96 protein-coding genes, 4 tRNA genes and 1 pseudogene (1 of these 101 running past the window's edge) are annotated in these 115,343 nt (G+C 52.4%); 36 read left to right on the top strand and 65 right to left on the bottom strand.

Annotation, left to right across the window (positions count from 1 at the left end):
* Positions 1 to 233 precede the first annotated feature (233 nt).
* A complete protein-coding gene (locus HNQ92_RS15000) occupies positions 234 to 1,859 on the top strand; it encodes a pseudouridine synthase (RefSeq protein WP_184174864.1) in 1,626 nt (541 codons plus the stop codon).
* A 90-nt stretch (positions 1,860 to 1,949) separates the two neighbouring features.
* Here HNQ92_RS15000 and HNQ92_RS14995 read toward each other — a convergent pair whose 3' ends face one another.
* The 4 genes from HNQ92_RS14995 to HNQ92_RS14980 all read right to left on the bottom strand — a co-directional run bounded on the left by HNQ92_RS14995 (position 1,950) and on the right by HNQ92_RS14980 (position 4,590).
* Complete coding sequence (locus tag HNQ92_RS14995) at positions 1,950 to 2,840, bottom strand: FKBP-type peptidyl-prolyl cis-trans isomerase (RefSeq protein ID WP_184174863.1); 891 nt, start codon at positions 2,838 to 2,840, stop codon at positions 1,950 to 1,952.
* A 178-nt stretch (positions 2,841 to 3,018) separates the two neighbouring features.
* The gene (gene nth / locus HNQ92_RS14990; protein WP_184174862.1) at positions 3,019 to 3,672 is read right to left on the bottom strand and encodes an endonuclease III; all 654 of its coding nucleotides are present in this window, start codon (positions 3,670 to 3,672) and stop codon (positions 3,019 to 3,021) included.
* 95 nt (positions 3,673 to 3,767) lie between these two features.
* The gene (locus tag HNQ92_RS14985; protein ID WP_343063003.1) at positions 3,768 to 3,941 is read right to left on the bottom strand and encodes a hypothetical protein; all 174 of its coding nucleotides are present in this window, start codon (positions 3,939 to 3,941) and stop codon (positions 3,768 to 3,770) included.
* A gap of 49 nt (positions 3,942 to 3,990) precedes the next feature.
* On the bottom strand, positions 3,991 to 4,590 hold the full coding sequence (locus HNQ92_RS14980) for an RNA polymerase sigma factor (protein ID WP_184174860.1): 600 nt from the start codon (positions 4,588 to 4,590) through the stop codon (positions 3,991 to 3,993).
* A 547-nt stretch (positions 4,591 to 5,137) separates the two neighbouring features.
* Here HNQ92_RS14980 and HNQ92_RS14975 point away from each other — a divergent pair.
* A complete protein-coding gene (locus tag HNQ92_RS14975) occupies positions 5,138 to 5,443 on the top strand; it encodes a (2Fe-2S) ferredoxin domain-containing protein (RefSeq protein ID WP_184174859.1) in 306 nt (101 codons plus the stop codon).
* A 44-nt stretch (positions 5,444 to 5,487) separates the two neighbouring features.
* On the top strand, positions 5,488 to 6,183 hold the full coding sequence (locus tag HNQ92_RS14970; RefSeq protein ID WP_184174858.1) for a YjjG family noncanonical pyrimidine nucleotidase: 696 nt from the start codon (positions 5,488 to 5,490) through the stop codon (positions 6,181 to 6,183).
* 20 nt (positions 6,184 to 6,203) lie between these two features.
* Here the strand turns inward: HNQ92_RS14970 and HNQ92_RS14965 are convergent, their stop codons facing one another.
* On the bottom strand, positions 6,204 to 6,614 hold the full coding sequence (locus HNQ92_RS14965) for a group III truncated hemoglobin (protein ID WP_184174857.1): 411 nt from the start codon (positions 6,612 to 6,614) through the stop codon (positions 6,204 to 6,206).
* A 146-nt stretch (positions 6,615 to 6,760) separates the two neighbouring features.
* On the opposite strand from HNQ92_RS14965, the gene argB reads away from it, so the two are divergent.
* The 6 genes from argB (at position 6,761) to HNQ92_RS14935 (ending at position 19,309) form a co-directional block, all read left to right on the top strand.
* The gene (gene argB, locus HNQ92_RS14960; RefSeq protein WP_184174856.1) at positions 6,761 to 7,543 is read left to right on the top strand and encodes an acetylglutamate kinase; all 783 of its coding nucleotides are present in this window, start codon (positions 6,761 to 6,763) and stop codon (positions 7,541 to 7,543) included.
* A gap of 137 nt (positions 7,544 to 7,680) precedes the next feature.
* Positions 7,681 to 9,012 carry a c-type cytochrome gene (locus HNQ92_RS14955; RefSeq protein WP_184174855.1) on the top strand — a complete coding sequence of 444 codons (1,332 nt, stop codon included), beginning with the start codon at positions 7,681 to 7,683 and terminating at the stop codon, positions 9,010 to 9,012.
* 59 nt (positions 9,013 to 9,071) lie between these two features.
* Positions 9,072 to 12,563, top strand: coding sequence for a VCBS repeat-containing protein (locus HNQ92_RS14950; RefSeq protein ID WP_184174854.1), 3,492 nt, complete (start codon positions 9,072 to 9,074; stop codon positions 12,561 to 12,563).
* Positions 12,556 to 13,905 carry a vanadium-dependent haloperoxidase gene (locus tag HNQ92_RS14945; RefSeq protein WP_246440229.1) on the top strand — a complete coding sequence of 450 codons (1,350 nt, stop codon included), beginning with the start codon at positions 12,556 to 12,558 and terminating at the stop codon, positions 13,903 to 13,905. The genes HNQ92_RS14950 and HNQ92_RS14945 overlap by 8 nt, the downstream gene beginning before the upstream one ends.
* A 295-nt stretch (positions 13,906 to 14,200) precedes the next feature.
* On the top strand, positions 14,201 to 17,554 hold the full coding sequence (locus HNQ92_RS14940; protein WP_184174852.1) for a SusC/RagA family TonB-linked outer membrane protein: 3,354 nt from the start codon (positions 14,201 to 14,203) through the stop codon (positions 17,552 to 17,554).
* A gap of 45 nt (positions 17,555 to 17,599) precedes the next feature.
* Complete coding sequence (locus HNQ92_RS14935; RefSeq protein ID WP_184174851.1) at positions 17,600 to 19,309, top strand: SusD/RagB family nutrient-binding outer membrane lipoprotein; 1,710 nt, start codon at positions 17,600 to 17,602, stop codon at positions 19,307 to 19,309.
* A gap of 70 nt (positions 19,310 to 19,379) precedes the next feature.
* On the opposite strand, the gene HNQ92_RS29065 is transcribed toward HNQ92_RS14935, so the two are convergent.
* The 3 genes from HNQ92_RS29065 to HNQ92_RS14920 form a co-directional block, all read right to left on the bottom strand.
* A complete protein-coding gene (locus tag HNQ92_RS29065) occupies positions 19,380 to 20,927 on the bottom strand; it encodes an FG-GAP-like repeat-containing protein (RefSeq protein WP_184174850.1) in 1,548 nt (515 codons plus the stop codon).
* On the bottom strand, positions 20,924 to 22,261 hold the full coding sequence (gene argH / locus HNQ92_RS14925; protein WP_184174849.1) for an argininosuccinate lyase: 1,338 nt from the start codon (positions 22,259 to 22,261) through the stop codon (positions 20,924 to 20,926). Before argH ends, HNQ92_RS29065 begins: the two co-directional genes overlap by 4 nt.
* 402 nt (positions 22,262 to 22,663) lie before the next feature.
* Entirely contained in the window at positions 22,664 to 23,023 is a 360-nt protein-coding gene (locus HNQ92_RS14920) for a winged helix-turn-helix transcriptional regulator (RefSeq protein ID WP_184174848.1), read from the bottom strand.
* Positions 23,024 to 23,151: 128 nt separating this feature from the next.
* On the opposite strand from HNQ92_RS14920, the gene HNQ92_RS14915 reads away from it, so the two are divergent.
* From HNQ92_RS14915 to HNQ92_RS14900, 4 genes are all read left to right on the top strand, one after another.
* Complete coding sequence (locus HNQ92_RS14915; RefSeq protein WP_184174847.1) at positions 23,152 to 23,940, top strand: SDR family oxidoreductase; 789 nt, start codon at positions 23,152 to 23,154, stop codon at positions 23,938 to 23,940.
* 65 nt (positions 23,941 to 24,005) lie between these two features.
* The gene (locus HNQ92_RS14910) at positions 24,006 to 24,329 is read left to right on the top strand and encodes a nuclear transport factor 2 family protein (RefSeq protein ID WP_184174846.1); all 324 of its coding nucleotides are present in this window, start codon (positions 24,006 to 24,008) and stop codon (positions 24,327 to 24,329) included.
* Positions 24,330 to 24,428: 99 nt separating this feature from the next.
* Positions 24,429 to 25,358 carry a hypothetical protein gene (locus HNQ92_RS14905; protein ID WP_184174845.1) on the top strand — a complete coding sequence of 310 codons (930 nt, stop codon included), beginning with the start codon at positions 24,429 to 24,431 and terminating at the stop codon, positions 25,356 to 25,358.
* Positions 25,359 to 25,831: 473 nt separating this feature from the next.
* Positions 25,832 to 26,752: a DUF1338 domain-containing protein gene (locus HNQ92_RS14900; RefSeq protein WP_184174844.1), complete on the top strand. Its 921-nt coding sequence runs from the start codon at positions 25,832 to 25,834 to the stop codon at positions 26,750 to 26,752.
* 9 nt (positions 26,753 to 26,761) lie between these two features.
* Here the strand turns inward: HNQ92_RS14900 and HNQ92_RS14895 are convergent, their stop codons facing one another.
* From HNQ92_RS14895 to HNQ92_RS14885, 3 genes are all read right to left on the bottom strand, one after another.
* Complete coding sequence (locus tag HNQ92_RS14895) at positions 26,762 to 28,708, bottom strand: SGNH/GDSL hydrolase family protein (protein ID WP_184174843.1); 1,947 nt, start codon at positions 28,706 to 28,708, stop codon at positions 26,762 to 26,764.
* Between the two features lie 35 nt (positions 28,709 to 28,743).
* Positions 28,744 to 29,544, bottom strand: a complete 801-nt coding sequence (locus HNQ92_RS14890; RefSeq protein WP_184174842.1) for a hypothetical protein — start codon at positions 29,542 to 29,544, stop codon at positions 28,744 to 28,746.
* A 317-nt stretch (positions 29,545 to 29,861) separates the two neighbouring features.
* The gene (locus tag HNQ92_RS14885; RefSeq protein ID WP_221307461.1) at positions 29,862 to 30,932 is read right to left on the bottom strand and encodes a dihydrodipicolinate synthase family protein; all 1,071 of its coding nucleotides are present in this window, start codon (positions 30,930 to 30,932) and stop codon (positions 29,862 to 29,864) included.
* A gap of 433 nt (positions 30,933 to 31,365) precedes the next feature.
* On the opposite strand from HNQ92_RS14885, the gene HNQ92_RS14880 reads away from it, so the two are divergent.
* The 7 genes from HNQ92_RS14880 to HNQ92_RS14850 all read left to right on the top strand — a co-directional run bounded on the left by HNQ92_RS14880 (position 31,366) and on the right by HNQ92_RS14850 (position 45,055).
* The gene (locus HNQ92_RS14880) at positions 31,366 to 34,545 is read left to right on the top strand and encodes a SusC/RagA family TonB-linked outer membrane protein (protein WP_184174841.1); all 3,180 of its coding nucleotides are present in this window, start codon (positions 31,366 to 31,368) and stop codon (positions 34,543 to 34,545) included.
* Between the two features lie 26 nt (positions 34,546 to 34,571).
* Positions 34,572 to 36,143, top strand: a complete 1,572-nt coding sequence (locus tag HNQ92_RS14875; protein ID WP_184174840.1) for a SusD/RagB family nutrient-binding outer membrane lipoprotein — start codon at positions 34,572 to 34,574, stop codon at positions 36,141 to 36,143.
* Between the two features lie 184 nt (positions 36,144 to 36,327).
* Complete coding sequence (locus HNQ92_RS14870) at positions 36,328 to 37,683, top strand: M24 family metallopeptidase (protein ID WP_184174839.1); 1,356 nt, start codon at positions 36,328 to 36,330, stop codon at positions 37,681 to 37,683.
* Positions 37,684 to 37,952: 269 nt separating this feature from the next.
* The gene (locus HNQ92_RS14865) at positions 37,953 to 40,205 is read left to right on the top strand and encodes an alpha-L-rhamnosidase-related protein (RefSeq protein ID WP_184174838.1); all 2,253 of its coding nucleotides are present in this window, start codon (positions 37,953 to 37,955) and stop codon (positions 40,203 to 40,205) included.
* 99 nt (positions 40,206 to 40,304) lie between these two features.
* Positions 40,305 to 41,612 carry a Kelch repeat-containing protein gene (locus HNQ92_RS14860; protein WP_184174837.1) on the top strand — a complete coding sequence of 436 codons (1,308 nt, stop codon included), beginning with the start codon at positions 40,305 to 40,307 and terminating at the stop codon, positions 41,610 to 41,612.
* An 8-nt stretch (positions 41,613 to 41,620) separates the two neighbouring features.
* Positions 41,621 to 42,667: a DUF4249 domain-containing protein gene (locus HNQ92_RS14855; protein WP_184174836.1), complete on the top strand. Its 1,047-nt coding sequence runs from the start codon at positions 41,621 to 41,623 to the stop codon at positions 42,665 to 42,667.
* 6 nt (positions 42,668 to 42,673) lie between these two features.
* Positions 42,674 to 45,055, top strand: coding sequence for a TonB-dependent receptor (locus tag HNQ92_RS14850; RefSeq protein ID WP_184174835.1), 2,382 nt, complete (start codon positions 42,674 to 42,676; stop codon positions 45,053 to 45,055).
* A gap of 444 nt (positions 45,056 to 45,499) precedes the next feature.
* Here HNQ92_RS14850 and HNQ92_RS14845 read toward each other — a convergent pair whose 3' ends face one another.
* From HNQ92_RS14845 to HNQ92_RS28675, 3 genes are all read right to left on the bottom strand, one after another.
* Complete coding sequence (locus tag HNQ92_RS14845; protein ID WP_184174834.1) at positions 45,500 to 46,048, bottom strand: outer membrane beta-barrel protein; 549 nt, start codon at positions 46,046 to 46,048, stop codon at positions 45,500 to 45,502.
* An 80-nt stretch (positions 46,049 to 46,128) separates the two neighbouring features.
* The gene (locus HNQ92_RS14840) at positions 46,129 to 47,067 is read right to left on the bottom strand and encodes a DUF4249 domain-containing protein (RefSeq protein WP_184174833.1); all 939 of its coding nucleotides are present in this window, start codon (positions 47,065 to 47,067) and stop codon (positions 46,129 to 46,131) included.
* A complete protein-coding gene (locus tag HNQ92_RS28675; protein ID WP_246440226.1) occupies positions 47,048 to 48,349 on the bottom strand; it encodes a TonB-dependent receptor plug domain-containing protein in 1,302 nt (433 codons plus the stop codon). Before HNQ92_RS28675 ends, HNQ92_RS14840 begins: the two co-directional genes overlap by 20 nt.
* 172 nt (positions 48,350 to 48,521) lie before the next feature.
* Between HNQ92_RS28675 and HNQ92_RS28670 the strand changes: the two genes are divergently transcribed.
* Positions 48,522 to 48,746 carry a hypothetical protein gene (locus tag HNQ92_RS28670; protein WP_246440223.1) on the top strand — a complete coding sequence of 75 codons (225 nt, stop codon included), beginning with the start codon at positions 48,522 to 48,524 and terminating at the stop codon, positions 48,744 to 48,746.
* Between the two features lie 36 nt (positions 48,747 to 48,782).
* On the opposite strand, the pseudogene HNQ92_RS29180 reads toward HNQ92_RS28670, so the two are convergent.
* Positions 48,783 to 48,965: pseudogene (locus HNQ92_RS29180) on the bottom strand (TonB-dependent receptor plug domain-containing protein); the annotation flags it as partial.
* Between the two features lie 153 nt (positions 48,966 to 49,118).
* Here HNQ92_RS29180 and HNQ92_RS28665 point away from each other — a divergent pair.
* The gene (locus tag HNQ92_RS28665; protein WP_246440221.1) at positions 49,119 to 49,271 is read left to right on the top strand and encodes a hypothetical protein; all 153 of its coding nucleotides are present in this window, start codon (positions 49,119 to 49,121) and stop codon (positions 49,269 to 49,271) included.
* A 75-nt stretch (positions 49,272 to 49,346) separates the two neighbouring features.
* Complete coding sequence (locus HNQ92_RS28660; RefSeq protein ID WP_246440211.1) at positions 49,347 to 49,529, top strand: hypothetical protein; 183 nt, start codon at positions 49,347 to 49,349, stop codon at positions 49,527 to 49,529.
* Positions 49,530 to 49,616: 87 nt separating this feature from the next.
* Here HNQ92_RS28660 and HNQ92_RS14830 read toward each other — a convergent pair whose 3' ends face one another.
* The 11 genes from HNQ92_RS14830 to HNQ92_RS14780 all read right to left on the bottom strand — a co-directional run bounded on the left by HNQ92_RS14830 (position 49,617) and on the right by HNQ92_RS14780 (position 61,564).
* The gene (locus HNQ92_RS14830) at positions 49,617 to 50,135 is read right to left on the bottom strand and encodes a hypothetical protein (protein ID WP_184174831.1); all 519 of its coding nucleotides are present in this window, start codon (positions 50,133 to 50,135) and stop codon (positions 49,617 to 49,619) included.
* A gap of 162 nt (positions 50,136 to 50,297) precedes the next feature.
* Positions 50,298 to 50,489, bottom strand: a complete 192-nt coding sequence (locus HNQ92_RS14825; RefSeq protein WP_184174830.1) for a cyclic nucleotide-binding domain-containing protein — start codon at positions 50,487 to 50,489, stop codon at positions 50,298 to 50,300.
* A gap of 202 nt (positions 50,490 to 50,691) precedes the next feature.
* Entirely contained in the window at positions 50,692 to 51,318 is a 627-nt protein-coding gene (locus tag HNQ92_RS14820; protein ID WP_184174829.1) for a porin family protein, read from the bottom strand.
* Positions 51,319 to 51,682: 364 nt separating this feature from the next.
* Positions 51,683 to 52,582 (bottom strand): DUF4249 domain-containing protein, encoded by a 900-nt coding sequence (locus tag HNQ92_RS14815; protein WP_184174828.1) that lies wholly within the window; start codon positions 52,580 to 52,582, stop codon positions 51,683 to 51,685.
* A gap of 21 nt (positions 52,583 to 52,603) precedes the next feature.
* Positions 52,604 to 54,997 carry a TonB-dependent receptor gene (locus HNQ92_RS14810; RefSeq protein WP_184174827.1) on the bottom strand — a complete coding sequence of 798 codons (2,394 nt, stop codon included), beginning with the start codon at positions 54,995 to 54,997 and terminating at the stop codon, positions 52,604 to 52,606.
* Between the two features lie 557 nt (positions 54,998 to 55,554).
* The gene (locus tag HNQ92_RS14805) at positions 55,555 to 56,127 is read right to left on the bottom strand and encodes a Crp/Fnr family transcriptional regulator (RefSeq protein ID WP_184175137.1); all 573 of its coding nucleotides are present in this window, start codon (positions 56,125 to 56,127) and stop codon (positions 55,555 to 55,557) included.
* A 203-nt stretch (positions 56,128 to 56,330) separates the two neighbouring features.
* The gene (locus HNQ92_RS14800; protein WP_184174826.1) at positions 56,331 to 57,209 is read right to left on the bottom strand and encodes an NAD(P)-dependent oxidoreductase; all 879 of its coding nucleotides are present in this window, start codon (positions 57,207 to 57,209) and stop codon (positions 56,331 to 56,333) included.
* A gap of 68 nt (positions 57,210 to 57,277) precedes the next feature.
* Positions 57,278 to 58,897 carry an acyl-CoA carboxylase subunit beta gene (locus tag HNQ92_RS14795; protein WP_184174825.1) on the bottom strand — a complete coding sequence of 540 codons (1,620 nt, stop codon included), beginning with the start codon at positions 58,895 to 58,897 and terminating at the stop codon, positions 57,278 to 57,280.
* A gap of 119 nt (positions 58,898 to 59,016) precedes the next feature.
* Positions 59,017 to 59,649, bottom strand: a complete 633-nt coding sequence (locus HNQ92_RS14790; RefSeq protein WP_184174824.1) for a Uma2 family endonuclease — start codon at positions 59,647 to 59,649, stop codon at positions 59,017 to 59,019.
* 85 nt (positions 59,650 to 59,734) lie between these two features.
* The gene (locus HNQ92_RS14785) at positions 59,735 to 60,715 is read right to left on the bottom strand and encodes an MlaD family protein (RefSeq protein WP_184174823.1); all 981 of its coding nucleotides are present in this window, start codon (positions 60,713 to 60,715) and stop codon (positions 59,735 to 59,737) included.
* A 54-nt stretch (positions 60,716 to 60,769) separates the two neighbouring features.
* On the bottom strand, positions 60,770 to 61,564 hold the full coding sequence (locus HNQ92_RS14780) for an N-acetylmuramoyl-L-alanine amidase family protein (RefSeq protein WP_184174822.1): 795 nt from the start codon (positions 61,562 to 61,564) through the stop codon (positions 60,770 to 60,772).
* A gap of 79 nt (positions 61,565 to 61,643) precedes the next feature.
* Here HNQ92_RS14780 and HNQ92_RS14775 point away from each other — a divergent pair, with 79 nt between their 5' ends.
* On the top strand, positions 61,644 to 64,517 hold the full coding sequence (locus HNQ92_RS14775; protein ID WP_221307460.1) for a putative LPS assembly protein LptD: 2,874 nt from the start codon (positions 61,644 to 61,646) through the stop codon (positions 64,515 to 64,517).
* A 177-nt stretch (positions 64,518 to 64,694) separates the two neighbouring features.
* Here HNQ92_RS14775 and HNQ92_RS14770 read toward each other — a convergent pair whose 3' ends face one another.
* Positions 64,695 to 65,096, bottom strand: coding sequence for a DUF1573 domain-containing protein (locus HNQ92_RS14770; RefSeq protein WP_184174821.1), 402 nt, complete (start codon positions 65,094 to 65,096; stop codon positions 64,695 to 64,697).
* A gap of 223 nt (positions 65,097 to 65,319) precedes the next feature.
* Here HNQ92_RS14770 and HNQ92_RS14765 point away from each other — a divergent pair, with 223 nt between their 5' ends.
* The 3 genes from HNQ92_RS14765 to HNQ92_RS14755 all read left to right on the top strand — a co-directional run bounded on the left by HNQ92_RS14765 (position 65,320) and on the right by HNQ92_RS14755 (position 71,307).
* Positions 65,320 to 67,731: an alpha-ketoacid dehydrogenase subunit alpha/beta gene (locus HNQ92_RS14765; protein ID WP_184174820.1), complete on the top strand. Its 2,412-nt coding sequence runs from the start codon at positions 65,320 to 65,322 to the stop codon at positions 67,729 to 67,731.
* Positions 67,732 to 67,926: 195 nt separating this feature from the next.
* The gene (locus HNQ92_RS14760; protein WP_184174819.1) at positions 67,927 to 69,144 is read left to right on the top strand and encodes an MFS transporter; all 1,218 of its coding nucleotides are present in this window, start codon (positions 67,927 to 67,929) and stop codon (positions 69,142 to 69,144) included.
* 99 nt (positions 69,145 to 69,243) lie between these two features.
* Complete coding sequence (locus tag HNQ92_RS14755) at positions 69,244 to 71,307, top strand: tetratricopeptide repeat-containing sensor histidine kinase (protein WP_184174818.1); 2,064 nt, start codon at positions 69,244 to 69,246, stop codon at positions 71,305 to 71,307.
* Positions 71,308 to 71,330: 23 nt separating this feature from the next.
* On the opposite strand, the gene HNQ92_RS14750 is transcribed toward HNQ92_RS14755, so the two are convergent.
* The 4 genes from HNQ92_RS14750 to HNQ92_RS29175 all read right to left on the bottom strand — a co-directional run bounded on the left by HNQ92_RS14750 (position 71,331) and on the right by HNQ92_RS29175 (position 74,225).
* Positions 71,331 to 71,906 carry a hypothetical protein gene (locus tag HNQ92_RS14750; RefSeq protein ID WP_184174817.1) on the bottom strand — a complete coding sequence of 192 codons (576 nt, stop codon included), beginning with the start codon at positions 71,904 to 71,906 and terminating at the stop codon, positions 71,331 to 71,333.
* A 108-nt stretch (positions 71,907 to 72,014) separates the two neighbouring features.
* Complete coding sequence (locus tag HNQ92_RS14745; protein WP_184174816.1) at positions 72,015 to 72,479, bottom strand: hypothetical protein; 465 nt, start codon at positions 72,477 to 72,479, stop codon at positions 72,015 to 72,017.
* A 16-nt stretch (positions 72,480 to 72,495) separates the two neighbouring features.
* Positions 72,496 to 73,716 carry a hypothetical protein gene (locus HNQ92_RS14740; protein ID WP_184174815.1) on the bottom strand — a complete coding sequence of 407 codons (1,221 nt, stop codon included), beginning with the start codon at positions 73,714 to 73,716 and terminating at the stop codon, positions 72,496 to 72,498.
* A gap of 230 nt (positions 73,717 to 73,946) precedes the next feature.
* Complete coding sequence (locus HNQ92_RS29175; protein WP_425504292.1) at positions 73,947 to 74,225, bottom strand: response regulator transcription factor; 279 nt, start codon at positions 74,223 to 74,225, stop codon at positions 73,947 to 73,949.
* 209 nt (positions 74,226 to 74,434) lie between these two features.
* Here HNQ92_RS29175 and HNQ92_RS14730 point away from each other — a divergent pair, with 209 nt between their 5' ends.
* The 3 genes from HNQ92_RS14730 to HNQ92_RS14720 all read left to right on the top strand — a co-directional run bounded on the left by HNQ92_RS14730 (position 74,435) and on the right by HNQ92_RS14720 (position 76,921).
* Positions 74,435 to 75,043, top strand: coding sequence for a sugar transferase (locus HNQ92_RS14730; RefSeq protein WP_184174813.1), 609 nt, complete (start codon positions 74,435 to 74,437; stop codon positions 75,041 to 75,043).
* A gap of 75 nt (positions 75,044 to 75,118) precedes the next feature.
* Positions 75,119 to 75,721: an acetyltransferase gene (locus HNQ92_RS14725; RefSeq protein WP_184174812.1), complete on the top strand. Its 603-nt coding sequence runs from the start codon at positions 75,119 to 75,121 to the stop codon at positions 75,719 to 75,721.
* Between the two features lie 69 nt (positions 75,722 to 75,790).
* Complete coding sequence (locus tag HNQ92_RS14720) at positions 75,791 to 76,921, top strand: DegT/DnrJ/EryC1/StrS family aminotransferase (RefSeq protein WP_184174811.1); 1,131 nt, start codon at positions 75,791 to 75,793, stop codon at positions 76,919 to 76,921.
* A gap of 59 nt (positions 76,922 to 76,980) precedes the next feature.
* On the opposite strand, the gene HNQ92_RS14715 is transcribed toward HNQ92_RS14720, so the two are convergent.
* Positions 76,981 to 77,469 carry a thioredoxin family protein gene (locus tag HNQ92_RS14715; protein ID WP_246440208.1) on the bottom strand — a complete coding sequence of 163 codons (489 nt, stop codon included), beginning with the start codon at positions 77,467 to 77,469 and terminating at the stop codon, positions 76,981 to 76,983.
* A 246-nt stretch (positions 77,470 to 77,715) separates the two neighbouring features.
* Between HNQ92_RS14715 and yihA the strand changes: the two genes are divergently transcribed.
* The 5 genes from yihA to HNQ92_RS14690 all read left to right on the top strand — a co-directional run bounded on the left by yihA (position 77,716) and on the right by HNQ92_RS14690 (position 81,939).
* The gene (yihA, locus tag HNQ92_RS14710; protein WP_184174810.1) at positions 77,716 to 78,330 is read left to right on the top strand and encodes a ribosome biogenesis GTP-binding protein YihA/YsxC; all 615 of its coding nucleotides are present in this window, start codon (positions 77,716 to 77,718) and stop codon (positions 78,328 to 78,330) included.
* A 115-nt stretch (positions 78,331 to 78,445) separates the two neighbouring features.
* A complete protein-coding gene (locus HNQ92_RS14705) occupies positions 78,446 to 78,967 on the top strand; it encodes a DUF5606 family protein (RefSeq protein ID WP_246440199.1) in 522 nt (173 codons plus the stop codon).
* Positions 78,968 to 79,055: 88 nt separating this feature from the next.
* Positions 79,056 to 79,718, top strand: coding sequence for a deoxyribose-phosphate aldolase (gene deoC / locus HNQ92_RS14700; RefSeq protein WP_184174808.1), 663 nt, complete (start codon positions 79,056 to 79,058; stop codon positions 79,716 to 79,718).
* On the top strand, positions 79,715 to 80,848 hold the full coding sequence (locus HNQ92_RS14695) for a glycosyltransferase (protein WP_184174807.1): 1,134 nt from the start codon (positions 79,715 to 79,717) through the stop codon (positions 80,846 to 80,848). The genes deoC and HNQ92_RS14695 overlap by 4 nt, the downstream gene beginning before the upstream one ends.
* A gap of 146 nt (positions 80,849 to 80,994) precedes the next feature.
* Positions 80,995 to 81,939, top strand: a complete 945-nt coding sequence (locus HNQ92_RS14690) for a 3-oxoacyl-ACP synthase III family protein (protein WP_184174806.1) — start codon at positions 80,995 to 80,997, stop codon at positions 81,937 to 81,939.
* Positions 81,940 to 81,951: 12 nt separating this feature from the next.
* Here the strand turns inward: HNQ92_RS14690 and HNQ92_RS14685 are convergent, their stop codons facing one another.
* The 19 genes from HNQ92_RS14685 to HNQ92_RS14595 form a co-directional block, all read right to left on the bottom strand.
* Positions 81,952 to 83,205 (bottom strand): aspartyl protease family protein, encoded by a 1,254-nt coding sequence (locus tag HNQ92_RS14685; protein WP_246440196.1) that lies wholly within the window; start codon positions 83,203 to 83,205, stop codon positions 81,952 to 81,954.
* A gap of 134 nt (positions 83,206 to 83,339) precedes the next feature.
* Complete coding sequence (locus tag HNQ92_RS14680; RefSeq protein ID WP_184174805.1) at positions 83,340 to 85,334, bottom strand: M1 family metallopeptidase; 1,995 nt, start codon at positions 85,332 to 85,334, stop codon at positions 83,340 to 83,342.
* A gap of 320 nt (positions 85,335 to 85,654) precedes the next feature.
* On the bottom strand, positions 85,655 to 85,984 hold the full coding sequence (locus tag HNQ92_RS14675; RefSeq protein WP_184174804.1) for a DUF3467 domain-containing protein: 330 nt from the start codon (positions 85,982 to 85,984) through the stop codon (positions 85,655 to 85,657).
* A 166-nt stretch (positions 85,985 to 86,150) separates the two neighbouring features.
* On the bottom strand, positions 86,151 to 90,473 hold the full coding sequence (gene rpoC, locus HNQ92_RS14670; RefSeq protein ID WP_184174803.1) for a DNA-directed RNA polymerase subunit beta': 4,323 nt from the start codon (positions 90,471 to 90,473) through the stop codon (positions 86,151 to 86,153).
* 90 nt (positions 90,474 to 90,563) lie between these two features.
* Positions 90,564 to 94,424 (bottom strand): DNA-directed RNA polymerase subunit beta, encoded by a 3,861-nt coding sequence (rpoB, locus tag HNQ92_RS14665; protein WP_184174802.1) that lies wholly within the window; start codon positions 94,422 to 94,424, stop codon positions 90,564 to 90,566.
* A gap of 395 nt (positions 94,425 to 94,819) precedes the next feature.
* Positions 94,820 to 95,200 (bottom strand): 50S ribosomal protein L7/L12, encoded by a 381-nt coding sequence (rplL, locus tag HNQ92_RS14660; RefSeq protein ID WP_184174801.1) that lies wholly within the window; start codon positions 95,198 to 95,200, stop codon positions 94,820 to 94,822.
* Between the two features lie 102 nt (positions 95,201 to 95,302).
* Positions 95,303 to 95,836 carry a 50S ribosomal protein L10 gene (rplJ, locus tag HNQ92_RS14655; protein WP_184174800.1) on the bottom strand — a complete coding sequence of 178 codons (534 nt, stop codon included), beginning with the start codon at positions 95,834 to 95,836 and terminating at the stop codon, positions 95,303 to 95,305.
* Position 95,837: 1 nt separating this feature from the next.
* Positions 95,838 to 96,536 (bottom strand): 50S ribosomal protein L1, encoded by a 699-nt coding sequence (gene rplA, locus HNQ92_RS14650; protein WP_184174799.1) that lies wholly within the window; start codon positions 96,534 to 96,536, stop codon positions 95,838 to 95,840.
* A gap of 34 nt (positions 96,537 to 96,570) precedes the next feature.
* A complete protein-coding gene (gene rplK, locus HNQ92_RS14645; RefSeq protein ID WP_184174798.1) occupies positions 96,571 to 97,020 on the bottom strand; it encodes a 50S ribosomal protein L11 in 450 nt (149 codons plus the stop codon).
* 77 nt (positions 97,021 to 97,097) lie between these two features.
* Positions 97,098 to 97,652 (bottom strand): transcription termination/antitermination protein NusG, encoded by a 555-nt coding sequence (nusG, locus tag HNQ92_RS14640; RefSeq protein WP_184174797.1) that lies wholly within the window; start codon positions 97,650 to 97,652, stop codon positions 97,098 to 97,100.
* Positions 97,653 to 97,688: 36 nt separating this feature from the next.
* On the bottom strand, positions 97,689 to 97,880 hold the full coding sequence (gene secE / locus HNQ92_RS14635) for a preprotein translocase subunit SecE (protein WP_184174796.1): 192 nt from the start codon (positions 97,878 to 97,880) through the stop codon (positions 97,689 to 97,691).
* A 19-nt stretch (positions 97,881 to 97,899) separates the two neighbouring features.
* Positions 97,900 to 97,970: transfer RNA gene (locus tag HNQ92_RS14630), tRNA-Trp, on the bottom strand.
* A 104-nt stretch (positions 97,971 to 98,074) separates the two neighbouring features.
* Entirely contained in the window at positions 98,075 to 99,262 is a 1,188-nt protein-coding gene (tuf, locus tag HNQ92_RS14625; protein ID WP_184174795.1) for an elongation factor Tu, read from the bottom strand.
* A gap of 163 nt (positions 99,263 to 99,425) precedes the next feature.
* Positions 99,426 to 99,497 (bottom strand) — tRNA-Thr (locus tag HNQ92_RS14620).
* Between the two features lie 95 nt (positions 99,498 to 99,592).
* Positions 99,593 to 99,665, bottom strand: a tRNA-Gly gene (locus tag HNQ92_RS14615).
* 5 nt (positions 99,666 to 99,670) lie between these two features.
* Positions 99,671 to 99,756 (bottom strand) — tRNA-Tyr (locus tag HNQ92_RS14610).
* A 168-nt stretch (positions 99,757 to 99,924) separates the two neighbouring features.
* A complete protein-coding gene (locus tag HNQ92_RS14605) occupies positions 99,925 to 101,049 on the bottom strand; it encodes a hypothetical protein (protein WP_184174794.1) in 1,125 nt (374 codons plus the stop codon).
* A gap of 13 nt (positions 101,050 to 101,062) precedes the next feature.
* The gene (locus HNQ92_RS14600; RefSeq protein ID WP_184174793.1) at positions 101,063 to 101,866 is read right to left on the bottom strand and encodes a hypothetical protein; all 804 of its coding nucleotides are present in this window, start codon (positions 101,864 to 101,866) and stop codon (positions 101,063 to 101,065) included.
* The gene (locus HNQ92_RS14595; RefSeq protein ID WP_184174792.1) at positions 101,847 to 102,437 is read right to left on the bottom strand and encodes an RNA polymerase sigma factor; all 591 of its coding nucleotides are present in this window, start codon (positions 102,435 to 102,437) and stop codon (positions 101,847 to 101,849) included. The genes HNQ92_RS14600 and HNQ92_RS14595 overlap by 20 nt, the downstream gene beginning before the upstream one ends.
* Before the next feature lie 97 nt (positions 102,438 to 102,534).
* Here HNQ92_RS14595 and murI point away from each other — a divergent pair, with 97 nt between their 5' ends.
* Positions 102,535 to 103,344 (top strand): glutamate racemase, encoded by an 810-nt coding sequence (gene murI / locus HNQ92_RS14590; RefSeq protein ID WP_184174791.1) that lies wholly within the window; start codon positions 102,535 to 102,537, stop codon positions 103,342 to 103,344.
* A gap of 66 nt (positions 103,345 to 103,410) precedes the next feature.
* Here murI and HNQ92_RS14585 read toward each other — a convergent pair whose 3' ends face one another.
* The 14 genes in view from HNQ92_RS14585 to nrfD are tightly spaced (at most 53 nt apart) and all read right to left on the bottom strand, a layout consistent with a single transcriptional unit that may run on beyond the window.
* Positions 103,411 to 103,695 carry a hypothetical protein gene (locus tag HNQ92_RS14585; protein ID WP_184174790.1) on the bottom strand — a complete coding sequence of 95 codons (285 nt, stop codon included), beginning with the start codon at positions 103,693 to 103,695 and terminating at the stop codon, positions 103,411 to 103,413.
* Entirely contained in the window at positions 103,692 to 104,231 is a 540-nt protein-coding gene (locus HNQ92_RS14580; protein ID WP_184174789.1) for a DUF420 domain-containing protein, read from the bottom strand. The genes HNQ92_RS14585 and HNQ92_RS14580 overlap by 4 nt, the downstream gene beginning before the upstream one ends.
* A 3-nt stretch (positions 104,232 to 104,234) precedes the next feature.
* The gene (locus tag HNQ92_RS14575) at positions 104,235 to 104,876 is read right to left on the bottom strand and encodes a thioredoxin domain-containing protein (RefSeq protein ID WP_184174788.1); all 642 of its coding nucleotides are present in this window, start codon (positions 104,874 to 104,876) and stop codon (positions 104,235 to 104,237) included.
* 6 nt (positions 104,877 to 104,882) lie between these two features.
* Complete coding sequence (locus HNQ92_RS14570) at positions 104,883 to 105,197, bottom strand: cytochrome C oxidase subunit IV family protein (RefSeq protein WP_184174787.1); 315 nt, start codon at positions 105,195 to 105,197, stop codon at positions 104,883 to 104,885.
* Positions 105,198 to 105,230: 33 nt separating this feature from the next.
* A complete protein-coding gene (locus tag HNQ92_RS14565; RefSeq protein WP_184174786.1) occupies positions 105,231 to 106,001 on the bottom strand; it encodes a cytochrome c oxidase subunit 3 in 771 nt (256 codons plus the stop codon).
* 19 nt (positions 106,002 to 106,020) lie between these two features.
* Entirely contained in the window at positions 106,021 to 106,605 is a 585-nt protein-coding gene (locus tag HNQ92_RS14560; RefSeq protein ID WP_246440186.1) for a cytochrome c oxidase subunit 3, read from the bottom strand.
* Between the two features lie 13 nt (positions 106,606 to 106,618).
* On the bottom strand, positions 106,619 to 107,512 hold the full coding sequence (gene cyoE, locus HNQ92_RS14555; RefSeq protein WP_184174785.1) for a heme o synthase: 894 nt from the start codon (positions 107,510 to 107,512) through the stop codon (positions 106,619 to 106,621).
* Between the two features lie 40 nt (positions 107,513 to 107,552).
* Positions 107,553 to 108,581: a COX15/CtaA family protein gene (locus tag HNQ92_RS14550; RefSeq protein WP_184174784.1), complete on the bottom strand. Its 1,029-nt coding sequence runs from the start codon at positions 108,579 to 108,581 to the stop codon at positions 107,553 to 107,555.
* Positions 108,556 to 110,436, bottom strand: a complete 1,881-nt coding sequence (locus HNQ92_RS14545) for a cytochrome c oxidase subunit I (RefSeq protein ID WP_184174783.1) — start codon at positions 110,434 to 110,436, stop codon at positions 108,556 to 108,558. The genes HNQ92_RS14550 and HNQ92_RS14545 overlap by 26 nt, the downstream gene beginning before the upstream one ends.
* A gap of 31 nt (positions 110,437 to 110,467) precedes the next feature.
* Complete coding sequence (locus tag HNQ92_RS14540) at positions 110,468 to 111,595, bottom strand: cytochrome c oxidase subunit II (protein ID WP_184174782.1); 1,128 nt, start codon at positions 111,593 to 111,595, stop codon at positions 110,468 to 110,470.
* 21 nt (positions 111,596 to 111,616) lie between these two features.
* Positions 111,617 to 112,924 (bottom strand): quinol:cytochrome C oxidoreductase, encoded by a 1,308-nt coding sequence (locus tag HNQ92_RS14535; RefSeq protein ID WP_184174781.1) that lies wholly within the window; start codon positions 112,922 to 112,924, stop codon positions 111,617 to 111,619.
* A 31-nt stretch (positions 112,925 to 112,955) separates the two neighbouring features.
* Complete coding sequence (locus HNQ92_RS14530; RefSeq protein ID WP_184174780.1) at positions 112,956 to 113,567, bottom strand: c-type cytochrome; 612 nt, start codon at positions 113,565 to 113,567, stop codon at positions 112,956 to 112,958.
* Between the two features lie 12 nt (positions 113,568 to 113,579).
* Entirely contained in the window at positions 113,580 to 114,107 is a 528-nt protein-coding gene (locus HNQ92_RS14525) for a DUF3341 domain-containing protein (protein ID WP_184174779.1), read from the bottom strand.
* A 53-nt stretch (positions 114,108 to 114,160) separates the two neighbouring features.
* Positions 114,161 to 115,343: the 3' portion of an NrfD/PsrC family molybdoenzyme membrane anchor subunit gene (nrfD, locus tag HNQ92_RS14520; RefSeq protein WP_184174778.1), read on the bottom strand. The gene runs 245 nt beyond the window's last position; only the last 1,183 of its 1,428 coding nucleotides appear in the window; its start codon lies beyond the right edge, outside the window; its stop codon occupies positions 114,161 to 114,163.

Here is a 115,343-nt window from a genome sequence, read left to right as displayed (position 1 = left end):
ACGCCCTTATCGAATCTTTAGGATAAAAAGGAGAGAAAATTATTGATTCAAAAAAATAGTTTAACTTTGCAATCCAATTTGACACCTCTATAATTTTCTGATTGTCAGACACGTTATCTACCTCATTGGCACAAATTATTTACATTTTAATTCATTTCAACATCTTCTACCTGATATTGCTTACTGAAAATTTGGTGAGAGGAAAAAACATCCAGTAGTGATACTGCATTCCTATGAAAAAACGAAATAGTAGTTCCCCCGGTGGCCGTAGCCACAGCGGACGTCCTTCGCGCCCCGCTACGTCCGGTCGCAGCGCCTCTTCTGATCGCCCGGGTGGTGGTTACAGTGGCCCTTTCAAAAGAGCTAAGCCCGAAGTAGAAAGCCGTTTCAGCAAGCCCAGCGTGAAGCGCTCGAGCCTCACGCTGCCGCGCACGGATAAGCCTCAACCTACCGCCAGGCCTAAAGAGGATGAAACCCGCCGCCCCTTCTACGAGAACGTCAGACCCGGCCACAAAAAGGATCGCCGCCAGGAGGAGCCCCGTGGAGACAGCTACCGTGGAGACGGACCGCGTGGAGACGGATCTCGGCCTTACAATGAGCGCTACGCTAAACCTACCCGCCATGAGGACGCCCGCCCTTCGTTCAAACGCGACGAAAAAAAACCATTTGGCGAAAAACGTCCGTTCGGTGGCCCTAAAGCTTCGTTTCGGCCCGCTACGGAGCCCGGCGACAAAGCAGACCGCCCTCGCTTCGGCCGTCCTGACCACGACCGGTCGCCGCGTCCTTTTAAGCGGAGCGAAGACCATCGCGATTTTAAAAAGCCCCGGGGCGAATCCAAACCCTATGAAGATCGGGGCCATCGTATCAGCGAAGACGATAAGCCGCGCTACCAACCACCAGGACGCCCTTCAGACCGGGACGAAAAGCCACGGCCTTACGCCAGTGCTCGCCCCGAGCGGGGTGTGCATCCCTTTGAGGACAAGCGGAAACCGGATTTTGGAAAAAAAAAAGACGATGAGGACCGGCGGCGCGTTGAGCCAGCAGAAGAAGGTGCCAAAAGGCGCGTAGGTCGTTTTGAAAGCGCTCCCCGCTACGATTTTAGTCGCTACGAGGATAAAAAGCCGCCCGTCAAACGCTCCATTCTGGAGGACGACCAAATTCGGCTCAACCGCTACATTTCCAATTCGGGGATTTGCTCGCGCCGGGAAGCCGACGAACTGATTGCGAGTGGTCAGATTTCGGTCAACGGAAAAACCATTACAGAAATGGGCTACAAAGTGAAGCCTTCGGACGTGGTCAAGTACGGCAAAAAGGCACTTAATCCCGAGCGGATGGTTTATATTTTGATTAATAAACCGAAGGATTATATCACCACCACCGACGATCCGGAAGAACGCAAAACCGTACTGGACCTGGTGGCGGGAGCCTGCCAGGAACGGGTGTACCCGGTGGGGCGACTCGACCGGAATACCACCGGACTGCTGCTGCTGACCAACGACGGCGAACTAGCCGAAAAGCTAACGCACCCTTCGGGTGGCATCAAGAAAGTATACCAGGCTGAGCTTGACAAACCCATGACGACGGAAGACTTCGAAGCGCTGCAGAAGGGCTTGGAGCTGGAAGACGGTTTTATCAAACCCGATGAAGTCGGGATCGTGACGCCCGACGCCATGGTCGTTGGTTTAGAAATTCACAGCGGACGCAACCGCATTGTCCGCCGCATGTTTGAGCACCTTGGCTACGAAGTCAAAAAGCTGGACCGTACCGTCTTTGCGGGCTTGAACAAGAAAGAGCTGCCGCGGGGTAAATGGCGCTTCCTCACCGAAAAAGAAGTCGTGCGGTTGAAGTACATGCTATAAAGTACTCTAACCCGATACAGGAAAGTACCTATGAAAAAACCGGCCCTAATTGAGTCGGCTTTTTCATAGGTACTTTTACTTTTTCAAACCCTAGGGATTAGTAACGCTGATAATCTCCACCTCGAAGGCAAGCGGCGCGTAGGGGTTGATCACAAACTGGCCGGTTTGCTGGTTGCGGGCTCCGTCGCGCCCGTAGCCCAATGCCGACGGAAATACCAGCACGGCCGTTTCGCCGTTGCGCAGCCGCCGTACGCCCCGGTCAAAACCTGGAATGGGTGCTCCCTGTCCCACCAAGCCGGTGGTAAAGGTGTAGTTGCCTTTGTCAAATTCTTTACCGTCCAGGGTGCGGCCGGTGTAGTTAAGCTTCACTACTTTGCCCTTCCCGATGGTGTCGCCCGTCGTCGTGACCCGCCGCACAATGTTCAGGTTATCCGTTAGGCGCTCGGATATTTCATATTCCTTTTCGTCCAGGTAATTCTGAATTTGTTCACCTTCGGTACGTACGTTCACCAGCTCTACTTCCACCCGAAGCGGGGAATAGGCCGGAACGCTCCCGTAGGTATCATTTCCGTAAGCCAGGTAGTAGGGCAACAGCAAAGTAAATTTTTCGCCCGTACGCATGAGATTAACTCCCAGGATTACCCCTCTTAGATGAAAGAGCGTTAAGGCCGGATATATAAAAGGTTTGCCCTTAGATGTTTCAGTGCTGTCAATCAAGCGTCCATCCAAGGTATAGGTTCTGTAATAAATACTCACTTCATCCCCGATGTTTGCTTTACGGCCCGACGCATTGGATACTTTCCGGACGTAGTACAGCCCCGACGAATCGAGCGTAGCCGAAAGATTATTGGCGGTGAGGTACTCACTGATTTTTCGCTCGTTCTCCTCTATCTGCTTGTTTTCCTTGTCCAGAAAATTGTTACATGATGCCAGGGCTATTACCGAAAGCATCACGACCGCCACTGTCCACTTTTGAATCATTTTTACCACTTTTTAACAGAATTTTAGATTAGAAATTGGGGGTATGCTCACCCAGGGTCCTCCATTACCTACGCAAAAAGGGGTACTTTTGTTGTAGTAGGTACTTTGAGGTTAGCCCGGGGGCTTGATTTTAAGAGTCGGCGTGGGGTCAAAAGGTTGGAATCAGAAAGCAAAAAGGTTAGCTTTTCTGCTTCTGTAACTGCTCGTAGTACTTACAAAAATGCGTCAGGGGGCACTCGTGGCACTTGGGGCTGCGGGCCAGACACACATACCGTCCGTGTAAAATGAGCCAATGGTGGGCCTTAGGTACCAGCGCCACCGGAATGTGCGCCATGAGGTTTTTCTCGACGGCCAGCGGCGTAGTGGCCGTACGGGGTACCAGACCCAGCCTATGCGACACCCGAAACACGTGGGTATCAACGGCCATGGTGGGTTGGTTAAATACAATCGACGTAATGACGTGGGCCGTCTTTCGCCCTACACCCGGCATCCGCTGCAGCTCCTCTACGCGGGCGGGTATCTCCGAGCCAAACTCCTCCACCAACATCCGGGCCATACCAACCAGGTGCTTACTCTTGTTGTTGGGGTAGGATACCGACCGAATGTACCCAAATACTTCCTCTACGGTAGCCGCCGCCAGCGCCTCAGCATCGGGAAAGCGCTCGAATAAAGCGGGAGTAACCTGGTTGATGCGCTTATCGGTACATTGGGCGGAGAGAATCACCGCTACCAGGAGTTCGTAAGGGTTACGAAAATGGAGCTCCGTCTCGGGCTCGGGAAAATGGGTAGTGAAGTACGTGATAAAATGTCGAAATCGTTCTTTTTTGAGCATGTCCTCGGAGGAAAAGTAGGGCAACGGCAGAGCTACCCTTAAGCGCGATGTCGCGCTTAAGGGTAGCTGTAAAACAAAACAACCGCCCAAAAGTCCTAAACGGATAAATTGGCCGGTTGATTAAAGGGATAATGATAGGAAAAGCCGAGAATGCGCTGGATGGCCTGATCGGAAGGTACCCGTACGATTCGGTCCATTTGCTGTCGCAGTTCGAGCGAATCCAGGTAAAAGTTCATCAGATCATCGTCGAGGGCCAAGGCCTCAATCATCAGATCGTTTTCTTCTGTGGTTGTTTCGGCATACAGATACCTTACAACATCATCGTAAGTAAAAGTTTTTGTCATATTGCGGAGTACGTTGGCTGAATTGCTTACGCAAATTAATCAGCGCATAACGCATTCTCCCCAATGCCGTATTGATACTCACACCTGTGGCATCGGCAATTTCCTGAAAACTCATGTCCTCGTAGTGGCGCATGATCAGTACTTGCCTTTGCACATCTGGCAGCCGCTGGATCATCTCCCGAAGCTGCTCATGAGTCTCCTGCCGAATCTGAATGGACTCGACCGAATCTTCCGAGAAATCAAGCGTATTAAATACGCTGCTCCCGTCTTCAAACACTACATTGGGGTAGCGTTTATCGCGCCTGAAATAGTCAATAGCGAGGTTGTGGGCGATTCGAATAATCCACGGCAAAAACTTACCCTCTTCGTTATATTTACCTGACTTGATGGTATCCACCGCTTTGATGAAGGTATCCTGCATCAAATCCTCGGCAACGTACTGATCCTTAACAATGAGGTAAATAGTGGTGTAAATTCTTGACTTATGGCGTTGAACCAGCTTTTCGAAGGCTTTTTCATCACCATGGATGTACAGCGATATCAACTCACTGTCGCTAACTTGGAATTTCTCCATTTAAGTAATTCGATTTAGTTAACGTAGAGCCGTGTGTCGATATTGTACCTCCTTTCGGTTTTAGGTGTATATAATAGAAGTATATGAGCTTTATGCCAGCATCATTTATTGTATCAAAGAAATATATTTGCTGGTTTATTTGCAAATGTTTCTCTCTCTTTTTTTCAAACCTGCCAAACATTAACAAATGTTAACAAGTATATTCCTACCCGTTGTCCGTTTGGCTGATCCAACCATTACTTTATACCCTTTCGGCGAAATAATAGTATTTAAAGGATATTCTGGGTGAAATAATAAACTCTCTCGTCCGAAAATTAGTTCAACCATTTTACCATTTTCTACCCAAAAGCCGATTTGGACATAAGAAATAAAATTTTGTTGTGGGTTCAGCTCTTATACGGCTAGAAGTTACATAAAGTAATTGAGTTATATCACTAACACTCACACATCTATTATATACGCTAGGGGACAAAAAAAAGTTTTGCTGAAATATTTATTCTTTTGCCTTTCTTCGTACCGTCAACCATCTTATCATACTCACAATACCATGAAGTACCGCAAACACGTATTCGTCTGTACCAACCAAAAAGAAGCCCCAAAGAAATGCTGCGGCCAGGAGCACGGCCTTGAGCTGGTAGAGGCCTTCAAAAATGCCCTGAAGGAGCGTAAACTCCAGACGGAAATCCGGGCACAACGCGCTGGCTGCCTGGATGTGTGCGCGTTTGGGCCGGGCATGGTCGTGTACCCGGAGGGGGTATTCTACGGCAACGTACAGCTTTCGGACGTGGAGGAAATTGTAGAAAGCCACTTAGTGAATGACGTACCCGTGGAGCGATTGAAGCTGGATTTCTAATCAAGCCGGGATGTGGGGAAGCAGGCCGGGAGGAATACCTATTTATGAAGTACAAGCATCTGTTTTTTGATCTGGACCATACCCTGTGGGACTTTGAGCGGAATTCGGCCGAGTCGTTGACGGAGCTCTTTGAGCGGTTCACGCTCGGGCAATGCGGGATACCTTCCTGCGAGGAATTCATAAGTACCTTTTCCCGCATCAACATTGAGCTGTGGGCTACCTTCAACCGCGGCGACTACACCCACGCCTACATCCGCGAGCGCCGCTTCCCCCTGGTATTTGAAGCCTTACAAGTACCTACACCCACGAACTGCTCCGACCTGGCCCAGGCCTACCTGCAGATCTTACCCACCAAGCAGTACCTGCTTGAAGGCGCGCTGGATGTACTTCATTACACTCGCGAGCGCGGCTACCGGCTGCACGTGCTTACCAATGGCTTTGAGGCCATCCAGAACCGAAAAATGAAGAGCGCCGACATCGTGCATTTCTTTGAGCACGTCGTCACCAACGAGCACGCTCAGGCCCAAAAACCCGATCCGCGCATTTTTGCCTACGCGCTGGGGTTGGTGAAGGCGCGGCCCGAAGACTGCATCATGATCGGTGATAATTGGGAAGCGGATATTCTGGGTGCCATGCGCTTCGGGCTCGACACGGTGTACTACAATCCGCTCTGCCAGCGTTTTGACGACACCCCCACCCACGACATCCGTCACCTGCACGAGTTGAAAGCGATCTTTTGATTTCAGGTACCTGCCAGGTACTAAAATCGATTCAGCAAATTGCTGGTATTGGCCTCATTGATCTGCTGAACCCGATATTCCATAATCGACGCGATATGCTGCGCGCGGCTTTTTACTTCCGTGGCTTTTTCTCCCTCAAAAAGGGCATCGATTGTTTCAAAAAACAAGGCCAGCCAGCGCTCGAAATGGTGAGCGCGCAGCGGGTGCTTTTGCGTAAGCCGGAAGTGCGGCGGCATGGGGCGGCCCCGATAGCTGCCCGTTCCGAAGAGGATACTTTCCCAAAAATCGTACATGGTGGGAAGGTGAGCCGACAAGTTCACCTGAGCCACGTCGTTAAAGATGGGACCAAGTACCTCGTCGGCAAGTACCTTGTTGTAGAAGGTATTGACCAGAAGCTCTACGTCGGTCCGGGTAGTTATATCTGTAAGCATGGTATTTTAAGGCTAACTATACCGCAAAGGTTCCTTTTTCGTTGAACCTACACCATGACAAGTATCATGGTGGCGATTCTTTTGGTTTTAGAAGTACTTTTGCGGCTTAGTAGGTATACTGATTCCTTTTTAACCCTAACACAAAAATGGCGCTTTTCGTAGTCAAAATCGGCGGAAATATTATCGATAACCCGGACGCCTGCGCGCGTTTTCTGCAAAAATTTGCGCAGCTACCTAGCCCCAAGGTACTGGTGCACGGCGGCGGAAAAGTGGCGACCCAGACCGCCGCGCAGCTCGGCATCGAAACCCAGATGGTAGACGGCCGCCGCATCACCGACCGCGCCATGCTCGACGTGGTCACGATGGTGTACGGAGGATTGGTGAATAAAAACCTGGTGGCGCAGCTGCAGGCCCGCAACTGCAACGCCATCGGCCTCACCGGCGCCGACGGCGGGATTATCCGCTCCGTGAAGCGGCCCGTTAAGGACATCGACTACGGTTTTGTGGGCGATATTGAGGCGGTGAATCAAGCCCAGCTCGAAGCGCTGCTGCATAGCAACCTGGTACCCGTGGTGGCTCCGCTTACCTACAGCCGCGAAGGACTCCTGCTCAATACCAACGCCGACACCATTGCGTCGGTTCTGGCCGTGGCCCTGGCTGTGCGGCATAGCGTCAACCTGCTGTATTGCTTTGAAAAAAAGGGGGTACTTTCCGACCCCGACGACGACGAGGCCGTCATTCCCGCCCTGACGCTCCACTCCTACGCGGAATACAAGGCTTCGGGCGCGATTGTGAAAGGCATGATTCCAAAATTAGATAATGCCTTCAAGGCCTTGACAGACGGCGTACGTCGCGTCACAATCTGCCACGCCGACGACCTGGAAGCCGCCGCCGCCGGGCAGGCCGGAACTACCCTTTCCCTGGCTTAGTGCCCCGCTTCGCGTCCAGGTACTTTACCAATTTCACTCCTGAAGGTACCTTAGGTACTTGCAGGACTTTTTAAAAATTTTTAATTTTGTCTTTCCCAATGTTTTAGTCAGTAGCCGAGGTACCTTACTTGCGTTCTATGCCCAACTCTTTACGCTTCTTATTTTTTTGTTCCCTGTTGGGGTACTTGCCCGGCCGGGCGCAGTCGGTTACGTTTTACCAACATGTGCAGCCCATCGTACACGCCAATTGTACCCCCTGCCACCGCCCTGGCGAAGCCGCTCCTTTTTCGCTCATCACTTACGACGACGTGGCCAAGCGGGCCAAGTTCATTAAAAAAGTAGTGAGCAGCCGCTACATGCCTCCCTGGAAAGCCGACGACCATTACAATTCTTTTGCCAATAAGCGCTCCCTGAGCGAGCAAGACATCCATACCCTCGTGACCTGGATCGACGCCGGGGTACCTAAGGGAAAAGTAAAGCTGGAGGCCGAAAAAGCACTTACCGAACGCCTCAACGCCGGTACGGCCTACAAGCGCAAGCCCGACCTGACGCTGCGCATGAAGGAAGCATTTGTGCAGAAAGGCGACACCAAAGAGCGCTTCGTGATGTTCAAGATCCCCTTTGAGCTAGCGCAGCGCGCCAACGTGGAGGCCATTGAGTTTACTTCCAATAACAAAAAAGTAATCCACCACGCCAACTACGCCATTCATCCCGTCGAGGACGCGGCCATTGACCTGTATAATACCGTAGACATGGTGGATCTGTCGGGTACTTCCCAGGCCGACTACTACCAGTGGGTGAAGTACAAGAAAGAAATGACCTACTACGGCGGCTGGATACCCGGCGCTTCGCTCGAAACCTACCCTACCGACATGGGTTGGGAAATGCCCAAGCGCGGTATTGTGCTGCTGACGGTGCACTTCGGGCCCTCGAGCCAGGACGCCGAAAGCATCAACGGAGTCAATATTTTTTTCAAAAGTACCCCCATCAAGCGCAAAGTGAAGGTGATCAGCCTGGGGTCGGGCGGGATTGGTGAAAAAGACATCACGCCGCCTTTTATGCTTTTTGCCAACGAAGTCAAAACCTTTACGCTGCGCATCGGCAACAACCAGCCGGACGTATCGCTGCTGTACGCCTGGCCGCACATGCACCAGTTGGGCAAAGAATTTAAAGCCTACGCCACCACCGCCGCGGGGGATACCATCCGGCTGGTCCACGTATCCGAATGGGACTTTCGTTGGCAGGAGATCTACCGTTACCGCAAGCCCGTGCTGCTGCCGCGCGGGGCGGTGGTCCACGTGGAAGGTACCTACGACAACACCGCCAACAACCCCATGAACCCCAACGACCCGCCCCAGATGGTACTTTCGGAGGGGAATATGCGCAGCGACCAGGAGATGCTCACCCTCATGCTCATGTACGTGGTGCGGGAAGAAAACGACGACACGCTGACCTATGACTGGCAGTAGCTTGGCTGCCCGCCGAGGCTATTCTATACACCAACTACCCTCTAAAGTACCCTTCGCCTATGGCGCACTTTACTCCCTTTCCTACGGCGCTAAAGTACCTTGGTTGGTTGCTCTGGCTCAACCTGCTGCCGGGTATCCCAGCCACGGCCCAGCCGGACGCGGCCCGACCGAATGCGGCCCAACCGGACGCGGCCCGACCCATTTTCCGGCGCTTGGGCCCGGAAGAATCCGGCGTTACGTTTGTTAATAAAATTCAGGAGAACGACTCGCTGCACATTTTCCGGTACGAGTACCTCTACAACGGCAATGGCGTCGGGATTGGTGATTTTGACAACGATGGTCGTCCCGACCTGTTCATTTCGGGCAATACCGTCAAGAACAAACTCTACCTCAACCGGACGGAAAAAGGGGGTACTTTGCGGTTTGAGGACGTCAGCCGCAGGGCCAACGTGGAAGGCAAAGGTACCTGGGCCACGGGCGTGAGCGTGGTCGACCTCAACGGCGACGGCCTGCTCGACATCTACGTGTGCCACTCGGGTTTCTTCCGCGATAGCCTCAAGCTTTCCAATGAACTGTACATTAATCAAGGCGTAAAAAAGGGCGTACCCGTTTTTAAAGAAATGGCCAAAGCCTACGGGCTGGACGCACCAGGTACCCTCTCAACCCAGGCGGCCTTCTTTGACTATGACCGCGACGGCGACCTGGACATGTTCCTGCTCAATCACTCCAACCATACCGTCAATCCGTTTCTGAACACCCGTCAGATCCGAAGTACCCCCAGCCGCGCCTTTGGCAACCGCCTCTTTCGAAACGACAGCGAAAAGGGGAAACTGCACTTTACCGAGGTCACGCAGCAGGCCGGGATCATCAACAACGCCCTGAACTTTGGCCTGAGCGTGACCGTGGCCGACATCAACCAGGACGGCTGGCCCGACCTCTACACCACCAGCGACTATACCGAGGTAGACGCCTACTACGTCAACAACGGCAAGGATCGGGGCGACCGGTCCGCCGGTGCGGGACCGGCCTTTACCGAGTCGCTACGAAAATCGTTTGCGCACGTGTCCAAGTTTTCGATGGGCGCCGACGTGGCCGACTTCAACAACGACGGCCGACCGGACGTACTGACGCTGGACATGCTGCCTGAGGACAACCACCGGCAGAAGCTCCTGAAGGGCCCGGACGTCTACGACCAGTACCACCTGCTGCTCGACAGCGGCTACTACCACCAACAGATGCGCAACATGCTGCACCTCAACGCAGGTATCGATCCGCGTGGCCACGCGCGGTTTAGCGAAATAGGGCAGCTGGCGGGAGTTTCCAATACCGACTGGAGCTGGGCGGGCCTGCTGGCCGACTTCGACAACGACGGCTGGAAGGACCTGCTGGTTACGAACGGGTACCTGCGCGATTTTACCAACATGGATTTTCTGAAATACACCGTAGCCGACGAGCAACTGAAAGAAGCCGCCAAGGGGAATCTGAATTTCAAGACCTACGGACTAGTACAAAAAATGCCTTCTAACAAGCTACGCAACTACCTCTTCCGGAACCTGGGCGGCGAAAAAGGCGGCGAACTACGCTTTCAGGACCAGTCCGCAGCCTGGGGACTCACCGAAGCGACGGTCTCCAACGCCGCCGCCTACGCCGATTTCGACGGGGACGGCGACTTGGATCTGGTTGTTTCGAACATCAACGAGCCCGTTTATATTTACCAAAACAACCGCACCGGCAGCCACTACTTCACCCTCCGGCTGCGGGGCCAAAAACCCAACGTCCAGGCGCTGGGAGCCAAGGCCTACCTCTACGCTAATGGCCAAGTACAGTACCAGGAGCTCTACCCCGTGCGCGGGTACCAGTCGTCGGTCAGTACCGACCTGCACTTTGGGCTGGGTACCTCAAGTACCGTAGACTCGCTGCGGGTAGTTTGGCCCTCGGGGGCCGTCACGCGGCTCGCATCTCCCCGCCCCGACCAGCTACTACAACTGCAAGAACCTACCCAAAGTACCCCTGCTGCTCCCTCCGCTCTGGCCAGTGCAGGTACCCGGCTTTTCCAACAACTACCCAGCTCCGAAACCGGCCTCGACTTTTTTCATCAGGAAAACGATTTCGTCGATTTTAAAGTAGAAGTACTGCTCCCCTACCAGCTCTCGCGCATGGGCCCGGCTCTGGCCCAAGGGGATGTCAACGGCGACGGGCTCGAAGATATTTACCTGGGCGGGGCGGCCAACCAGTTTGGGGTACTTTACCTGCAAACCCCCGAAGGTACTTTTAGGGCCGCGGCTTCCCAGCCCTGGCGCCAGTTTGCCGCCTCGGAAGAAGTAGCCGCCCATTTTTTTGACGCCAACGGCGACGGCCACCCGGACCTCTACCTGGTCAGCGGCGGTAGCGAGTACGACGACGCGTCGCCCGCTTACCAGGACCGCCTCTACCTCAACCAGGGCGACGGCACCTTTACGTACGCTCCGGCGGCCCTACCCGCCATGCTAAGTACCGGCCAGTGTGTGGTCAGTGCCGATATTGACGGCGACGGCGACCTGGATCTGTTTGTGGGTGGGCGCGCCGTACCCGGCTCGTTTCCGGAGGCCGCCCGCAGCTACCTGCTCCGCAACGACAGCGCCAACAGCCAGGTGAAGTTTACGGACGTGACGGCCGCGTGGTCGTCGGAGCTACTGCGGCCCGGCATGATCACGGCCGCCAATTTCCAGGATTTGGACCGGGACGGGAAGCCGGACCTGGTACTGGTAGGCGACTGGATGGGTATTCGTCTTTTTCGCAATACGCAGGCTCAATTTCAGGAGGTACTTAGTCCCGGCCTGACCGATACCGAAGGCCGCTGGGCTTCGCTGACGGCCGCTGACCTGGACGGCGACGGCGACCTGGATTTTGTAGTGGGCAACAGCGGCCTCAATACCCAGTTTAAATCGACGCCGGAAAAACCCATGGTCATCTACTACGACGATTTTGATAAAAACGGCCTGGTTGATCCCATCCTGACCTACTACCTGGGCGAAACCAGCTACCCGATGTTCTCGCGCGACGAAATCCTGGACCAGCTCGTGCCGTTGCGTCGCAAGTACACCTCCTACGCCGCCTATGCCGATGCCACCGTGGAGGATATCTTCGGAAAAGGGGCCATAGCCCAATCCCCCAAACGCTACTGCAAACGGCAGGCCAGCGTAGTCTTGGAAAATCAGGGCAATTTTAACTTTGTGGTACACGAACTACCCGTGCAGGCACAGTTCTCGACGGTCAGTGGTGCGGTGGTAGAAGACCTGGATAAGGACGGCCGTCCGGACCTGATCCTGGCGGGCAATTTCGCGCCGTACCGGGTGCAGCTCGGTGCCTGCGACGCCTCTTTTGGACTTTACCTGCGCCAAACCGCCCCCTGGCAATTTGACGCCGTAGGGTCGGAGGAGTCCGGCCTCTGGGCCGAGGGCGACGTACGCGGCCTCGCGCTCGTCCCGGTAGGATCGGACCAGAAGTGGCTCGTCGTGGGCCGCAATGACCACGAAGTATTGGTTTTCAAACTAGGAAATACCCATGAGTAGCCGTTTCCGATTTACCTCCCCTTTACGCTCCTATTTATTACTACTAGTAATGCTAGGGAAAATGGGCTTAGGTACCTGCTTGGCTCAAGCGCAGTCGGCGGCAAGTACCCCGTCCACCGAGCTGATGCACCGGGCCGAGAAAAACCTAACCCGGACCATCGTACACGATATTTTCTCGCCCCCCATTGCCAGCCGGATCTACCTCTACGCCAACGCCGCCGCCTACGAAACGCTGGTGTTGGAGCATAAAAAGTACCACAGCCTGCACGGCCAGGTACCTCATTTCCCCAAGATCTCCGGTGGTGAATCCGCTGCTCCTGTAAACTACCCCCTGGCCGCGCTGTACGCCTTCTTCCGTACCGGCGGGCAGCTGGTGTTTTCCGAGCACCTCCTGACCGACAGCGTGGCAGTTATTTTGCGGGAATTTAAGGAAAGTGATTCGCTCGTGTATCAAAATTCCCTGCGGCTGGGGCAGGCCGTCAGCGACAGCATTTTGAAGTGGGCTTCCCGCGACAACTACCTCCTGACCCGTCGCCAGCGGCGCTATTCGTACAGCAAGGCCCCCGGTAAGTGGATCCCCACGCCTCCGGGCTTCATCGACGCCGTGGAGCCTTACTGGAGCCAGATCCGCTCCGTCACCTTCGACTCCGCCCAGCAATTTAAGCCGCTGCCGCCGCCAGCCTTTAGCCCAGACCAGGCGAGTGAATTTATGCAGCAGGCGCGCGAAGTGTATGACGTGACCCGAGCCCTCTCCGATGAGCAACGGCTGATCGCCAATTTCTGGGATTGTAATCCTTTTTATCTAAACACCCAGGGACACCTCAACTTTGCGACTAAAAAATTATCGCCGGGAGGGCATTGGATCTCCATTGCCGGTCAGGCCGCCGCTTCGGCCAAGCTCGATTGGACGGCCACCTCGGCTACCTACCTCATTACCGCCGTGGCGCTGTTTGATGGCTTCATTAGCTGCTGGGACGAAAAGTACCGTAGCCAACTCATCCGTCCTGAGACCGTAATTAATTCCTACCTTGACGAAACCTGGCGCCCCTTACTGCAAACCCCGCCTTTTCCCGAGTATACCAGCGGGCACAGCGTTATTTCCACCGCCGCCGCCGTGGTATTGACCGAGTACCTCGGTGAGCAGTTTCGTTTTGTGGATAAAACCGAGATGGAGTACGGGCTACCGGCCCGTACGTTCAGCTCCTTCCGGGCAGCCTGCGACGAGGCCGCCATCAGTCGCCTTTATGGTGGTATTCATTACCGAGCGGCCATTGAGCAAGGACAAGTCCAGGGTGAAAGGGTAGGCCAATGGGTACTTTCCCGACTGCGCTTACGCCCCTGAACTCTGTATTTCTCTCCGAATTTTTTTTATACTCTTCTTCTTTTTAATCTTTTATCCGTACCACATCCGCGCTGCATTTTGTGTTAATTATTAAATTACCGTTAGCTACATATTCGTACATTTTAAAAAAATTTAAAATATTATTCCCCATTTGTAAGAAAAATCTTTATATTTGACTCAACTAATGTTTTTATACCTATTCTGAGATTAAATAGTAGTACTATTTGATCATTTATAGGGGCTAAAGCGTTCTAGTAAATTCTAATTAAATCCATTAACTATCTATCTACAATTTATGCGACTAAGGTTTACAACTTTACACCGTGTGCTGGTTGTACTGTTACTACTTCTAAGTGGTACGTGGAGTATGGCTCAGGACCGTAAAACCGTTACAGGAACGGTGCGTGATCAAGAGGGTAATCCTCTGCCCGGCGTCTCTTTCCTTGTTAAAGGAACCAATACAGGGGGAGCAACGGATGCGGACGGTTCGTTCAGAACTACCGTGACGTCCAGCAGTGCCGTACTCGTTTTCTCATCCATTGGCTACGTAAGCAAAGAAGTAGCCGTAGGCAATGCCAGCGAGATCAGTGTATCGCTGGAAGAAGATAACAAAACCCTCAACGAAGTAGTGGTCACGGGCTTTGGGATGTCGCAGGAAACGCGCAAACTCGCCTACGCCGTACAAACCGTACAGGGCCAAGACCTTACCCGGGCTAACAACCCTAACCTGGTGAACGCCCTGCAAGGTAAAGTAGCGGGGGTGATGATCAACCAGGGTACCGGTGGCCCCATGTCTTCCTCACGTATTCGTATTCGGGGTAATGCGTCTTTGAGCCCCAATACCCAGCCGCTTTTTGTGGTAGATGGGGTACTTATTCGTCCAGGTACTTCGGGTGCCGACTCCTGGGGAGCCGGCCAGGATTTTGGGAATATCATGAAAAACATCAACCCCGATAATATCGAGTCCATGACGGTACTGAAAGGTTCCGCCGCCAGTGCACTCTACGGCTCTGAGGCCTTGAACGGGGTCGTGGTGGTGCAAACCAAAAAGGGCCGTGCCGAAAAAGGGTTGGGTGTGACTTATAACCATACGTCCTCCTTCGAAAACGCCTATCGCTTCCTGGATCTGCAAAATCGCTTTGGCGCGGGTCTGAATCCTACCTTTGCGAAAGGCACTGACGGCGTAGACGAGGTGGATCGCCCCAACTACATTTACTCCTACGGCCCGGAAATGAACGGCCAGATGGTACGCGACCTCGACGGCCGCATGGTCGAGTGGAAAGCCAACAATCCATTGAGCTTCTTCCAAACGGGTAAGTTCATCAATCATAACGTAGCCGTAGAAGGCGGTAATGACCGGAGTTCGTTCCGGGCGGCTTTTTCCAGCCTGAAAAACACCTCCATCATGCCCGCGGGTACGGAGCTGCAACGGAACAACTTCAACATCCGAGGTACCCAGAAAATCGGGAAAATCTTTAACCTGGACGTAAGCGCCGACTACACCGACAACGACATGGTGAACCCCATCCGTCAGGGTGGTAACTACAACCCGGTCTTCCGTTTTGTGTTTGGTCGCCCGCGCTCGATGGACATTGACTACTGGGCCAATAACTACATCGACCCCGTGGCCGGTGGACGCCGCCAGGGAACCGCCGATCCTTATGGCATGACGCAATTCATGTTCGAGACCTTCCAGTACACGCAGGTGCGGAATGAAAAAGTATTCCGTGGTAATATCGATCTGACCGGAAACGTTACTTCCTGGCTGAGCTTCCTGGTGCGAGGTAATGTACAAAACGAACTGTTTACAGGTAACACTAGGAACCGTGGTCAAAACGCCAATTTTGCGGGGGGTGAATACAACGAATATACCGAAAATCGGAGCCAGTCGCGCTTCCAGGCCATTGCCATGGCGAACCATCAGTTTGGCGATGACTTCAACGTAAGCTTCAACGTAGGGGGAGAAACCAACCGTCTGCTTGGAGGCCGGTATTTCTTTGCTCGTACCGACGGTGGCCTACGGGTGCCAGAAGTATTCTCCTTAGCCAATTCGACCAACACCTTGGTTAACGAAAACCGCCTTAATCCGTCACGCCGCATCGATGCCCTTTATGCCTATGGGGACGTAACCTACAAAGACGCCTTGACGCTGAACTTCAGCTACCGGAATGACTGGTCTTCCACGCTAACCTATGCGGATGGTAGTGGCAATCCCTCGTATTCCTATCCAGCTGTTGGTTTGGCCTGGATTGCTACCGAATCGCTGCAAAACCTGCCTACCTGGCTTTCCTTTGGTAAGTTGCGCGCCAGCTACGGCTTCACGGGTGGTGATACCGATGCCTGGAGAACCAACCAGACGGGTATCTACCAGCCTCAGGGCACTTATACCCTTCCCAATGGAAGCCAAGTTAATATTTCCGGCTTCCGCGACAATACCCTGCCTAACTACGGCCTTAAAAACCGTCTAGCCCGCGAGTGGGAATTGGGCGGGGACATCCGCTTCTTTAGCGGTCGCCTGGGTATTGACGCTACGGTCTACAACAAGCTCACCCGTAACGAAATCCTAAGTTTGTCTTCAGCTGCTGAATCGGGTGTCAACAGCCGCATTGTCAACGCAGGTAAAATTCAAAACAAAGGAATTGAGCTCTTGATTACGGCTACGCCCATCAAAGCCAACAAATTTGAGTGGAATACCAGCATAAACTTTACGCGTAACCGCAACAAGATATTGGAACTCGTAGAGGGTACCGATACTTACGAGCTAGCCCTTGGTTTTGGCGCGGATGTACAGTCCGTAGCCCGCGTAGGCAAAGACTACGGAACTATCATCACTTCCTACGCATATGCTACCTACCAAGCGAAGGGGGCCGATGGCAGCCCAATAGACCACCCCGCCAACGGCCAGAAGGTCATCGGAGCCGCCAGTGGTACGGTCCAGGGATATCCCTCTTACCTGCGTAGTGGCGCTTACGGACAGGGAGCTAAAGAATTAGGTACCGTGATGGAAAACTTTCTAGCAAGCAACGTCAACTCTTTCCGCTTCGGCGATTTTTCGGCCACGGCACAAATTGACGCCAAGATTGGTGGGCTGATGACCTCCGCGACGCACCAATACGGTTCTTCCTACGGAGCGTTTGCCTTCTCACTTCCCGGACGTACACCCGATCTCGGTGGGGTAACCTTCACCGATGCGGCCGGTAACGTTCGTACCGACGGGATTATCCCCGACGGCGTACTAGCCGATGGCTATCGGGTACGCGTAGCCGATCAAGACATTGACCTGGGCGGTATGCCCTACGCCGAAGCCGTGGAAAAAGGGTACCTGACGCCCATCCCTGCTTTTGCTTACTACCAGAACCTCACCCAGTGGGGCTCGGGTATCCGGGAATTCTCGACCTTCGAGAACTCGTGGGTATCGCTGCGCGAAGTATCCATTGGCTATAATGTACCCGCCAGCTTTGTCAACAAAGCCAAGGTACAATCGCTGCGCGTGAGCCTGGTGGGCCGGAACATCGGCTACCTGTACCGCACCGCCAAAGCGGGTATTAACCCCGAAGGCTTGTACAGCAACCGCGCCGGTGAATTCATGGAGTACGGTGGACTACCTTTCTCCCGTCACTTGGGTGTATCCGTCAACATAGGACTGTAATCATCGCTTTAAGTTTCGATCAATAAAACATCAAGAGAATCCCTTATGAAATTCATCAAATATCGAATCCTATTCGTGGTAGCGGCAGGGCTTTTGGTATCTTCCTGCGACAAGCAGGCCTTCGTGGATATCAATAAAGATCCCGACGCGCTGACTACTATCCCCCCCCAAAACCAGTTTCTGAACGCCAGTGTCAGCATTCACAGCCAGGATTTTGAGGCCTTTTACGACCTTTACCAGCGGATCATGCCCTGGATGCAGTACACTACGGCGCTAAACGGAAATCAGGGCGCCTTTACCCAAAACTGGGATAACTTCTCCCAGCGCTACGGCCGCCTCTACAACGGAGTAGGCGACCGCCTCTATGACCTGGAGCAGTTAGTCGGGCGACTGGAAGCCAATGAGCAGGCACGCTACGTACACATGATCCGGATTGCCCGCATTCTGAAAGCGTATTACACCTTCTACGTATCAGACATCTACGGCAGTATCCCCTACTCCGATGCCTTCCAGGGACGCTACGGCGGCACACTGGAGCCTACTTACGATTCGCAGCAGCAAATCTTTGCCCGTCTGGACGAAGAGCTGAAAGAGGCTATTGCTACCCTGAAAGCCGCTCCTACCGTGCCACAGGTAAGTTTGGGCACTTACGACCAGTACTATGGCGGTAATGCTCAGCAATGGGTGAAAGCCGGTAATGCGCTGCGCCTGAAAATAGCCATGCGCCAGCTCAAAGCGGATGCTGCCAAGGCTACGGCGATCATTAACGAAGTACTGGCACAACCTGCTGCTGATTTGATGGCCTCCAATGCCGATAGCTGGATCTTTGTCGCTAGAACCAATTTTACGGGTAACGACAATGGTAGCAACTGGAATCCTAGCAACCTTCGGGCTCCTAAGCCCATCGTGGACTTTATGTGGGCCAACCAGGATCCTCGTATCGATGCCTTTTTTACGCCTAACTCGTATTCACAGGCGAATATCAATCTACTGATAGCCAACGGACAGTTACCCGCAGGTACGCAAGAACCCGCTCGACGCTACGTAGGCAGCTATACCAACCCGGACGATACCCGTAACAACGCCATTATTCAGCGTTTCTACACCCCGCGTCGAGTAACCAACAACGGACAGGAAATTCAGGTAGATACGCTTTCGTTCATTCAGCCCCGCCTTTTCAGCGCCATTTTTACTGACGCCAGCGGTAACGTAGGCACGGGCCGGTCATACTTACCCGTCATCACCTACGCGGATTACTGCTTCATGCGGGCCGAAGTGGCGGCTCGGGGCATTGGCACCGGCAGCACCAAAGAGTGGTACGAAGCGGGTATTACCAGCTCCATCAACTGGTATAATGACATCGCGGTGGGTGGTCAGTTCACCAACTACACCCCGGTAACCCCGGCGGAGATCACGGCGTATCTGGCTAAACCCGCGGTCGCTTTCGACGCGAGCAAAGCCTTGGATCAGATTGCCAGCCAGGCATACCTGCACTTCCTCAAGCAGCCTTCGGAAGGCTGGGCTACCTGGAAACGGACGGGCTTCCCCAATCCTACCTCTACAGTACCTATGCCTACGCTGACTAACCTGGGCGCTACGCTGGTCATTCCCCGTCGGGCACCCCTGGGCATTCCGAACCCATCCTCGCCTAACTACGCCAACCGCCAGGCCGCTTACGACGCCATGGCGCAGATAGCCGGATTTGGCCGTGACCCACAGGACGCTACAGGACGCGTTTGGTGGGACAGACCGTAATTTTGGGTGAAAGATTGATTGTTACTATTCTTAAAGAAGCGGGTGGTTTTTCCCCCGCTTCTTTGTGTTTTCAGAACCGCCTATTTTCTAACAACACGACCCCTTTTTTCTCCCGCTGCCACCGCTCCTTGGCTTCCGTTGGGGTAGGCGTGACGGTCAGGTAAAATGAGCCCAGCAAGATGTCCAGATCGCCATCCTGATCCACGTCTGCGGCTTCCATCGTCAGCCAGCGCCCGCGGTTTGTATCGGCAAAGGTGCGGGGCACAAACTGGTTATTCCCCTGGTTTTCCAAATACACAAAGCTCGCTACCTGCTTCTGGCTGAAGTCCGGAAAAAACGCAATCGCCGCAATGTCCAGATCGCCGTCGCCGTCGAAGTCGCGCGCCAGGGCCTGAGTAGCTCCGTGCAGCGGATAAAAGTACTTTTCGGTAAAAGTACCTTTGCCGTCGTTGAGGTAGATGCGTAGCCCGTGGTAGGGCTTTAGGGTATGGGAAAGATCGGCATTGTCGCCGTTGACGTACAGCATGTCCACGTGGCCATCGGCGTTGAAGTCGGCCAGCTCAAAGTACCCTGAGCCGTAGACAGGTGGGAAGCGGAGTAATATTTTTTTGACAAAATTCCCCTTGCCGCCGTTCAGGTACACCGCTAGTTGCTCGTCGCCCTGCGCCCAAAGTACCCACAGGTCTTTGCGGCCGTCGCCGTTGTAATCGTGCCAATAGGTGATCCGGGCACCGGGGCGATTTTCGATAATGTGCCGTTGCAGGCTGTCGGTAGGCGTGGCTTCGTACCAGCTCAGCTGCCCCGTGTAGTTCCCGTATTCGCACAATACTACATCCTCGTGGCCATCTTCGTTGATATCCTGAAACGAGGCATGGACCGGCCGCTGTAGCCCCGTAATGAGGCGACGCCCCTGCCAGCTACCCGCTTGTTTACGCAGGCTGACCCACTCGCCAGTGGTCTGGTCGTTCGGGTCCATGATACCCATATGAAGTACTTGCCGGGTACCATCCGGCAGACTTCGTAAGTCTGATAAAGGGCTTTGTGGGCGGAAGAGGGAATCCGTTGTGCGTAGCTGTTTATCCAAAATATGCATGCCCCCCATCCGCTGGCCTACCCAGATCTGCTGGTGTAGAGAATCGTAGCGGATCGCCGTCACCATCGCCTCCAGCGGACTTTGCACGGGTTTTACGGTAAAATTGGTAAGTACCTGCACAGGTACCCTGCGAAGCGTATCCATTTGGGAAGTATCCACCAGGCTATCCGGCGCGGCGCTCAGGTAGTATTGCACTATTTTTTGCCAGTCCGCCTTGCTCACCACCGGGTCTTTCGGGAATACATTGGCTTGCGTGACGCGGGCAATTTCCTCGTAGTGCAGCGCTCCCAGCGGGTCGAGCCCTTCCTGCGCCAGTCCCAGCCGCAGGGCCATGTGGGGCAACACGCTTTCCTGCCAACTATTTTTGGGCAGCAGCGCCGGTTCCGGAAACAGGTGGCAGCTACCACAGTGTGTTCGTGCCAGGGCTTCGCCTTCGGAGCGGTCAGGTACCCCACATGACCAGTACCCCAAAGTACCTGCCGTAGCCACCACGAGGTACTTTCCCAGCGTTCGGAATCTTATCACGCTTCGAGCAGGTTTTGCAGCGCTTTCTCTACCTGATCAAACCCAAACCGCGCCAGTTCCGCTTGCATCCGGGCGGTGATTTCGGTCGTTTGCAGGTTACCGATGCTCCCTTCGTGGGTATGCTGAAGCGCGCGCGGCGGCGCGTAGGTACCTTCGCCAATTTCCTTGCCTACCTGCCGATACGCATCGCGGAAAGGTACCCCCTGCATCACGAGGGCATTGACGCGCTCCACGCTAAAGAGCAGGTCGTACTTGGCCTCATCCAGAAGATTCGGCTTTACCTGCATGTGCTCGAGCATGAACGCAGCGATGTCCAGGCAATCCAGCACTTCGTCAAAGGCCGGCATCAGGATTTCCTTCAGCAACTGCATATCGCGGTGGTAGCCCGAGGGTAGGTTGCTTAGCACTAGCGTTACCTCCATCGGCAGGGCCTTGAGACGGTTGGTTTTGGCCCGAAGCAGCTCGGCTACGTCGGGGTTTTTCTTGTGCGGCATGATGCTACTGCCCGTCGTGAGGTCGTCGGGCAGGACGATGAACCCAAAGTTCTGGCTGTTGTAGAGACACACATCCATCGCCAGGCGTGACACGGTAGCAGCCAACGAAGCCAGGGCTGTCAGCGCCGCCTGCTCGGTACGCCCGCGGCTCATCTGGGCGTAGACTACGTTGTGGTGCATCCCCTCAAAACCCAGCAGCTCCGTCGTCAGCGTACGATTGAGCGGAAAGGATGAGCCATAGCCCGCGCCCGAGCCCAGCGGATTTCGGTTGGCCAGCCGGTAGGCGGCCTGGAGCTGCACTACGTCGTCGATCAGCGCCTCGGCGTAAGCGCCAAACCAGAGCCCAAACGACGACGGCATGGCGATCTGTAGGTGCGTGTAGCCCGGTAGCAGATCATCCTTGTGTTGCTCCGAGCGCCGACTCAGTACCTCAAAGAGGTGTTGCGTGGCCCGCACTACCTGCCAGAGGCGGTCGCGGGTGTAGAGTTTGAGGTCTACAAGTACCTGGTCGTTGCGCGAACGGCCGCTGTGGATTTTCTTACCGACATCGCCCAGCTTCCGGGTCAGCAGAAGTTCTACCTGCGAATGCACGTCTTCCACACCCTCTTCGATCACGAAAGTACCTTCCTGGATCTGCGCGTAAATCACTTTCAGCTCGGCGCGCAGCGCCGCTAAATCCTCGGCCGTCAGCAGCCCGATGGTCTCGAGCATGGTTGCGTGGGCCAGGTTGCCCAGTACGTCAAATTCGGCCAGGTATACGTCCAGTTCGCGGTCGCGGCCCACCGTGAAGCGTTCCATTTTTTCAGAGGTAACGGTATTTTCTTTTTGCCAGAGTTTCAAGGTACTTGCTCGATTGGTGAATGAATGCTGAACCGCAAAGTTCGAAAGGTTTCCGGAAAATAGATCAATTCCTTTTCGTTTGTACCAACTCGCCGGATAGTAAACAGGGGAAGGGAAGTACGGGCTGCGCCTTATAAGTTGTACATAGGCAGAGTTCAATGTGTTAAGCTGCTCAACCAGATACGTGTAGGTACCAACAGGATTAGCTAAGATCATATTGCCATACGGATGAAAAGGTGAACTTTTCATCCGTACCTTATCACCACCCCCGGCGCGGATCACCCAACCGCCGGGCCGTATTCACTCGCCTACACCTGAAATTCGAAGCTGCTGTGGGAAATCCACGGCGGCTTCGGTTGGCGGAATGGGTACCACGCCGGTATTCGCCGCCATGATGACCGGCTAAGACTGGAGGTTTTTTTCAATGAGTATCCGTAAGCGCTGCTCATGCTGGTCGCCCCAGTGCCCAATTGCGCCAATAAGCGGTACCAGCGACTTTCCAAAATCGGTGAGATAATATTCGACTTTGGGCGGAACAACGGGGTAAATTGTCTTTCCAACCAGCTCGTGGCTTTCGAGCTCTTTTAACTGTACATTCAACACCCGGCGGGACGCTCCAGGAATTTTCCGTTGCAGCTCGCTGGGGCGTTGAAAGCCCTCGTTGATAAACCACAAGAGCCGCATCTTCCATTTGCCATAAAGCACTTCGCCGATCAGGTCGAGCCCGCAGTTTAGGTCAGGTATTGTTTTTCTTTCGTACATCCTGCAAATATAAACATAGGCTTGTAACGGTTCAATAGGGATAAATTTATCCGTATCTGAATCGTAAATCCCTACTTGTCGGCTATAAGCATTGTGCTGAAATTTGTCCTAAACCAATCAGCAAGCTCATGGACTTTACTTTTGAAAACGAACTTAATGATAAAATTGCTCTGGTAACCGGAGGAAGCAAAGGAGCTGGCAAGGCCATCGCCGACCGCCTTCAGAAAGCAGGGGCAACCGTAATCATTACGGCAAGAAACAAACCAGAAAACGAAACAAATGGCATCCACTTCCTTTCGGCTGATTTAAGCAAACCGGACGGGACCCAGAAAGTGGTGGATGAAATAGTTGAAAAATTCGGCCGCCTGGATATTCTGATCAATAATATGGGCGGCTCAGAAACCCCGGGTGGCGGCTTTGCCGTGCTTTCCGACGAAGATTGGGAATCTACTTTTCAGACCAATCTGCTGGCACCTGTGCGACTGGACCGTGGCTTTTTACCCGGCATGATCGAGCGCCGCGAAGGGGTGATCATTCACATAGCATCCATCCAGGCAAAATTGCCATTATATGACTCTACACTTCCGTATGCAGCAGCGAAAGCAGCTTTGGTCAATTATAGTAAAAGTCTTTCCCAGGAAGTCGCGCCCAACGGCGTGCGCGTACTCACCGTATCGCCGGGCTGGATTATGACCACTGCCTCCAGTCGAATGATGGAGCGTATCGCCGAGCGTTCAGGCGGCACCACCGAACAGGCCACCAACAGCGTCATGAAGGCATTGGGCGGCATTCCCTTCGGCAGACCCGCCTGGCCGGAAGAAGTGGCCGAGCTTGTTGGCTTCCTGGTCTCACCCCGGGCAGCTTACCTCACCGGCACCGAATATGTGATCGATGGCGGTACCATTCCTACGATTTGAGCAAGCATTTACTGATTTATAGTAATACATTAGACCATTTTTTATCAACACAAACTTTCATGATCATGAAACTTCCTGAAAACATAGAAGGCTTTATTCAGTCACAAAATGAACTAGACAGCACCGTATTTGCTAATTACTTTACAGAACAAGCCACCGTTTTCGATGAAGGATCGTCCTATTCGGGTAGAGACGAAATCAAGCAGTGGATACAGCAAGCCACTGAAAAGTACTCGATGCAGTTAAAGCCCTTAAACTTTAATCAAATTGGCTCAAAGGGAAAACTTACTGTCGAAGTAACCGGCACATTCCCCGGAAGCCCTGCCGTGATGCAGTATCACTTTGAATGGGATGGGCCTGCCATCCGCTCATTAAAGATTACGGGCTAAACGTTAAAGTATAAATTCGCAGGAAGGTTTCGGGAAGGTATATGCATGCTAACGGAGCATTCTGAGAAAACGAATGGGGATTAAAATTATGAACTAATTATGATGAGGAAATCAGCGCTTACTTGGGCAGTCTCCGTCGTGATCATGTTGTTTTTTACCGCCTTCACTTCGGCGCAAACCTTAGATTCGACCTATCTAAACGACCCGTCGCAACGGATAAGCATGGCCCCTGTTAGTGTTTTTAATCGTTTCCACGAGGCTGGCATGAAACCCGTTAATCATCCACTGACGCCGACCGAAAGAGAAAAGGTAACCCATGCTTTTACCTTGTTGCCGCCTTTGCATGAGCGTATTTTGAAACGACATTTGCATAGCATTAGCTTCCTGGATAACATGCCGAACACGGCATTAACCTCACCCGTTGAGTCAGTCGGTGGATTAAAAATGTTCAACATTACGTTTCGTGCGGACTTGTTGGAGGAGAACATTTCAGCATGGGCTACGTGGAAAGAAAATACTTGCTTCACGCCAGCAGCTGATTCTAGTTATCAAATACGGGTAGAAGGCGGTAACCTGGATGCCATCATTTACGTGCTGATGCATGAGGCTACGCACGTTGTCGACGCGGTGATGGACATTACCCCCCATCCTGCCGAAAGAAATGCCGTCGTAGAACCAACTCCTTTTACAAAAAATAGTTGGCGCAAAATGAATGTACCCGCCGAGTTATACCTTGATTCTTTACTGGAACAAACCCGATTCCGAAGTGGGAAAGCCGTATCGATCCGCCTCGCGCCGGAAGTGTATCGGAAGCTCGCACAGACGCCGTATCCGTCTTTATATGCCATGGCAGCTTGGTTTGAGGATATTGCGGAGCTTGCAACAATCTATCACCTCACGGCTAGGTTGAATCAGCCATTTTACGTGGTTGTTACCAAAGACAAGGTTGAGCTGGTGAGATTTGAGCCGATGAAGAACGTGCTGGTCAAACCGAGATTGGAACAACTAGCGACTTTCTACGCGAGATAATTTCACCTTAAGAAAGAACGTCCCCTTATGTTCTTCGTAGCCGTCCATACGGGTAGCCTGCCTGGGGGAGGAGCGAAACCCGCTCAGGCGCGGTTCGTAGCTGGCTCGTTTTTTACCCAAAATACCAAATTCAAATGCCTTACCGATAGCCTACGAAGGATATTTACAGTAAGGCTTGCTTCCCCTACATCCCCCAAAATCCACTGCGGGCTCGTTTGGTAAGTCGCCTGGAAGACTGGCGTTTTTCTTCTTTGCGGGATTACGCTGGGCTGCGCCGAGGTACTTTGGGTCATCAAGCGTTGGCCCGCCAATTCCCATCCCTTCATTTCGATCATCTTTATCAGGAATCGTATCAGGTCATTCAGGAAGATGTGATCAAGCAAATTTTGTAAGTTTACAACTACCAAACCGATCAAGATCTCTGGCACTGTTTGGAACAGTGCCAGAGATTTCCATTCCCTAAACTTTATTCTATGAACACTTCAGCGAATTCACAAACTACCCTCGACACCGTCCTGCACGGACTCATGACGCGCTACCAGGAGCGGGTACCTGACGTCAGCGCGATTATCAACGCCATGATCAAGGAGGGCATTATCCAACAAGCCGACGACATCGAAAACGACCACATCGCTTTCCGGACGCTGGGGGTACCGCAGTTGGGTATAGCCTCTTTTGAAAAGATATTCCTGCACTACGGCTACCAGAAGCGCGACTACTACTACTTTGAAGGCAAGAAGCTCGACGCCTACTGGTACAGTCCGCCGCAGCCGCACTACCCGCGTATTTTTGTGAGCGAGCTACGCGTGCGGGAGCTGTCAGCCGAGGCGCAGCACCTAATCCAAAGCTATACCGACGAAGTAACGAGCGACCCGGTTGACCGGCTAGATCTGAACGACGGCGCCGCCGTGGATGCCTTCCTCCACCAGCCGCTGTGGCGCACCCCTACCCTGGCCGACTACCTCACGCTGCTGCGGGAGAGCGAGTACGCCGCCTGGGTCATTTACAATCGGTATTATCTCAACCACTTCACCATCAGCGTACACAACCTACCCGAAGGCTACAACACGGTGGCGACCTTCAACGCTTTCTTGGAAAAACACGGCTTCCGGCTCAACGATTCGGGGGGCAAAATCAAGGAAAGCCCCGACGGCGGGCTACTCCAGAGCTCCACGGTGGCCGAGCTGATCGAGGCGGAATTTGCCGCAGGCGAAACGTACCGTATTTCGGGCTCGTACGTGGAATTTGCCGAGCGGCGAGTGCTTCCAGCGTTTGCGCACCTCCCCGCCGACCAGATCCGGCGCGAGCACCGGCGCGAAGGCTTCGAAGCCAACAACGCCGACAAGATCTTTGAAAGTACCTACAGCGCCCAGACGAGCCGCCAGGTACCTTGACAAAGGTATTTATTCATTGACCAGAAAGTAAACGATCCGGCAGGCCGTGCCGGTACTTTGCGGGTTTTTGCGGTCAGCGATCGACACCCGCAGCCGGTGCGGGCCGGGCTTGAGCTCGTCGGCCAGGACGAGGTACCACGGCAGGTGCAGCTGCGGACTCCACTGGGTAAACAGATCAAGGGTTTGGGTTTTTTGTCCGTCGATGCGGTAGGTCACAGTACCCGCATCCGGCCCGGAAACAACGGCGATCCCCACGGCGCGCCCGCTGAAGGTCAGCTCGAAGGAAGCGCCCGGCTGCTCACCCACTAGCATGGGTACTTGTACGAACCCGGCGCGGGTAGGTACCTTGTGGTTGGGCTCCCAGGCGGGGTTGAGCGTAAAGCCCTTTCGCTGGGTACTTTCGTCGGGCTGGCGGTAGCGCGCGCGCTCGTACGAGAAGGCATCTAGCGGCTTGGGTAGTACGGAGGTACCAGAGGTACTTTCGGGGTACTTGGTACCTAGCAGCTCTTTCAGCGTTTGGAAATAAATTTCCTGCCCGAAGGGCGAGGGGTGCAAGTCTTTGAAATCGTACTCCCAGGAAAATTCCCCCGCCCGCACGCGGTCGTAGACCTCCCTGGAAAGATTGACGAACGCAGCTCCGTAGTGGACCGCCACGCGGCGGTGTACAGCCACCTCCGTCGGCTCGCGGCCCGCGTCGTAGTCGCCAAACTTATCCGGGTCGGCAAAGGCCATCAGCACCACGTCCACGGCGGGATTGGCCGCATGAGCCTGCCGCAAAATCCCTTCCAGCGCCCGTACCTGGGCTTTTTCACTAAAACCATTGGTACGGTCATTGACGGCACTTTCCACAAAAAGCAGGTCGGGGGTACCGTGCTGTAATACATCGCGCCCAAAGCGGAACGCGTGCGGGGTACTTCCCAGTGACGGAATGCCCGCGGTAATAAACGTAAACTGGGTACCTGGAAAACGCTCCTGAAGGTACTTTGACACCTTATTGCGCCAACCCGGATTGTGCGTAATGGAGCCACCCAAAAAAGCCACCGTACCGGCTTTTGTTTTTTCAAATTTCTCCAAAGACTGACTCAACCCCAGGTTAGGTACCAGGTAGGGTGTGCGGGGCAGCGGCTTCTGCCCCGGCAGGCTGTGCTGCTCGATGAAATCGGCGAAGCGCTCCGGGTGTTCGATGGGGAAATGGTGCCCTGAGAGCGTCTGCGCGCCGCGCGTCATGGGGTACACGCTGATAGGCCCGCCCAGCTTCAGGTAGTTTTGCACCAGCGGGTAGGTGTTTTCGTCGGGCGGCACGATTTCGTCGCGCAGGCCAATGACGTGTACAATGGGTACTTTGAAGGCCGCCAGTCCGGCCAGGTCATTAAGCGGAATGTCATCGAAGGCGGCGGCTTTTGCCTCATCCAGGCCGTAGAGATCCAGCCAGCGGGTCCAGTCTTTGGGCGAGCCCTGGCCTTTGCCTTTTCCGCCGGGCCAGCTGCGCGGGTCGCACACGGGCGCTTCGGCATAGATGCAGCTCACCTTGTCGGGGTTGCGTTTCGCCCAGCCGTATACGTACAGCCCGCCTCGGCTCACGCCCTCCAGCGCTACCTTAGGAGCGAATTGTTTTTCCTGCGTCAGGTACTTATAGAAAGCGTCCCAGCGCTGCATGGCCTGCGGGTGGCCGAACAGGTCATTCGTATTGATATAGGCCACGTGAAAACCCCGCGTGAGCAGGATACTGTCCATCTCGGTATGCCAGGTAGGAAAGTGCGCCCGCCACACCCAGGGATTGCCGGGCCGGGCCTGCCGGGGCTTTACGTAGTAGGCCGAAGTACCTTCCAGGGCAAATTCTACCTTATCAAATCCCTTCCAGGACGTGACGGTTTCGGCGGGCTGCGCCAGGGCCACGGAGGCACCCGTAAGTACCCCCAGGAGCAGGTACTTTGCTTTTTGTACAAATGCGTTCATGATAGAAAAAGTACCTACGGGGCGGAGTTTACTAGTTACGCCTCCATGAAAATACCTTCGTCCTCCAAATCGGAGGCGGGAGTACCTTCTACCAGATACAGGTACCTCACGTTTAAATTTTTGATTTGGGCGTAGGGAATGACAAAAATTTCACCCGGCATCTCGTAGTAGCGAGCGTCCAGCCATTTGGCTCCGGTCGTTTCATCCGATGACTCTTTTTCGTAATCTTTATCCAGTCTCCGCCGGTATACTTCTCTGAAATACAGACGGTCCAGGCCGTTATCCTTGGAAAGAAAGAAGTCATTGATCAGGCCACAGTACAGGTAGCTTCCCTCCTTGGTCTCTACAAGGGCGTCTACGTAGACGGCCATGATAGGTAGCTGTTCCTGGGTATCCATCTTCAACTTTCCCCTCAGCAGATAGTACCAGTCATTGAATACACTCAGCGAGCGGTACCGTACGTCAAGTCCTTTTCTCAAGACCACCACCCTTAGTAGCTTCCCCAGGCTAAAGGCGATCAAAAATGCCGTCAGTTGATACATAAAAAACCGGAAGACACTTTGCTCTATTTGAGTAAAATCAATGTTGGAATGCCCCGTAAGCAGGTAGTAGAACATTCTTTCGTCCACGCCATACCGAAAAAGCGGAACGTTTTCGATGAGCAAGTAGCCAGCAAACTGAATAATAAAGGCCGGAACCAGGGAGAGAATAAGCTCGTCGACGAGCGAGGATTGGATGATCCTGCGGCTGTAGGGCCCCTCCAGGTAAGCAATACGAAAAATGATGCCCGGAAAGAGCAACAAAAAGATAAGAAGTGCACCAAAGGCAATATTCATCTGAAAAGGAAGGCGCTACTTCTTAACAAGCTCGGGGGACGATCCGGAAAGTATCTTATAGCTTTTCCCATCTACCTGAATATACTGTCCCTCCTCTGACCGGGCTCCCTTGATCACTTTACCCATAAATTCCTTCGCCAGGCGGCGATCGGAGAGAATACGACGTACTAAATCACTCATGGGCGCTTTCATAACTACCTCTGTTTACATTCAATGTGTGAATATAACGAAAAAATGGAATCGCAAGTTTTTTCTTCGTTTTCAGGCCTTGGAAAAAAGTACCTTGAGGTACCTTGAAAGTACCCCCTACACTGCTTCTAGCCTCGGGCGGGCGTTACGCCCAGGCGCTCGCACCAGCCCAGGAAGGTCTGGTAGGCATCATCGAGAACGTGCCGCTGCTCAGGAAGTAGTTGCTTGGTATTAGACCGGCAGGTAGTTTGGATGGGCAAGCCCCTTTTTTGCAGGAAGTACTTGGCGCTCACGGGGTACATTTTTGAAATGATGGGTTCCATCCGCGCCATTTCGGCCTGAAGCCAGGCGGCCTCTTCTGCCTTGGCCGGATTCGCAGCCTGCTCGCACAGCCAGCGGTGCATTTCGGGATAAAAATTGGCCGCAATGGGCGAGGTACCTTTGGCCCCCCGCCGCAGGGATTCCAGCGCGGTGGCGGTGTGGGCATTGTAAAGCTCCATGCGCGTCCCGGCCGAGACGCCCAGCTTGGCCGTGATACTGTTCAGGTCTTCCGACGTATCCTTGTGATATACGAAGTGGGGATTGGACACCAGAAACTTAAATACCTCGGGAGACAGCACGCGCTTGTAGGGCGAGGGGCATTCGTAGGTACCTAGTTTCATGGTACCTACCTGTTCAAAAAAGCGTTCAAAATTTTCCATCAAAATCGCGTCGCTCTCGCTCTTTTGGGCAAAATGGCTGGTGATGAGGATCGTCGCGTCGGCGCCCGTATCCTGGATTTTTTTGGCAAACGCAACTTTTTCTCGCAGCGAAGTACCAAACGAACCCGTGGAAACGACGGGTACCTGGCCGTTGACATACTTCACCACGTGGCGCGTCAGAGCGATCCGCTCGGGGTCATCCATGAAGTACATTTCGCTACTGAGGCAATTGGCAAAAAAACCTTTGGCCCCCGCCTGTAGGTAAAAATCAATGAGCCGCGAAACCTGATCGAAATGAATGCGGCCATCGGCCTGGTAGGGCGTGAGCATCACGGGCACCAGCTTCTTTTCGTGGGCCAGGTTCCCGGCGGGTACGGGTACTTTGTGCGTAGTCGGGCTGGCCGACCAAGCTGGGATCATTTCCGGAGCTGCCACCAAACCCAAGGTGGCGGGTAGTAGCTTTCTTAAAAATTCGCGACGGTGGCCGTAGTCATTCATTCTCAGTAAGGTTTAGGAGCTTAGCAAATAGGCAGGCTTTCTAAACAAATACGGCAGATACCCACTACGGGTACTATATCTCCGGCTTACTTTTTCGGAATTTTGTGTGAAGCTCCCTAGGCGGTGGCCGCTGCTTTGGCCTGCGCCCGTCCTAAAAGAGAAGGCGCTGATGCCCGGCACAAACAGTACTTTTCTGAGCAAGTACCTTGTAACTGCCGTATCTTATCAACTATGAATAGGACGTTTTCAGCTTCCGTTCTTTTCCCGCAAAAAGAAGCCTCCGTGTTTTTTCATTTTTTTAATAAAAAGTAAAAATAAAGTACTGGTCCACTGCGCGAAATTCCCAGTAATGCTTGTATACGCTTCTCTGGCTTTTTGATTTCCCTAAGCAGAGAGGATTATTGTCCTAAACCTTTAAACCCAGCTTAGTTATATGAAGAAGGAAAATTTACCACAAAAGGGCTCTCTTTTCGCGCTATTTGGCCAGAGGGGTAGCCTACTGCTGGCCCTGGTGCTGCTGTCGGCACCCGGCCGGGCCGCCGCGCCGTTTGCTCCCGAATTTTGGGAAAACAAAACGGACCAAAAGGACCTAATGGCCCCGCTGGAAACCATCAAGGGAAAAGTAACCGACGAAACGGGCGAGGGCCTGCCGGGGGTGAACGTGCTGGTGAAAGGTACCCAGCAGGGTACTACGACCGACGGCGAGGGCCACTTTTCGATCAACGTACCGGGCGCTGATGCCGTGCTGGTGTTCTCGTTTGTGGGTTACCAGGCGCAGGAGGTACGGGTGGGTAATAGTACCACTCTCACCATAAAACTGACCACGGATACCAAGTCGCTAAACGAAGTGGTAGTGACGGCGCTGGGTATCAAAAAGGAAACCAAGGCCCTGGGGTACTCGGTAACCCGCGTGGGCGGCGAGTCGTTGGTTAAAACCCGGGAGACCAACATCGCCAACTCCCTGACCGGAAAAGTAGCGGGTGTGAACGTTTCGCCAGCGGCTACCGGGGCGGCGGGCTCGAGCCGGGTCACGATTCGGGGCAATACCTCCATCAACGGTACCAACCAGCCGCTCTACATCATCAACGGCCTGCCCATGGACAACACCCAGTTTGGCCGGGCCAACAACGAAAGCCCCGACTGGGGCGATAATATTTCGAGTATCAACCCCGACGACATCGAGGAAATAAGCGTACTGAAAGGGGCTACCGCCGCCGCGCTCTACGGGTCCCGGGCCAAAAACGGGGCTATCATTATTACGACCAAGTCGGGCAAGGGCAACAAAGGCATCGGGGTTGAATTCAACAGCAACAATACCTTTGAGGTACCTTTCTTTCTGTGGCAGCTACAAAAAGAATACGGACAGGGCTACGGAGGCGTAAAACCCGCCAGCCAAACCGACGCCGCCAACCACGGCCAGAACCACTGGGGCTCGCGCTACGACGGCTCGCCCACCATTCAGCTGGACGGGGTCATGCGGCCCTATTCCTACGTCAAGGATCAGGTACTGGAAGATTTTTACGGCACGGGCCATACCACGGCCAACAATATCTCTTTCTCGGGCGGAAGCGACAAGGGCTCGTTCCGGCTGGGCGTAACGGACATGCGCAACAAGGGGATTATCCCCAATGCTACCATGCGCCGGGACAACATCAGCCTGAGCATGAGCCAAACCGTGGCCAACAACTTGACTATCAGCGCGAATGTAGACTATATCAACGAGCAGGTCGATAACCGCTACGTATTTACCAGTAGCCAAAGCAACATGGCCGGTACCATTCTGTGGGTCAATAGCAACATGCCCACCAGCGCCCTGGCCCCGGGCTACGACGCCAATTTTAAGGAGAAAAACCTGGGTACCGACCTGAACGCCACCAACCCGTACTACGTACTCAACCGGATTAGCAACAAAACCCAGAAGGACCGCTTCATTACCAACGTCAGCGCTCGCTGGAACATCTTCGACTGGCTTTTTATCCAAGGAAGAGCCGGGCAGGATTACTTCAATTTCAAAGCCAACAAAATAGTACCGGAAGGTACCGGCTACCGGCCCAACGGCCAGATCGACCTCAACGGCCAGACCTTCTACGAGCGGAACTTCGAAGGGCTCATTGGCCTGGACAGACCCCTGGGGCAAAGCTTTAACCTGAACGTAAATCTGGGGGGGAACCTGATGTCCCAGCACCGGGAAACGACCACCATTGTCGGCTCGGGGATTGTGATTCCCCAGCTGCACGTGCTCAACAATACCTCAGTGCGCAATACCACCACGGGTATTTACGATAAAAAAATCAACTCCCTCTTCGGTACTGCCGAGCTAAGCTACAAAAACTACCTGTTCCTGAACGTTACCGGCCGGAACGATTGGTTCTCGACCTTGAATCCCGCCTCCAACAACTTCTTTTACCCGTCGGTGGGGATGAGCTTTGTGCTCTCGGATGCCATCCAGCTACCCAAGGCCGTGACGTTTGCTAAGCTCCGAGCGGCCTACGCCTCGGTGGGCGGTGATACCGATCCTTATAATTTGTACCAAACCTACGGCCTATTGCCTTACAGCTACGGGGGCCGCCCGCTGGGTACCATCAACGGTACCACGCTCCCTAACCCCAACCTGCGTCCGCTGAATGTGGATGAGCTGGAGGTAGGTCTGGATCTGCGCTTGCTCAACAACCGGCTCGGCCTGGATGTAGCGGCTTACAACCGGCTCACAACCAACGACATCGCCCTGGAGAGTATTTCCTCGACCAGCGGGTACTCGGGCGTACTGGTCAACGTGGGCCAGATCCGTAACCGGGGCGTTGAGCTACTCCTCACGGGGAAGCCCGTGCTCAGCGATGATTTTAGCTGGGATATTTCCTTCAACGCGGCCTACAACAAGAGCAAAGTACTCAAAATCTCCGATACCCGAGACGAGTTTACCCTCGTGACGGCGGGCAAGGCCTTTATCAAACACATAGTGGGCGAAGAGTACTCGCAGATTGTGGGGCGCACCATCAAACGCAACGAGCAGGGCCAGGATATTATCGACGCCACGGGTCTTCCCATTGTCCCGACGGACGTGGTGGCCTTCGGCACGGGCATTCACCGCTGGACGACGGGCGTCATCAATACCTTTAACTACAAAGCCTTCACCCTGTCGGCCCAGGTAGATGGTAAGTTTGGTGGCAAGATTTACTCCGAAACCAACTATAGCCTCGATCACCGCGGCATGTCACCCGGCTCGCTGCTTGGTAGAGCCGAAGGGGCGGTAGTGCCAGGTGTAACCGAGGGCGGTGAAGTGAATACATTTCGGGTGACGGCCGACCGCGTCAACAACCGGGCCATCGTGGTCAGAAGACGCGATGCGCTCGACGACTACCTCTACGACGCCAGTTTCATCAAGCTGCGCTACGTTTCGCTCACCTACAACCTACCCCGCGCCCTCTACGAAAAGATCGGGTTTATCAAAGGGGCCAGCCTGTCGCTGGTGGGCCGCAACCTGCAGATCCTGATGAAGCACACGCCCGGCCTGGACCCGGAAACGAATATCTCGGCGGGTAACGATCAGGGGCTCGAATCTACGGCCCTGCCACCTACCCGGAGCTACGGATTCAACGTCAATTTGAAATTCTAAGGATGAACCCTTTTACCCGCATGGATATGAAAAAGAAATTATATGCCGTACTATTTTCCTTCGCTCTGCTCGGCCTGAGCGCTTGCGACAACGGCTTTGAAGAACTCAACAAGGACCCCAACGCCGTCACCGCCGACCGCTTTAATCCGGCCTTCCTCTTCACAACGGCCCAGCTGCGCACGGCCAAGGGCGACGAATCGGGTACTTTGTACTACGGCTCTACCTTCGTGCAGCAATTTGCCTCGCTCAGCAACGTGGGGATCTTTGATTTTCACGGCGACAAGTACGTGTACCACAAGGGCAACAACGAGGTACTTTGGAAAAAAACCTTCGATGCCGAAGGTGGTCCGGCCAAGCTATTGGCGGATGCCCTCCAGCTTTCTAAAGACAAGCCGGAGTACCACAACCTGCACCAGATGGTCCGGATCTGGCGTACACTCGTTTTTTCACGCTTGACGGATATGTACGGCGATGTACCCTACTCGGAAGCAGGCCAGGGGTACTACCAGCAAAACTATACGCCCAAGTACGATACCCAAAAGGACATTTACTACAATATGTTGAGCGAGCTGGAAGACGCGACCAGCAAGCTGGATGCCAACCAGCCCCTTTTCGCCGCGGCCGACATCGCCTACAACGGTGCTATTGCCAAATGGAAAAAATTGGGGTACTCCCTGATGCTGCGCCTGGGTATGCGCCTCTCGAAAGTAGAACCCGCTACCGCGGAAGCCTGGGTCAAAAAAGCCTACGCGGGTGGGGTATTTAGCTCGGTAGATGACAATCTGTTTATCAAAGGTACCGACGCCACCGGAGCCCAGCAAGAGCTCGTCAACGGCCAAAGTAACATCCTGAGCGTTTCCACCCGCACACCGGGGAAAATCGCCAAGACGTTCTTTGATTTCCTGAAAAACAACAACGATCCCCGCCTCAAACATACCGTGGCGGTGTATACCGACCCAACTAACGTAGCGACCAAAAATACCGACCCGGCCGTGCAAAAGGGCCTGCCCAACGGTCTGGACCGCATCACGCTCCCCAAAGACCCCAGCTACGACCCCACCAACCCGGCCCAGGAGCACCAGTACTCGGGCATCAACCGCGACGTGTACGCCAAGCTCGACGGACCCCGGATGTTCATTACTTACGGCGAAACGCAGCTGCTGCTGGCCGAAGCCGCCGTTCGGGGTTGGATCACCGGCGATGCGGCGCAGCTATACCGCAACGGCGTCACCGGGGCCATGAAGAACCTCGCCAAGTACGACGCCTCCGCCACCATCAGTGACGCCGAGATCACGGCCTACCTCACGGCCCATCCGTTTGTGGGTACCGCCGACAAGGAGAAGGCCTACGAACAAATCAACACCCAGTACTGGGCCGCCACCTTCCTAAATGGCTACGAGTCGTTTGCCAACGTACGGCGCTCGGGCTACCCCAAGCTTACGCCCATCAACTACCCCGACAACGAAACGGGCGGACGCTTTCCGGGACGGTTGCGCTATCCCGACGACGAGCCCGTGCTCAACCGGGATCATTACAACAGCACCGTAGCCCGGCAAGGTACCGACAACTACATTACCAAAGTATGGTGGGATAAGTAGCCTCTAAGTACCCCAAGTACCCCCTCGACCCATCGCCAGCTTCCGCCTCCGAAGCTGGCGATGGGTCGAGGGGGTCCATTTTCTTCAAAAAATCAGGTAATTCTACCGGCCCGAGGGTACTTTGTGTTCTTTTCTTGCTTATTTTCAAAGCTTTGATCAAAGTACCCTCAATCAACCCAGCCCCATGCGCCCCAAGTACCTTCTTCTTTTTGTTGCTTTGCTCCTGCTGTCTTCGTGCCTTTGGGCTCAGGAGCTACCCGTTGTGTTGCCAGAGCGGACCCGCGCCCAGGTCGTAGACGAAATCCTGGAAGACCGCTTCGAAAACCTGCTGCCCCGGCTCATGCGGCGTCAGGGCGTGGACATGTGGGTGATCATCTCGCGCGAGTACAACGAAGACCCCGTGCTCCGCACCATGCTACCCAGTACCTGGTTGTCGGCCCGGCGGCGGACCATCCTGGTTTTCTACGACCCCGGCGAGGGCAAACCGCTCGACAAGCTCGCCATTGCGCGCTACGACGTGGGTACTTTGCTCAAAGGCGAGTGGGACCTCAGCTCCAACCCCGACCAGTGGGACGCCCTCATGAAGATCATCCAGCAGAAAAACCCCAAGAAGATTGCCCTCAACTACTCCAACGACTACGCCCACGCCGACGGCCTCACCTACACCGAGCAGCGGGAATTCATGGCTCGCCTGCCCAAGGCTTTTCAGGGACGGGTGGTCTCCGCCGACCGACTGGCCGTAGCCTGGCTCGAAACCCGCACCGAAAAAGAAATGGCCGTGTACCCCATGATCTGCCGCCTCTCGCACCAGATCATCCAGGAGGCCTTTTCGGAGAAGGTCATCCAGCCGGGCGTCACCACCACCGACGACGTAGTGTGGTACCTGCGCCAGCGCGTCACGGACCTGGGGCTAGGTACCTGGTTTCACCCGACGGTGGACATCCAGCGGGCCGACGCTACGAGCTTCGACCACCTCCGTACCTTTGCCAAGCGCCCCGGCCAGCAGGTGATCCTGCCCGGCGACCTGCTCCACCTGGACTTCGGCATCACGTACCTGCGCCTCAACACCGACCAGCAGCAGCATGCCTACGTGCTGCGCCCCGGCGAAACGGAAGTACCCGGGTACTTGCGGGAAGCGTTACGGCAGGGCAACCGCCTGCAAGAAATCCTGACGGAGCAGTTTAAGCCCGGCCAATCCGGCAACCAGATCCTGGCCGCCGCCCTGGCGCAAGCCCGGCGGGAGGGCATTGACGGTACCATCTATACGCATCCCATTGGTCTGCACGGGCACGCGGCCGGGCCTACCATCGGTATGTGGGACGCCCAGGGGGGCATCAAAGGCCCCGGCGACTACCCGCTCTTTGAAAACACGGCCTACTCCATCGAGCTGAACGCCGCCGTGAAAATTGCGGAGTGGAACAAAACGATCCGGATCATGCTGGAAGAAGACGGGTACTTTGACCAAACCGGCTTCCGCTACATCGACGGCCGCCAAACGGAGATTTATACGATTCCGAGGAAGATTGAGTATGTGCGGTAGGGATTTTTTAGCTAGTAGCACCGTAATTATTGGTAGGTGAATTAGCTGGTAATCTGCTAACCCCGATTTGTAATCGGGCGTTGCGTTAGTTTGCGTTTAAAACGCAAGCATCATATCATCCCGATTACAAATCGGGATGAGCTCAAAGATGAGCTCGAAGAAAGTGTTTTTTGCAAAAGGCAATTTGGGGCTACTTTTGTTTTCTGTAATACTTTTCCTAAACTCCACGGGCTCTCAACAACCTCCCGACGAATTTCCCCCAAGGTACCATGCGACGATTCTTTTTGCTTGTTCTGCTTGCCCTTCCCTGCCTGGCGTGCCAGGCCCAACTACCCGCGCCCGTCGACTTGCGCACCGACCTGCTACTGCATACCGATGGAGTTTGGAAAAACGGTTTCCTGACCAACCTCACGCTGGAAGAGGCTGCCTCGGCGCTTTTTGCCTTCCAGACGGCCGACATCCGCAGCCAGCGCCCGGCGCTCAGCTGGGTACTTTCCGATACTACCCGCCTTAGCCGCCAAACCGCCTACCAGGTACTGGTGGCCTCCAGCCGCGCGAAGCTCGACGCCCAGGAGGGCGACGTGTGGGACTCGGGCAAGGTACCTGGCAACCAGCAGCTGGGGGTACTTTTGGGCGAAAAGGGCCTGGACACCAGCCGGATCTACTACTGGAAGGTGCGCGTCTGGAACGCGCAGGATCAGGCAAGTACCTACTCTGCGCCCAAAGCGTTCCGAACCGCTGCGAAACTCACGCCCTACGAAACGGCCTACTACCCGCTGGTGAAGTCGGAAGACAAGCCCGTGGCGCAGCGGCGGCTCAGCAACCAGCACGTCCTCTACGACTTTGGCAAAGACGCCTTCGGGCAGCTTACCCTCACGGCCACGAGCCTCACGGGTCGGGATACGCTGCACGTCCACGTGGGCGAGCACCTCACGCCCGACGGCCGCGTAAACCCCAAGCCGGGGGGTACTTTGCGGTACCGCTTCCTGAAACTACCCCTGCAAAAAGGCGAGCACAGCTACGCGCTACAGTTTACCTCCGACAAGCGCAACACCGGCCCCAAGGCCATCCTGATGCCCGACTACATCGGGGAGGTACTTCCGTTCCGGTACGTGGAGCTGGTGATTCCGGCGGGGCAGGTGCGGGTGCAGCACCTCACACGGCAGGGCGTGGCCTACCCGTTCAACGAGGCCGCCACGACCTTTACCAGCTCCGACACCATCCTCAACCAGGTGTGGGCCATCAGCAAGTACTCCATGAAGGCTACTTCGTTCAGCGGCTACTACGTCGACGGCGACCGCGAGCGGATTCCCTACGAGGCCGATGCCCTCATCAACCAGCTTTCGCACTACGCCGTGGATACGGAGTTCAACATGGCCAAGCGCTCGCTCGACTACCTCATTTACCACGCTACCTGGCCCACAGAGTGGTCACTGCAAAACCTACTCGTGGCTTACTACGACTACCTTTACTCCGGCGACAGCCGCGCCGTGGGGGTACTTTACAACGAGCTCAGGCCCAAACTGCTACTGCCTCTGGCCCGCGCCGACGGCCTCATCAGTACCCGCACGGGCAAGCAAACCGCCGAGTTCAAGAAATCCATCCACTACGGTACCTTCGACGGCAAGGAAGACCTCAAGGATATTACCGACTGGCCCCAACCCAGCGAGATCGACGGCTTTGAGTTTAAGGATTACAACGCCATCGTGAACGCCTTTCACTACGAAGCGCTGCGAGCCATGGAGCGCCTGGCCACGGCTTTGGACAAAAAAGACGACGCGGCTTTTTACCAAAAACGCGCCCAGCAGGTCCGGACGGCCTTCCAAAGTACCTTTATCAACGCCAAAACCGGCCTCGTGCGCGACGGCGAGGGTACCGACCACGCCTCCCTGCACGCCAACATGTTTGCGCTGGCCTTCGGGCTGGTGCCCGAAAAGTACCACGCCAGGGTACTTACGCACATTCGCTCGCGCGGCATGGCGACGAGCGTGTACGGCTCACAGTTTTTGCTGGATGCCCTCTACAACGCCCACGAAAGTACCTACGCCCTGGCGCTGCTGACTTCCACCGACCTGCGCAGCTGGTACAACATGATCCGGACGGGCTCCACCATTACGACCGAGGCCTGGGACACGCGCTTCAAGCCCAACCAGGACTGGAACCACGCCTGGGGTGCCGCTCCGGCCAACCTGGTGGTGCGCAAACTCATGGGCGTGGAGCCGCTCTCGCCCGCCTTCGGCACGATCCAGATCAAACCGCAGCCCGACACGCTGCGGCAGGCCAGTCTCCAGTACACTACCCTGCGTGGCCTGATCGACGTTGGTTTTGACAATACGCCCGAACGCTTCCGACTCACGGCCACGCTTCCCCCCAACACCAGCGGCGTGGTGTATCTACCCCGCAAAAACACCAAAAGTACCCCCCGGCAGGACGGCCAGCCCGTCAAAGCCACGGCGGAAGGTACCTTCTGGAAAATCGAAAACGTGGGCGCAGGTACCTATACCTGGGAGGTAACCTATTGATTTTAAAAATCCTATTTAGTATTAAAAAGTAACTATATTTGACATTGATCAAAAATCGCTAAGGCGGCCCATCAGACCTAGGTATGAACTAAGCGGTCCATGAAGTCAGGCTACACCATCTTTTTGGCGCTCACCTTGTTAGGCGGGCTGCTAGGCTGCGACCCTACGGTACCGGCAGAGCCTTCGTCCGAAACGCGCACTGGCGTGCCCGCTTCTATGGTCTCTGTTCTGCCCCTCGCCGCGGGGCAGGCCGAGGTGGTGGTGAAGTACCAGGTACCTCTCACCGAGCCCCAGGTAGTACTGAGCGTGCAAGACAGCGCGGGCCGAAGTCTGCCCGTGCGCGCGCAGTCCGCCCAGGTGGTAGGTACTTTTTCGCTAAGTACCTACCAGGTTGACGGGCTAGCAGCGGGCACCAGGTACCTTTTTTCTTTACAATCCTTTTATACTACCCAAGACACCGTCACGGTAGAACGTACCTACCGGCACCAGCCGGGCACGGCCTGGCGGCGGCTCCCGCACGCCCCGCTCCACCGGGGCGACTACACCGGCGCGCCCCTCACCGACGGGGTACCTGGCGGCAACGCCGCGCTGCTGTCGGTGATGCGGTACATCGACGCCACTACCTGGGAGTCCGCCTTCTACGACCTCGGGCAAGGCACCTGGACGCTTCGTCCCAGTCCGCCCCTCTCGCCGCGGCAGGGCCTGGTGCGTTTCCGGCTCTCGGCAGGTACCTACTTTTGCGGCCTGGGGTACGTCGTCAATGATAAAATTCCGGGCAAAAAAGTGTACGTCAAAGACCTCTGGACGGTACCTAGCCTTACGGCCACAAGCCTGAGCACGGTTTTTCCCGCCTACCAGGGCACCGACGGCGACCTGGCCTACTTCACGCTGGGCGCGTACGCCTACTTCCTGACACAGGAGGGGCCGCCCGCTGTGTGGTCGCTGCACGATACCTGGGAGCAAAGCCCGCGGCAGCCTTTTCCGGAGCCGCCGGGCCGCCTGGCCACCTTTACCCTGGGTGGCCTGGGCTACGTCCTGAACCAGGTACCTGGTCAGCCCCCACACCTTTACGCCTACGACCCCACCCGCGACGTCTGGACGCGCCGCGCCGACTTCCCGGGTACTTCCCGCCGCCTGGGTACTGCTTTTGCCGGGGGTAGTAAGGGGTACTTTGGCCTCGGTATCGCCCCCAGCGGCGAGGGCCTGCGCGACCTCTGGGCCTACGACCCCACCAACAACCAGTGGTACTACGCCACCGACTACCCCGGCCAGGGACAGCAGTACCTGGTAGCGACCACCGTGGGTACCCAAGTGCTGCTGGGCTGGGGCTACGAGACCCAAATCGTGCGCGGAACGTCCGCCCGAAGGCTGGTGGGCTGTACCGATTTTTGGGAATTTACGCCTTAAGAAATCCGATGACGAAACGTTACAAGTACCTCAGCATAATCACGCTGCTACTGGCCGGAGTAGGGGTACTTTCCTGCATAGACCCGGTCGGTCTGCCGATCCGGCAGGTGGAGCCCCGGCTGGTGGTAGAGGGGCTTATCACCAACGAGCCCCCGCCCTACGTCATCCGGCTAAGCTACTCTGGCGCTTTCAGTAGCACCAATCCCACGCCCGACGAGCTCGTGGTGCAGGGCGCACGGGTGACGATCGCGGAAGAAGGCGGCCGGACCGTAACGCTGGAACAAGACCCCCTCACACCTACCTACTACTGGATGCGCGACACCACCTTTCGCGGGCAGGTAGGCCGCCGCTACGCGCTGCGGGTGGAGCTGCCCGACGGCACCCGCTACGTCACCGCCCCCGAGCTCCTGGCCGAAGTACCCCCCATCGAGCGCCTCTACGCCGAGTTTCGGCAGCAGCCCGAAGGCAGCCGTGAGCCCGACCACTACCAGGTACTTCTGGACACGAACGATCCGCCCGTCCGGGGCAACTACTACCGCTGGTCGGGCTACGGCTACGTGCCGCACCGCTCCACCGGCGAGCGGCTCGGGTTTGCGGGTATTTGCTGCAACTGGTGCTGGATTCCGATTTACGCTCCACCTACCAACGTCCTTTCCGACGCCCTCGTCAACGGCAACCGCCTCAGCCGGGTACCCGTGCTGTCGTCGCCCATTTATACCGTGGGGCGCCATTATCTTGAAATTCGCCAGTACTCACTCAGCCGCGAGGCGTACCAGTTCTGGCGGCGGTTTGAGGAACAACGCCAGCGTACGGGCTCGCTTTTCGACCCGCAGCCCGCTTCCATCGAAGGCAACCTGCACCGCGAAGACCAACCTGAGCGGATAGCGCTGGGGTACTTTGGGGCGTCGGCGGTGAGTAAGGCCCGGCTCGAAGTCCCCGGCGACACGCTGAGCGTACACCGCTACCAGCTGCGCTACGGCGACCTGTTTACACCCGAAGGCAACTGCCTGCGCCTGTTTCCGCAAAGCAGGCTTTCTCCACCTTCCCCCTGGTAGTTTTTTATGGAGATACAAATACTAAAAAACGGGTTTTGGAAACTGCTGCTGGCGGGGTACTTGGGGGTACTTTCGTACTCCTGCCTGGCGCAGCAGGCAGCCGTGCAGGGCCTCGTCACGGACCTAAGTACCCAACAGCCGCTGCCGGACGTGACGGTATTGGTCCGCCAGCACAACTTCGCCACCCGAACCGACAGCAGCGGGTACTTTCGGTTCGACCTGCCGCCCGGCGAGTACTACCTGGCTTTTTCGGCGGTAGGGTACACGTCGCAGGTACGGGCGGTAATGGTGCGTACGCAGCCGGTACGTCTTGAAGTGGTGTTACACAAAGACATCCGTCAGCTCGATGTAGTAACGATTACCGACAAAAAACCCGATCAGAACGTAACCGCCGCGCAGATGGGCGTGGTGAAGCTGGACGTGAAAAATCTAAAAAACATTCCGGTGGTTTTTGGGGAAGTGGATGTCCTGAAAGCCCTGATGCTCCAGCCCGGCGTAGGTACCGTGGGCGAAGGTACTTCGGGCTTCAACGTGCGGGGCGGCCGCACCGACCAGAACCTGGTGCTGCTCGACGGCGCGCCGCTGTTTAATACGTCGCATTTATTGGGTTTTTTGAGCAATATCAACGCCGACCTCACGCAGGACGTCACGCTCTACAAAGGCCATGTCCCGGCGGCCTACGGCGGGCGGCTGTCGTCACTGCTACAGCTCACCACCCTCAGTGGCAACACCGAGCGGGTGAAGCTCACCACCGGCCTGGGCCTGATGACGGGTAGCCTGCTGGCCGAAGGCCCCCTCAGCCGCGACCGCCGCCTTACCTTCGTGGCGGGTGGGCGCGTAGCCTACCCCAACTTCCTGATCCGGCGTTTTCCGGCTCCTACCAACCAAAACCGCGCTTTTTTCTACGACCTGAACGCCCGCCTCACCTACCAGCTCACGCCCCGGACGCGCCTCACAACGACCTTTTACCACAGCTACGATACCTTCAAATTTCCCGAAGATACCCTCTACGGCTGGCGCTCCACCCTGGCCACGGTCAAGTGGAGTCAGTGGCTAGCGCCGCAGCTATCGCTTCACCTCACCGGCACCCACAGCGCGTATCAGTTTGAGCTGGAAGGCATTGCCCCCACCAACGAGTACCTATTCCGGTCGGGTATCCGGCAGCAGGATGCCCGCGCTGATCTGCTCTGGACGCCCCACCCCGCCCACCGCCTCGAGGCCGGCACGACCCTGACGGGCTACTACGTTACGCCCGGCAGCCTGCACCCTACCCGCACCAGCTCCAACCTCAATCCCCTCGCGCTGGAAGCCGAGCGCGCCCGCGAGCTGGCCTTTTACCTCTCCGACGAATGGACACCCCTGCCCTGGCTGGCGCTGAACGCGGGCTTGCGCTACGCCACCTTCCAAAACCGGGGACCAGGCACGGCCTACCGGTACCTGAGCGGCCAGCCCCGCAGCGTCGAGACCATACTGGACACCCTCACCTACGCCCGAGGCCAAACCCTGGCTACCTATGGGGGTTGGGAGCCGCGCCTCTCGGCCCGCGTGACGCTCAGTCCGCGTAGTTCGGTCAAGTTGAGTTACACCAAAATGCGCCAGTACCTGCACCTTATTTCCAACACCACGGCCATTTCGCCGGTCGATTTCTGGAAGCTCAGCGACCCGTTTGTGGCTCCTCAGGTGGCGGAGCAGTGGTCGGTGGGGTACTTTCGCAACCTGCGCGACAATACCTACGAAACGTCTCTGGAAGTATACTACAAGGATTTGACCGACCTGGTAGAGTACCAAGAGGGCGCGACGCTCCTGCTCAACCCGGCGCTGGAGGCCGACCTGCTGCCCGCCCGGGGCCGGGCCTACGGCCTGGAGGTAAGCATCCAAAAAAGTAAAGGATTGCTCACCGGGCAACTTTCCTACACCTACTCACGCACCTTTGCGCGGGCCGTAACGCCCTTCGTGAGCGAGCAGATCAACCAGGGCCGCTGGTACGCCGCCACCTTCGACCGCCCCCACAACCTGGCCCTTTCGACCCAGTGGAAATGGCCGCGCGGCTGGACGTTCGGTGCCAACTTCGTGTATACCTCGGGCCGCCCTACCACCTACCCCGACGGTACCTACCGCCTCAACGACGTGGTAGTACTGGACTACTCCCAGCGCAACGCCGACCGCCTGCCCGACTACCACCGCCTCGATGTGGCTTTTACCAAGGATACCCGGCGGCAGCCCGAGCAGGAACGCTACACCACCTGGTCGTTTTCGTTGTACAACCTCTACGCCCGCAAAAACCCCTACTCCATCTACTTCCGGCAGGAAGGCCTCAGCACCCGCAGCTACCGGCTCTCGGTCTTCGGCACCATCATTCCTTCCCTGAGCTGGAAACGTACGTTTTAGGGGTAGTTTAGGGAAATATTTAATCCCTATGAATTGATTTAAAGCCGATACAAGGCCGTCAGCCCCAGGAGCGAATTAGTCCCTGCTTTTTTGAAGTTAACTACCTGTAGGTGCGCGGCAAAGCCAGCATATCAATAATATAACTCTAGTAGTGAGGCTCTTGGCCGCGTAGCGGCTGAATGTTTATAGAAAGTTTGTTGATAGGTCGGATTCCACGTGCCTTTAGGTACGCAACCATCACTCGTTACGTACCTAAAGGCACGTGGAAGGATTGTGGTGGTAATATTGGCTACAAACATTGCGTGCCTATGGCACTGATTCCATTCCTTGTCACCCACGTAATCTCATAGTCCGCGTTAATAAAATAGCTAAGTACCTTCATATGCGCAAAGGTACTTAGCAGGTACATTGAAAAGTATATCGGTCTTTCTTCAAAGTACCCCCTCAGGGCAAATACAGCGCAAAGCCCAGCCGAAAGGCCGCTACCTGTTTCACGTCGCCGTTGTTGAGAAACCGGTAGTCTACCTGGCCCTCTAGGGCTACCTGCGGAGCCACAAAGTACGCTCCCCCCGCCCCCACGGCGGCGTTCCACCCGTCGATACCACCGTGGTTAACTGGCAATAAATAGGGAACGTCCCGCCAGCTCCAGGCATAGCCGCCCAGCAGCGTACCGTAGGGTTTGAGTTTGCCTTCCCCAAAGTACAGGCGCGCCAGGGCATTGGCATTCATGGTGCTGGATTTGTACGTAAACTGAAACCCTGACGACCCCCTCTGAAAATGATCCCACGCCACCTGTCCTCCCAGAGCCAGGTTTTTTCTGACAAAGTACCCTACCAAAGGCGTAGCCTGCAGCTGGGTATTGCGGTTAAAATCTTGCTTCCGGATGGCCCCATTGCCCGAAAGCCCCACCAGCCAGGTACCTGGCTCGGTTTGGGCCCAGGCCGAAAAAGAAGTACCTGCGAGCAGCAGCAAACAAAAGAAACACTTTTTCATACAAGTGGTTTTTAGGTAGTTGAGTAATGTTTAGAGATGATCTGTAGATTCATAAAAGCCGCATTTATGTAAATAAAAATCTACTCCGTGCCCTCCTGCAGCACGACTTTCCGGCTCTGCATGGCTCCGAAGAAGCCCAGCCCGTTGGTGACGTTGGAGTAGGTATTGGTTGATTCGCCAAAGGGGTTATGAAATCCTCCATCCTCGTCTACCAGGCGATTATTGAAAGCAACTACCACCGATTTGATGTAGCGGTCGTGTGACCGGCTCACCTGCATCACGTGCAGGTCCAGCCGCTCGCCTAGTTGTCGAAGCCACGTTATACCGACCATAAAAGTAAAAGGTATCGTCTTTTCGCCCCCAAAGGCCGGATCGAGCCGCGCCAGTGGTCTATAATTTTTCAGATTACGATCAAACTCCTGCTGGGCGTTGAAATTGTCCAGGTAGGGCGAAGCGCTCAGTGGCGATTCAAAGCTGGTCTGAATTAGTTGAGGACCTCCATAAACAAGGCTGTAATACCTAATATAGCTCAACGAAATCCAGACAAACCGTTCCTGCCCACCGTCCGGCGGGATTGTCAGCAGCAGGTTGGGATTGTAGTTGGGGTTTTGGGGTTGTCGGTCCGTGATCTCCAACGTAAAGGGTACCATGGGCGGCACGGTATCCTGGGCCGACAGAGTGAGCGCCCCCACCTGCGCCTCCACCCGGTAGATGCCCCCCGGCTTGGGGTAGGTAGCCGGTAGCTCGTAGCGCCCCTGGCCCCGGTAGGTCAGCTCACCCAGCACTTCCCCGTTTTCGTAGCAGCGCACGCGGGCGTCCGCCACGGCCGGGTACACGCTGTCGGAGGCCAGCGGCGGCAGGGTCTGGTGCAGCGTCAGGCTGATGACGCTGTCGGGGTTCAGAATGCCGTTGAGCACGTACTCCGTGGGCGAAACCGGATACGGCAGCTCCACTTCGCTCACGCAGGAAACAACCCCCAGTAGCAGGAAAAGGCTTTTTTTACTCAAACCGAAACGCATAGCTTACCGAAGGTATAATGGGAAAAAGGGTGAATTTTTTCAACCGGTTATCGTGCACAAACAAGTAAAAAGCGTTGCGCTGGCTGTAAACATTGTACACCGCCAGGGTCCAGGTGCGCGTGCCCTTGCGCTTTTGCTTGCTGGCCTGGTAGCTCAGGTCGAGCCGGTGGTAGAAGGGCATCTCCAGGTTGTTGCGCTGCGGAAAGTAGTCCAGCTTACCGGTGAACCAGTCGCCCCGCCAGCCGCTTCCCCGGTCGAAGAACAGCGGCAGCGGAGCCCCGGCAAAGCGCTGGGTGGCAATGGTAACAAAGCCCCCGTTGCTGGCCGTAAACAGGGCCTGCAGGCTCCGCCGCCGGGTGAAATGGTACTCGGCCGACAGGTTCAGGGCGTGGCGGCGGTCGTAGCGATAAGGGAAAGGCTGGCCATTGTTGAGCTCCTTAAAGACCCGCGTCGTGCGCGAGAGCGTGTAGCTCAGCAGCCCGCTGAATTTCTCCCCCGGCTTTTGCAGCAGCAGCTCCACGCCGCGCGAGGCCCCATCGCCCACGGCTACGCGGTCGTACCACCGCTGGCCGGGCGAGGTTAGGAAAGCTCCGCCCTCGGTGTACTCTAGCAGGTGGCGCATGGACTTGGTGTACACATCCACCGACCACTGCAGCGTTTTTCGAAAAGTACCGTACACCCCCACCGAGTACTGCTGCGCGCGCTGCGGCGGGATCTGGTCGGTAACGGGTACCCACAAGTCGGTGGGTAGGCCCAGCGAGGGGTTGGTCAGCAGGTGCAAAAACTGCATGGTTTGGGCGTAGGAGGCCCGCACCCCCGCCACCGAGGGCCAGAGGTCGGCGTTCAGCGAGAGGCGTGGCTGCAGGCCGTGGTAGGTTCGCCCGGCTACCCGCAGCAGGTTGTAGTGCAGCCCTCCCTGCAGGCGCAGGTTTTCGCGGGGACGGTAGAGGTAGTCGGCGTAGAGGCGGCTGTCCAGTACGAAGGTCGGCGGGCTCATTTCCGGCCGGTTCAGCTCGCCTTCGGCCCACTCGCCCTGCACCAGGCTGATCTCCGGCGCGAAGCGGTGGCGGGTCAGCTCGGTGCCAAATTGCAGCTCCGAGCGCCCCAGCGAGTACACAAAGTCCGACTTGTAGCTCAGGTCCGTGATGCCGGAGGTCGTGCGGAAGCGGTAGGTTTCGTTGGCGGCCCGCATCCGGGCCTCGATCAGGAAGCGGTAGTTGGTATAGCTGAGCGTGCTGTTTTTGAACAGGCGGGGGCCGAAGACGTGGTTCCAGCGGGCCACGGCGGTGCGGTTGCCCCAGCGAAACTGGTAGCTGCTCCGCTCCTCGCGCGAGAGCTCCCCGACGTTCCGAAAGCCGTCGTTGCCGTAGGTAAAAGCTCAGGAAAAAACGGTTGTTGCGGTTGGGCTGGTAGTTTACCTTGGCGTTGACATCGTAAAAGCCGATGCGCGTCGTGTGGCTCATTCCCGCCATGCGCTGGGCCAGGTTGCCCAGTACGTCGAGCCAGGTCCGGCGCACCGACAGCAGGTAGGAGGCCGTATCTTTTTTGAGGGGTCCTTCCCACAGCAGCCGGGTGGAGATGGGGCCAATGTCCAGCATCGTTTTCTGCTCGCGGCGGTTGCCCTCCCGCATGGTCAGGTCTACCACCGAGGCCAGCCGCCCCCCGTAGCGGGCGGGTAGTTCGTTCTTGTACAGATCCACCGACGCCACCGCGTCCGGGTTAAAGACCGAGAAGAACCCAAAAAGGTGGTTGACGTTATAGACCGGCACGCCGTCCATCAGGATCAGCGTTTGGTCGGGGCTGCCGCCCCGCACGTGGATACCCGCCGTGCCTTCCGTGCCCCCGTGCACGCCGGGTAGTAGCTGCAGCGCTTTCAGGACGTCGGGCTCGGACAGCATCATGGGCAGGCTCTTGATCTGCCGGGTCGTCAGGCGGTAGTTACCCCGGTCGTCGGAGAGCGGGGTGGTGATCTGTACTTCGTCGAGCTGCAGCTCCCAGGGCGCTAATTCAATGGTCAGGGTGGTATCGCGCGTCAGAGACAGCGTCAGCGTTTGGCTCATCAGGCCGCTGGCTTGCGCCGTCAGGGTATGCGGGCCGGGCGTCGTCGCCAACGAGAAGTACCCAAAGGCGTTGGTTTCGATTTGGCGGGTGTTATCAAGTTGCAAACGACCAAAGGCTACGGCCTCCCCGCCGCGCTGCTGTAGTACGTAGCCCGACATGCGTACCGACTGGGCCGACAACGATAAGGAGCCGAAAAGCCCCCCAACGAGAAGTAGAAAATGAATAAGAAAAGAATGGGAAGCGATGGCCCGAAGGATCCTACGCTTTGCTACTTCGCTGCTCAGGTACCCCCCAAGTACCTCCTTGGAAGTAAAATCGTGATGAAAAGTACCCGCCAGGAAAATAGACTTTCGCATAGCTTCGAGGAGAAAGGTGTGGACATTTTTAAACTATTCCCCTAAAATAGAGCAACTGGCTCAGAATAGCAAGCGTCGTAGTACGTGTAGTGATTGCGCTTTAACAGATTTCGTTCCAAGTTCTTTACAACGCTAATTCACGAGTCGATAACCTTCTAAAGAAGGGCTACCATTCGTCTTAGGTCGTATCCATTCAGCGCTTGAAGCTTTTTTAAATTCTACTCCTCTTACAAGATAGGTAACAGAGTCAACCCAAACCATATTGCCGTTAGTCCCATCAAAGTCATTAAGTTCAACTCCTTTCGAAACAAATTCTCCCAGATCTGCTTCGCTTATGTCTTTGAATTGTTCAGCCCAGCCACTACCTGGATCTGTGCACAATGTAAGCCTTTGCTCTATTCTATTATAATTGACTATAAACCGGCCGTTTTTTCCTGAAATCACCTCATAAAATGACTTCTCCTTAGTACTTGATTGAAAGTGGCTGTATAGCTCACTAAAAGCAATACTTCTAAGTTGCTCTCTATTTCCACCCTCTACGTATTTTGTACTCACCTCCGGATCTACTTTGCTAAAACAAGAAGAAAGCGTAAAAAGTAAAGCGAGGAATAAATAAATCCTTGTTTGATAAATCTTTATAGAACCACTCATGAATCAGTTTTTTTAGTATATATATTCATCTCCCCTACTTCTGAACTACTTCAAGAAGCCCCGCTCCGTCGCCAAACTGACGCGGGGCTTTCTTTTGCCACAAAAAAGTTACAAATTCCTGAGTACCCCACTTGACCAAAGTCAATTTCTCCCCGACCAAAGTCAATTTTTCTTTTTCAGGATACGACTCACCGTTTCGGGGGCCATGCCCAGGTAGGAAGCGATGTGCTTGAGGGGTACTTTTTCGTACAACTCTGGGTACTTAGTGATAAACTGCCGAAAACGCTCCTCGGCGGAGGTGGCGCGGAGCCAGCGGGCCTGCTCGCTATACAGGATCAGGTAGCGCTCGGCCACCCAGCGGCCCAGCTTGTTGGTACCAGGGTACGCCGCGTAAAGCGCCTGTAGGTCCGCGTGGGAAAAAGAAACCAGCGTTGAGTCTTCCCGCTGTGAAACTCCACCGTCGATACCGGAAAGTGGGGAATGCCTTCGGTCGAATACGTTACGACTTTTAGATTATTGTATAGGTTCTAGCTTGTAGAATGCTAGCAGCCCAGATTCAAAAGCGCACTCCAAGTAAGAAACTGAACCCTCTATATCTGTACCCCTCGCCTTCAGCTGGAACAGAATAAAAATAACGGGTAAAATCGGTAAAGCCGGAAAAGTGGCGGGCACTGACCACCAGCGACTTGCTTTCCCCGGAAAGCGGAAAGAGGTACTCTAGCCCACCTACCCCTGAAAAGTCGATGGTTTTGAACCGATCTATGTCATTATAGATATCGAATTCTTTAGCGACGTATACCGCATTTAATTTAAACCCCATTTGAGGGCCAGCGAAAACGCGAAGGTTAGTGGATCCAAGCCTGTACTTTAACAAAACAGGTACGTTCAGATAATTTAATCTGAGCGATGCTTTCCCTTGCCGAAACTCATTGTTGCCAATTCGCAACTCATAGGTGTAATTAGCGCCCTGCTGCTGAAAATTCACTTCCGGCTGGAGGTAGAAATTCTTACCAAGGCCGAAAGTGGCCGACACTCCCCCTACAAAACCACCCCGGTACGTATATTTTGCTTTGGTAATGTCCGACAAATCCCAGCCCGCATGGGCTCCCAAAGTGAATTTGTCAGGATCACGCTGCGCCTGGCAGACCAGCGTGGATACAAACCAGAACATGCAGATGGCCATTGTGTTTTTCATCTCAAAATCAAGAATTATTGATGAATATATAAGTTTGTAAAGTACCTTCTGGTGTTTTCCTCCACTGAAATCAAAGGTTTAATTTACAATCTGGGAGCGTTTGAATTTATGGACTAACGAATGTACCCATAGATTCCTGTCTAATTTCCAGGAGCAAATTAGAAACAGCAAGTTACGATTGGATTGGCATAACCAGGAGGCCGCTACTTTACTAACCCAATGTGCAACCATTGTTTAACTAGTAGTCTGTGAACATTTTGAATGCCTGATGGTTTTCACCACTCCACGAGTAAAGGAACGCTTTCTTTATACTTTACAGATCAATTCACTAGCATTTATCCAAAAAAAGTACTCATTCCTTCAAAACAAACTCTTTTTCAACCTCATTATAGGCAGCAAAGATTCCATAGCCCCCCGTAATGTTTGTGTATCTTGGGTAAGGCGTTTTAAAGGCCACAATTAGATCATCTTCAGCATAATATGTTTTACAAAACTCATAGTAGCTTTTACTGATTTGACGGGTGGATACTACAATCTTATCCCGTGCCTTAGGATCAATATTCAAACTATACGTATAGGTTAGTTCTAGTCCCTTCCTGAACGCAAGCACACCATTTACTTTGCAAAAGTCGGGGAACACAAACCTACCAAAATACCTGAACTCACAGGGATCATCAAATTCACTGGGCTTGTCCAGATCAAAGACATTCACTCCGATGGTTTCTTTGCCCACTACTCTTTTAATAATAATCATGTAGTAGTTTGGCTTCTCAATATCACTATCCTGAATTTTTATATTGAGCTCCCGAGAGGGAGTACCCGCATTTGATCTTGAGTCTATATCCTTACTGAACTCGTACGAAAGGATTACCGGAGGCGCGGGCATCGTTTCAAAATCAGTGATTGCTTTGGGAAAGCCCGGAGCTTCGACTTCAATTCTATAGGAATCATTTTCTTTCCAAACTAGCCCCGTGGCAGAAGTATAGAGGCCATTTTTTCCATGTTTTAAGGTTTCAACGTACCCTTTTTCATCAAAAAGCTTAACCGTGGCATTCGTTATGCCGTTGATATAGGTATATTGCCCCGTGGGGGGATAGGTTTTTTGTACCTCCATTTTAAGGGTATCTCCCGCTTTGATTTGGCTAAAAAGAACCAACTTATCACCTGCATAAGGTAGCTCCAAGTCCAAAGCTCTCTCTTTACAACCCAAGGCCAGGCTGAGCAAAACCAAGAAGGGAAGGAATTTAGCCATACATTACTTTCGAAAAAAGGCTCATAATTTTACAGAATAGCTAACGTAAGGCAACAAAGGAAGTACACCTACCTTATTGACCGAACTGGTAAAACCTTGGTACTTACTATAGGAAGCGGTTGGTGCCGAGGCCGGGTAGGGTTGTATTCGTAATCGCAGATAATAGGGATTTACCCGGTTGTAAGCATTATACACTCCGAAGGTCATTCTTGCCGTCCTGCGTTTGGGGCTGTCAATATCAAAACTATAACTCAGATCAAGTTTATGGTAGGCAGGAAGCCGTACATTATTTCTGTTTCCATAAAGTAACGTTGGGCTACCGTCAGGAGAGAATTGACCTTCATCAAGCTGTTTATAAATGGCTATTGGCATTGATACCGGAGCGCCTGACTGATACACCCAGGAAAGCGAAAAAGAGTAGTTGAAAATCGGGTGGGTATAGTTTCCCACCAAAGAGAGCACATGCCTCCGGTCAAAATTTGACGCGTACCAGGCACCTTCATCTATTCGGTCAAACTTCCGCTCATTTTTGGAGAGGGTGTAGCCAGCCCAGCCCGTAAAAGCCCCCTTCGTTTTGTTTATAAATACCTCCAGTCCCCTGATTCTTCCTACCCCGTCTTGCTCGATCAGACTCTGCCATGATTGGTCGAAGCTGGAAAAAAAGCCAGTACCCGTGGAATAATCAATCAGGTTCTTCAATGATTTTTTATAAACATCAATGCTTATTTCTATATCGGTTCCGATGGTCTTCGACAGGCCCAATGCATACTGCTCCGAGGAAGCGGGCTTTATGGTTTCAGTTGCCGGAACCCATACATCATTGGGTAAGCCTACACTATTACTCGTCAGCAGGTGGGTGTATTGATTCATCCGCGTATAGGCTACCTTAACCGCCATGTCGCCCGTCACTATCAGATTTGCGCTTATTCTGGGTTCCAAATTTTGGTACGTTTTCTCCTGCACATTCACCCTCACTAGCCGCCCTCCCACATTAGATTTAAACCAGGATCCCAGCATAAATTCATATTCTGTAAAGGCCGATAGTTCATGGGTAGAGATGGAGGCGTTATTGCCCAATAATGAATCTGCTGGCAGGTCAAAGCTGGTCCTCAACGAAGTTGGGAGATAGAAGTAGAGGGACGTCTGCACGCCAAATCGAATCGTTTGCCGGGGCCTTACAAACCATTCCAAACTGGATTTGTGCGTCCAGTCATTGACCATTGATAAGGATTGCAAAGCGTTGGCTTCTTCCCACTTTCGACCTTTTTTTTCAAAGCTTTTGGCCGTGATGTCAAAATGATACCTAGAATAGGAAAGAATGCTTTTCAGGAACAACCGGGGATGGAGAATATGGTTATACCGAACGGTAAAGGTAGTGTTCCCCCAATTCAGTCCGAACTTGCTCCGATCCGCCGCCAGACCATCCTCTGCCGAGTAGAAATCATTGCCGTGGTACAGGCTGGCGAAGATTTGGCTTTTGGGGCCAAACTGATGGTTGATTTTAGCGTTGACATCGTACAGCCAATAGTTGAAATAACTTCGGGCCTTCCCGGCTTTAAACAACAAATACTTTGGCAATAAAAATGCGGTAAGATAGGAACTCCGCGCCGCAATCAGATAGCTTGATTTCCCATAATGCTTCTCCTTATAGGAAAGCGGGCCCTCCCAGAGCATCCGGGAACTGATGAGCCCAACGGTTAGCTCCTTATTGTGCCTTTTCTTATTTCCTTCTTTCATGGTGATGTCAAAAACGGAGGACAACCTGCCGCCGTAGCGGGCGGGAAACCCGGCTTTGTACATTTCCACGTTTTTCACGGCATCTGTATTAAACACCGACACCAAGCCAAACAAGTGGGCAGTGTTATACACGATGGCATCGTCGAGCAAAATAAGGTTCTGATCAGGAGTGCCTCCCCGCACCAACAGCCCGGTAGTACCCTCATTGCCCGTCGTAACGCCCGGAGTGAGCGCCAACGCTTTGATAAGATCCGCCTCCCCAAATAGGATGGGGACAGATTTGAGCCGACTGATCGGTATCGTAACAAAACCGGCCGTGGTCTGCGAAAGGGTGCTTTTTTCTTGTATCACCACCTCCGACAACTCGATTGATTCGGGGGTCAAGGCAATGGGTAGGGTGGTGTCTTTGGAAAGATAGACATCGAAGTCGAAAGACCGGTAACCAATACAGGAAATCTTCAATTGAGAATTTCCCGGCGGCATCAGGAGCGTATAGTACCCGTACTTATTGGAAATGGTATTTATCTTTTTCTCCGGATAATTGATGGTAGCTCCAATGAGTACTTCGCCCGTGTGGGAATCGGTTATGTAGCCATTTAGATGTATCGTTTGGGCAACTACCGCAAAGGACATCCCTAGTCCAATGGATAGTATAGAAAGGAAGGTGTATTTTTGCAAATTACGGCGATATAGAAACTTGTATCGCCGTGATTTGCAAAAATTAATAGCGTGTCGCCGTACATCCATTATAGTATAATCCATCTACACTTTTACCCTTAGAAGGTTGACGTGGTTCATAATAACCACTATTTATCAAAAGTAGAACTACATCAACACTGTTATTGAGGGGTGAATTATTGTGTAAAACTCTATCCTTTAATATGGATGCCACAGCAGAGTTATAGCTATGAGAGCTCGTTTATCGCTTATTAAAGATTATCCCTTTGAATAGTTTACACCTTTACTGACCCATCCATAATAGGTACATAAGTTTAAAGTATCTTAAATGGCTCTTCCTTGAAAAGAAAAAGTATAGCGTCTTGCTACATAAAACCTTCTAAGATTCTTACAGATCTATACGTTTTTTAGTCTGATAATTCATTCTTCATAACTTTGAACTACTTCAAGAAGCCCCGCTCCGTTGCCAAACTGACGCGCCATTTTCTTTTGCCACAAAGGAGTTGCAAATTTCTGAGTACGGCACTTGACCAAAGTCAATTTCTGCCCGACCAAAGTCAATTTTTCTTTTTCAGAATACGACTCACCGTTTCGGGGGCCATGCCCAGGTAGGAAGCGATGTGCTTGAGGGGTACTTTTTCGTACAACTCTGGGTACTTAGTGATAAACTGCCGAAAACGCTCCTCGGCGGAGGTGGCGCGGAGCCAGCGGGCCTGCTCGCTATACAGGGTCAGATAGCGCTCGGCCACCCAGCGGCCGAGCTTGTTGGTACCGGGGTAGGCCGCGTAAAGCGCCTGTAGGTCCGCGTGGGAGAAAGAAACCAGCGTTGAGTCCTCCAGTAACTGGATGGCTTCCCGCGAGGGTTGCTGCGCCAGGAAACTTTCCGGCACACACAGCAGCGCACCCGCCTGCGCCAGCCAGGAAGTCATTTCTTTACCGCTTTCCAGGTAGTAGCTGCGGGCCAGGCCCGCATACAGAAAGTAGAGGCGGTCACTGACTCCGCCCAAGGGTACCAGTTGGGTGTACTTAGGAACTTGCTGCACGTGCAGCCGCTGACGCAGAAAAGCCAGGGCGTCGGCGGGTAGGTGGTGAAGGGCGGGGGTAGCGTCTATGAAGGCTTGTTTTTCCATGCTGAGGGTAAAGGTGTGGATCGCTTGGAGCGAGTGCTAAAATAGGGAAGGTACTTTGAAAAAGCAACTTCCCTCCAAGTACCTTCCTGTCTTTCAACGAGAAACAAATAAAAAAGCGAGCGAACTACCTCTTCGTTCGCTCGCTTATGGAAGGGGTACTTTTAACCAAAAAGTACCTTAGCAAGTACCCCGGCACAGGTACTTTACAACCCCGCGTCGTCGGAAGCGCCGAGGGCGAAGCCGGTCCAATCGAGGTCGCTGCGGCCCTTGGCGATGGCCGACAGCAGGCGGTCGCGCAGGAGGCTGGCCAGTGGCATGGGTACTTGCCCTTCGGCGGCGGTTTGCAGGGTGAGGTTGATGTCCTTGAGGCCCAGCGGCAGCCGGAAGCCCACCGGCTCGTAGGTATGCTGCGCCACCATGCGGCCGTAGTTTTGGAAAATGGGCGCGGCAAAGAGCGTCTGCGAGAAGAGGTCGTACATGGCCTGGCGAGGTACCCCCTGCTTTTCGCCCAGGGTGAAGGCCTCGGCGGCCATTTCGATGGTCGCGGCGATCATGAAGTTACCGGCCAGCTTCACCACGTTAGCGGCCCCGGCGTCTTCGCCGAAGTCAAAGTACCCCTTTACGAGGGGCCGTAGGATGGGCTCGCCGCGCTCCTTAGCCGCCGCACTACCCGACACGCACAGGTTGCCGATGCGGGACGACACGGCGTCGGGCCGGGCAAAAATCGGCGCGGCCAGGTACTTTACGCCGTGCGCCTCGTGGCGTTCGGCCAGGCGGCGGGCGGTACTGGCTGAGATGGTGCTCATGGAGATGTGCAAACTACCCTCGCCGAGCCGCGCCAGTACCTCGTCGGAAAGTACCTCCTCCACGGCGGCGTCATCGGCTAGTACGCTCACCACTACCCCGCCGGGCGTGACGGCCTCCAGCGCGCTGCTGGCTTCGCGGGCTCCTTGATCCAGCAAGGCCTGGGCTTTGCCCGAAGTACGGTTCCAGACGGTGAGGGTGTGGCCGTCTTTGAGTAAATTACCGGCAATGGGGGTACCTAAACTACCCAGGCCCAAAAAGGCGATTTGTTCAGACATGCTATCTTGTGGTTATTGATTTAGAAAAGAATCGTCATAAAGTACCTACCTACCTTTACCCGACGGCGCTACGTCTGGATCACCCCCACGTTGAAGGACTGCGTAATGGGAGCCTGGTTGGCCGCCTCGATCCCCAGCGAAATGATACGCCGGGTTTCGCGCGGATCAATGACGCCATCGACCCACAGCCGGGCGGCGGCGTAGTAGGGCGAGAGCTGCTCGTTGTAGCGGTTAGTAATTTGGGCAAGCAATTCCTGCTCTACCTCGGGCGTGATGGTTTGCCCCTTGGCTTTTAGCGAGGCCGTCTCGATCTGCACCAGCGTTTTGGCCGCGGTACTACCGCTCATCACGGCCATTTGGGCCGTAGGCCAGGCGTAGATCAGGCGCGGGTCGTAGGCTTTGCCGCACATGGCGTAGTTGCCCGCCCCGTACGAACTACCCACAATAAACGTAAACTTGGGTACCACCGAATTGGCCACGGCGTTTACCATTTTGGCCCCGTCTTTGATGATCCCGCCCTGCTCGGCGCGGCTACCCACCATGAAGCCCGTGACGTCGTGAAAAAACAGCAGCGGGATTTTCTTTTGGTTGCAGTTCATGATAAAACGCGCCGCCTTATCGGCCGCTTCGCCGTAGATCACACCGCCCATCTGCATTTCGCCCTTGCCCGACTTCACAACTTTGCGCTGGTTGGCTACGATGCCCACGGCCCAGCCGTCTACCCGCGCGTAGGCGCAGAGGAGGGTCTTGCCGTAGTCGGGCTTGTACTCGTCGAGCCCCGAAGTACCTTCCACCTCAGCAGCGTCCACGAGGCACTCCAGGAGCGCGGCCATGTCGTAGGGTTTGACGCGATCGGTCGGGAGTAGCTCAAAGAGCTGCTCGGGCGCGCGGCGCGGCGCGGCGGGAGCGCTCCGCTGAAAACCCGCGCTGGCGGGGGTACCTACCTTGTCCAGGAGCCGCCGGATGGCGTCGAGGCAGCTGGGGTCGTCGGGGTACTTGTTGTCGGTCACGCCCGAAATCTCGCAGTGCATGGTGGCTCCGCCCAGCGTTTCGGCGTCGACGTTTTCGCCCACCGACGACTTCACCAGGTACGGTCCGGCCAGAAACACCGAGCCGGTACCTTCCACGATCAGGGCTTCGTCGGACATGATGGGTAGGTACGCCCCACCCGCCACGCAACTACCCATGATGGCCGCGATTTGCACAATGCCGAGCGCCGACATGCGGGCGTTGTTTCGGAAAATGCGCCCGAAGTGTTCTTTATCGGCAAATACCTCCGCCTGCAGCGGCAGGTACACACCCGCGCTATCCACGAGGTAGATGATCGGCAGGCGGTTTTCCAGGGCTATTTCCTGCGCACGCAGGTTTTTCTTGGCCGTGATCGGAAACCAGGCTCCGGCCTTGACGGTGGCGTCGTTGGCCACGACCACGCAGAGCCGCCCCGCCACGTAGCCCAGCCCCACCACCACTCCCCCCGACGGGCAGCCGCCCTCTTCCTCGTAGAGGCCGTCGCCGGCCAAGGTACCTACCTCCAGGAAGTAGCTGCCGTCGTCGAGCAGGTAGTCGATGCGCTCGCGGGCGGTCAGCTTTCCTTTTTGGTGCTGGCTTTCTATTTTTTTTGGTCCGCCGCCCAGCTTCACGGTAGCCAGGCGTTGGTGTAGGTCATCCAGAAGTTGTTGATGCGTCATGATCAAGTCGTTTTTTATATAAACGGCCCAAAGTACCCTTTGCCGTTCTTCGCCAAAAATAAAAAGTCGTCTGCTTAGAGGCAAACGACTTCCCGGCAGGTACCTGGGGGTACTTTTGGCTACTCTTTATCGGTCTCCAGCTTCACGCCTTCTTCGCGCAGGTACTGGCCGAGGTTGAAAAAGTGGCCGTCGAGCAGCTCAATGTCCTGGTTCCAGTCTTTGGTTCGCCAGTCTTCCGCAGCCGTGGCCACGAGTACCTTCTGGCTGCTCGTAAAAATCCAGATCACCTTTTCTACGCCAAAATCCAGGAGTTTTTGGGTTTTGAGGTTCACGTAGTCGTAGTCTTTCTCCTGAATTATGTCAATTTTCAGGTCTACTTCAATCGCTACCTTGGGGGGAATCTTGACGTACTGATCATTGATTTCAGCAGGTACCAGTAAAGCTTTATCATACACATAGACATCGCCAGACACGTTGTTCTTACGGCCCATGTGCGTACCTACTTCGTTGGTCAAAAAATGGTACTGCTTTCTACCTACCTTCAGGTACAAAATTTCCAGGATATACTGGATAATAAATGATTGCAACCCGCTGCTCCCCATAATATCTTCCAATGATTTTTTATTCTGCAACACCTCCCGGTAGCCTTTGTAGTACAAGGGCTTACCGTCCAGTACCTCCCGGATCAGGTAGGCGGGTACTTCCTCGGGCGGGGCGGGGCGTTTTCTTTTGGCTTGGGCCGTTACTTCCACGATCGTTCCTTTTTTTGATGGCTTGAGGTAGCAAGATACAAAAAAGAGCGCTGACGCGCTCTTTTTTTCGGAAGGTACTTTGGCCTTAATTTTCCTTGAATTGCAAGGTCGTATCAATGGGCGACTCCGACGGCCCGGTGTCTTTCTTCTTGCCGCCAAACACCGAGACGTTGATGTAGCGCCGGGGCTGCTCGCGGAAGTTGGCCAGAAGCTGGTTGAGGCTAATGAGGCTGTAATTGAGGTTATTATAGAGCTTGTCGTCGCTCACGAGCTTGCCCGCCGTGCCCTGCCCGGCCTTGACCGCGGCCAGCATTTGTTGCAACTCCCCAATGGTACGATTGGCGGTAGCGACCGTTTCGCCCAGGCGCAGGGCCGTCAGGGAATCGGTGAAAGTACCCGCCTTGGCCAGGATCGGTTTGAGTTCTTTTTCGGTTTCGATCAGCGAAGCCGTAAGCTTGCTAAGGTTGCCGGTTAGGGCTGCCAGATTAGCCTGATTGGTCTCCAGGGTCGTGCGCAGTACCAGTCCGGTCTGGTCGTAGTTGCGAAGTACCTGGTTCAGGATGGCCCCGGTTTCTTTAAAGCCCGCCGTAATAAGGGTTAAATTCCGAACCAGCGAGTCGGCGTGCATCACCACGGGCAGTGCTTTCTCCTGCAGCAGGGCCGAGATCCCCGGATCTTTTTGCGCCACGAGGGTATCTTCGTCGCCTAGCTCTCGGCCCGAGTTTGCAATCTTCAACTGGATCACTTTGCCGCCCAGCAGACCGCCGTCGGCCAGAGTAGCCACGGTACCTTCCCGAATCTGGATTTCTTTCTGAATATCCACCGTCACCAGCAGCCGATTACCCTGGTCTTGCAGAATTTTGATGGTTTGCACCCTTCCAACGGACAAGCCATTGAGCATAACGGGGTTAGAAGCCGTGAGGCCGTCTACGTCGTCATAGACAATAAAGTACTTATGGGTACGGGAAAAAAGATCGGTTCCTTTAAGAAAATTGAAGCCAAAGTACAGCATCGTGAGGGTGACGATGACCAGGGCCGCTACTTTTACTTCCTTAGAAATTTTCATGGGCCAAAAAAATATGAACAAACAAGGGATTGTATTCTTGATACGAAAGTACCGCTAATATCGTTCCATCTCCTTTTTGTATTGATTAAATGCCTTAAATATCGACTGCGAGACCTCCTCCTGGCCGTCGGCGGAGTTGAGGTAGGCCTCTTCGGTGGCGTTGCTCAGGAAGCCGGTTTCGATCAGAACGCTGGGCATGGTGGCGCGCCAAAGTACCAGGAATCCCGCCTGCTTGACGCCCCGGCTGGGGCGCTGGTCATGAAACTGCTTCTCGACGTGGCCCGCAAAGCGCAGGCTGCTCGACAAAAAAGCGCTTTGGTAGTTGGCCAGCATGATGTGCGCCAGGGGCGACTCCGGGTCGAAGCCCTTGTAGCGTTGTTTGTAGTTATCTTCTTTCAGAATAACCGAGTTTTCACGCTTGGCTACCTGTAGATTTCCCTCGGATTTGTGAAGCCCCATCACGAAGGTTTCGGTGCCGGTCACTCGGCTGGAGCCGGGGGCGTAGTTGCAGTGGATGGAAATGAAGAGGTCGGCCTGGTTACGGTTGGCAAACGCGGAGCGCTCGGCCAGCTCCACAAACACGTCCGAGGTGCGGGTATAAAGTACCCGTACCTCGGGCATGGCGGCCTTTATTTTTTTACCCAGCGCCAGGGCTATTTTGAGGGCAATGTGCGACTCTCGCGCTACTTTGCCGCGGGTGCCGGTGTCATGGCCCCCGTGGCCGGCGTCAATCACTACTACACCAATTTTTTTCGGACTATTTTCTGCGACGGGTGCCTCCTGAAAAGCAAAAGCGGCACTGACCAGAAAACCACCCGCTGCGACCACAATTTTAAGAACTTTTAACATTATTTTAGGGTTGCTGCGTTACTTGAAAGAAAATTCTCCGCTAATTTTGGCTTCTTAATTTAATGCAAAAATAGTCTATTTGTTAGAACTGAAAAAAAAGGGGCTTAGTATATGGCTAAGCTTCGTCGTGGCTTTGTTCCTGGGACAGGTAAGCTGCCAAAAACCGGCGGGGCGTTCGGCGGGAGAGGTGCGTCAAGCCACCAGCCGCAGCCCGGTGGGCCAAACACCCACCGACAGCCTGCCCATACCCGGCCAGGGGGGGCCAGCCGATACCAGCCAGGTGCGGTCAGGACTAGCCGACTCGCTGAGCCTCGCGGCCATTACCCTGTCCGACTCCCTGCGGGCCGACTCCCTCCGAACCGACAGCCTGGCCCGGCAAAGTGACCTTACGGCTACCGTGGAGTATACGGCCGAGGATTCGACCATCATGGAGGTAGACGACAAGCAGGTACATCTCTACGGTAACGCCGAGGTAAAGTATGGTACCATTAACCTAAAAGCCAACTACATCCGGCTCAACTGGGTTACCAATGAGCTTTTTGCCCAAGGTACCCTGGATACCACCACCAAGAAAATGGTGGGGGAGCCCGTTTTCCAGGACGGGGCCGAAAGCTACACGACCAAGGAAATCCGGTATAATTTTAAAACCAAGAAGGCCTTCATCCGGGGGGTGATCACCCAGCAGGGCGAGGGGAACATCCGGGGCAATACTGTTAAGAAAGACGACCAGAACAACCTCTACATCCAGGGATCCATTTATACCACCTGCAACCTTACCCACCCGCACTTTTTTATTAACGCGCCGCGCATTAAGCTCGTGGACAACAAGCAGGTAGTTTCCGGGCCGTTTAACATCGTGATTGCCGACGTGCCGCTGCCCGTCGGGTTGCCGTTTGGGTTTTTCCCCTTACCCAAGAAAAAAGAGATAGGTACTTCAGGGATTATTTTTCCACAGTACGGCGAAGAGCCCAACGGACGAGGCTTCTTCCTGCGCGACGGCGGCTACTACTTTGCCATCAGCGAGTACTTCAACGCCACCGTGACGGGGCAGATCTACTCCACGGGTAGCTGGGGACTGGGCGCGAGCTCGATCTACACCAAGCGCTACCGCTACAGCGGAAACGTGGCCCTGCGTTTCAATAAAAACCGCTCCGGCGACGAAATAGACCGCCTGCGGAATTTGCCGGGCCGGGATGACTTCAGCGTACAGTGGTCGCATACGCCCGTGCCGCGCGGCAACTCTACCTTCTCGGCCAACGTAAACGTCAACAGCAACAGCTACAACCAGTTCAACGCCCTCGAAACCAGCCGGTACATTTCCAACATTGCGAGCTCCTCGGTGCAGTATAACCGTACTTTTGGCCAGTATGCGCGCGCCGGAGCCAGCCTGCGCGTCAACCAGAACTTTGGCGACGTAAATCCCGAGACGGGACGACGAAACAACGGCAAAACCGACGTAGGAACCGATTTCAATTTCGGGATTAACCAGATCGCGCCCTTTGCGCTGAATGGCGGCCGCGGGCGCTGGTACGAAAGCTTCCGGCTCGGACTGGACTTCAGCGGAAATTACAACGTTTCCAATTCTATTTCGGCCATCGACACCACCTACTCCCGGCTGGGCTTTATCATTACCAATGAAATAGATACCTCCCGTTTGGGCAGAGAAACGGTAGTTCCCTTCACCCTGGGCAACCTACCTGCCATGCTGGACGACGCGCAGTTTACGGGCCGGTATTCGCTGCCCATTTCGCTGCCCAACTTCAAGCTGATGCGCTACCTCAACTTTACCCCCAGCCTTTCTTTGCAGGGCGAGGTGTTTACCCAACGCTACAACTATACGTACCTGGGCGATAACCGCATTCGCGTTGATACGATTAACCAGGTATCGACGGAGTACTCGTACTCCTTTGGGGCGGGGCTGAATACGCGCTTCTACGGTACTTTCTTCGTGAAGGGCAAGCGGCTGGAGGCCATCCGGCACACGGTGATTCCGTCGGTATCTTTCAGCTACACGCCAGATTTCTCGGGCGACAATTTCGGGTTTTACCAAACCATCCAGATCAACGAAGTAGGTGATACCCGCTCGCTCTCGCGCCTGCGGGGGCTGGGCGTCACCACCAACGGCGGCCGCTCGTCGGGGATCGTCTCCTACAGCCTCAACAACTCCTTCGAGATGAAGCTGCGCTCGAAGAACGATACCGCCGCCGCGCAGTTTGAGAAAGTAATGCTGCTGGACAACCTGGGCTTTACGGGTAGTTATAACATGCTGGCCGACTCGCTCAACCTGTCCAACATCGCCGTTAACGCCAACGCCCGCATTGGCCGAAACCTGAACATGAACTTCAACATGAACTTCGATCCTTACACCTACGTACTCGATACGCGAAGTCCCACCAACACGGCCGGGATCAGGATCAACGAGTTTGCCGTGACGCGCGGGCAGGGGCTGGCGCGCCTGCAAAACCTCAACTTTGCGCTGGGTACCAGCTTTTCGCCCAAGCAGGGCGAAAAGAAACGCACCGACCAACCACCGGGTGCTACCACCGCCACCGAAGAGCAGCTCGAGTTCATCGACCGCAATCCGGATCTGTACGTGGATTTCAACATTCCCTGGAATATCTCCTTGAACTATAACTTCGGGCTTTCGCGGGTAGGTTTGCAGGAGGCTTCGCTGGTGCAGACCGTGAGCATGACCGGCGACCTGAGCCTGACGCCCAACTGGAAAATCAGCCTGTCGTCGGGCTTTGACTTCGTGGCCCTGGCGCCGTCCATCACCACCGTTACCCTCTACCGCGACCTCCACTGCTGGGATATGAATTTCAGCTGGACGCCCTACGCGGGGAGCTCTTTCCGGGCCAGCAACTACTCTTTTACCATCAAGGCCAAGTCGTCCATCCTACAAGATCTGAAGCTCACCCGCCGCCGCTCCTTCGTCGACCGGGCTGGTTTCTAATTCCGCTTCGTAAAGTACCTTGGGCGGGGTACTTTACCGCTTTACTTTCTGTTACGCTCAAGGTACCTCCAAGGGTACTTGCGCTATCTCAGCCACTTACATAAAGCAAAAGCGGCGGCCTCTCCCTAAGGAAAGGCCGCCGCACGGTTGATGTATCGGGGGCAGGTACCCTAAACCCTACTTCGTAGAAGGCTTGGTGGCTTGCTCCTTCGTAACCACCTCTCCTTTCAGGAATAGCGACATGCTGGGGGTCTCTGCATTACTAAATACTGTGATGGATTTATTGAACGAGCCCATCGCGGCGGCATTGTAGGTCGCTTTGATGGTACCTGTCTTACCCGGTAAAATAGGATCTTTAGTATAGCTGGGCGTGGTGCAACCACAAGAAGCGCTGACGTTGGAAATCACAATAGGGTCAGTACCCGTGTTGGTGAAAACAAACTCCTGCGTGACGGGCTTGCCCTGCTCAATTTTGCCGAAGTTGTGGGTCTCCTCTTTAAATTTCATCACACCTTTCTGGGCGTAGCTCGCCGTTGCTACCACCAACAATACGGCCAAAATCGAAAAAAACTTTTTCATGATACTCTCAAAATTTAGTTGTTAGAAAATTGTTTGTTAGGACAATATTTAAGCTTTTTGGAACAGATTCTCAGAATTTTCAGCGTCAAAGGCACATTTTCAACAAAGTAAAGTTAGAAAACGTTTTTTTGAAAGGAGAAATATTTTATTTTAATTTTGACCTAAAACGTTTTAACACGTAACTTAACTACGGATTTACTAACCGTGAAGTACCCGAAATGATATGCTTCTAAACGAAATTTTGCCCGAAAATAGTGTTCTGACTCAGGAAAACATACTGGATGACTACCGGCTTTCCTACGAAAGCCGACAGGTCAGTTTGCTGGGCCGGAAAGATGTGATGGGGGGAAGGGCAAAGTTTGGCATCTTTGGCGATGGGAAAGAAGTAGCCCAGGTAGCCATGGCCCGGGCCTTCCGCCGGGGCGATTTCCGGTCGGGCTACTACCGCGACCAGACCATCGAAGCCGCTTTGGGGAATCTGACGTGGCAGCAATTTTTTGCCCAAATATATGCCCACGCTGACGTAGACCATGAGCCACACACCGGCGGGCGCTCCATGAACGGCCACTACGCCACGCGCTGGCTGGACGAGCAAGGCCACTGGCGTGACCAAACCCAGCTCTACAATTCCGTTTGCGATATATCTCCCACGGCGGGCCAAATCCCGCGCGCCCTGGGACTAGCCTATGCTTCCAAGCTCTACCGCCTCAACCAGGAGATCCAGCACCTCACTAGCTTCTCCCGGCAGGGAAACGAGATCGTCTTCGCTACCATTGGCGACGCCTCTACCTCGCAGGGGATGTTCTGGGAAACCATGAATGCCGCCGGGGTACTTCAGGTACCTCTGCTGATGTCTGTCTGGGACGACGGCTACGGTATATCGGTCCCCATTGAGTACCAAACGACCAAAGGCAGTATCTCCAAAGCCCTGGCGGGCCTGCAACGCAACGAAGACGAGCCGGGCATTGAAATCTTTGCCGTAAAAGGCTGGGACTACCCGGCCCTGATCGAAACCTACCAAAAAGCCGCGGCCCTGTGCCGCAGCGAGCATGTACCCGTGCTGGTACACGTGCAGGAGCTTACGCAGCCCCAAGGGCACTCGTCGTCGGGCTCCCACGAGCGCTACAAAAGCAAAAATCGGCTCATGTGGGAAGCTGAGCACGACTGCAACCTGCTATTCAGAGACTGGATTCTGGACAACGGCTACGCCAGCGAAGAAAACCTGGAAAGCATCGAGGCCGAAGCCAAGGAAAAAGCCCGCGAGGCGCGCAACCTGGCCTGGAAAGCCTACCGAAGTGATATTGAGCATGACCAACAGCAAGCCGTGGCGCTGCTCGAGCAAGCCGCCCGCGAAAGTACCCCGGCGCGGGAAGACGTAAAGAACCTCTTGGCGGAGCTTCAAAAGACTTACCTGCCGCTTCGCCGCGACCTGGTTGGCGCGGTTCGCAAAGCACTTCGGTACCTGCGAAGCGAGCCAGTACCCGCGCAGGGCGCGCTACAGGAATGGCTTCGGCAGGAGGTAGCGCTGAACGAAAAGCGATACAGTACGCACTTGTACAGCCAGTCGGACGAATCACCGCTCAACGTAGAGGCAATTTCGGCCGTCTACGAGCCGGATAGCCCGCTGGTAGACGGCCGGGAGATTGTTCGTTCCTACTTCGACGCCCTTTTTGCGCGGGACCCGCGCCTGGTGGCTCTGGGCGAAGACGTAGGACAGATTGGAGACGTGAACCAGGGCTTCGCGGGCTTGCAGGAAAAGTACGGTGAAATCCGGATTACCGACACGGGTATCCGCGAAACGACCATCATCGGCCAGGGCATTGGCCTGGCGATGCGCGGCCTGCGGCCCGTCGTGGAGATCCAGTACTTCGACTACGTTTACTACGCCCTGGCTACCCTCACCGATGACCTGGCTACGCTGCGCTACCGCACGGCCGGAGGCCAGAAAGCGCCACTCATTATCCGTACGCGCGGCCACCGGCTGGAAGGCATCTGGCACTCGGGCTCGCCCCTGGGTACCATGATCAATAGCCTCCGGGGGCTGCACATCGTGGTACCGCGCAATTTTACCCAGGCGGCCGGCTTTTACAATACGCTCATGCAGGGCGACGACCCCGCGCTGGTGATCGAGCCCCTGAACAGCTATCGGCTCAAGGAGCGCCTCCCCGCCAACCTCGATACCCTGTGCCTGCCCCTGGGCCAGCCCGAGATCCTGCGGGAAGGAACCCACCTCACGCTGGTTACCTACGGCTCCATGTGTCGGCTGGCGTTGGAAGCGGCCACTCAACTGGCCCAGGTAGGTATTGAGATCGAGGTGATTGACGTACAAACCTTACTTCCCTTTGACCGGGAGCACCGCATTGTGGAGTCGGTCAAGAAAACCAATCGGGTACTTTTTGCCGACGAAGACATGCCCGGCGGCGCTTCGGCCTACATGCTGCAACAGGTACTTGAGGAGCAGAACGCCTACCGCTGGCTCGACTCGCCGCCGCGGACACTCGCTGCCCGCGAACACCGCCCGCCCTACGGCTCCGATGGCGATTATTTCTCCAAGCCCAACGTGGAGGATATCTTCAACCTGGTGTACGAAATCATGCAGGAAGCCGAACCTCAGAATTTTCCTGGTTTGTACTAACTTTTGACAAGTACCTCCTTAAAGCCCAAAAGCGCACACCTGGCCCGTGCGCTTTTGGGCTTTAGATTAAACTACGCACCCAGGTACTTGCCCAACCAGGTACCTGGGCAGACGTGAGCCTGCCGCGAGCTTGAGAACGAATCTTTTTTACCTTTGCAAAACAAGCGGTGCCTCGCCGTTGGATTTTGTTTTTTTATGAAAAAAGCCACCCTGCCTTCATCCGATCTTCTGGTATCAAAAACTGTTTTCCCCATTCTTTTGGCCATTACCAGCGCGCACCTGCTCAACGATACCATTCAATCGCTCATCACGGCCATTTACCCGGTACTTCGCGCGTCGTTCGGGCTGAGCTTTACCCAGATCGGCTTCATCACGCTCACCTACCAGCTCACGGCCTCCCTGTTGCAGCCGTTGGTGGGCTCTCTGACCGACCGGCACCCGCGGCCCTACTCGCTGGCTATCGGCATGGGCGTTACGCTGCTGGGGCTGCTCAGTCTCTCCGCCGCGACTCACTTCGTAGGGCTGCTGCTCAGCGTGGCCTGCATTGGCGTAGGCTCGGCCATTTTTCACCCGGAGGCCTCCCGGATCGCCCACCTGGCTTCGGGCGGAAAACGGGGCATGGCGCAGTCGCTTTTTCAGGTAGGTGGCAACGCAGGCAGCGCCTTAGGTCCGTTGCTGGCGGCGCTTTTTGTTATTAAGTACGGACAGCCTTCGCTGCGCTGGTTTTCGCTGTTGGCCCTGCTGGCCATCGGTATTCTGTGGGTAGTGGGGGGCTGGTATAAGGAGCATTCGCGGCCGTCTGGGGGTACTTCCACCGCCCGGAATAGCCAACCTGCCTTGCCGCGCCAGCGAATCATCCTGGCAATTAGCATCTTACTACTATTGGTCTTTTCCAAGTACTTCTACCTGGCCGGTATGAGCAGCTACTACACGTTTTATCTGATGGAGAAATTTCAGGTACCCGTGCGGGATTCGCAGCTGTACCTTTTCCTGTTCATGTTTTCGGTGGCCGTAGGTACCTTTCTGGGTGGCCCTCTCGGTGATCGCTTCGGGCGTCGGCCCGTCATTTGGTTCTCTATTTTGGGAGCGGCTCCTTTTACGCTTTTGCTACCCCACGCCAACCTCTTCTGGACGAGCATCCTGTCGATCTTTATCGGGCTAATCCTTTCCTCGGCTTTCTCGGCTATTTTGGTGTACGCCCAGGAGCTGGTACCCGGTAAATTGGGGATGATCTCGGGTTTATTTTTTGGCTTCGCCTTTGGCATGGGCGGGATCGGCTCGGCCGTACTGGGCCACCTCGCCGACCGCACCAGCCTGGAGTACGTTTACCAGCTTTGCGCGTACCTGCCCTTGCTGGGGCTACTGGCTATCTTCTTACCCAAAACCGCCCGGGTACTTTCTCGGCCCGCTTAACCAATTACGATTCAAAGAGGGCACCTTATCCTCTGGAAATGAGTACCATTTAAGGAGATATTTAGTTAGGTTTGTGAAGAAGATCTTTGTAACGTTCCTATGCCTAAACGTCTCCTTTTTTTCGCCCTACTCCTGGTAGGAGCCCTCTCTTTTGTAGTTCGTGCCCAGGAGGCAGATTCACTCCTGACCCTACTCCCCCAGCAGCCCGACCGCGAAAAAATAACTACCCTCATGCTCTTGGGGAAAGCCTACTTCATTCAGGGCGAAGACTCGCTTTCCAAGCTTTATAGCCAGCAGAGCTACCGCCTGGCCAAAAAGCTAGGTAACGCCCGGGTAGAAGGCCTCGCCCGGCTGGTGTGGGTACGGACCGAGATGGTCTACAACACCAGCCTGGAAGAAGCCTACGCGCAGCTCGACACGGTGGATCAACTCGCCGCCCGAACCAAAGACCAGAGCTTACAGGGCTGGGCCTACTTCCGAAGGGCGCAGATTTACTCGGGGTCCTACAAGCACGCCAAAGAGGTACAGCCGCTTTTTCAAAAAGCCCTGGCCGCTTTCGAGCAAGCCAAAGATCCGGAAGGCATCGGTAGCGTATACGTGGACCTGGGCGGAGAAGCCTCCGCCAGCGGAAACTACCTCGTGGGTATCAACTATTTTCTGAAAGGAAAAAAAATCCTTGAAACCCTGAATCGGCCCGTCTTGCTGCGGGCCGTGACGGCTAACCTGGCCTCCGCCTACCAGGCCATCGGGAAGGATGCGATGGCCATGAAGTACTGCCAGGAGAGCATCGCCCTGGCCGACAAGCTCCACGACCCCCGGCTGAAGGCCCACGTACTGGGCACTTTGGGCGACATCTATTTGGACAAAAACGACTACCCGCGCGCCCTAAGTACCTACCAGCGCCAGGAAAAAGCCCTGGCTCCCTTTGAGGACCAGTCGCACGCCCGCGCCGTGGCCCGGGTCGGAACGGCACTCTTCAAGCTCCAACGCTACGACCAGGCCCTGCGCTACTGCCGCCGGGCCGACTCGCTGTACTTCCACCGGTCGGGCTACGAGGAAGCCATCGACTACTACATCGAGGGTCTGTACGCCGAAATTTATCTGGCCAAGCAACAGTACCCACAGGCCGTCAAACACGCGCAGCGCGGCTTGACCAGCCTGGAAGAGTACGGCGAGTACGGGCGCTTGCACCTGGATCTGGCCAGCTTTCATTCGTACCTGGCGCAAGCCTACGAGCAGCTCGGCAACGCCCGCCAGGCGCTCTTTCACTTCAAAAACTTCAAGGTACATTCCGACAGCCTCATCAACAACGACGCGCTGGAGAAAATCGCCAACGCCACCATGACCTACGAGTTTGAGAAAAAAGAAGAAACCAATAAGCTCCGCATCCAGACCCTCGAAAACGAAAAACTACGCCAGAGCCGGACGGTACTGCTGCTCTTGCTGAGCGGCGGCTTGGGCATCGTGGGGCTGATTGGCTGGAGCAACCGACGCCTCAAAGGAAAAAACCGGGAACTGCTCCGCAAGAACAAGGAAATCGAATCGGCGCTGTTTCGGGGGCAGTCGCTGGAGCGCAAGCGCGTGGCCTCCGAGCTGCACGACAACCTCAATACCAAGGTGACGGCCCTGCGCTGGAACATCGAAGCCCTGGACCGCTCCACCATGACCCCGCAGAACGTGAAGATCTACCAGCGTATTTTTGACCTCAGCGGCGACATCTATACCGACATCCGGCTGATTTCGCACAGCATGTTGCCCGCTGAGCTGGAAAAGAACGGCCTGGAAGCGGCCTTACGGCGGCTGGTCACGATGCTGGACCACAGCCAGTCCAACCGCACGCGTTTTCATCTGGTGGCCAAACTAGGAGGCGCACGCTTCTCGGAGGCGCTGGAGTACCAGCTCTACATCATTACCCTGGAGCTCGTCAACAACATCATCAAGCACGCCGAAGCCTCCGACGCCTGGATCACCGTCACGCAGGACAGCCAGGTACTTTGGCTCGTCGTAAGCGACAACGGCGTAGGCCTACCCGAAGAAACCCAAAAAGAAGGAATGGGGGTACATAATCTCCGCGCCCGCGTGGAGGATTTGGCGGGTACTTTGGCCATCGACTCCACGCCCGGCCAGGGTACCAAAGTCAGCGTGCAGGTACCGACGGGGTAGTTGGAGGTACTTTGGATGACTAGTTACAGCCGGTACCTTACTTGTAGTCCTAGGTTATGGGCCATGATGGGGTAGTCGGGCTGGATGAACAGACCACCTTTTAGCCCCAGGAAGATTTTTTTCGTAATGGGACGATAGAGCTCGGCCTGTACCGGAAAGCCGAAATCCGTATTGGATTTATAGATTAAATACATTCCTCCACCACTGGTATCAATCCTCAATTCGTTTCCCGAAGTAATGAGCCCCAAACCGGCACCTACCTGGAAATGAACTCGCCGGTAGGTAAACAGCTGGTACTTTACCATAAAATTACTCTGCACCTCACTACCTCGGCGCCTCATGGGTACTTCCTGAGAGGTAAAATAATCCAATTCGTATTTTTGGAAGAAGTATTCCGCCAGCAGGATATTGGCCGCAAAGGCCCACTTGGGCGTATGGTGGTACTCAAACTCCCCGGCAGCGTAGGCGCTCTGCAAAATGGGCTTATTGACTTGCGTAAAATAGATACCCGCGCTCAGGCCCATATCAAAAGCTTTATGCTGCGCAAAAGCAGCCAGGCCGCTAGCCCATAGCAACAAGAGGAGTACCGCGCGTTTCATCGTAATACTTTTATAGTTAGAGGTACTTGGTAGCCATAAAGTAGGTACTTGGGCGTTGGTTTAGCAATAAAACCAACGCCCAAGTACCTACCCTACGAGCGACTGCACTTAGCGCGTCTGGGGCATCTTTTTGATGAAAAACTGCGCGTGCTGCATGGGTTTACCCGGCTTATCGGCAAAAACGACCAACCCAGTTAATCGGGCTTCGTCATTTTCCAGAAAATCTACTTTGAACTCTCCCTGCAGCAAGATATAGATCTGGCTCCAGTCTACGTTGCAGCAGGGCTCATTGAAAGAGATTGAATTCCCAGCATTGACGACGTAGGTAGCCCCGATAGGTTTCAATCGTTCCAAAGCATACAGAACGGTGTTCCTTTGTCCTGCTTTACCTTGGTTGAAAGATAACTTTCCTGCCGAGTAGTTTACCAGCGAGTCTGGCCCGCCGCTCAGCGGGGAGAAAATGATTCGCTGGATTTGCCAATCGGCTTCCATCCGCTTTTGCAGGCGCACCGTTTCGTTCGCTTCGCAGCCCCACAACAAGATAAGCCCAAGTAAATAGTAAGCTTTATTCATATAAAATTTAAAATTACTACCAAGTAAATATATGATCACTTTTCCATTGGAAAGCCGCACCTAATTGATAGCAGTTATCTGATGGAATCGGGGGACAAATAAATTGCTCGACTGCAAAAATACCAATTGCCTTATCATTGGCCTTATACGTACCTGTATAGCTAAGGTTCGGCCCTACCTCAGTTTCTATTCCGCCTATTTTAACTTTAAATTTAGTACCAATACCTACTGTAAAACTATGCGAACTTCCAGAGTCTTCCATTTCCCAAAAGTGAAATAGCATTGTCATTGCCTTATTAGGATTATCCCAATAAAATAAAGGAACATCAGGATTATTCCACCATGCATTATTTATAAAAGCACGATTCGGTGGCTCCATATTTCCAGTATTAGCTAATTCAAATAAGGAAGCGAAATTATTAGAACTTACAGGAGCATAAACTCTACATTTAATTTCAGGAGCGCCACGAGTAAAACTTTCATATTGATTTAAATCCAGAAACTTCATTTCTTTTATATACTCGTAATTATTATTTACCCTATAAGGGTATGAGCAGCTAAACATTTTAGCACTCTTTTCTCTCTGATCTCTTTCTGCACTAATAAAGGGTCTTCTCTCATATTTTCCATTATCAAATGATACCCTTTCATTAAGTCCTACTACTATAACAGGTACATCTGGATCTACTTTGTGATCTAAGTAATAGATCTTTCCATCTGAATCAAAGGCCTTCACAGCGGGTTTATCTTCTGATTCTAAAGCTACAACGAGCAAATTATTCTTATCGGTATCCCAGCTTTCAGCATAAAGAGGAATAGAAATATTAAGTAAGGGATTTCTAGTTACTAATTCTTCCACCTTTTTACTAATAATCGGATCTTCTTTACCTAAATAGTCAAAAAGACGCTTTCCTGAGATTTTAATATCTTTAACATTGTTGTATAAGATATCATAGTCTCCATCAAATTTTTTAAGTGCTTCTGCTTTTAGAAAAGACCTTACCTCCGCAGAACTTGTTACACTTGCTAATAACCTAGCTAGTTCTTCAAAGTCATTGTAATTTAGATCATCTATACTCTCTCGTGCTCTTGAATTAAACGAAGCCTCTCCAACTATGGTCTTAGGTATCAAGGTGACAATTCCATTAACTGGATTTTTTACATCATTTTTCTCACAGCTAGAAAAAAATGTCAGACTAATGATGAATGTACTCATCATTATTAATTTCTTTTTCATAAATTTACACGGGTTTTAGTTAAAAAATAGAACCTAACTTCTACCCCGTCCGCATGGCACCACCCTTAGGACGGGGTATTTTTGTGTACAATGTTTCTATGTTATAAGGCCTTAGAGGATAAGAAACATATACACTCAAAGGTAAAGAGCCTGAATAACCATTCCAAGTGACTTATGTACTCAGAAACTTGTTACAAAAAGCAGTACAAAAAAAGACAATAGATTGATTATCAGTCTATATCAGGACAATAGGGAGAAGATATAGGGAGCTTACCCCAATAAATAGTATACGAATACTTGAGATGATCTATATTTCGACGGGCAAAATAGCCTAATGTACTGCGGCCTTTTAGTTGTAGCTTATCTCCAATACGGTTACGATAATTTATTACACTTCTTCCCGTTATGCAAAGCTTGTCCGCTATGGCCGTGTTAGAGAAGTCAGCTGCGACGTAGAGTAACACAATCCATTCACGTTGCGTTAGTAGATAGAGATGCTCGTTAGGCATCAAATAGCCATTTGGAAGGTTCATAGCGGTACGGCAGGATATAAAAGCTATTACTTAAGTAAAAGGTATGGATAACAAATATACAATTATCTGCTTATTCTAATATTCTTCTAATTATTATTTTTTTGCCTCTAAAAAAGAGCGGTGTTCGATCCACTCCTGGTACCTGAGAAAGATCTTTTCTAACTTGCCGTTTTTTCAAAGACCTCATGTACTTACGCTTCGGAAAACGTTTGGTGGATGTACTGGTAGCCCTGCTCGGGCTGCTTTTGTTGTGGCCTTTGCTGCTGGCCCTGACGCTCTTGCTGGCGGTAGCCAACGGGGGGAAGCCTTTTTTTTCTCAACGCCGCCCCGGCCGCCACGAGCGAATTTTTACACTTTACAAATTCAAAACCATGACCGACCGCCGCGACGCCCACGGGTACTTGCTCCCGGACGCCGAGCGGCTCACGCCCCTGGGCAGGCTGGTGCGCCGGACCTCCCTGGACGAACTACCCCAGCTCTGGAACGTACTGGTGGGCGACATGAGTCTGGTGGGCCCCCGCCCCCTGCTGGTGGGGTACCTGCCCCTCTACAACGAGCGGCAGCGGCTTCGGCACCGGGTACGGCCCGGCATCACCGGTTGGGCGCAGGTCAACGGGCGGAATACCGTGAGCTGGCCCCGGAAATTTGAGTATGATGTATGGTACGTCGAAAATTTATCGGCCAGTCTGGACCTTAAAATTCTATTCTTAACCGTTGGGAAGGTACTTCGTCGGGAAGGGATCAACGCCGCCACCAGCGCTACGGTTGAACCTTTTCGGGGGAATGGAGTATAATTAGTAAGGTACCTCTTTCGAACTAAAAGTACCTCTTCGAAGGTACTTGGTACGTTTCACCTTTTGCTCTAATTCATGCTACTATACGGAGCCAGCGGCCACGCCAAAGTAATCATCACCTGCCTACGCGCCCAGCGGGGCTTCGTGACGGCCATTTTTGACGACGACCCCGCCAAGACAGCCCTTTGGCAGGTACCCGTCATAGGTACCTACGACCCCACCCACCTCCCCACCGAAGAGCTCATCGTGGCCATTGGCGACAACGCCATCCGCCGCCGGATCGCCGGGCAGCTTCGCCACGCTTTTGGGCAAACCATTCACCCGTCCGCCCTCGTTGACGCCAGCGTGCAAGTAGGCGAAGGGAGCGTGGTACTTCAGGGGGCTATCTTGCAGGCCGATGCGCGCGTGGGGCGGCACGTCATCATCAACACTGGCGCGCACGTGGACCACGACTGCCGCCTGGACGACTTCGTGCACGTAGCGCCGGGCGCAACCCTCTGTGGCAACGTGCAGGTAGGTGAAGGTACCTTAGTCGGGGCCGGGAGCGTGGTAGCGCCAAACCTGCGCATTGGCCGGGAATGCGTGGTGGCGGCCGGGAGTGTGGTCACGACCTCCCTACCCGACTACGCCACCGTGCGTGGCAATCCGGCGCGCATCGTCAAAATCAGGCAGCCGTAGCGCGCTGGGAGGTACTTTTTAGTAACTTGCCCGCCCGGCAGCTCATCACGCTCTGTTGGCGTTTTCTTTATGTCTACTTCCAAAATCTGGCTTTCTTCGCCCCACCTTAGCGGCCACGAAATCACCTACATCCAGCAGGCGCTGGATACCAACTGGGTAGCGCCGCTGGGCCCCCACGTCGACGCCTTCGAGCAGGAGCTCGTCCACTACCTGGGAGGTGGCTACGCCGCGGCGCTTTCGTCGGGTACGGCGGCGCTGCACCTGGCGCTGGTGATGCTGGGCGTCGGGCCCGGCGACCTGGTTCTTTGCCAGTCGTTTACGTTTGCGGCCAGCGCCAACCCCATCAAGTACCTCGGTGCCATGCCCGTCTTCCTGGACAGCGAGCCCACTACCTGGAATCTGTGCCCACAGGCCCTGGAAGACGCCCTGAAGCACTACGCTGCCCAAGGCCAAAAGCCCAAGGCCGTCATTGGGGTACATCTGTACGGCATGCCCGCCCGGCTCGATGAGCTGCTGGCCCTCTGCGCGGCCTACGAAGTACCCTTTGTAGAAGACGCCGCCGAAGCCCTGGGCGCTACCTACCGGGGGCAGGCGGCAGGTACCTTTGGGGTACTTAGCATTCTTTCTTTCAACGGAAATAAGATCATCACCACCTCGGGGGGCGGGGCGCTGCTGGCGCGGGAAGAAAGCTGGGTGCAGCAGGCGCGTTTTCTGGCTACCCAGGCGCGCGACCCCGCTCCGCACTACCAGCATGCCCAGGTGGGGTACAACTACCGCCTCAGCAACGTGTGCGCGGGCATTGGGCGGGCGCAGCTAGAGGTACTTGACCAGCGCGTGGCCGCCCGCCGGGCCCATTTCGACTACTACCAGGCGCAGCTGGGGTACCTGCCGGGGCTTGTGTTTCAGCCCGAGGCAGCGGGTAGCTACTCCAACCGCTGGCTCAGCTGCTTCACCCTCGACCCGGCGCGGGCGGGAGGTACCTCCCGCGAAGACCTGCGACTGGCCCTGGAGGCCGAGCAGATCGAGTCGCGTCCGCTCTGGAAGCCCATGCACCAGCAGCCCGTTTTTGCGCAGGCCCCCTACTTTGGAGGTACCGTAGCCGACACGCTTTTTGAACAGGGCCTGTGCCTGCCCTCCGGCTCCAACCTCACCGAGGCTGACCGGGAGCGCGTGGTTAAGATTATACAGGATCAGTTCTAAAACGCAAGAAACCCGACGATGTCGCCGGGTTTCCTGCTATTCAAGGTACCTAGGGTACTTTATTGATTGGACACCACACCTTTCCCGATGGCGATGAGGCTTTCGGGCGACTGGTAACCTACTACTTTCTTCACCACATCACCACGCGTGTCAATAAAAAAGAGCGTTGGGTAGAATTCCAGCGGAAAGAGCCGGGCCAGCTGCGGACCTTCGCCCTGCTCCATGTCTACTTTTACGTTAATAAAGTTTTTATTGAAAATCTCTCCTACGTCTGCGCGGGTAAATACATTTTTTTGCATCAGCTTACAGGGACCGCACCAGCTGGTGTAGGCGTCCAGGAAGATGATTTTTTTTTCGGCCTTGGCTTTCTTCACAATAGCCGCCCAGGACGCTTCGGTAAATTGAATTCCTTTCTCATTCAGTACCTCAAGTACCTCGGGATTTTCGTCGCGGTCGGCGGTGGGCACGGTGGCCTCCTTTACCCAGGCGGTGGACCCCATCAGCAACACCACTCCGCACGCCCATGCTACCCTTTGAAACGTTTTCATTGCTCTTCGTTTGGTTTTTTAAATGTCCTTCTTAACACTGTACTAGATAACGTGCATCGTTCTCGTTTCGTTTTCTGGGCCGAAACTTCTTCTGATGATGCCAGCCTTTTACCGCCCCAAATTTACAAATTTCAAGTTTAGAATTGTCAAAACTACCTGATTCCTAAGTACCCCGGACGGGCTATTTACTACCAGGTTGCGGTAAAATACCTTACCTTTGCGGTTTGAATAGACCGACCCAACGTCATGCTGATCCAAGAAGCTGTTTACGTAACGAGCAATACCGACTACACCCAGTGCCCGGCACCTGACTTGCCCGAGTACGCCTTCATTGGCCGGTCGAACGTCGGGAAGTCTTCGTTGATCAACATGCTAACCGAGCGCAAAAACCTGGCCAAAACCTCGCAACTACCCGGAAAAACGCAGCTCATCAACCACTTCCTGATCAACGGTACCTGGTACCTGGTGGATCTGCCGGGCTACGGCTACGCCAAGGTAAGCAAGGAAGAACGCGAAAAATGGGAGCGTATGATCAATGACTACCTCTACCGCCGCCCCAACCTGCTCTGTACCTTTGTGCTGATTGATAGCCGTCATGAGCCCCAGCGCGCCGACCTGGACTTCATGAACCAACTGGGCGAAAACGGCATTCCTTTTCATTTGGTATTTACCAAGACGGACAAACTAAAAAGTAATCAGCTGGCGGCTAACCTGGATCTATACCAGCGTAAGCTCCTGGAAACCTGGGAAGAATTGCCTCCCCTTTTCATTACTTCGGCCGAAAAGGGAGAAGGACGAGAACCGCTCTTAGAGGCAATAGATACGTATAACCAGTCGTTTGAAAAAGCAAACCAAAAGTGAGTTGTTTGCCCGCTGATCTTTCCGTTATTTTGCGGAACGAAAAAGTACCTCTGGTATAAAAGCCAATTCATCATAACAAAGTACAAGAATGAGCGTAAAAGAAGAAACTTTAGGAATGGAACTGCTGAAAGAAATCGCCAATATATCCGGCAAAAGCGGCTTGTACCGTATTATGAAACCCAGCCGGTCGGGCGTGATTGTGGAAAGTCTTAACGAAAAGAAAGAAAAAACCATGATCGGCCCCACGGCCCGCGTATCGGTACTGAAAGACGTGTCGGTCTTTACCGAAGGCGAACAGGATTCGGTTCCGCTGGCTGACATCTTCCTGCGCATTCGGGAGCAGCACGGTGAGCTTGTGGAGCTCGATACCAAAACCGCCTCGGACAAAGACCTGACGGAGTTTCTGGACGGCATCCTGCCGGATTTTGATCGCTCACGCGTGTACGTCTCCGACATCAAGAAAATCATTATTTGGTATAACCTGCTGTCGCAGTACGCTCCGGCGGCCTTTGCCGAAGCGGCTCCTGAAGAGCCCGCCGCAGAAGCGAAGGATGAAGTACCTACGGAAACGGAAAAAGTAGAAGAAGTACCTACGGAGCCCACCAAAGCTCCCGCCAAAAAAAGCAAGAAGGGGTAGTTTTTCCAAACGCTTCCGCGCTACTTCTAAAGGAAAGACCCTGCCGGAACGGTGGGGTCTTCGCCTTGTTTCTGACTACTTTTCCCTTATGACCACCACCCTGGCTTCCTACTTAGACCACACGCTCCTCAGCCCCATTGCCAGCGAGACCGATATCCGGAAGCTGTGCGAAGAGGCTTGGATACACCAGTTTAAGGCGGTGTGCGTAGCGCCTACCTACGTGGGCTACGCCAAAGACATGCTGGAGTTTTGCCCCATCCGGATTGAAATCGCCACGGTGATTGGTTTTCCGCTGGGGTACTCTACCACGAGTGCTAAAGTAGCCGAGGCCGAAAGTACCCTGCGGCAGGGTGCTACGGAGCTGGACGTGGTCATGAACCTGGCGCGATTCAAGTCCATGGCTTACCTGAGTGTGCGGGAGGAAATCCGGCAGCTAACGGAGCTGGCGCACGCCCATCAGGCCCTGCTGAAGCTGATCATCGAAACAGCCTACCTCGATGACTTCGAACTGCATACCGCCTGCGAAATAGGCGCGGAAGCGGGCGTCGATTTTGTAAAAACCTCGACGGGCTTTACGCCTGAGGGGGCTACCCTCGACACCGTCCGGCTGATGCGCTCGTTGCTTCCCGCTACCATCCAAATCAAAGCCTCCGGAGGCATCCGTACCCGCCAACAAACCGAAGCATTTATGGAAGCAGGGGCTACCCGAATCGGGACTTCTGCCGGAGTAGCCATCATGACCCAAGCATGAAGCCGCGCGTTTTACTTCTTAGTACCGTACATCCTCCTACCGACCCGCGCATTGTGTACAAGATCGCCCCGGCCCTGGCTCAGGAGTACGAGGTACTTTGCGCGCTGCCTCAGGCTACCTCTACGGAGGCGGCCATTACCATGATCCGGCTCCCGCGCTTCCACAGGCTTTTGTTCAGGCTGCTGTTTTGCCACCCCGTGGTGCTCTGGAAATGCCTGCGCCTGCGCCCCGCCGTGGTTCATCTTTTTGTACCCGAACTCATCCCGATCGGCTTTCTGTTTCGGTGGCTGGGCGCAGAGGTGATCTACGAAGTGCAGGAAAATCTGTACAAGAAATTTACGCTCAAGCGCTACAACAACGAACCCGTTTTTCAGCAGCTTTTTCGCTACTTCGACCACTGGGCCCGGCGCTATTTTCGCCTGGTCCTCACCGAGCACGCCTATCTGGAAGAGTACCGCCGCCTGGCTTTTCCCGCTACGGTTGTCCATAACTATGCGGCCTTGCCTTTTCTGGATCACTACGCCGCCCAGGGAACGGCTTCTACCAGTCGTTGCCATCGCTTTTTTTACAGTGGGGTTATCTCCATGGAGCGGGGCTTCGATACGCTGATAGCCGCGCTGGCCCTGCTGCGTCGGCAGCAGGTAGACTTTGAGGTGCATCTATTCGGGAATGTCCTTTTCTCCTGGGAAGAAGCCCGGGCCTTGCCGGACTTTGACACCGTAAGACCCCACCTGACCTTTTATGGCTACACGGACCTGCGCCTGGCACTGCCTTATGCCCAGCGGGCGCGGGCGGGTATCGCGCTACTCAAACCCGTGGGTGACTACCCGGACTCCTACACCACCAAATTATTTGAGTACATGGCTCTGGAGCTTCCTGTCGTGACCTCCGATTTCCCACTGTATCGGGAAGTAGTAGAGCGGCACCAGTGCGGTTTTTGTATTTCCCCTTACAACCCGCAGGCGCTGGCCGATAACTTGCTATGGCTGGTGGAGCACCCCCTGGAAAGCGAACAAATGGGGCAACGCGGAAGAAGGGCCGTGGAGCAAAACTACAACTGGGCCACCGAAGTACAAACCCTGCTGACACTCTATAAAACCCTTTTGGCACCGAATAACAAAGTATCTTAGGCTAGATGGATAAATAATTATAAATTTACTATGATTTTATAAACTTATTATTGAATTGTTCAAATATCCAGTACTACGTTTTCTACGAAATATTTAACTTTCGACCACATTTTTAGTTGTCGTTTGTGGAGTCAATCTTCTCAACCATGTATATTAATAGGGTTAGTCATTACCTACCATCCCAAGTCATTGGTAACGAATATTTTACCGAATTAAACAATCTTTCCAGTGAATGGATCGTAGAGCGCACCGGTATCCACGAACGACGTAAAGCCGGGCCGGATGAAAATACCAACACCATGGCCATCGAGGCCGTCCGAATCCTGCTCGAGACCATCCCCTATAGTAAGAATGAAATTGATCTCATAGTAGGTGCCACCTATACGCCTTACGACACCATCGTGTCGCTGGCGCACGCAGTACAGCACTACGTGCAGCTGCCGGATATTCCGGTGCTTTCGGTTTCGTCGGCCTGCTCATCGCTGCTCAATGCCATTGAAATCGTAGAAGGGTACTTTGCCATGGGTAAAGCCACGAAGGCCATCGTGGTGGTAGCAGACCACAACACGGCCTACTACAACGAGCGCGATACGGTATCGGGCCACCTATGGGGCGACGGTGCCTCCGCCATGGTGATCTCTAAGGAGCGCCAAACCGAGTCGGACCTGCACATTCGAGCGCTCATTACCGGCGGAGCCGCTACCAGTGGCAAGGCCATTGAGGCCGTGGTACTTCGCCCCAATGAGCGCGGGGTAGTGATGCCTTACGGGCGTGATGTGTTTCAAAATGCCTGTACCTACATGCCCAAAGTAAGCCAGCAGGTACTTCAGCGCTGTGGACTCACCATTGACGACATCGACTACCTGATTCCGCACCAGGCTAACCATCGCATTAGCCTGAATGTCATAGGTACCTTGGGCATACCCGAATCGAAGCTCATTTCCAATATTCAGCGCCTGGGAAATACCGGCTGCGCAGGCTGTGCCATTGCCCTATCCGAACATTTTGACCGATTTGAGAAAGGACAGCGCATCGTTTTTACGGTGTTTGGGGGAGGGTACTCCTACGGGGCTATGCTCGTGGAAGTTTGACGGGGCACGAATTCAGATAATTCGTTTCAGGATAAAACTCGTAAAAACCAGCCGTTCGCCCCGCCGGATGATCAGGTCAATCTGCTTGCCTTCCTTTCTTTGTAAGAGTTTGTAAATACCCGTCATGGTTAAGTTCGTGACCGATGTATTATTGATGAACAGGATTTTGTCGTCCTTTTCCACTCCCGCCAGATCGGCCGGTGAATTCTCGATCACCCGATCTACGTAGTAGGTGTTAAACTCCTCCCCCTTGGCCCGCAGATCCATGCCGCTCATATCGTGCTCAAACTTTTCTTTTAAAAGCTTTTTGTGCGGTTTTAAGGCAATGTATTGATCCCGGTAGTTATAGGTTACCGTAAACCGCCGCAAGAGCTCTCCCCCAATATTTCCCTGCCGGTCGGCGCGGCCGGGCATTTTGGCGCTGAACGACGAACTATCCGGAAAGGAAGTAAGGACGTCCGTTAGCTCATACCGTCCTACTTGAAGCTTTTCCATCCGCCCCAGGTGGCCGTTAACAATGCCCCCCAGCCCTATTCCCAGTTGCACGCCAATTACCTTATTCGGTAGGGGTACGTCACTGGTGTAGGTATTGAGCATCAGCGCGTGCCCAGCCCCCGTATCCAAAAGTACCTGCAGGGGTACCTCACGGCCCCCTTCCAGCACTTTCACCGCCTCAAGGTAAGGACGCTTGTTGTCGATTCGGATGGGTACGCGGCTCCCGGCAGACCTTCGGTAGCGGTAGCGATTGGGGTTTTGGATCACTAGCTGATGGCGACGAAAGTCGATGGTAATTACAAATTGCTCGAAAAGCTCGTAGCCTAGAAGTCCGTGGATGCGGGTGCCGACGAATTCCGAAAGCTGAAGGAGATCCTTTTCAAAAACGAGTAAGTTATGCTCGTAGGTACGTACCTGGCCCATATGTAGGGTATTACCAATGCTTACCTGCGCCCGCTGAACCGAATCACTGCTTCCCAAGCCATTGATAGCAATGCTTCGCGGGTAGTCCTGATTTACGAACTCCGCAATGCAGGGATCCGTCACAATCGTATTGCTGACGCCCGTATCCAGGATGAAGCGGAGGGTGTCGGAATTATTAATGCGGATGGGTACAATCACCAGGTTACAATGCGACTCAAAAGGTACCCGCACGACCTTTCTTTTCTGTGTCAGGTGAAAGCCAAAAAGCTTCTGCTGGGCTTTGAGCTGAACAGGTACCAGAAATAACCATAATGTAACCGATAGAAACGATAGCAACCTCATACTCATGGCTCTACAACGCCTAACAAGTTGCAAATTTTAACCAACAAATCCAACTTAATAACACAAAAGTACCCTCTTCCCGCAGCCAACACCTAATCGGCCACGGAAAGAGGGTACTTAATACATCAGAATGAGGTTCTTTAATTGGTAACCGGAGGCGTGTAGCGCAGTGGCTTCCAGCTATTATTGCGAGGATTTATATCCGGCAATTTCCGATCCGGGTCAATCGTCACCGAGCGCAGCGGCTGCTCCGTCTGGGCCCGGAACGTCCAGGTACCCCCGCGCTGCCACACTTCTACGGGTAGCTCTACGCGTACCTTCTTACCGCTTACTTCTTCCAGCTCCACTACGGCCGGCATGGCCATTTGCTCAAGGTTTTCGATGGTAATGATCGAGCCTTTCTGGGGGTTCTGCTCCACGTAAGTTACGTCTTTCACGCTTTGGTCCAGCCGGTAGTTCTCAAAGAACCAACCCTTCCAAAACCACCCCAGGTCCTCGCCGGCGGCGTCTTCCATGGTCCGGAAGAAATCGTAGGGTGTAGGGTGTTTGAAAGCCCAGCGCTTCACGTACTGGCGGAAGGCGTAGTCGAAGCGCTCTTTGCCAAGTACCTGCTCGCGCAGCATCTTTAGGCCAATGGCGGGCTTGTAGTAGGCCTCCCAGCCCAGGTTCTTAGACTGGATCACGTCCGGTATGGTTATGATAGGATCGGCGTCTTCGCGGAAGATGATCGGCGCCAGACGGTGCTGATCGTCCATCTGGTTGCTCTTGTACTCGCCGTTGTTGAAGTTGTCGCCCGACAGGAAATTGATGAACGTATTGAAGCCCTCGTCCATCCAGGCGTACTTGCGCTCGTTGTTACCCACGATCATCGGGAACCAGTTGTGGCCAAACTCGTGGTCAGTAACGCCCCAGAGGCTCTCGTTGCGGTCGCTGTGGCTACAGAACACAATGCCGGGGTACTCCATCCCACCCACGATACCGGCCACGTTGGTAGCTACGGGGTAGGTATATTCGTACACGTAGTTGGAATAAAACTCAATGCAGCCTTTGACGTACTCCGTCGAGCGTCCCCAGCCGTCTTTGCCACCGTCCTCGACGGGGTATACCGACTGCGCCAGGGCGATTTTCCCACTGGGCAGGTTGATCCGGGCAGCGTCCCACACAAAGGCCTTGGAAGTACCCCAGGCTACGTCACGGGCCTCCTGGCAGCGGAAGCGCCAGGTCAAAGTACCCGACTGCTTGGGCCGGGAGGCCGGGCTGGTCACCTCCTCGGCGGTCCGGATCATGACGGTTTGGTCGCTTTTCCGGGCATCGTCCAGGCGTTTGATCTGCTCGCTGGTAAGTACCTCGCGGGGATTCAACAATTCTCCCGAGCCCACCACGATGTGATCCCAGGGCACGGTGACGTTATACTCAAAATCGCCGTAGTCGAGGTAAAACTCGCCCGCTCCCAGGTAAGGAAGTACGTTCCAGCCTTCGATGTCATCGTACACACACACGCGCGGGTACCACTGGGCCATTTCGTAAATAATGCCGTTCTTGGTTTGCAAAGTACCCATGCGGTCAGAGCCGTATTGCGGTATTTTGAAGGAATAGCCAATCTTGATCTTCACCACGTCGCCACCCGCCTTGAGGGGGTCGGTGAGACGTACCTGTAGCCGGGTATCGCTGATGATGTAGTTGGCCTCAACGGCCTTACCTTTCCCCTGCTGCACCGTCACCGACGTGATCTTATTGCCTCCATCAAAGCCTATATTCCCGAAGCGCCCGCCCGTGATGGGGGTCGTTTTGCCGCCGCGGGAGTGGTCATTAAAGGCATTCTGATCCAGCTGCAACCAGATAAACTCCAGGGCGTCCGGGCTGTTGTTTTTGTAGGTAAGCTCCACGTCGCCGGTCAGGGTGCCAGCCGCTTCGTCCAGCGTGACGTTCGCTTTGTAGTCCGCGCGGTTTTGCCAGTAGCGCGGGCCAGGGAGTCCGCCGCCGGTGCGGTACTCGTTGCCGGGCTGGTAGTTAAACAGGGGGTGAAAAAGTACGTGCGCGTCATATTTTGACTTGCCCGTCTCCTGCGCATAAGTACTCAGCGAGCCGAGCCAGCAAAGTACGATGGCCCACACGCGATAAGTAGGTATCTTCATTCTAATTGTTTTTATAAAAAAGGATTAATTGATAATACTAAACGAGCAAGATACCGCTTTTGTCAGTATGCCGGGTTAAATATTTTAAGAAAGTCTGGCCACGGAAGTTCAGTATCCCTACTACCATCTCAGAGACCAAAGTACCTGCTAAATCATTGGCCGCGTGCCATTAAAGTACCCTGATCGTATACTCCAGCATCTTTAGCTCCACCATGAGGATAGCGAGGGCATACGGGCTCAGCTCATGTGCTAAGCAAAATCCGTAAGCCCAACCTGATGTACTTACTCAGCTACGTGGTAGATTGCTTTCGGAGGTACTTCTAAGCTTCGCCGCCGGGGCCTCCAAAACTCATCGGGAAGTTGAAACTGGGGCCATCATCATTGGATTGGTGAATGGGTCCGTGAATGTCCTCAAATTTGCGGATGTTATCCTTTAATGCGCCCAGCAAGCGCTTGGCGTGCTCAGGGGTAAGAATGACCCGCGCCTTCACTTTGGCTTTGGGTACTCCGGGCATGAGTCGGATGAAATCCAGGATAAATTCACTGTTGGAATGAGCGATCATAGCGAGGTTGGAGTAAACGCCTTCCGCCATTTCTTCCGACAGCTCAATATTGATTTGCTGTTCTAAGTCTTGGTTGTGGTCTTCCATGATTTGACTGTTTTAGTGCCTAGTATAGCTACTGGTAAGGTGATTAAGGGATAGGAGTAAAGGTATTGTATCCATTTAAAGCCCCAATTTACTATTAAAAAAAGCCAACCCCGTTTCCGAGGCTGGCTTTTTATTTTTGCCTATTGGAAATGCTTTTGGTTTTCGATCAGGCTAGCTCGCGTTTTTTGCGGGCTGATTTTTCGCGCGATTCTACCAAAGCATCAAATTCATCCTTAGAACCTACCAGGAGGTTGTTGTAGCGGCGCATACCCGTTCCGGCCGGAATGAGGTGACCTACGATCACGTTCTCTTTCAGACCGTTGAGTTCATCGCGCTTACCGCGGACGGCGGCTTCGCTAAGTACCTTGGTGGTTTCCTGGAAGGAAGCCGCGGACACGAAGCTTTCGGTACCCAGGGAGGCCTGGGTAATCCCCATCAGCGTAGGCTTGGCTACGGCCGCTTGGGCATCCCGTGCTTTCACGAGCTTGAGGTCGCGGCGTTTCAGGCTGGAATTCTCGTCCCGCAGGCGGCGTACCGACACAATCATACCGGGCTTAAGGGATTCCGAATCACCCGATTCTTCCACCACTTTCATGTCCAGAATCTTGTCATTTTCTTCCCGGAATACCCAGCGATCTACGGGTTGCATTTCGAGAAAGTTGGTGTCGCCCGCATCCAGAATTTCTACTTTCTGCATCATCTGGCGCACGATACACTCAATATGCTTATCGTTGATCTTCACCCCTTGCAGGCGGTAGACTTCCTGAATCTCGTTCACCAAGTACTCTTGCACGGCGGTAGGCCCTTTGATAGAGAGAATATCTGCGGGCGTGATGGCTCCATCTGAAAGCGGATCACCGGCCTTCACAAAGTCGCCGTCCTGCACCAGGATGTGCTTCGAGAGTGCTACCATGTAGCGGCGTTGGGTACCATCGCGTGACTCGATCAGGATCTCGCGGTTACCGCGTTTCACCCCACCGTAGCTAACTACTCCGTCGATTTCACTCACCGTAGCGGGGTTAGAAGGATTACGGGCTTCGAAAAGCTCCGTTACCCGAGGCAGACCTCCCGTAATATCGCGGGTTTTACCAACCACGCGCGGGATTTTAGCCAGCGGCTGTCCGGCCCTTACCTTCACGCCGTTCTTAACTACCAAACGAGCTCCTACGGGTAGGTTATACGATTTTTCCGTTTGGTCTTTCAGTAGGGTACTTTTTCCTCTTACCACCACGGCCGGGTTTTTCGTTTTGTCCCGGGTCTCGATGATCACGGCCTCCTGGAAGCCCGTTTGCTCATCAAACTCTTCGCGGTAGGTAACGCCTTCTTCGATGGCATCGAACTCCGCCGAACCATCAAATTCAGAAAGGATAACGGCATTGTATGGATCCCAGCTACAAAGCTCTTGACCTTTGAATACCTTGTCTCCCTCCTTCACGATCAGGTGCGCACCGTAAGGTACGTTGTTGGAAATGAGTAGTTGCTTCGTTTCGGGATGGACAATCTTCACTTCACCCGAGCGACCCATCACCACCGTCACCGGATCTCCCTCGGCGTTGGTCGAGACCACCAGACGCAAATCTTCAAACTGAATTACGCCTTCGAATTTGGCCTTGATGTTAGCCTCTACGGCAATGTTGGAAGCAGTACCCCCAACGTGGAAAGTACGTAGCGTCAGCTGAGTACCCGGCTCTCCGATGGATTGCGAGGCAATAACACCCACGGCTTCTCCGTCATTCACCATTTGCCCCGTGGCCAGGCTACGTCCGTAGCATTTGGCACAAACGCCATTGCGGGTTTCGCAGGTAAGTACCGAGCGAATCTCTACGGTATCGATGCTGGTTTCGTCGATCTGGTTGGCGATCTCTTCGGTGATTTCACCTCCCGATTCCACGATCAGCTCGTTCGATAAAGGATCAAAAATATCGTGCACGCTCACGCGGCCCAGGATACGCTCCGAGAGCGGCTCCACGATGTCCTCGTTGTCTTTAAGGGCCGATATTTGAATACCCCTCAGGGTTTCGCAATCTTCTTCTACCACGACTACATCCTGTGCTACGTCATGCAAACGACGCGTCAGGTAACCCGCATCCGCGGTCTTAAGGGCCGTATCCGCCAGACCTTTCCGGGCACCGTGGGTGGAGATAAAGTACTCAAGTACATCAAGTCCTTCTTTAAAGTTAGAAAGAATCGGGTTCTCGATGATCTCCCCTGCGCCACCGGCCAGGTTTTTCTGAGGCTTAGCCATCAAACCACGCATTCCACCCAGCTGCCGGATTTGCTCCCTGGAACCACGCGCTCCGGAGTGCATCATCATATAGATGGAGTTAAACCCACCCTGATCCGCTTCGAGTTGCTTCATCAGCGTTTCGGTAATGCGGGAATTCACGCGGGTCCAGATATCAATCACCTGGTTATAGCGCTCGTTCTCGGTGATGAGTCCCATGAGGTAGTTGTTCCAAACAGCCTCTACGTCTTTCTTAGCCGTTTCGATCAGCTGCTCTTTTTCGGCCGGTACCATGACGTCGTTTAGTCCAATGGACAATCCACCCCGGAAGGCCATCTGGAAGCCAAGCTCCTTGATGTCGTCCAGGAAGTGAGCCGTACGTGAGACTCCTGCCATTTTAAATACCTGCCCAATAATCTGCTGCAATTTCTTTTTCGTGAGCAGCTCATTGATATAACCTACCTCTTCGGGTACGTACTGGTTGAACAGAATCCGACCAGCTACGGTATCAATCAATTTTGTTTCAAAAGTACCGTCCTCTTTCCGAAGCCGTACGCGGCATTTGATGTTGGCGTGCTTGGATACGCGTCCTTCATTGATAGCCACGATCACTTCATCGGGCCCGTAGAACGTCATACCTTCTCCCAAAATAGGATAGCCTGGCGTGCTGACGCGCCCTTTGGTTACGTAGTACAAGCCAAGTACCATGTCTTGCGAAGGGACCGTAATGGGTGCTCCATTGGCCGGGTTCAGAATGTTGTGCGAGGAAATCATCAACAGCGACGCTTCCAGCACGGCTTCTTGTCCCAGGGGTACGTGAACGGCCATTTGGTCACCGTCAAAGTCAGCATTAAAGGCCGTACAAACGAGTGGGTGCAGCTGAATAGCTTTCCCTTCGATAAGCTTAGGCTGGAATGCCTGGATACCCAAACGGTGCAGCGTAGGAGCCCGGTTGAGCAGCACGGGGTGCCCTTTGAGTACGTTCTCCAGAATATCCCAGATTACCGGGTCTTTCCGATCTACGATTTTCTTAGCCGATTTTACGGTTTTTACGATACCGCGCTCGATGAGCTTGCGGATAATAAACGGCTTGAAAAGCTCGGCTGCCATGTCCTTAGGCAAGCCACACTCGTGTAGCTTCAGCTCAGGACCTACCACAATCACCGAACGGCCCGAGTAATCGACCCGCTTACCGAGCAAGTTCTGCCGGAACCGTCCCTGCTTTCCTTTCAGCATATCCGAAAGGGATTTCAGCGCCCGATTTCCTTCTGAACGTACCGCGTTTACTTTACGGCTGTTGTCAAAGAGAGAATCTACCGCTTCCTGAAGCATCCGCTTTTCGTTACGAAGAATAACCTCAGGTGCTTTTATTTCGATCAAACGCTTCAGACGGTTGTTCCGAATGATAACGCGGCGATACAAATCGTTCAGATCGGAAGTAGCAAAACGCCCACCGTCCAGGGGTACCAACGGGCGAAGCTCCGGTGGAATAACGGGGACCATCTTGATCACCATCCATTCGGGACGGTTTTCTACGCGTGTATTTGCATCCCGAAAGGCTTCTACCACTTTCAAACGTTTCAGAGCTTCCGCCTTGCGCTGCTGCGACGTATCGGTAGCCGCCTGGTGGCGCAGTTCATAGGAAAGCTCGTCCAGATTGATACGATTAAGTAGCATCTCGAGGGCTTCGGCTCCCATTTTGGCAATAAACTTGTTCGGATCAATATCCGGCAAGAGTTGGTTTTCGCGCGGAAGCTTGTCAATGATATCCAGGTACTCGTCTTCCGTTAGGAAATCCATGTAGCTCACACCATCTTCAGCCTTCACCCCGGCCTGCACTACGGCATACCGCTCGTAGTAGATAATTTGATCCAGTTTCTTGGTCGATAAGCCCAGCAGGTACCCAATTTTATTGGGTAGGCTCCTGAAATACCAGATGTGTGCCACGGGCACTACGAGCTCAATATGGCCCATGCGCTCACGACGTACTTTTTTCTCGGTCACTTCTACACCACAACGATCGCAGATGATTCCTTTGTAGCGGATACGTTTGTACTTACCACAGTGGCATTCCCAGTCCTTTACCGGACCGAAAATCCGTTCGCAGAACAAGCCACCCATTTCCGGCTTATAGGTCCGGTAGTTGATGGTTTCAGGTTGCGTTACCTCACCGTAGGAGCTTTCGAGGATCGACTCCGGCGATGCCAAGCTAATGGTAATGCTCTGAAAATCACTGTTTAACTTTTTATTCTTTTTAAAAGACATATTGTTGATCTTTATTTCGGTGAGTCAATAGTCCCTGGTATTAATAGTTCGGAAGTAGTGCTAACCTCTCCCGGACCATTGATTATACTTTTAATCCAGCGTAATTTCCAGCGCCAGTCCACGTAGTTCGTGCACCAATACGTTGAATGATTCCGGGATATTGGGTTTCGGCAGGTTTTCCCCTTTCACGATCGCTTCGTAGGCTTTGGCACGACCTACTACGTCATCGGATTTTACGGTCAGGATTTCCTGCAGAATGTGCGAGGCTCCGAAAGCTTCAAGCGCCCACACTTCCATCTCGCCAAAACGCTGTCCCCCAAACTGGGCTTTACCCCCTAGTGGCTGCTGCGTAATGAGCGAGTAGGGACCGATGGACCGCGCATGCATTTTGTCATCGACCAAGTGGCCCAGCTTCATCATGTAGATAAGCCCTACTGTCACGGGTTGGTCAAACTGCTCACCTGATAAACCATTGTAGAGGTAGGTACGCCCCCAATCGGGTAGCCCGGCTTCTTTCAACTCGGCTTCTACTTCGGCTTCGGTAGCTCCGTCAAAGATAGGCGTAGCGTAGCGACGGCCTAATTTCAGACCGGCCCAAGCCAAAATGGTCTCGTAAATCTGACCAATGTTCATCCGCGAAGGTACCCCTAGAGGGTTCAACACAATGTCAACCGGCGTTCCATCTTCCAGGAAGGGCATGTCTTCATCCCGCACAATCCGGGCTACGACCCCTTTATTTCCGTGGCGGCCAGCCATTTTATCTCCTACCTTCAGCTTCCGCTTCTTGGCTATGTATACTTTGGCCAGCTTGACGATTCCCGCCGGTAGTTCATCACCTACTTCCAGGGCAAAGCGATCGCGTTTAAAACGCCCCATTACTTCACTGCGACGATTTAAGTAATTACGTACCGCCCTAGAAACCAGCCGATTCAGGTGATCATCGTCTGTCCAGGCATCCGTAAGAACATCCCCAATCAGGTTTACTTCTTCAGGAACGGAATACTGGCTTTCATCCCGGTAAGGGTTAGCAGCGGGGAATAGATTTTCGCTGATATTGCGACGGTTAAATTTAACACCCTTGCTAACCAGCTCATCGCCAAACTTATGCTTAACTCCTTTGCTCGTTTTGCCATCCAACAACTCTACCAATTTATCGATAATCCGGTCGCGTAGCATCGTCAAGTCCCGACCGTACCTTTTTAGTAGGGTCTTCAGCTCATCTTTATGCTTAGCCCGCTCTTCTTTGGTTGGCCGCGAGAATAGCTTGGTATCAATCACAACTCCCTTCATGGAGGGAGGTGCTTTCTTGGAGGCGTCTTTTACATCACCCGCTTTATCACCAAAAATAGCTCGCAGAAGTTTTTCTTCTGGTGTAGGATCTGATTCTCCTTTCGGCGTAATCTTACCGATCAGGATATCGCCTTCCTTCACTTCGGTTCCGATTCGTACAATACCGTTTTCATCCAGATTACGGACCGTTTCTTCACTTACGTTCGGAATTTCAGCCGTTAGCTCTTCTTCTCCGCGCTTGGTATCACGTACTTCAAGCTCAAACTCCTCAATGTGAATGGACGTGAAAATGTCTTCCCGAACTACTTTTTCCGAAATAACAATGGCATCTTCAAAATTGTATCCCTGCCAGGGCATGAAAGCGACCATCATGTTTCGGCCCAGGGCCAGTTCGCCGCCTTCGGTACCATATCCCTGGCACAGTGCTTCGCCTTTCTTTACCTTTTGTCCTTTAAGGACCATCGGTTGCAGGTTTAAGCAGGTATCTTGGTTGGTTCGACGAAACTTCACCAGATCATACGAAATGCAGTCGTCATCGAAGCTTACCAAGCGATCTTCATCGGTACGTTCGTAGCGTACTATAATTTTAGAAGCATCTACGTAGTCAATCACTCCGTCTCCTTCCGCTACTACCAGCGCCCGGGAATCCATGGCTACGCGTTGTTCCAAGCCGGTTCCAACGATGGGAGCCTGGGGACGCAATAAAGGAACGGCCTGCCGTTGCATGTTGGAGCCCATCAGCGCCCGGTTGGCATCATCATGTTCCAGGAAAGGAATCAGCGAGGCCGCTACGGATACAATCTGGTTGGCGGCAATGTCCATAAAGGAAGCCTGAGCCGGATCAACCATGGGGAAATCTCCCTCAAAACGAGTCTTAATTTTATCAACGGTGAAGTTTCCTCCTGTATCAACCGAAGCATTCGCTTGGGCAATGTACTTGGAGTCTTCTTCCTCCGCCGTCATATAAATAATCTCTTTAGTTAGTTTGCCGTTGTTGTCAATAATCCGGTAGGGAGTTTCGATAAAGCCCATTCCGTTGACCTTGGCAAACACACAAAGGGAAGAAATCAAACCAATGTTAGGTCCTTCCGGCGTTTCAATGGTACACAAGCGCCCGTAGTGGGTATAGTGTACGTCACGTACCTCAAATCCGGCCCGCTCGCGGGATAGCCCTCCCGGACCCAGTGCCGACATACGTCGTTTGTGGGTAATTTCGGCCAGCGGGTTCGTCTGGTCCATGAATTGCGAGAGCTGATTCGTACCAAAAAACGAGTTGATAACCGACGACAACGTACGAGCGTTGATCAAATCTACCGGCTTAAAGTCCTCGTTATCGCGCACATTCATTCGCTCTTTAATGGTACGAGCCATCCGGGCCAAGCCTACTCCAAACTGCGCGTACAACTGCTCACCAACGGTACGTACCCGCCGATTAGACAGGTGATCAATATCATCTACTACGGCTTTGGCATTAATAAGTCCAATAAGGTACTTTACAATGGAAACAATATCGCCCGTAGTAAGTACCCGTACATCCAGGCTGGTATCGGATCCCAGCTTCTTATTGATCCGGTAACGTCCTACATCACCCAAATCATAGCGCTTATCACTAAAGAACAAGCTTTGAATGACTTCACGAGCGGTTTGCTCATCCGGCGCTTCGGCGTTACGTAGCTGACGGTAGATCTGCTCAACCGCTTCTTTGTCGGAGTTAGAGCTGTCTTTTTGTAGCGTATTGTAGATAATGTTATAGTCAGCAACGTTCATATCTTCTTTATGAAGAATAACTGACTTTTGGCCTGATTCTACAATAATCTGTATATCATCCGTAGTAATAACGGAGTCACGCTCTAAAAGTACTTCGTTACGTTGAATAGACACAACTTCACCCGTGTCTTCGTCCACAAAGTCTTCAGTCCAGGTACGCAGTACCCGAGCGGCCAAGCGGCGCCCTACGGCTTTCTTCAAGTTAGCCGGGGTAGCCGAGATCTCTTCCGATAAGCCAAACAGGTCCAAAATATCTTTATCAGAACCAAAGCCAATGGCACGAAGTAGGGTCGTAACCGGAAATTTCTTTTTCCGGTCGATGTATGCATACATGACATTATTGACATCGGTCGAGAATTCAATCCAGGAACCTTTGAAAGGGATAATCCGGGCCGAATAAAGCTTAGATCCGTTTGTATGCTTGCTCATCGAGAAGAACACCCCTGGTGAGCGGTGTAGCTGCGAAACAATGACGCGTTCAGCTCCGTTAATAACAAACGAACCCTTATCGGTCATGTACGGAATATTTCCTAGAAATACCTCCTGCTCGATGGTTTCAAACTCCTCGTGATCAGGATCGTTACAGATTAAACGTAGCTTTGCTTTCAGCGGAACAGCATACGTTAAACCCCGGTCAATCGACTCATCAACGGAGTATTTAGGTGGCTCAAGAAGGTAGTCGACAAATTCAAGTACAAAATTGTCACGAGAGTCGGCAATGGGAAAGTTTTCGGCGAAAACTTTGTAAAGTCCTTCCCCCGACCTATTTTCGGCAGAGGTATCCAGACTAAAAAAGTCTCGGAAAGACTGTACTTGGATACCCAGTAGATCAGGATAATCGATAACTGGGTTAATCCTTGAGAAATTTTTTCTGAGAGTTGTTTTGGTAGCCAAGGCTAAATTGTTTTGGGTTAATAGAACAAAAAACGGAGCGTTGGTACAATACGTGGTAACGCACAAACGCACTAATTAGTGTAAAACCGCCAACGAACGCCTCGTAGATTCAATACAGAAACAAGCCCCTTTTCTTCTTGCCTACGAGTAAAGAAGTGTTTCGGGCTATATTTCCAAATGTATTTGTGAAGAAATGGGAAAAACACAGAGTAGAGTTTGCTGTTGTTCTTATCAGCGGATTTAGCATAAAGATTAAATGTACCGCTTATAGTCAGACTGGTATAACACCGTCTGGTACAAATAAGTTTATTTCCTGTAGATAAGTTCCAAAACAGGAAAAGACCTGACGTTAGCCAGGCCCATTCCCGTTCTGTCAAGACAGATAAGGCAAAGAATTATTTTACTTCTACCTCAGCACCTGCCTCTTCCAATTGCTTTTTAAGCGCATCGGCTTCATCCTTAGCTACACCTTCTTTGATAGGCTTGGGTGCGCCATCTACTAATTCTTTAGCTTCTTTCAGGCCAAGTCCGGTAAGGTCTTTTACCAGTTTAACTACTGCTAGTTTGCTGGCGCCTGCCGCTTTAAGGATAACATCGAAAGACGTTTGCTCTTCAGCAACAGGAGCATCTCCGCCAGCAGCAGGACCTGCTACCATCACTGCACCAGCAGCCGCGGGCTCAATACCGTATTCGTCTTTCAGAATTGCAGCCAATTCGTTCACTTCTTTAACCGTCAGGTTAACAAGCTGCTCTGCGAAAGCTTTCAAATCTGCCATTTTTTATTCTTGATTAAGTGATTGTACAAAAGTTGAATTTTTATCTTTTGGCTTTAAAGTTAGTCCCATTGGCAGCCACCTTCAACGGGTACCTTCGTTCGATTAGGACTCCTTCTCGGACAATGTTTTAAGAATGCCGGCCAGTTTATTACCACCACTTTGCAGGGCAGAAAGAACATTTTTGGCGGGAGATTGTAGCAAGCCAATGATCTCCCCGATCATTTCGTCCTTCGATTTGAGCGAGATCAGCGTTTCTAGCTGACTCTCCCCAATAAAGAGCGAGTAATCAACCGAAGCACCTTTGAACTTAAGCTTATCGTTACCCGCTTTTTTACGAAACTCCTTAATCAGCTGAGCTGGTACTTTCCCTGACTCCGGATGAAACATAATACCCGAAAATCCTTTCAGTACTTCGCTCTCGAAGGGAGTGTAGTCGGTATCGAGTGTCTCGAGGGCTTTTTTAATAAGCGTATTCTTAACAACGCGATATTCCACGCCACGGTCAAAACATTGACGACGGAGCTGATTTACTTCACTTACAGACATGCCAGCGGCACTTGTAATGAAGAAGTAAGGGGTCGTAGAGAACTTTTGACTCAGTTCATCTATTATAACTTCTTTCTCTTCCCGTGTCATGTTATATTCCAGTAATCGTGTTTTTGTCAATAGACACACTCGGGCTCATCGTGCTTGATAAGTGAATGCTCTTTACATACGTACCTTTGGCTGATGAAGGCTTCAGACGGACCAACGTATTGATCACTTCCTGAGCATTCTGTACCAGTTTATCGGATTCGAAGGAAACTTTGCCCACACTCGTGTGGATGATCCCAAATTTGTCTACTTTGAAATCAATTTTACCAGCTTTTACTTCTTTTACCGCTTTGGCAACATCGGTGGTAACCGTACCCGACTTAGGGTTAGGCATTAGTCCCCGAGGACCGAGGATTTTACCCAGCTTACCTACTTTGGCCATTACACTCGGCATCGTGATAATTACGTCGATGTCCGTCCAGCCCTGTTCAATCTTTTGAATGAACTCGTCCAGGCCCGCATAATCGGCGCCGGCCTCTTTCGCTTCCGCTTCTTTATCAGGCGTACACAGCACCAGTACTCTTACTTCCTTCCCTGTACCATGTGGTAAGGTAACTACCCCGCGTACCATTTGATCAGCTTTCCGAGGATCCACGCCCAAACGAACGTCAATATCTACGGATGAATCAAATTTGGTATTCGAGACCGTTTTCAGAACGTCAGCAGCCTGTTGCAGGGAATACGCCTGCGTAGCGTCAAATTTCGAAAGAGCCTCTTTTCTCTTTTTCGTCAATTTTCCCATGTTCTTTGTTTCTTAGGTGTAGTCTTAACTACACTCAGTTGTTTTCTTCCCACGGGGCTTTGCCAGCAACGGTAATACCCATACTACGAGCCGTACCCGCTATCATTTTCATAGCCGAATCTACGGTAAAGCAGTTCAGGTCCGGCATTTTGGTTTCAGCGATCTGACGAACCTGATCCCATGAGACAGACCCCACTTTGGTACGGTTCGGCTGTGCTGAACCTTTCTTTACCTTAGATGCTTCCATTAATAAGATGGCAGCGGGAGGGGTTTTAATAACAAAGTCAAATGACTTGTCTTTGTAATACGTAATAACTACCGGCAGAACCATACCCATTTTGTCTTGGGTACGCCCATTAAACTGCTTGCAAAACTCCATGATATTCAAACCCTTGGAACCTAATGCAGGACCAATGGGGGGCGAAGGATTGGCCTGGCCACCCTTCACTTGGAGTTTAACGTATCCAGTTATTTCTTTTGCCATTGTTTTGGTTGTTGTCGGTTAGATGATGATAGTAACGGCTCACTTGCAGGGGGAAGCACTCCTGCCCGTTCACACCCTCAACTTTCCTTTTCTACTTGTGCGTAACTGAGTTCAACGGGGGTACTGCGCCCGAATATTTTTACAACTACATTGAGTTTTTTCTTCTCGTCAAATACCTCCTCTACGGTGCCAATAAAGCCACTGAAGGGGCCATCTACTACCTTTACACTCTCTCCTTTTAGGAAGGACATGCTAGGCGTTTCTTCTTCCTGCGCAGCTTCATCTACCCGGCCCAGAATCCGGTTGATTTCCGACTGGCGCAATGGAACGGGTACTTTTGAATTTCCTTCGGAATTTCCTAAAAAGCCAATAACACCAGGAATACTAGTAATAATGTGTAGTACTTCTCCTTTGGATAGGTCGGCAGATATGATGATGTAGCCAGGAAAAAAGTTTTTCTCCCGAACGCGCTTCTTTCCGTTGCGCATTTCATATACCTTTTCCGCAGGAATCAGAATTTGAGGAACATACTCATCGAGCTTTTGACGAACTATCTCGTTCTCAATGTAGGTCTTGATCTTCTTTTCCTGACCGGATACCGCTCTAAGTACATACCAATTAACACCACTCATGCCATTCTGGGGGTTTCGGATACCCGAATAGGTACCTTAGAAAGTCTGATAAAATAGGTTGAGTGCGTTTTCGAAAACAAAATCCATCGCACCTACAACAAAGGCAAAAATAAGGGAGCCTACCAAAACCAGCGTTGTATTGGACTGGAGCTCGCTAAAAGGCGGCCACGTTACGTGCTGGGTAATCTCTTCCCAGGAAGCCTTTAAAAATGAGATGAATTTTTCCATTTTCTTTTTTAACACTGAGCACGGGTGGAGAGATTCGAACTCCCATCAACGGTTTTGGAGACCGCTATTCTACCCTTGAACTACACCCGTATTTTTAGTAAATCGTTCTTTCGGGCTGCAAAGATACTGATTTTCTATAAAAAACAAGTGCATTCCCTTAAGAAATGCACTTGTTTTTGTATTGCCTTTTGCTGTTAGTCAAGAATTTCCGTTACCTGACCGGCACCCACGGTACGTCCACCTTCACGGATAGCGAAACGTAGACCTTTTTCCATGGCAATCTTGTTGATCAGTTTTACCTCAATAGTGATGTTATCACCAGGCATAACCATTTCAACGTTGGCAGGAAGGCTAATTTCACCCGTTACATCCGTGGTACGGAAGTAGAACTGAGGGCGGTACTTGTTAAAGAAAGGCGTGTGACGGCCTCCTTCTTCTTTGGAAAGTACGTACACCTCTGCTTTGAAGTGAGCGTGGGGCTTCACGGAACCAGGCTTACAGATTACCATACCGCGGCGGATATCTTCCTTATCAATACCACGGAGTAGCAGACCTACGTTGTCACCAGCTTCACCACGGTCAAGGATTTTACGGAACATCTCAACCCCTGTTACTACAGATTTGAGGTTCTCAGCACCCATTCCCAGGATTTCAACCGGCTCACCGGAGTTGATTACGCCACGCTCGATACGACCCGTTGCTACCGTACCACGACCCGTGATCGAGAATACGTCTTCTACAGGCATCAGGAACGGAAGCTCGGTCATACGAGGAGGAATGGGGATGAAGCTATCGACAGCATCCATCAGATCCTCTACGGTTTTAACCCATTTTGCTTCGCCATTCAAAGCACCCAACGCTGAGCCTTGGATTACAGGAATGTTATCGCCGTCAAATTCATAGAAGCTCAATAGTTCACGGATTTCCATTTCCACGAGCTCAAGAAGCTCAGGATCATCCACCATGTCCACTTTATTCATGAATACTACCAGCTGAGGTACCCCTACCTGACGGGCCAGCAGAATGTGCTCACGCGTTTGCGGCATAGGACCATCCGTAGCGGCTACTACAATAATTGCTCCGTCCATCTGGGCAGCACCCGTAACCATGTTTTTTACATAGTCAGCGTGACCTGGACAGTCAACGTGTGCGTAGTGGCGGTTGGCAGTTTGGTATTCTACGTGCGAAGTGTTGATTGTAATACCACGCTCTTTCTCTTCGGGAGCGTTGTCAATCGACGAGAAGTCACGCTTTTGTGCATAACCTTTATCTGCCAATACGGTTGTGATCGCAGCCGTCAGGGTAGTTTTACCGTGGTCAACGTGCCCGATAGTACCAATATTCACGTGCGGTTTTGAGCGGTCAAACGTCTCTTTTGCCATGTTGTATGTACGCTTAGAATTTGAATTAATTACTAATTTTATTACTTATTGCTGATCTATTGCCTGGAAAAGTCAATATGCCCTCTCAATAAGGGCCCTCCTTACTCTTTTCCAAAATTCATCGGACTCCTACCTGTAAGAACTACCTTTTTTCATTACAATGAGCCGTTGAGGGGATTTGAACCCCTGACCTCTTCCTTACCAAGGAAGTGCTCTACCCCTGAGCTACAACGGCGTTAAACGCTTATAACAACCAAAAAGCGGTCGACGAAAACAGCTCCTATTGCCAAGAATAATTTTCGTCAATCGCTTGTCGGTAGTAAACGAATGAGCGGGAGACGAGGTTCGAACTCGCGACCTATAGCTTGGAAGGCTATCGCTCTACCAACTGAGCTACTCCCGCGTACTTGGTGGGGGCGGATGGATTCGAACCACCGAAGACGTACGTCAGCAGATTTACAGTCTGCCCCATTTGGCCACTCTGGTACACCCCCTTTTCGTATTTCAAATCATCCGTGAATGCCGTCTCATTCACTTCGGAGTGCAAAATTATACGCTTTTCTACTATTGTCAAATTCTTTTTCAAAAATTATCGTAAAAAATAAATGGTCCTGGGCTATTTGTCTCCCAAGACCATTTATTAAAAAAAGCAAAGGTACTTTTTACAAGCGAATGCCAAAGCTGATCATACGCACAGCGGGGCCACGATTCTCTTCAAAGAGGTTGTTCATATCATACTGTACGAACAAGTCGGGGAAGTTGCGTATACCAAGTTCGAGAGCGGCTCCGTAGCGGAAGTCTTCAAAATAGTAGTTGGCCCGGTTGTGATCCTTCTTCCCGTTGGAAGCCAATTTGGTTTTGGTATAACCCCCAAGCCGATACCCTCCGTACACACCAGCGCTGATGTAGGAGATGGCCGCTTTGGGAAAACTAACGGTAGGCATGAGGGAAAGATTGACGTAGGGAACGGTCAATTTACTTTTCCGAAGATCTACTACTGTTCCTTCGGCATTCAGGATCGGCTCAAAAGCTAGCTGTGACGCTCCTTTTACTACCGTGTTGTTTCCATCAAACATGAGGTTGTACCAGGAGAAGTCCAGCCCGAAATCCAGGTGCAAACCCGCCGATTTTCCCCGGGCAATGCTTGCGCTTCGTATCAAGCCCAGGCTTACAAAACGCGAGCCAAAGGGGCGCAGATCGTAATCGGCGGTATTATATCCCATGGGTTGGTTTTCGCCGTAGGCGTTTAATCCTAAGTTCAGATTGAACCCTTTGCGGGGACTCGAATAGCGCCGTACCCGGCGAATCCTCGTTACGTGGCCATCTTCGTCGATTTTTATCCCGGACGAGTCTGAGCTGTCTTCGTCACCGCGGCCAATCCGTACACGTTCCTCTCCCTCCTTCACGTCGATGCCCCGGGTACTTATGCTTACTTCCGTATCACCATCCTTGATATGAATGCCTCGTAGTCCGATTCGTACGTGATTCTTGTCGCGGTTGGCCTCTGATTTATCTTTTAGGTAATCCCGTCCATCCAATTCGTCCAGATAGATTTTCGTATCGCCCCCCAGTGTATCCAGGCGAGCCCCCAAATCTTTAAGCAGAGCGTTCAAATCATACTTCATTAGTTTCTCCAATTCCTGACGATCTTCTCCGTAGATAATCAGACGCGTCTTATCACCAAACGTAACGATGATGGAATCTTTTGCGGCCGGCTCGGCCTGGGTGGCGGCTCCTATCAGCAAGCCCAAGGTACCCAGTACTACTTTTTTTAGGATATTTTTCATGGCAATGGTTTGTTTATAGCTTTTCTTTTAGGTTTTGGTACTGTTTTGACACTTTTTCTTCTTCTGATTTAAGGCGAGCATCAGCTCGGGCCACCATTTTTTTAGGATTGATCCCCATCTCTTTCCAATCTACTTCTTCGCCCTCCTTGATATTTTTTAGCTGGCGAAGTACCTTCAGGAAGCGGGACGATTTCTGCGCTTCATCCTCCGACTCAGGTACTTCTACCCGAGCGATTACCGTGCGATTTTCAGGCTTCTCCGGTGTTGGTGCTAAAGCCAGGGTACTTTCTGGACGCTCGGCCGGATGGGTGTTAGGCGGTGTGGAAGTATTTTCTTCTAAGGGGGTAGTGGCTTTCTTATCCAGCTCCGAGTAGGCAATCTCCACGGTGGGATCAAGTACCTGTTTAGCAGGCTCTCGCTCGGCTGTTTTTTGCTTTGTTTCAACGTTAGCCAGTTGATCATGCGAATCGGGAAGCGTAGTAGGGAAACGTCTTAGCTCCTTATTCACAGATTCTTGTGGTACTTCTTCCGTTGGTATTTTCGTCGAGGGTACCTCAGGTACTTGGTGTGTTGCCGGTTTTCTTTTTTCTACCTGGGCCATGGCCGGACCTTGGGTACCCTGTTGGTTTTGCCATACGGCATATCCCGCCAGCATAGCCACTAATACTCCGGCTGCGGCATACCAGTGCCAGCCGCCCAGCCGCCGCTCTTTTTTCTTTTGCGTGGCCTGAATGCGCTCCCAGGCCGCCGAAGAGGGCTTTGGTTCCCACTCGCCCAGCTTACGGGCAAACAGATCATCAACTGGATGCTTTTTCATAGTCTACTTTTTTTTTTGATTCGTTATCCCAAGCGGCTACTAGCTGCTGGAGCATGGTCCGGGCCCGGTGTAGCTGCGACTTGGAGGTACTTTCAGTAATTCCCAAAGCGCTCGCAATTTCGGCGTGTGAGTACCCTTCGATGGCGTACAGGTTAAACACGGTACGGTATCCTACGGGTAGTCTGTCAATGATTTGCAGGAGTTCTTCGGCATTCAAATTTTGATCGGCGTAGCTGTAATCTGCAATACTTTGTGCTTCATCCAGCTCTACATCGTCAAGGAGGCGTTTGCGTTGCCGTAAGTACCCTAGTGCCTCATTAACCATCACGCGTCGTATCCAACCCTCAAAACTTCCTTCGCTCTTAAACTGATCTATTTTGTCAAAAATTTTCATAAAACCTTCCACCAGGATATCTTCTGCCGTCATCTTATCGCCCACGTAGCGGATGCATAAGCCCAGCATACGGGAGGAGTACTTTTCGTACACCTGCCTTTGCGCCCGGGGGTCCGCTTTTTGGAGCGCCTTGATGAGTTGCGCCTCTTGGTTGAATAATGGTAAAATTCTGCCCATCCTTTGGAGGTAGTTTCAATGACAAGATGCATATTCGCACCCATGAGGTTGCGTGGGTTTTAAACTTTTTTTTATTTCTAGTCCCTTTTGTTCAACTATGCCCAAATCCACAGCACCTATTGGCCTGTTCGACAGCGGGATCGGCGGCATGACCGTCGCGCGTGCAGTCACGCGCCTACTGCCCCGCGAGACCCTGATTTATTTCGGCGACACCGCTCACCTACCCTACGGAGATAAGTCCACGGCTGCCATCCAGGCGTACTCTATTAAGATCTGTAACATGCTGATCCAGCAGCAATGCAAGCTCATCCTGATCGCTTGTAATTCGGCTTCAGCAGCGGCTTTTGAGCTGGTACGGGAATACGTAGGTAGCAAAGCTAAGGTACTTAACGTCATTGATCCCGTGGTAGACTACCTCAGGGAGCGTTACGATGGCCGTACTGTAGGGCTCATTGGTACTAAACAAACGGTACTTTCCAATGTATATAAGAAAAAGATAGATGCTCTGGATCGACACATCACGCTTAAGTCTCTGGCTACACCGCTCCTGGCCCCCATGATCGAAGAAGGTTTTTTTAATAATTCCATTAGTGAAAGCATCATTGCCAGGTACCTGTCAGACCCTGCTTTGGAAGGGATTGAATCCCTTATTCTGGGCTGTACCCATTACCCTTTAATTAAAAAGCAGATTAGCCAATTTTACGGCGACCGCGTAGAGATCCTGGACACTTCCGAAATCGTAGCGCAGTCGCTCAAAGCCTGGCTCGACCAGCATTATTTATGCAATGAGCAAGGAAACGGTGAACGGCAATTTTATGTATCGGACTATACCCTTTCGTTTGAAACTTCCACCGCCCTCTTCTTCGGTAACCAGATTCAGCTTTCACACTATCCGCTCTGGGAATAACAAAGAGGAGACAGAACACAACGTTTCTGCCTCCTCTTCTACCTGCTAATATATACGGTAAAAGTACTACGCATCCAGTGCGCGCCGCACCCGCGCGCTCAATAGCTGTCGCTCTTCCTGGGCCTTCTTGCTATTGCGGTACCATAGGTAAGCAATCACCGCGACGATCAGATAGGGCATCACAAAAAGGTACATAATACCCGTATTCAGTCCTACGCCTACGTTGTTTCGCCCATTGCCCATGGAACTCTCCACCGATCCCCGGCACATAGCACACTGGGCCCAGCTGGTTGCGGCAAATAGTAAAATAACAACCAAGGTACTTCCTGCCTTTATTAAGATATTTTTCATGAATAATAAGGGCTGATTAGTAAATAAACGATTACACCCGTAACACTAACATATAACCAAATAGGATAGGCCCATTTTACTACCTTCCGGTGCGCTTCGAGCTGACCACTGTAGGCAAAGTAAACAGCTCGTAAAACAAACCACACAACGCCAATGGACAGCACAATGTGGGATATTAAAAGAAAATAGTAAACCGGCCGAATAAAGCCAGTGCCACCAAAGGGCGTTGACTCATTGGATAAGTGATACAATACATAAAATACCAGAAACAGAGACCCCATAGCAAAGGCTCCGGTCATGGAGCGGCGGTGGGCAGCTATGTTTCTTTGTTTAATGAAATAGAAGCCCGCCAGTAATAATAAGGTCGTTACTGAATTGATGGCTCCGTTGATATGGGGTAACACTTTGGTCCACGCGCCCAAGTCCACCTTCTGTCTAATCCCGAGCAAAACCGCCACCACCAACGGGATCAGGATGGCCACTACGTTAATGAGCCGGTTGTACTTTTGGCTCTTTTCCAGATACAAGGTCTCCATAAGCTATTTTGGCAACGAACTGCCGTAGTCCAGTATTTTAATCTCTACCATCAGGCGATCTACGTCTTCGGGGTTCAGGGCATCGTAGTACCCCCGTATGTACCCCTGGGGGTCTATAAGTACTAACCGACTTGTTAAAGGAATAGTTTGGTTGGTGGAAGGGCTTTCGTTCAGTTTAAAAATACGTTCAGCGCTCATCTCATCCTCATTTTGGACCAGCCATCCTTGCGCTTTATAGCCAGTCATTATCTGCTGGGTACTGCTATCCACTTCGGCGGGTAGTATAGTCAGGACACGCAGATTATCTATGGTACTTGCCAGAGTACTTACGCGTTGTACTTGGGCCAATACTTTTTGACAAGTACCTTCATCACATCCCGAAGTCGTATGAGCTACTATCACTTTTCCGTTTAGGCTTTTTTCGTCAATGGCCTGCCCGTCCACCGTCTGAAGCGTAAAATTTGACACCCGGTAGTAGAGCGTATCTTCCCCTGCTTTGCTTACCTCCCCAGTGCGCGGGTCCGTCAGCGGAAAATAGTAGGGTAAATCAAAGTGGTTTGTTCCAAAAAGCTTAAGGAATAAAAAAACTAAAACCGGGACTACCAATACGATGATCAGTAACCCGGCTTTACGAAATGCATTCATGATGGATTACCTAACGGCAAAAATAGAACCACCTTCCCAGATCAAGGCGATGAGTAGCCATACTACAAAAATGCAAGGTAGCAAAATGGACCAGATCAACGATTTTACCTCGTGTTTTAAGTGCATGAACTCGCCCACAATGTAAAAAGCCTTCACGATTGTTAAACCAATAAAGATAGAAACCTTTAACAGTCCTGCGTGTAACGTAAAGGCGATCAAGAATTCCAGAGCGGTTACGCCCGAAAGGATCCAGAAGGTCCGCCAAATCTTCTTACGTTGCTCAGAGCCGTCGGTTTGTTCGTGTACGTGTATATTAGCCATGACAAAAAATCGTATGATACTTAGTGATAACGATTAAACTAGATAGAAAAAGGTAAAGACAAATACCCATACCAGATCTACAAAGTGCCAGTAGAGTCCCACTTTCTCTACCATTTCGTAGTGTCCTCGGCGATCGTAGAAGCCCGTTGATGCGCGATAGAAAATCAAAATATTCAATAAGACACCACTAAAAACGTGAGTCCCGTGAAAACCCGTAATGAAAAAGAAGAAGTCAGCGAATGCCGGAGGGCCGTACTGATTTTCGGTTAAATTGGCCCCAAAAATAGTTCGCTCTACCCATTCTCCATTCACAATTTCAGTGATGACAGACCCTGACTCCGTGCCGTGGATAAAGTGTGCCCACTCCCAAGCCTGGCATCCTAGGAAAGTAAATCCGCCCAAGATTGTCCACAGCATGTACTTTTCAACGGCCGCGCGGTCCATGCGGTGCCCGGCTTCCACGGCAAGTACCATGGTTACGCTACTCAGGATCAGAATGAACGTCATGATGCCCACAAACACCAGCGGTAGCTCCACCCCGTGTAAGAAAGGAACCGCCTCATAAACTTTTTCAGGAATGGGCCAGTAAATGTTTGAAAATGTAAAGTCGGCTACCTCGCCGGAATAAGCCGGATAGCTAAATCGGACCAATCCGTAAGAAACCAGCAAGGCCGAAAAAGTGAAGGTATCTGATATGAGGAAAAACCACATCATCAGCTTTCCGTAACTAACCTTCATGGGTGAAATGCCACCCAGCCACATTTTAGGTTCTACCGTGCCTGTTGTCGTTGCAGTTGTAGCCATTTGGTAACTCGATTGTCAATTAATTAAAAGTCAATAAAAAGAAAAATAGATAGAGCCAAAGTACATCCAGAAAGTGCCAATAGGTGGTACAGATTTCCATTTGGCGCAAGCTTTTAGCGTGTACTTTCATGCGAAACGCTGCCACCAAGGCATAAAGAAGTACCAGTAGCCCGCTTATAAGATGGAATCCGTGTAAACCGGTAAACACATAAAAGAATGATCCCGATGGGTTGCCTACAAAGTACACCTTCATAGCTACCAGCTCCTTCCAGCCCTGGAATTGCATCCAAAGGAATGCCATGCCAAGTACAAAAGTAATAGAAATTGCAATTTTCAGGTTGGCAAAATTATCTTTTTTTGCTGAATAGTAAGCCCATTGCATGAAAAGACTACTCAGAAAAAGCACGACGGTGCTGTAAGAGAAAATAACGGGGATCTGGTATTCAAGCCAGTTACCCTCGGCTCGACGCACCAGGTAGGCACTGGTTTGGGAAGCAAAAAGCATCACAATACTAACAATGAACAGCCAAAGAATAAACTTCTTTGGATCCATAGACAAGGTTTCTTCGGGTTGCCGTTGCGTTAGAGGCTGAGCAGTATTCATATCTTAATTTTAATTAAAGCTTATCGAGTAAAAAGGCTATCTGAACGATAGGCAGATATATAAATGATCCAAACATCAGTTGAAGAGCCGTACGATCAGTACATGTACGCATCAAATGAAAGGTTTGTGCTAGAAAGAGCACACCAAATACCGTAGCGACAAAAGCCGAATTGATACCTGTCATACCTAGCTTATAGGGTAACCATCCTACGGGTATCAGAAACAGCGTATAGATCATTATCTGAATCGTAGTATGAATATCCTTACCACCCGCTGAGGGAAGTAGTTTGAATCCCGCTTTTTTATAATCATCATCAAGTACCCAGGCAATGGCCCAAAAATGAGGAAATTGCCAAAAAAATTGAATAGCAAACAGGATGCCGGGCTCTAACCCAAAATGATTAGTAGCTGCTACCCAACCGATCATGGGTGGAAAAGCACCGGGAAAAGCACCTACAAAAACGGCAATGGGGCCAACCCGTTTTAATGGTGTATATACAAACCCGTATAAAATGAGTGACAGCAGAGAAAGCAGAGCGGCCCTAAGATTAAAGAATACTAAAAATAGGGTTAATGCCATTACGCCCAGAAAAACAGCCCATATTATAGCTTCGTCCACCGTTAAGCGCTGGCTGGGGAGAGGACGGTTGGCCGTCCTTTTCATCAATTTATCCAGATCCTTTTCAATAACCTGGTTGATGATATTGGCCGCACCCGTAATCCCAATCGCGGCTACAAAAAATAATCCTAAATGGCCCCAGTCCATCACCTTAACGCCTAGGCTATACCCAAAGGCACCTGAGAACGCTACCAGAAAAGCCAGCCTAAACTTTAAAAGCGCAAAGAGTGCTTTTACCTTCTCGCCAACTTTTGTTCCAAAAGATAAATCGTTACTCGCTGAAATCATGTCTAAATTATCAATGACTGTGGTCTCTACCCCGAATTGATCAAGGTATAACTGATTGAAGGTACTTGGGGCTAGTCCATTTTTTAAACAGCCACTCCGCGTTAACCACCACCCAAACGATAAACTGAACACCCATCAATAGAATAGACATCAGCAAGTGAATTGGCTGGGAGAATGCAGGAACACCAAAATAGGCCATACTTACACCAGTAGCTATTTCCAGCACAATAATAAGTAGGTTTATAGCTACGAGCTTTCGAACTAACTGAGGTGATGCTTTTTGTCTATATACCTGATAAAATAAAATAAAGCCTACAACCAGGATCAAAATGGAAAAAGACCGATGAACATAAAATAAAAAATTGAGATTCTCAATCCACTCGAAACGAGCTAGATAGCCCAACCGAGCAATTACATGATCCATTTCCTCCCGAACTTGGGTACCCATAATGAGCTGAATCAGAGAGAATCCTAAATTAATGAGAATGAGCCTATTTAATCGCATATTTCCTTTGGGAAATAGGCTCGTCAACTGCTCCGCGTAGGATGCCAGGAGTAAATACAACAATACAAAGACAATCAGAATAGCCAGTAGCATATGCAATGTGACCATACTAGGCAGGAGTTCAAAAGAAACTACTTTGGAACCTAACCACCCCTGAATGCCTACCAATACAAAGGCCAGAAAACTAAGGTAAAATAGTAGTCTATACGACGTATGACGAAAGGGAAAAGAAGCCACAAACGTCAAGAAGATCATAAAACCCGTAAGTACCCCTAAGAGGCGATTTACGTATTCTATCCAGGTTTTGGTAGCATTAAAAACTACCTCTCCTTTTAGCTTCTTACCGTATATCTCTTTGTAGTTTAAAGGTAGTTGAGACTCCTCCGTTGGAGGAACCCAACTACCAAAACATTTGGGCCAATCGGGGCACCCCATACCCGCTCCGGTACTCCGAACGATCCCCCCGGCGAGAATCACTAAATACACGGTCAAAACGGTAAGTAGCGCTACTTTCCGGAAAATACGGAGAGACCGGGCGTTAATGTGCTTCCTTGAACTGGTCATTAAAATTTTGAGCCTCAATCACTTTTTCCATAGCAATCTCCTCATTTTCGTGGGGAAGATTGGATTCCGGAGTTTGTGAATAGGGTACGTTTTGCGGAATAAAATCCTCGGGGGCACCTGGTTTGCTGTAATCATAGGGCCAACGATATACAGGAGGTATTTCTCCTACCCAGTTACCATGCCCCGGATTAATGGGAGCAGTCCATTCCAAGGTATTGGAGCGCCAAGGATTCTGAGGTGACTTTTTGCCTTTAAAAATGCTATAAAAGAAGTTCCACAAAAAGATAAACTGCGCCAGGAAAGAAAGGATGGCCGCTACCGAAATAAACGCGTTCAGATCCGTAAAGGAACTACTAAAATTATAGGTAGTAAATTGATAATAGCGACGGGGAAAACCGGCAATACCAATGTAATGCATGGGGAAGAAAACAAGGTAGATACCTGTGAACGTAAGCCAGAAATGGATTTGTCCGAGCGTGTTGTTCATCATACGACCAAACATCTTGGGAAACCAGTGGTATACCCCCGCAAAAAGTCCAAAAGCCGACGCCGCCCCCATCACAATATGGAAGTGGGCTACTACAAAGTAGGTGTCGTGCAACTGAATATCCAGAGCGCTGTTTCCTAAAATAATGCCCGTTAGCCCGCCGGTTACAAATAAGGATACGAGTCCAATAGAAAACAGCATAGCCGGTGTAAAGACCAAATTACCCCGCCATAAGGTAGTTGTGTAATTGAAGGCTTTTACCGCCGAAGGTACTGCAATGATCAGGGTTAGGAACATGAATACGGACCCTAGGAATGGATTCATACCCGTTACAAACATGTGGTGAGCCCATACAATGAAAGACAGAAAAGCAATACCAATAAGGGAGGCAATCATGGCTCGGTATCCAAAAATGGGTTTACGCGAGTTAGTTGCAATGATCTCAGAGGTAATACCTAAGGCCGGAAGCAAAACAATGTATACTTCGGGGTGGCCTAGGAACCAAAATAAGTGCTGGAATAAGATAGGACTTCCTCCTACATTAGGTAGTGCCTCGCCGTTAATGTAAATTTCAGAGAGATAGAAGCTGGTTCCGAAATGCCGGTCGAAGATAAGTAGCAAGGCCGCAGACAAGAGTACGGGAAAAGATATAAGCCCTAGAATAGCAGTTATAAAAAAGGCCCAGATGGTTAAAGGCAGTCGATTGAATGCCATTCCCCGCGTCCGTAAGTTAATTACAGTTGTAATATAGTTGATACCTCCCAGTAATTGGGAAACGATGAAAAGTGTCATACTAACCAACCACAGGGTCATTCCCATCTGGGAGCCAATGTGAGCTTGGGGAAGTGCACTGAGCGGTGGATAAATGACCCAGCCTCCGGCTGCAGGTCCGGTTTGTAAAAATAAAGAAGAAAACATGATTACGCTGGCTGTAAAAAAGAACCAGTAAGAAAGCATGTTCAAAAATCCGGAAGCCATATCCCGGGCACCAATCTGCAAAGGAATCAGGAAGTTACTGAAAGTACCGCTAAGCCCGGCTGTTAAGACAAAAAATACCATGATGGTACCGTGCATGGTAACCAAGGCTAGGTAAAAATTGGGGTCTAGCTGTCCGGTATCATTGATCCATTGGCCTAAAACGGGTTTTAACCAAGATAGGTTGGCGTTGGGAAAGCCTAATTGAATACGAAATACAACTGACATCGCAATGCCAATTACGGACCACATAATACCAGTGATAAGGTATTGCTTGGCAATTACTTTATGGTCTTCAGAAAAGATATACTTCCGCCAAAAGTTTTGTTCCTCGTGGTGCTCATGCTCTTCGGCATGCACGGTTGTCCCAATTCCTGTTTCTACTACTGACATATCTTTGCAATTTTAAAAAAAATCCGATTGTTTAACGTAAGGAAGCGCTTGTTCCGGCTCCACCACTGGCTGCATCGACCGAGGTACTATCCGCTGGGGTCGTCTCCGTGGATTCTGTCGTTTGAGTAGGCATGTACTGTAGTGCTTTTGCTTTTAAGTTAGCTGGTACTTTAGCCAAATAATCGGGGTAGGTTTGCAGGAAGGTTTTTTGCTCGGCACACCATTTGCGGTAAGAAACTTCATCTTCAATAACCAACCGCATCCTCATCCCAAAATGCCCTTGTCCACAAATTTCAGTACAAGCGATTTCGTAATCAAAATCGGGATTGCCCAACTCGGCTCGCATTTCATTAGTAGTTTTATCAGCCACAAACCAGAACCGGGTAGGCATACCGGGTACTGCATCCATTTTTACCCGAAGATGGGGAATAAAAACGCTATGTAGTACGTCCCTAGCGCGTATTTTAAGTAGTACCGGCTTGTTGACCGGAATATGCATTTCGCTGGGATTAGTGAAATCGTCAAAGGAAAACTCATCCGATAGATCAATCCCCAATTCATTTTGAGCATCAATCAACTTGTAGTTGTAATTCCCTAGTTTCTTATCGTTAACACCGGGATAACGCACTATCCAGCCAAACTGCTTTCCAACAATTTCTACTACCTCTGAATCCTTTGGTGCATCAGAGGTAATATCTGACCAAGCCCGCCAACCAGTAAATACCAATGTAGCCATTACCACGGCCGGAATTACCGTCCAGATCAGCTCCAGCTTATGGTTTTCGGGATAGAACGTTGCCTTATTGCCTTTCTTATACTGGTATTTCCAGGAGAAAAAGAAAAGTAAAAAGTTAACTACAATACAAGCGATGGTCAGAATACCCATCGAAAACCAAAATAGATCATCGGTACGTCTTCCGTGAATGGAAGAGGCTTCGGGTAGAAAATCTTTCTCTGCAACCAGGAAAGACCAGGTACTTGCTACCAAAGCAAATACCAAAAAGAGAATAAACATAGCCCCATTCCAGCGATTGCCCTGGGGGAGCCCTTCGCCGGTCTCAGAGCTCTTAACACCTTTCAACACTTTTTGCATTCTGACGATCACCGTAATGGTGAGCACCAGAAAAACGAGGGCAAGTATTCCAACTATATAAACCATAATAGAGTAAGGTTACAGAAATTAGGCAATGTCATGATGCAATGATTCTTCCAGCATGGGGTGATTCTTGGGAATCAGGTTTGCTTTTGCTAGCTGTGCTGACACGAACCAAATGAAAGAACAGGCAAACAATAAAATGAAGCCAAATTCTACCGGACCAAATCCTCCGCTTGCTCCCACTGTTCCCGGCATGATGTTCGTATAGAAATCGAAGTAGTGACCAATGAGTACGCTCCAGCAGGCTACCTTAAGAATAGAATGAGTAGCCTTGGCATCTCTCGTCATAAGAACCAGGAAGGGAAAGAAAAAGTTTAGGAAAAGACTGATGAAGAAAGGGGCTTTATAAATTCCCCCAAAGCCCGCAAATCGCTCCTTATAATAGATCGTCTCTTCGGGTAAGTTCGCGTAGTAAATGAGCAAAAATTGAGCGAACCATACATAGGTCCAGAAGATACTGAAGGCAAAAACAAATTTACCCAAATCACGTAAATGGCTGGAATTGACGGCTTTTAAGTACCCTTTTTCGCGCAGGCTTACTACAGTTAGTGTAATCACCGCCAATCCAGCTACGTGCCAACTGGCTAGGGTGTACCAGCCAAACATGGTACTAAACCAGTGGGTGTCAATAGACATGACAAAATCCCAAGCGGACGTAGAGGAAGTTACTGCGAATATAACCAAGAAGGTCACTCCGTACTTTACTGATTTGTTATAGTTATCCAGCCCGCCTATTTCATCCTCCTGCAAAGAGGCATTCCGAAGTACACGCCACAAAAAGTACCAAGCTACAAAGTAAATGACCAGCCTGATCAGGAAGAAGGGCGTATTTAGGAACCCTTTTTTTCCATTTATAATTGGGTCAAAATGCTCGCTGGCTGGATCATACAAGTCAGAGTGAGTCCAGTGAAACAAATCGTGCCCCCCAAGGAAAAAAGTCACAAGCATGATCACTCCTGTAACGGGCAAGAAAGCGGGCATCGCTTCGGGAATGCGCTTAAACACGACAGACCAGCCTGCTTGGGCCAAATAGTTGTAAGACATGAAAAACATACCTACTACCGAAATGCCTGTAAAATAAACGGCATTAAGCCAAATGTTAGCCCAGATGCGAGTCATCCAGCTACCGCCTTCATGTCCCCCATCGTGGGATCCAGCGGCATGCTCAGCGCCATGGTGAGCGGCTTCATGGCCTCCTCCACTAGCTAACAAAAAAGCGCCTCCGATAACCAGCACCAAGCCAATGGCTCCGCCGATGAGTAGCCTACGCTTGGCGTCGGAGGTAAATTCAAACTGTTCTTCTATGGAAGGAATCGAGTGTACTGATGCCATTATTGTTGTATAGTTACGCTTATACCAAGTTTCAGGAGTCTTCTTTTTGGAGCTGATGAACGTAATGGACTACTTTCCAACGTTCTTCGGGATTCAACTGAGAACCGTGCGGCCACATCCTGCCTTTCCCGTGGGTTATCACGTGAAAAATATGCCCGCTGTTCATGGTTTGATAGGCCCCTCCTTTGTAGTTGGGCACCCCTTGGTAAACGCCTCCCACGGTACCGTCCCCAGCACCGGTAGCACCATGACAATGCTGACAGTAACGTACATAGAGTACCTTTCCTTCGGCTAGGGATTGCTCGGTCAGCGGTATAGGATTGGTCAATGTACGTTCGGAAATCCCAATGCTGTCTTTGGGTACATTGTAAATCATCAGATCAACGCGGGTAGAATCTCCATTACCAAAGTTAGTAGCGTAGTTACGTCGAGCTACCGTACCCGCTACTGGCTCACGCATGTTGAGCCCCATAGGATTAATGGGATGGTTTTCTACCTGCCGGTAGGGCTCGTAACCTACGGATTGATACATATTAGGAGCAAATTCAAGACCAGGGTTATTGGTATCTCGCTTACAGCTAGTAAAAGCCATCGCTACCATCCCCATCATCCCAATACCCTTATATAGGTTCGTAAACTTCATTCTTGTGATCAATTAGAACTGTTTGATGTTAACTTCCTCTGCGCCCGTATCCTGTAAAATTTTCACAATATCCGCTTCAGCCATTTTATTACTACTCAAATTGATGGCCATCACAAATTTATTGTCGGTAGAACGCGGGTCAAACATATTAGGGTTAGCATTGGGTCCTAACCCGTTGGTTATTAAGAAAGTACCTACCATTCCGAATGCCGTAAATAGGACGGTCATTTCAAAAGTAACGGGAATGTAGTTAGGCAATGATATGGGGTCTTTCCCTCCTACAATCATCGGCCAGTCAATACCCATGGTCCAGGTCGTAAGCGTGAGCGCACAGGCACAACCAATCATTCCAAAGATAAAGGCCGCAATACCAATACGTGTACGAGGATGCCCCAACGCGTCATCCAAGCCGTGAACTGGAAAAGGAGAATATACTTCCTCTATTTTGACCCCGGCCCTACGAATGGTAGGTACTGCATGAAGTAGTACGTCGTCATCGTCATATACTCCCACTAAATATTTTCCGGTTAATGTTGCCATACTTTTTTATCGTTAGCTAGGCCAATCGAATGATTGGCGCGGATGTCCTAAAGTTATTGCGGGTCTTTGTTAAAAGAAGGATTAGAAATCCTTTGTGCCTTGGCTACTCCAGAAACTTTTTGAGGTAGCTTTTCAGACGAAGATTTAATAACAGCTTTCACCTCAGCCATGTTGATTACGGGCAGGTACTTGGAAAAAAGTAGGAACAGCGTAAAGAACAAACCAAAGGAGAAGATATAATCTCCGATATCGTAACGCGTAGGTGAGAACATCGCCCAGCTGGAAGGAAGGTAGTCGCGGTGTAACGACGTAACAATAATTACAAACCGCTCAAACCACATCCCGATATTTACGATGACCGAAATAAAGAAGGTCCATGTGACACTACGGCGCAACTTACGCGACCAGAATAGCTGAGGGGAGATCACATTACAAGTCATCATAGCCCAATAGGCCCACCAGTAGGGCCCCGTAGCCCGGTTAATAAAAGCGTAGCTTTCGTATTCTACTCCCGAATACCAGGCAATAAAGAATTCAGTCAGATACGCAACCCCTACAATCGATCCCGTTAACGTGATTACTTTATTCATGGACTCGATGTGCTCCAAGGTAATGTAATCTTCCAGGCGATACACAACCCGCGTAATTAGCATTAGGTTTTGTACCATCGCAAAGCCAGAAAAAATAGCTCCCGCTACAAAATAGGGAGGGAAAATCGTAGTATGCCAGCCCGGAATCACGGACGTAGCAAAGTCCATGCTTACAATGGTATGCACAGAAAGTACCAGGGGTGTAGATAACCCGGCCAGGATTAAGCTGATGTATTCGTAACGGGACCAGGTTTTGGCCGAACCGTTCCAGCCCATGGCGAAGGTACCGTAGATGAATCGCGAGACTTTACTCTGGGCACGATCCCGAATTGTTGCTAGATCGGGGATTAGACCAATATACCAAAAAACGAGGGAAACGGAAAAGTAGGTGCTGATGGCGAATACGTCCCATACCAGGGGCGAGTTAAAGTTAACCCACAGCGACCCAAAGGCATTGGGTAAGGGCAGAGCCCAGTAGGCCAACCAAGGACGGCCCATGTGCATCAGAATAAAGGATGCCGCACAAAGTACCGCAAAAATGGTCATGGCTTCTGCCGCCCGGTTAATGGAGGTTCTCCACTTTTGACGGAACAGCAACAAAATGGCCGAAATCAGGGTACCCGCGTGACCGATACCTACCCACCAC

Origin of the sequence: Rhabdobacter roseus (assembly GCF_014202275.1) — a bacterium.
GTDB lineage: Bacteria > Bacteroidota > Bacteroidia > Cytophagales > Spirosomataceae > Rhabdobacter > Rhabdobacter roseus.
The sequence above is the reverse complement of the archived record's forward strand: the minus strand, read 5'-3'. Positions and strand labels throughout refer to the sequence as shown.

What these genes read in the sequence shown, in the direction of transcription:
- rplJ (WP_184174800.1), bottom strand. Translation starts at nt 95,836, where the DNA reads ATGACACGGGAAGAGAAAGAAGTTATAATAGATGAACTGAGTCAAAAG.
- HNQ92_RS14730 (WP_184174813.1), top strand. Translation starts at nt 74,435, where the DNA reads ATGTACTTACGCTTCGGAAAACGTTTGGTGGATGTACTGGTAGCCCTG.
- nth (WP_184174862.1), bottom strand. Translation starts at nt 3,672, where the DNA reads ATGCTCAAAAAAGAACGATTTCGACATTTTATCACGTACTTCACTACC.
- HNQ92_RS14855 (WP_184174836.1), top strand. Translation starts at nt 41,621, where the DNA reads ATGACGAAACGTTACAAGTACCTCAGCATAATCACGCTGCTACTGGCC.
- rplL (WP_184174801.1), bottom strand. Translation starts at nt 95,200, where the DNA reads ATGGCAGATTTGAAAGCTTTCGCAGAGCAGCTTGTTAACCTGACGGTT.
- HNQ92_RS14840 (WP_184174833.1), bottom strand. Translation starts at nt 47,067, where the DNA reads ATGCGTTTCGGTTTGAGTAAAAAAAGCCTTTTCCTGCTACTGGGGGTT.
- murI (WP_184174791.1), top strand. Translation starts at nt 102,535, where the DNA reads ATGCCCAAATCCACAGCACCTATTGGCCTGTTCGACAGCGGGATCGGC.
- HNQ92_RS14865 (WP_184174838.1), top strand. Translation starts at nt 37,953, where the DNA reads ATGCGACGATTCTTTTTGCTTGTTCTGCTTGCCCTTCCCTGCCTGGCG.
- HNQ92_RS14530 (WP_184174780.1), bottom strand. Translation starts at nt 113,567, where the DNA reads ATGAAGTTTACGAACCTATATAAGGGTATTGGGATGATGGGGATGGTA.
- HNQ92_RS14950 (WP_184174854.1), top strand. Translation starts at nt 9,072, where the DNA reads ATGGCGCACTTTACTCCCTTTCCTACGGCGCTAAAGTACCTTGGTTGG.
- HNQ92_RS14945 (WP_246440229.1), top strand. Translation starts at nt 12,556, where the DNA reads ATGAGTAGCCGTTTCCGATTTACCTCCCCTTTACGCTCCTATTTATTA.
- HNQ92_RS14780 (WP_184174822.1), bottom strand. Translation starts at nt 61,564, where the DNA reads ATGTTAAAAGTTCTTAAAATTGTGGTCGCAGCGGGTGGTTTTCTGGTC.
- rpoC (WP_184174803.1), bottom strand. Translation starts at nt 90,473, where the DNA reads ATGTCTTTTAAAAAGAATAAAAAGTTAAACAGTGATTTTCAGAGCATT.
- HNQ92_RS14955 (WP_184174855.1), top strand. Translation starts at nt 7,681, where the DNA reads ATGCCCAACTCTTTACGCTTCTTATTTTTTTGTTCCCTGTTGGGGTAC.
- HNQ92_RS14870 (WP_184174839.1), top strand. Translation starts at nt 36,328, where the DNA reads ATGCGCCCCAAGTACCTTCTTCTTTTTGTTGCTTTGCTCCTGCTGTCT.
- HNQ92_RS14765 (WP_184174820.1), top strand. Translation starts at nt 65,320, where the DNA reads ATGCTTCTAAACGAAATTTTGCCCGAAAATAGTGTTCTGACTCAGGAA.
- argB (WP_184174856.1), top strand. Translation starts at nt 6,761, where the DNA reads ATGGCGCTTTTCGTAGTCAAAATCGGCGGAAATATTATCGATAACCCG.
- HNQ92_RS14850 (WP_184174835.1), top strand. Translation starts at nt 42,674, where the DNA reads ATGGAGATACAAATACTAAAAAACGGGTTTTGGAAACTGCTGCTGGCG.
- nusG (WP_184174797.1), bottom strand. Translation starts at nt 97,652, where the DNA reads ATGAGTGGTGTTAATTGGTATGTACTTAGAGCGGTATCCGGTCAGGAA.
- HNQ92_RS14900 (WP_184174844.1), top strand. Translation starts at nt 25,832, where the DNA reads ATGAACACTTCAGCGAATTCACAAACTACCCTCGACACCGTCCTGCAC.
- HNQ92_RS14745 (WP_184174816.1), bottom strand. Translation starts at nt 72,479, where the DNA reads ATGAATAAAGCTTACTATTTACTTGGGCTTATCTTGTTGTGGGGCTGC.
- HNQ92_RS14575 (WP_184174788.1), bottom strand. Translation starts at nt 104,876, where the DNA reads ATGAATGCATTTCGTAAAGCCGGGTTACTGATCATCGTATTGGTAGTC.
- HNQ92_RS14685 (WP_246440196.1), bottom strand. Translation starts at nt 83,205, where the DNA reads ATGAGTATGAGGTTGCTATCGTTTCTATCGGTTACATTATGGTTATTT.
- HNQ92_RS14675 (WP_184174804.1), bottom strand. Translation starts at nt 85,984, where the DNA reads ATGGAAGACCACAACCAAGACTTAGAACAGCAAATCAATATTGAGCTG.
- HNQ92_RS14805 (WP_184175137.1), bottom strand. Translation starts at nt 56,127, where the DNA reads ATGGAAAAACAAGCCTTCATAGACGCTACCCCCGCCCTTCACCACCTA.
- HNQ92_RS14995 (WP_184174863.1), bottom strand. Translation starts at nt 2,840, where the DNA reads ATGATTCAAAAGTGGACAGTGGCGGTCGTGATGCTTTCGGTAATAGCC.
- HNQ92_RS14920 (WP_184174848.1), bottom strand. Translation starts at nt 23,023, where the DNA reads ATGTACGAAAGAAAAACAATACCTGACCTAAACTGCGGGCTCGACCTG.
- HNQ92_RS14915 (WP_184174847.1), top strand. Translation starts at nt 23,152, where the DNA reads ATGGACTTTACTTTTGAAAACGAACTTAATGATAAAATTGCTCTGGTA.
- HNQ92_RS14860 (WP_184174837.1), top strand. Translation starts at nt 40,305, where the DNA reads ATGAAGTCAGGCTACACCATCTTTTTGGCGCTCACCTTGTTAGGCGGG.
- HNQ92_RS14935 (WP_184174851.1), top strand. Translation starts at nt 17,600, where the DNA reads ATGAAATTCATCAAATATCGAATCCTATTCGTGGTAGCGGCAGGGCTT.
- HNQ92_RS14890 (WP_184174842.1), bottom strand. Translation starts at nt 29,544, where the DNA reads ATGAATATTGCCTTTGGTGCACTTCTTATCTTTTTGTTGCTCTTTCCG.
- HNQ92_RS14830 (WP_184174831.1), bottom strand. Translation starts at nt 50,135, where the DNA reads ATGAGTGGTTCTATAAAGATTTATCAAACAAGGATTTATTTATTCCTC.
- HNQ92_RS28660 (WP_246440211.1), top strand. Translation starts at nt 49,347, where the DNA reads ATGAATAAGAAAAGAATGGGAAGCGATGGCCCGAAGGATCCTACGCTT.
- HNQ92_RS14965 (WP_184174857.1), bottom strand. Translation starts at nt 6,614, where the DNA reads ATGCTTACAGATATAACTACCCGGACCGACGTAGAGCTTCTGGTCAAT.
- HNQ92_RS14875 (WP_184174840.1), top strand. Translation starts at nt 34,572, where the DNA reads ATGAAAAAGAAATTATATGCCGTACTATTTTCCTTCGCTCTGCTCGGC.
- HNQ92_RS14705 (WP_246440199.1), top strand. Translation starts at nt 78,446, where the DNA reads ATGGAACTGCTGAAAGAAATCGCCAATATATCCGGCAAAAGCGGCTTG.
- HNQ92_RS14905 (WP_184174845.1), top strand. Translation starts at nt 24,429, where the DNA reads ATGATGAGGAAATCAGCGCTTACTTGGGCAGTCTCCGTCGTGATCATG.
- HNQ92_RS14715 (WP_246440208.1), bottom strand. Translation starts at nt 77,469, where the DNA reads ATGAAAACGTTTCAAAGGGTAGCATGGGCGTGCGGAGTGGTGTTGCTG.
- HNQ92_RS14895 (WP_184174843.1), bottom strand. Translation starts at nt 28,708, where the DNA reads ATGAACGCATTTGTACAAAAAGCAAAGTACCTGCTCCTGGGGGTACTT.
- HNQ92_RS14690 (WP_184174806.1), top strand. Translation starts at nt 80,995, where the DNA reads ATGTATATTAATAGGGTTAGTCATTACCTACCATCCCAAGTCATTGGT.
- secE (WP_184174796.1), bottom strand. Translation starts at nt 97,880, where the DNA reads ATGGAAAAATTCATCTCATTTTTAAAGGCTTCCTGGGAAGAGATTACC.
- deoC (WP_184174808.1), top strand. Translation starts at nt 79,056, where the DNA reads ATGACCACCACCCTGGCTTCCTACTTAGACCACACGCTCCTCAGCCCC.
- HNQ92_RS14560 (WP_246440186.1), bottom strand. Translation starts at nt 106,605, where the DNA reads ATGAATACTGCTCAGCCTCTAACGCAACGGCAACCCGAAGAAACCTTG.
- HNQ92_RS14880 (WP_184174841.1), top strand. Translation starts at nt 31,366, where the DNA reads ATGAAGAAGGAAAATTTACCACAAAAGGGCTCTCTTTTCGCGCTATTT.
- HNQ92_RS14795 (WP_184174825.1), bottom strand. Translation starts at nt 58,897, where the DNA reads ATGACGCATCAACAACTTCTGGATGACCTACACCAACGCCTGGCTACC.
- rplA (WP_184174799.1), bottom strand. Translation starts at nt 96,536, where the DNA reads ATGGGAAAATTGACGAAAAAGAGAAAAGAGGCTCTTTCGAAATTTGAC.
- HNQ92_RS14565 (WP_184174786.1), bottom strand. Translation starts at nt 106,001, where the DNA reads ATGGCTACAACTGCAACGACAACAGGCACGGTAGAACCTAAAATGTGG.
- HNQ92_RS14760 (WP_184174819.1), top strand. Translation starts at nt 67,927, where the DNA reads ATGAAAAAAGCCACCCTGCCTTCATCCGATCTTCTGGTATCAAAAACT.
- HNQ92_RS14785 (WP_184174823.1), bottom strand. Translation starts at nt 60,715, where the DNA reads ATGAAAATTTCTAAGGAAGTAAAAGTAGCGGCCCTGGTCATCGTCACC.
- HNQ92_RS14525 (WP_184174779.1), bottom strand. Translation starts at nt 114,107, where the DNA reads ATGGCAACATTAACCGGAAAATATTTAGTGGGAGTATATGACGATGAC.
- HNQ92_RS14800 (WP_184174826.1), bottom strand. Translation starts at nt 57,209, where the DNA reads ATGTCTGAACAAATCGCCTTTTTGGGCCTGGGTAGTTTAGGTACCCCC.
- cyoE (WP_184174785.1), bottom strand. Translation starts at nt 107,512, where the DNA reads ATGATTTCAGCGAGTAACGATTTATCTTTTGGAACAAAAGTTGGCGAG.
- HNQ92_RS14750 (WP_184174817.1), bottom strand. Translation starts at nt 71,906, where the DNA reads ATGAAACGCGCGGTACTCCTCTTGTTGCTATGGGCTAGCGGCCTGGCT.
- HNQ92_RS15000 (WP_184174864.1), top strand. Translation starts at nt 234, where the DNA reads ATGAAAAAACGAAATAGTAGTTCCCCCGGTGGCCGTAGCCACAGCGGA.
- HNQ92_RS14885 (WP_221307461.1), bottom strand. Translation starts at nt 30,932, where the DNA reads ATGAATGACTACGGCCACCGTCGCGAATTTTTAAGAAAGCTACTACCC.
- HNQ92_RS14985 (WP_343063003.1), bottom strand. Translation starts at nt 3,941, where the DNA reads ATGATTGAGGCCTTGGCCCTCGACGATGATCTGATGAACTTTTACCTG.
- HNQ92_RS14545 (WP_184174783.1), bottom strand. Translation starts at nt 110,436, where the DNA reads ATGTCAGTAGTAGAAACAGGAATTGGGACAACCGTGCATGCCGAAGAG.
- HNQ92_RS14910 (WP_184174846.1), top strand. Translation starts at nt 24,006, where the DNA reads ATGAAACTTCCTGAAAACATAGAAGGCTTTATTCAGTCACAAAATGAA.
- HNQ92_RS14600 (WP_184174793.1), bottom strand. Translation starts at nt 101,866, where the DNA reads ATGAAAAAGCATCCAGTTGATGATCTGTTTGCCCGTAAGCTGGGCGAG.
- HNQ92_RS14580 (WP_184174789.1), bottom strand. Translation starts at nt 104,231, where the DNA reads ATGGAGACCTTGTATCTGGAAAAGAGCCAAAAGTACAACCGGCTCATT.
- HNQ92_RS14970 (WP_184174858.1), top strand. Translation starts at nt 5,488, where the DNA reads ATGAAGTACAAGCATCTGTTTTTTGATCTGGACCATACCCTGTGGGAC.
- HNQ92_RS14725 (WP_184174812.1), top strand. Translation starts at nt 75,119, where the DNA reads ATGCTACTATACGGAGCCAGCGGCCACGCCAAAGTAATCATCACCTGC.
- HNQ92_RS14680 (WP_184174805.1), bottom strand. Translation starts at nt 85,334, where the DNA reads ATGAAGATACCTACTTATCGCGTGTGGGCCATCGTACTTTGCTGGCTC.
- tuf (WP_184174795.1), bottom strand. Translation starts at nt 99,262, where the DNA reads ATGGCAAAAGAGACGTTTGACCGCTCAAAACCGCACGTGAATATTGGT.
- HNQ92_RS14540 (WP_184174782.1), bottom strand. Translation starts at nt 111,595, where the DNA reads ATGGTTTATATAGTTGGAATACTTGCCCTCGTTTTTCTGGTGCTCACC.
- HNQ92_RS14550 (WP_184174784.1), bottom strand. Translation starts at nt 108,581, where the DNA reads ATGACCAGTTCAAGGAAGCACATTAACGCCCGGTCTCTCCGTATTTTC.
- HNQ92_RS14720 (WP_184174811.1), top strand. Translation starts at nt 75,791, where the DNA reads ATGTCTACTTCCAAAATCTGGCTTTCTTCGCCCCACCTTAGCGGCCAC.
- HNQ92_RS14820 (WP_184174829.1), bottom strand. Translation starts at nt 51,318, where the DNA reads ATGGCCATCTGCATGTTCTGGTTTGTATCCACGCTGGTCTGCCAGGCG.
- HNQ92_RS14770 (WP_184174821.1), bottom strand. Translation starts at nt 65,096, where the DNA reads ATGAAAAAGTTTTTTTCGATTTTGGCCGTATTGTTGGTGGTAGCAACG.
- HNQ92_RS14535 (WP_184174781.1), bottom strand. Translation starts at nt 112,924, where the DNA reads ATGGCATCAGTACACTCGATTCCTTCCATAGAAGAACAGTTTGAATTT.
- HNQ92_RS14570 (WP_184174787.1), bottom strand. Translation starts at nt 105,197, where the DNA reads ATGGCTAATATACACGTACACGAACAAACCGACGGCTCTGAGCAACGT.
- HNQ92_RS14585 (WP_184174790.1), bottom strand. Translation starts at nt 103,695, where the DNA reads ATGAAAAATATCTTAATAAAGGCAGGAAGTACCTTGGTTGTTATTTTA.
- HNQ92_RS14980 (WP_184174860.1), bottom strand. Translation starts at nt 4,590, where the DNA reads ATGGAGAAATTCCAAGTTAGCGACAGTGAGTTGATATCGCTGTACATC.
- HNQ92_RS14695 (WP_184174807.1), top strand. Translation starts at nt 79,715, where the DNA reads ATGAAGCCGCGCGTTTTACTTCTTAGTACCGTACATCCTCCTACCGAC.
- yihA (WP_184174810.1), top strand. Translation starts at nt 77,716, where the DNA reads ATGCTGATCCAAGAAGCTGTTTACGTAACGAGCAATACCGACTACACC.
- HNQ92_RS14595 (WP_184174792.1), bottom strand. Translation starts at nt 102,437, where the DNA reads ATGGGCAGAATTTTACCATTATTCAACCAAGAGGCGCAACTCATCAAG.
- HNQ92_RS14755 (WP_184174818.1), top strand. Translation starts at nt 69,244, where the DNA reads ATGCCTAAACGTCTCCTTTTTTTCGCCCTACTCCTGGTAGGAGCCCTC.
- HNQ92_RS14940 (WP_184174852.1), top strand. Translation starts at nt 14,201, where the DNA reads ATGCGACTAAGGTTTACAACTTTACACCGTGTGCTGGTTGTACTGTTA.
- HNQ92_RS14815 (WP_184174828.1), bottom strand. Translation starts at nt 52,582, where the DNA reads ATGGCTAAATTCCTTCCCTTCTTGGTTTTGCTCAGCCTGGCCTTGGGT.
- rplK (WP_184174798.1), bottom strand. Translation starts at nt 97,020, where the DNA reads ATGGCAAAAGAAATAACTGGATACGTTAAACTCCAAGTGAAGGGTGGC.
- HNQ92_RS14845 (WP_184174834.1), bottom strand. Translation starts at nt 46,048, where the DNA reads ATGAAAAAGTGTTTCTTTTGTTTGCTGCTGCTCGCAGGTACTTCTTTT.
- HNQ92_RS14975 (WP_184174859.1), top strand. Translation starts at nt 5,138, where the DNA reads ATGAAGTACCGCAAACACGTATTCGTCTGTACCAACCAAAAAGAAGCC.
- HNQ92_RS29175 (WP_425504292.1), bottom strand. Translation starts at nt 74,225, where the DNA reads ATGCCTAACGAGCATCTCTATCTACTAACGCAACGTGAATGGATTGTG.
- HNQ92_RS14605 (WP_184174794.1), bottom strand. Translation starts at nt 101,049, where the DNA reads ATGAAAAATATCCTAAAAAAAGTAGTACTGGGTACCTTGGGCTTGCTG.
- HNQ92_RS14740 (WP_184174815.1), bottom strand. Translation starts at nt 73,716, where the DNA reads ATGAAAAAGAAATTAATAATGATGAGTACATTCATCATTAGTCTGACA.